75 protein-coding genes and 1 pseudogene are annotated in these 86,807 nt (G+C 55.1%); 44 read left to right on the forward strand and 32 right to left on the reverse strand.

The window, feature by feature from the left end; all coding sequences use genetic code 11:
- A partial coding sequence (locus MWU61_RS16120; RefSeq protein WP_247129487.1) for a sialate O-acetylesterase occupies nucleotides 1–2,362 on the reverse strand: 2,362 nt, incomplete at its 3' end.
- 207 nt (nucleotides 2,363–2,569) lie between these two features.
- On the opposite strand from MWU61_RS16120, the gene MWU61_RS16125 reads away from it, so the two are divergent.
- Nucleotides 2,570–3,331 (forward strand): DUF2793 domain-containing protein, encoded by a 762-nt coding sequence (locus MWU61_RS16125; RefSeq protein WP_247129488.1) that lies wholly within the window; start codon nucleotides 2,570–2,572, stop codon nucleotides 3,329–3,331.
- A 30-nt stretch (nucleotides 3,332–3,361) separates the two neighbouring features.
- Here MWU61_RS16125 and MWU61_RS16130 read toward each other — a convergent pair whose 3' ends face one another.
- Nucleotides 3,362–4,840 (reverse strand): hypothetical protein, encoded by a 1,479-nt coding sequence (locus MWU61_RS16130; RefSeq protein WP_247129489.1) that lies wholly within the window; start codon nucleotides 4,838–4,840, stop codon nucleotides 3,362–3,364.
- A gap of 28 nt (nucleotides 4,841–4,868) precedes the next feature.
- Nucleotides 4,869–5,219, reverse strand: a complete 351-nt coding sequence (locus tag MWU61_RS16135) for a hypothetical protein (protein ID WP_247129490.1) — start codon at nucleotides 5,217–5,219, stop codon at nucleotides 4,869–4,871.
- Between the two features lie 173 nt (nucleotides 5,220–5,392).
- On the opposite strand from MWU61_RS16135, the gene MWU61_RS16140 reads away from it, so the two are divergent.
- Both MWU61_RS16140 and xrtD read left to right on the forward strand, forming a co-directional pair.
- A complete protein-coding gene (locus MWU61_RS16140) occupies nucleotides 5,393–6,364 on the forward strand; it encodes an acyltransferase family protein (RefSeq protein ID WP_247129491.1) in 972 nt (323 codons plus the stop codon).
- A 45-nt stretch (nucleotides 6,365–6,409) separates the two neighbouring features.
- Complete coding sequence (xrtD, locus tag MWU61_RS16145) at nucleotides 6,410–8,002, forward strand: VPLPA-CTERM-specific exosortase XrtD (protein WP_247129492.1); 1,593 nt, start codon at nucleotides 6,410–6,412, stop codon at nucleotides 8,000–8,002.
- Between the two features lie 242 nt (nucleotides 8,003–8,244).
- Here xrtD and MWU61_RS16150 read toward each other — a convergent pair whose 3' ends face one another.
- The gene (locus MWU61_RS16150) at nucleotides 8,245–9,462 is read right to left on the reverse strand and encodes a glycosyltransferase family 4 protein (protein ID WP_247129493.1); all 1,218 of its coding nucleotides are present in this window, start codon (nucleotides 9,460–9,462) and stop codon (nucleotides 8,245–8,247) included.
- Between the two features lie 213 nt (nucleotides 9,463–9,675).
- Between MWU61_RS16150 and MWU61_RS16155 the strand changes: the two genes are divergently transcribed.
- Nucleotides 9,676–11,778, forward strand: coding sequence for a YjbH domain-containing protein (locus tag MWU61_RS16155; RefSeq protein WP_247129494.1), 2,103 nt, complete (start codon nucleotides 9,676–9,678; stop codon nucleotides 11,776–11,778).
- Nucleotides 11,775–12,431 (forward strand): YjbF family lipoprotein, encoded by a 657-nt coding sequence (locus MWU61_RS16160; RefSeq protein WP_247129495.1) that lies wholly within the window; start codon nucleotides 11,775–11,777, stop codon nucleotides 12,429–12,431. Before MWU61_RS16155 ends, MWU61_RS16160 begins: the two co-directional genes overlap by 4 nt.
- A gap of 221 nt (nucleotides 12,432–12,652) precedes the next feature.
- Here the strand turns inward: MWU61_RS16160 and MWU61_RS16165 are convergent, their stop codons facing one another.
- Entirely contained in the window at nucleotides 12,653–13,627 is a 975-nt protein-coding gene (locus MWU61_RS16165; protein WP_247129496.1) for a glycosyltransferase family 2 protein, read from the reverse strand.
- A 123-nt stretch (nucleotides 13,628–13,750) separates the two neighbouring features.
- Here MWU61_RS16165 and MWU61_RS16170 point away from each other — a divergent pair, with 123 nt between their 5' ends.
- Genes MWU61_RS16170 through MWU61_RS16180 form a run of 3 tightly spaced genes read left to right on the forward strand, consistent with a single transcriptional unit; the run spans nucleotide 13,751 to nucleotide 16,288 of the window.
- A complete protein-coding gene (locus MWU61_RS16170; protein ID WP_247129497.1) occupies nucleotides 13,751–14,416 on the forward strand; it encodes a polysaccharide deacetylase family protein in 666 nt (221 codons plus the stop codon).
- 1 nt (nucleotide 14,417) lies between these two features.
- Nucleotides 14,418–15,569 carry a hypothetical protein gene (locus MWU61_RS16175; RefSeq protein WP_247129498.1) on the forward strand — a complete coding sequence of 384 codons (1,152 nt, stop codon included), beginning with the start codon at nucleotides 14,418–14,420 and terminating at the stop codon, nucleotides 15,567–15,569.
- Nucleotides 15,566–16,288 carry a hypothetical protein gene (locus MWU61_RS16180; protein ID WP_247129499.1) on the forward strand — a complete coding sequence of 241 codons (723 nt, stop codon included), beginning with the start codon at nucleotides 15,566–15,568 and terminating at the stop codon, nucleotides 16,286–16,288. The genes MWU61_RS16175 and MWU61_RS16180 overlap by 4 nt, the downstream gene beginning before the upstream one ends.
- A gap of 60 nt (nucleotides 16,289–16,348) precedes the next feature.
- Here MWU61_RS16180 and MWU61_RS16185 read toward each other — a convergent pair whose 3' ends face one another.
- On the reverse strand, nucleotides 16,349–17,704 hold the full coding sequence (locus tag MWU61_RS16185) for a phosphomannomutase (RefSeq protein ID WP_247129500.1): 1,356 nt from the start codon (nucleotides 17,702–17,704) through the stop codon (nucleotides 16,349–16,351).
- Nucleotides 17,705–17,919: 215 nt separating this feature from the next.
- On the opposite strand from MWU61_RS16185, the gene MWU61_RS16190 reads away from it, so the two are divergent.
- Entirely contained in the window at nucleotides 17,920–20,013 is a 2,094-nt protein-coding gene (locus tag MWU61_RS16190) for a hypothetical protein (protein WP_247129501.1), read from the forward strand.
- 2 nt (nucleotides 20,014–20,015) lie between these two features.
- On the opposite strand, the gene MWU61_RS16195 is transcribed toward MWU61_RS16190, so the two are convergent.
- The 4 genes from MWU61_RS16195 to MWU61_RS16210 form a co-directional block, all read right to left on the reverse strand.
- A complete protein-coding gene (locus MWU61_RS16195) occupies nucleotides 20,016–20,624 on the reverse strand; it encodes a class I SAM-dependent methyltransferase (RefSeq protein ID WP_247129502.1) in 609 nt (202 codons plus the stop codon).
- A gap of 130 nt (nucleotides 20,625–20,754) precedes the next feature.
- The gene (locus MWU61_RS16200; protein WP_247129503.1) at nucleotides 20,755–22,164 is read right to left on the reverse strand and encodes a CAP domain-containing protein; all 1,410 of its coding nucleotides are present in this window, start codon (nucleotides 22,162–22,164) and stop codon (nucleotides 20,755–20,757) included.
- A 193-nt stretch (nucleotides 22,165–22,357) separates the two neighbouring features.
- Complete coding sequence (locus MWU61_RS16205; RefSeq protein WP_247129504.1) at nucleotides 22,358–23,359, reverse strand: ParB N-terminal domain-containing protein; 1,002 nt, start codon at nucleotides 23,357–23,359, stop codon at nucleotides 22,358–22,360.
- Nucleotides 23,360–23,456: 97 nt separating this feature from the next.
- The gene (locus tag MWU61_RS16210) at nucleotides 23,457–24,842 is read right to left on the reverse strand and encodes an AAA family ATPase (protein WP_247129505.1); all 1,386 of its coding nucleotides are present in this window, start codon (nucleotides 24,840–24,842) and stop codon (nucleotides 23,457–23,459) included.
- A gap of 434 nt (nucleotides 24,843–25,276) precedes the next feature.
- On the opposite strand from MWU61_RS16210, the gene MWU61_RS16215 reads away from it, so the two are divergent.
- Nucleotides 25,277–26,263 carry a replication initiator protein A gene (locus MWU61_RS16215; RefSeq protein WP_247129506.1) on the forward strand — a complete coding sequence of 329 codons (987 nt, stop codon included), beginning with the start codon at nucleotides 25,277–25,279 and terminating at the stop codon, nucleotides 26,261–26,263.
- A gap of 121 nt (nucleotides 26,264–26,384) precedes the next feature.
- On the opposite strand, the gene MWU61_RS16220 is transcribed toward MWU61_RS16215, so the two are convergent.
- The 4 genes from MWU61_RS16220 to MWU61_RS16235 form a co-directional block, all read right to left on the reverse strand.
- A complete protein-coding gene (locus MWU61_RS16220) occupies nucleotides 26,385–27,062 on the reverse strand; it encodes a class I SAM-dependent methyltransferase (RefSeq protein WP_247129507.1) in 678 nt (225 codons plus the stop codon).
- A 22-nt stretch (nucleotides 27,063–27,084) separates the two neighbouring features.
- The gene (locus tag MWU61_RS16225) at nucleotides 27,085–28,386 is read right to left on the reverse strand and encodes a hypothetical protein (RefSeq protein ID WP_247129508.1); all 1,302 of its coding nucleotides are present in this window, start codon (nucleotides 28,384–28,386) and stop codon (nucleotides 27,085–27,087) included.
- A gap of 154 nt (nucleotides 28,387–28,540) precedes the next feature.
- On the reverse strand, nucleotides 28,541–29,155 hold the full coding sequence (locus tag MWU61_RS16230; protein ID WP_247129509.1) for a polysaccharide biosynthesis/export family protein: 615 nt from the start codon (nucleotides 29,153–29,155) through the stop codon (nucleotides 28,541–28,543).
- A gap of 275 nt (nucleotides 29,156–29,430) precedes the next feature.
- Nucleotides 29,431–31,863, reverse strand: a complete 2,433-nt coding sequence (locus MWU61_RS16235; RefSeq protein ID WP_247129510.1) for a tetratricopeptide repeat protein — start codon at nucleotides 31,861–31,863, stop codon at nucleotides 29,431–29,433.
- A 250-nt stretch (nucleotides 31,864–32,113) separates the two neighbouring features.
- On the opposite strand from MWU61_RS16235, the gene MWU61_RS16240 reads away from it, so the two are divergent.
- Complete coding sequence (locus MWU61_RS16240) at nucleotides 32,114–32,449, forward strand: hypothetical protein (protein WP_247129511.1); 336 nt, start codon at nucleotides 32,114–32,116, stop codon at nucleotides 32,447–32,449.
- A gap of 39 nt (nucleotides 32,450–32,488) precedes the next feature.
- Here the strand turns inward: MWU61_RS16240 and MWU61_RS16245 are convergent, their stop codons facing one another.
- Nucleotides 32,489–33,202, reverse strand: a complete 714-nt coding sequence (locus tag MWU61_RS16245) for a sugar transferase (RefSeq protein ID WP_247129512.1) — start codon at nucleotides 33,200–33,202, stop codon at nucleotides 32,489–32,491.
- A 434-nt stretch (nucleotides 33,203–33,636) separates the two neighbouring features.
- Here MWU61_RS16245 and MWU61_RS16250 point away from each other — a divergent pair, with 434 nt between their 5' ends.
- The 4 genes from MWU61_RS16250 to MWU61_RS16265 are packed head-to-tail and all read left to right on the forward strand — an operon-like array spanning nucleotide 33,637 to nucleotide 37,782.
- On the forward strand, nucleotides 33,637–34,518 hold the full coding sequence (locus MWU61_RS16250; protein WP_247129513.1) for an AAA family ATPase: 882 nt from the start codon (nucleotides 33,637–33,639) through the stop codon (nucleotides 34,516–34,518).
- A gap of 24 nt (nucleotides 34,519–34,542) precedes the next feature.
- The gene (locus MWU61_RS16255) at nucleotides 34,543–36,117 is read left to right on the forward strand and encodes a Wzz/FepE/Etk N-terminal domain-containing protein (protein ID WP_247129514.1); all 1,575 of its coding nucleotides are present in this window, start codon (nucleotides 34,543–34,545) and stop codon (nucleotides 36,115–36,117) included.
- Nucleotides 36,114–36,908 (forward strand): CpsD/CapB family tyrosine-protein kinase, encoded by a 795-nt coding sequence (locus MWU61_RS16260; protein ID WP_247129515.1) that lies wholly within the window; start codon nucleotides 36,114–36,116, stop codon nucleotides 36,906–36,908. Before MWU61_RS16255 ends, MWU61_RS16260 begins: the two co-directional genes overlap by 4 nt.
- The gene (locus tag MWU61_RS16265) at nucleotides 36,892–37,782 is read left to right on the forward strand and encodes a glycosyltransferase (RefSeq protein WP_247129516.1); all 891 of its coding nucleotides are present in this window, start codon (nucleotides 36,892–36,894) and stop codon (nucleotides 37,780–37,782) included. Before MWU61_RS16260 ends, MWU61_RS16265 begins: the two co-directional genes overlap by 17 nt.
- 74 nt (nucleotides 37,783–37,856) lie before the next feature.
- Here MWU61_RS16265 and MWU61_RS16270 read toward each other — a convergent pair whose 3' ends face one another.
- Nucleotides 37,857–39,032: a polysaccharide pyruvyl transferase family protein gene (locus MWU61_RS16270; RefSeq protein ID WP_247129517.1), complete on the reverse strand. Its 1,176-nt coding sequence runs from the start codon at nucleotides 39,030–39,032 to the stop codon at nucleotides 37,857–37,859.
- 137 nt (nucleotides 39,033–39,169) lie between these two features.
- Between MWU61_RS16270 and MWU61_RS16275 the strand changes: the two genes are divergently transcribed.
- Nucleotides 39,170–40,504, forward strand: a complete 1,335-nt coding sequence (locus MWU61_RS16275; protein WP_247129518.1) for an oligosaccharide flippase family protein — start codon at nucleotides 39,170–39,172, stop codon at nucleotides 40,502–40,504.
- 26 nt (nucleotides 40,505–40,530) lie between these two features.
- Here MWU61_RS16275 and MWU61_RS16280 read toward each other — a convergent pair whose 3' ends face one another.
- Complete coding sequence (locus tag MWU61_RS16280; protein WP_247129519.1) at nucleotides 40,531–42,096, reverse strand: SGNH/GDSL hydrolase family protein; 1,566 nt, start codon at nucleotides 42,094–42,096, stop codon at nucleotides 40,531–40,533.
- Nucleotides 42,096–42,362, reverse strand: coding sequence for a hypothetical protein (locus MWU61_RS16285; RefSeq protein ID WP_247129520.1), 267 nt, complete (start codon nucleotides 42,360–42,362; stop codon nucleotides 42,096–42,098). Before MWU61_RS16285 ends, MWU61_RS16280 begins: the two co-directional genes overlap by 1 nt.
- Nucleotides 42,363–42,597: 235 nt before the next feature.
- On the opposite strand from MWU61_RS16285, the gene MWU61_RS19890 reads away from it, so the two are divergent.
- Nucleotides 42,598–44,055, forward strand: coding sequence for an O-antigen ligase family protein (locus MWU61_RS19890; RefSeq protein WP_247129521.1), 1,458 nt, complete (start codon nucleotides 42,598–42,600; stop codon nucleotides 44,053–44,055).
- 8 nt (nucleotides 44,056–44,063) lie between these two features.
- Nucleotides 44,064–45,044 (forward strand): nitroreductase family protein, encoded by a 981-nt coding sequence (locus MWU61_RS16295; protein WP_247129522.1) that lies wholly within the window; start codon nucleotides 44,064–44,066, stop codon nucleotides 45,042–45,044.
- A gap of 102 nt (nucleotides 45,045–45,146) precedes the next feature.
- Here MWU61_RS16295 and MWU61_RS16300 read toward each other — a convergent pair whose 3' ends face one another.
- The 5 genes from MWU61_RS16300 to MWU61_RS16320 all read right to left on the reverse strand — a co-directional run bounded on the left by MWU61_RS16300 (nucleotide 45,147) and on the right by MWU61_RS16320 (nucleotide 51,748).
- A complete protein-coding gene (locus MWU61_RS16300) occupies nucleotides 45,147–46,040 on the reverse strand; it encodes a hypothetical protein (protein WP_247129523.1) in 894 nt (297 codons plus the stop codon).
- 216 nt (nucleotides 46,041–46,256) lie between these two features.
- Nucleotides 46,257–48,923, reverse strand: a complete 2,667-nt coding sequence (locus MWU61_RS16305) for a hypothetical protein (RefSeq protein WP_247129524.1) — start codon at nucleotides 48,921–48,923, stop codon at nucleotides 46,257–46,259.
- A gap of 9 nt (nucleotides 48,924–48,932) precedes the next feature.
- Complete coding sequence (locus MWU61_RS16310; protein WP_247129525.1) at nucleotides 48,933–49,616, reverse strand: PIG-L family deacetylase; 684 nt, start codon at nucleotides 49,614–49,616, stop codon at nucleotides 48,933–48,935.
- Nucleotides 49,613–50,785 carry a UDP-N-acetylglucosamine 2-epimerase gene (gene neuC, locus MWU61_RS16315; RefSeq protein ID WP_247129526.1) on the reverse strand — a complete coding sequence of 391 codons (1,173 nt, stop codon included), beginning with the start codon at nucleotides 50,783–50,785 and terminating at the stop codon, nucleotides 49,613–49,615. Before neuC ends, MWU61_RS16310 begins: the two co-directional genes overlap by 4 nt.
- Nucleotides 50,786–50,794: 9 nt before the next feature.
- Nucleotides 50,795–51,748 carry a GNAT family N-acetyltransferase gene (locus tag MWU61_RS16320; RefSeq protein WP_247129527.1) on the reverse strand — a complete coding sequence of 318 codons (954 nt, stop codon included), beginning with the start codon at nucleotides 51,746–51,748 and terminating at the stop codon, nucleotides 50,795–50,797.
- Between the two features lie 159 nt (nucleotides 51,749–51,907).
- Between MWU61_RS16320 and MWU61_RS16325 the strand changes: the two genes are divergently transcribed.
- Genes MWU61_RS16325 through MWU61_RS16380 form a run of 12 tightly spaced genes read left to right on the forward strand, consistent with a single transcriptional unit; the run spans nucleotide 51,908 to nucleotide 63,574 of the window.
- Nucleotides 51,908–53,074 carry a DegT/DnrJ/EryC1/StrS family aminotransferase gene (locus MWU61_RS16325; protein WP_247129528.1) on the forward strand — a complete coding sequence of 389 codons (1,167 nt, stop codon included), beginning with the start codon at nucleotides 51,908–51,910 and terminating at the stop codon, nucleotides 53,072–53,074.
- A complete protein-coding gene (locus MWU61_RS16330) occupies nucleotides 53,071–54,141 on the forward strand; it encodes a nucleotidyltransferase family protein (RefSeq protein WP_247129529.1) in 1,071 nt (356 codons plus the stop codon). The genes MWU61_RS16325 and MWU61_RS16330 overlap by 4 nt, the downstream gene beginning before the upstream one ends.
- Entirely contained in the window at nucleotides 54,138–55,382 is a 1,245-nt protein-coding gene (locus MWU61_RS16335; protein WP_247129530.1) for a polysaccharide biosynthesis protein, read from the forward strand. Before MWU61_RS16330 ends, MWU61_RS16335 begins: the two co-directional genes overlap by 4 nt.
- An 11-nt stretch (nucleotides 55,383–55,393) precedes the next feature.
- A complete protein-coding gene (neuB, locus tag MWU61_RS16340) occupies nucleotides 55,394–56,413 on the forward strand; it encodes an N-acetylneuraminate synthase (protein ID WP_281502219.1) in 1,020 nt (339 codons plus the stop codon).
- Nucleotides 56,403–57,041: a DapH/DapD/GlmU-related protein gene (locus MWU61_RS16345; RefSeq protein ID WP_247129532.1), complete on the forward strand. Its 639-nt coding sequence runs from the start codon at nucleotides 56,403–56,405 to the stop codon at nucleotides 57,039–57,041. Before neuB ends, MWU61_RS16345 begins: the two co-directional genes overlap by 11 nt.
- A gap of 2 nt (nucleotides 57,042–57,043) precedes the next feature.
- A complete protein-coding gene (locus tag MWU61_RS16350; protein WP_247129533.1) occupies nucleotides 57,044–58,024 on the forward strand; it encodes a Gfo/Idh/MocA family oxidoreductase in 981 nt (326 codons plus the stop codon).
- A complete protein-coding gene (locus MWU61_RS16355) occupies nucleotides 58,021–58,728 on the forward strand; it encodes an acylneuraminate cytidylyltransferase family protein (RefSeq protein ID WP_247129534.1) in 708 nt (235 codons plus the stop codon). Before MWU61_RS16350 ends, MWU61_RS16355 begins: the two co-directional genes overlap by 4 nt.
- On the forward strand, nucleotides 58,718–59,500 hold the full coding sequence (locus tag MWU61_RS16360; RefSeq protein WP_247129535.1) for an SDR family oxidoreductase: 783 nt from the start codon (nucleotides 58,718–58,720) through the stop codon (nucleotides 59,498–59,500). Before MWU61_RS16355 ends, MWU61_RS16360 begins: the two co-directional genes overlap by 11 nt.
- Nucleotides 59,494–60,444: a Gfo/Idh/MocA family oxidoreductase gene (locus MWU61_RS16365; protein ID WP_247129536.1), complete on the forward strand. Its 951-nt coding sequence runs from the start codon at nucleotides 59,494–59,496 to the stop codon at nucleotides 60,442–60,444. Before MWU61_RS16360 ends, MWU61_RS16365 begins: the two co-directional genes overlap by 7 nt.
- 24 nt (nucleotides 60,445–60,468) lie before the next feature.
- Nucleotides 60,469–61,449, forward strand: a complete 981-nt coding sequence (locus MWU61_RS16370) for a Gfo/Idh/MocA family oxidoreductase (RefSeq protein WP_281502220.1) — start codon at nucleotides 60,469–60,471, stop codon at nucleotides 61,447–61,449.
- The gene (locus MWU61_RS16375) at nucleotides 61,446–62,369 is read left to right on the forward strand and encodes an SGNH/GDSL hydrolase family protein (RefSeq protein ID WP_247129537.1); all 924 of its coding nucleotides are present in this window, start codon (nucleotides 61,446–61,448) and stop codon (nucleotides 62,367–62,369) included. The genes MWU61_RS16370 and MWU61_RS16375 overlap by 4 nt, the downstream gene beginning before the upstream one ends.
- The gene (locus tag MWU61_RS16380) at nucleotides 62,366–63,574 is read left to right on the forward strand and encodes a glycosyltransferase (RefSeq protein WP_247129538.1); all 1,209 of its coding nucleotides are present in this window, start codon (nucleotides 62,366–62,368) and stop codon (nucleotides 63,572–63,574) included. The genes MWU61_RS16375 and MWU61_RS16380 overlap by 4 nt, the downstream gene beginning before the upstream one ends.
- Here MWU61_RS16380 and MWU61_RS16385 read toward each other — a convergent pair.
- Nucleotides 63,554–64,621, reverse strand: a complete 1,068-nt coding sequence (locus MWU61_RS16385) for an alpha-2,8-polysialyltransferase family protein (protein ID WP_247129539.1) — start codon at nucleotides 64,619–64,621, stop codon at nucleotides 63,554–63,556. The two genes, MWU61_RS16380 and MWU61_RS16385, sit on opposite strands and share 21 nt — an antisense overlap.
- 90 nt (nucleotides 64,622–64,711) lie before the next feature.
- Between MWU61_RS16385 and MWU61_RS16390 the strand changes: the two genes are divergently transcribed.
- Nucleotides 64,712–65,446 (forward strand): glycosyltransferase family 2 protein, encoded by a 735-nt coding sequence (locus MWU61_RS16390; RefSeq protein WP_247129540.1) that lies wholly within the window; start codon nucleotides 64,712–64,714, stop codon nucleotides 65,444–65,446.
- Between the two features lie 31 nt (nucleotides 65,447–65,477).
- On the opposite strand, the gene MWU61_RS16395 is transcribed toward MWU61_RS16390, so the two are convergent.
- Together MWU61_RS16395 and MWU61_RS16400 are read right to left on the reverse strand one after the other, a co-directional pair.
- Entirely contained in the window at nucleotides 65,478–66,137 is a 660-nt protein-coding gene (locus tag MWU61_RS16395) for an ABC transporter ATP-binding protein (protein ID WP_247129541.1), read from the reverse strand.
- A gap of 1 nt (nucleotide 66,138) precedes the next feature.
- Nucleotides 66,139–67,113 (reverse strand): hypothetical protein, encoded by a 975-nt coding sequence (locus MWU61_RS16400; protein ID WP_247129542.1) that lies wholly within the window; start codon nucleotides 67,111–67,113, stop codon nucleotides 66,139–66,141.
- A 354-nt stretch (nucleotides 67,114–67,467) separates the two neighbouring features.
- On the opposite strand from MWU61_RS16400, the gene MWU61_RS16405 reads away from it, so the two are divergent.
- Entirely contained in the window at nucleotides 67,468–68,277 is an 810-nt protein-coding gene (locus tag MWU61_RS16405) for an ABC transporter permease (protein WP_348645589.1), read from the forward strand.
- Nucleotides 68,278–68,320: 43 nt separating this feature from the next.
- Here the strand turns inward: MWU61_RS16405 and MWU61_RS16410 are convergent, their stop codons facing one another.
- On the reverse strand, nucleotides 68,321–68,932 hold the full coding sequence (locus MWU61_RS16410) for a sugar transferase (protein WP_247129544.1): 612 nt from the start codon (nucleotides 68,930–68,932) through the stop codon (nucleotides 68,321–68,323).
- Nucleotides 68,929–69,102, reverse strand: a complete 174-nt coding sequence (locus tag MWU61_RS16415) for a hypothetical protein (RefSeq protein WP_247129545.1) — start codon at nucleotides 69,100–69,102, stop codon at nucleotides 68,929–68,931. The genes MWU61_RS16410 and MWU61_RS16415 overlap by 4 nt, the downstream gene beginning before the upstream one ends.
- Nucleotides 69,103–70,063: 961 nt before the next feature.
- Between MWU61_RS16415 and MWU61_RS16420 the strand changes: the two genes are divergently transcribed.
- Complete coding sequence (locus tag MWU61_RS16420; RefSeq protein WP_247129546.1) at nucleotides 70,064–71,950, forward strand: nucleoside-diphosphate sugar epimerase/dehydratase; 1,887 nt, start codon at nucleotides 70,064–70,066, stop codon at nucleotides 71,948–71,950.
- A 22-nt stretch (nucleotides 71,951–71,972) separates the two neighbouring features.
- On the opposite strand, the gene MWU61_RS16425 is transcribed toward MWU61_RS16420, so the two are convergent.
- A complete protein-coding gene (locus tag MWU61_RS16425) occupies nucleotides 71,973–73,082 on the reverse strand; it encodes a polysaccharide biosynthesis/export family protein (RefSeq protein ID WP_247129547.1) in 1,110 nt (369 codons plus the stop codon).
- A gap of 140 nt (nucleotides 73,083–73,222) precedes the next feature.
- Here MWU61_RS16425 and MWU61_RS16430 point away from each other — a divergent pair, with 140 nt between their 5' ends.
- Both MWU61_RS16430 and galE read left to right on the forward strand, forming a co-directional pair.
- Nucleotides 73,223–73,975: a metallophosphoesterase gene (locus tag MWU61_RS16430; protein WP_247129548.1), complete on the forward strand. Its 753-nt coding sequence runs from the start codon at nucleotides 73,223–73,225 to the stop codon at nucleotides 73,973–73,975.
- A gap of 33 nt (nucleotides 73,976–74,008) precedes the next feature.
- Nucleotides 74,009–75,025 carry a UDP-glucose 4-epimerase GalE gene (gene galE, locus MWU61_RS16435; protein WP_247129549.1) on the forward strand — a complete coding sequence of 339 codons (1,017 nt, stop codon included), beginning with the start codon at nucleotides 74,009–74,011 and terminating at the stop codon, nucleotides 75,023–75,025.
- Nucleotides 75,026–75,069: 44 nt separating this feature from the next.
- On the opposite strand, the gene MWU61_RS16440 is transcribed toward galE, so the two are convergent.
- Nucleotides 75,070–75,729: a hypothetical protein gene (locus MWU61_RS16440; RefSeq protein ID WP_247129550.1), complete on the reverse strand. Its 660-nt coding sequence runs from the start codon at nucleotides 75,727–75,729 to the stop codon at nucleotides 75,070–75,072.
- A 119-nt stretch (nucleotides 75,730–75,848) separates the two neighbouring features.
- The gene (locus MWU61_RS16445) at nucleotides 75,849–76,958 is read right to left on the reverse strand and encodes a glycosyltransferase 61 family protein (protein ID WP_247129551.1); all 1,110 of its coding nucleotides are present in this window, start codon (nucleotides 76,956–76,958) and stop codon (nucleotides 75,849–75,851) included.
- 190 nt (nucleotides 76,959–77,148) lie between these two features.
- On the opposite strand from MWU61_RS16445, the gene MWU61_RS16450 reads away from it, so the two are divergent.
- The 9 genes from MWU61_RS16450 to kdsA are packed head-to-tail and all read left to right on the forward strand — an operon-like array spanning nucleotide 77,149 to nucleotide 86,402.
- The gene (locus MWU61_RS16450) at nucleotides 77,149–79,110 is read left to right on the forward strand and encodes a glycosyltransferase family 2 protein (RefSeq protein WP_247129552.1); all 1,962 of its coding nucleotides are present in this window, start codon (nucleotides 77,149–77,151) and stop codon (nucleotides 79,108–79,110) included.
- Nucleotides 79,107–80,444, forward strand: a complete 1,338-nt coding sequence (locus MWU61_RS16455; RefSeq protein WP_247129553.1) for a GSCFA domain-containing protein — start codon at nucleotides 79,107–79,109, stop codon at nucleotides 80,442–80,444. The genes MWU61_RS16450 and MWU61_RS16455 overlap by 4 nt, the downstream gene beginning before the upstream one ends.
- A gap of 50 nt (nucleotides 80,445–80,494) precedes the next feature.
- Nucleotides 80,495–81,064 carry a dTDP-4-dehydrorhamnose 3,5-epimerase gene (gene rfbC, locus MWU61_RS16460; protein ID WP_247129554.1) on the forward strand — a complete coding sequence of 190 codons (570 nt, stop codon included), beginning with the start codon at nucleotides 80,495–80,497 and terminating at the stop codon, nucleotides 81,062–81,064.
- Nucleotides 81,061–82,101: a dTDP-glucose 4,6-dehydratase gene (gene rfbB, locus MWU61_RS16465; RefSeq protein WP_247129555.1), complete on the forward strand. Its 1,041-nt coding sequence runs from the start codon at nucleotides 81,061–81,063 to the stop codon at nucleotides 82,099–82,101. Before rfbC ends, rfbB begins: the two co-directional genes overlap by 4 nt.
- On the forward strand, nucleotides 82,098–82,952 hold the full coding sequence (rfbD, locus tag MWU61_RS16470) for a dTDP-4-dehydrorhamnose reductase (protein WP_247129556.1): 855 nt from the start codon (nucleotides 82,098–82,100) through the stop codon (nucleotides 82,950–82,952). Before rfbB ends, rfbD begins: the two co-directional genes overlap by 4 nt.
- Nucleotides 82,949–83,818, forward strand: coding sequence for a glucose-1-phosphate thymidylyltransferase RfbA (gene rfbA, locus MWU61_RS16475; protein WP_247129557.1), 870 nt, complete (start codon nucleotides 82,949–82,951; stop codon nucleotides 83,816–83,818). Before rfbD ends, rfbA begins: the two co-directional genes overlap by 4 nt.
- A 4-nt stretch (nucleotides 83,819–83,822) precedes the next feature.
- Entirely contained in the window at nucleotides 83,823–84,782 is a 960-nt protein-coding gene (locus tag MWU61_RS16480) for a KpsF/GutQ family sugar-phosphate isomerase (protein WP_247129558.1), read from the forward strand.
- 1 nt (nucleotide 84,783) lies between these two features.
- On the forward strand, nucleotides 84,784–85,572 hold the full coding sequence (locus MWU61_RS16485; RefSeq protein ID WP_247129559.1) for a manno-octulosonate cytidylyltransferase: 789 nt from the start codon (nucleotides 84,784–84,786) through the stop codon (nucleotides 85,570–85,572).
- Complete coding sequence (kdsA, locus tag MWU61_RS16490) at nucleotides 85,569–86,402, forward strand: 3-deoxy-8-phosphooctulonate synthase (RefSeq protein ID WP_247129560.1); 834 nt, start codon at nucleotides 85,569–85,571, stop codon at nucleotides 86,400–86,402. Before MWU61_RS16485 ends, kdsA begins: the two co-directional genes overlap by 4 nt.
- 3 nt (nucleotides 86,403–86,405) lie before the next feature.
- Here the strand turns inward: kdsA and MWU61_RS16495 are convergent.
- A pseudogene (locus MWU61_RS16495) lies at nucleotides 86,406–86,807 on the reverse strand (hypothetical protein); the annotation flags it as partial.

The raw sequence follows: 86,807 nt of genomic DNA on the forward strand, positions 1-86,807 counted from the left end.
CCAAAATCCGGTCATCGCCATCGCCACCATAAAGCCGGTCATCGCCCTCATCGCCGCGCAACACATCGTCGCCGCCGTTGCCATACAAACGGTCCGCGCCGTCATTGCCGCGCAAATCATTGCGCCCGTCAGAGCCCCAGATGTAGTTATCCGCCGCATCGCCCTGCACGTTGAACCGGCCTTCGCCGTAGAAATAGGCGCGCGGGGCTGTTTCAGACAGGACAAAATCACCGCTGATGGATGCGTCGCCTTTGATATGCTGGGTATCGACCACCAACGTGACAGGTGCGCCATCGCCAAAGGCCGCCTGATCCAGAATTTCGAGACCACGGTTGCGTTCGAGCGCATCCAGACCTGTTTCCAGATCACGGTAGCTGCGCACAGCGGTATCAAAACTGCGGTTGTTAAAGATCGTGACCAGCGGTGTGGCCTCGGTGATGGTGATATCAATCTCGATCGCCTCGCCATCGAGATTGTAGTCATTTGCGTAGAGGTAGAGCCGGTAATCGCCCGCATGGTCGTAGCTTGGCGTCAGGACCAGTTCGTCAGTGTCCTGATCGGTGTTGTAGAAAAATTTGTTCCGCTTGTTGAGGTATGAATAATAATACAGGTCATCCCCTTCGGCGTCGCTAAAGAACTCAGACACATCCAGACGCAGTTCCTGCCCTTCGGCCAATGTGATCTGGTCAGGCACAGGCGCATCAATCGCAGGCGTGGGGGCTGTGTTCGGATCAGCAACCAAGCCAGACAGGATGCCCTGCAACACATCCACATAGCGTCCCGCAAATTCAGTGAGCGATGCGCCGTTGAAATGCACACCGCTCAATTCATCCGAAATCAGCCCCGCAGAGCTGACAACGGCAATGTTAGGGTCTGTATTTTCCAGCTCGATCTCTTGCAGGGCGATGTTTTGCGCCCAGTTCACGCCTTGCTTGGACAGCTCACCAAACAGGAACGGCAGATCGTCATTCGCCCAATCTGTGCCGCGCACTTGGTCCACCAGTTCCAGCGCCAGCGCTTTGTAGGTCGCAGTCGGTAGCGGGTAATCGCTTTCGCCTTGGTGCCACAGGAACGCATCAGCGGTGTCTTGGCCCACCAGTTCCAGCGCACGGGTCACTTCGGGGTTCAGGTTCGCCCAGTTTTCACCAGTGCCGCTTTCCAGCCAAGTGCTGATCACAGAGCCAGGCACCGCATGGGCCACAACCAAAACCGGTTGCCCCAGATCGGCGGCCAGTTCGGTTGCCGCAGGGAAATAGAAGTTGTTTTTCAGCGTCGATCCGGACCGTGCCGCACCGCCCGCAGGGGCTGCGTCATAGGCTGATAGAACCAGTTCATCATTGACCCAATCATAGGCCACAACATCATCACTGCGGATAAATTCGCCGTCTCTGGCGCTGCCTTCGGCGTTCGACTGCCCGCCCACAACCATCACAAAGTAATCGGGCGACCAAAAGACACCATTGCCATCGACCAATTTATAGCTCGCGTGCAGTGGTTCTTCGGCGCGGCGTTTATACATCACGCCACCAATGTCGATCTCGTCCACATCATCCGCAGGCGTATACCCCAGATCGCCAGCATCACCGCCGCCGCCATCCCCTGTGCCACCGCCATCGTTGGAAAAGCGGAAATCATCAGCGTTCAGGTCCGCCAGATCAAAATCACGCAGCTGGATTTGAATGTCACCATAGCTGACGATGACATTGTCTTTGGATTGATAGGCGCGGCCGCCTTTGGCCAGCAGATCATCAAGACTGGTGGCCCCCGCAAGGCCGCCCAAATCAATCACATCACCTGCATCAAAATCATAGATGAACAGCTGGTTCTTGGCAGATGTATCCACCACATAGGTGTCATCGCCCGCACCGCCGTAAACACGGTTCTGGCCTGTGCCTGCGTGGATAATATCATCACCGTCACCGCCATAAGCCCTGTCGCGACCGGTACCCGTGGTCAGGATGTCATTGCCGCCGCCGCCGTAAAGAACGTCGTCGCCAGTGCGTCCGTCCATCGTATCCACGCCGTCACCACCATAAAGCACGTCACGCGCGGTGTTGCCGATGTAGGTGTTATCCGCGTCGTTGCCGTAAACCCGTGTATCAACAGCGGCTGTCTGGACGGTGAAATCGCCCTCGCCTGCCAGCCGGAACAACCGGGCAATCGGGCTGAGAGTGACATCTGCCCCGTCCACATCAGCGCGCAGCGTCACACCATATTCGTCAATCGTGACATCATCGCGCACGCCGTCATCGGGACCCAAATCAATCGTATTGTTGCGCTGTAGGAAATCGAGTGCCCCTTGAAGAGCATCAAAAACACCAAGCAGCCGACCGCCAAAGAAGTCGCGAAAAATAGAAAACATTTGAATCTCTTAAATAAAAAATAACACCCCACCCCTTCGTCGCGGGTTTCAGCAATTGTGTCAAGAAAATGGCCGAAATAAGCCCACCAAGTGGTGAAACATAGCGTTGCCAAAACGGGGACAATACCGTGCGTAGGCTTGAGAAAACTTTCATGCTCTACGGGCCACCTAAGGCTGACCCACAGCTTTCGGAAAGGCGCGCGCCCCATGTCCCAGACATCAACTCATTTGAACCTGCCCTATATTCAGCCCGCGCAGGCCCAAAAACACGTCACTCACAATGAGGCGATTGAACTGCTCGACATGATCGTCCAGCTAAGCGTGCAGGACTTTGACGCCACCACGCCGCCCGTATCGCCTGCCGAAGGGGACACATGGGCGCTGGGGCTGGCGCCCGTTGATGCCTGGGCCGGACAGGCGGGCAAAATCGCTAGTTTTCGTGGTGGTGGCTGGTTGTTTGTGACCCCGCAATTGGGATGGCAGGCCTATAACATCGCCACCAGCACAGTCAGCGTGTACACAGGCAGCGACTGGGTCAGCACGCAGCCCACACCGTCGTTCGACAACCTGTCTGGCGTGGGTGTGAATGCATCCGCAGATGCGACCAATAAGCTATCCGTCGCATCAGAGGCCGTGTTGTTTAATCACGCAGGCGCCAGCCATCAGTTGAAGCTGAACAAAGCCAGCACCGCTGACACCGCCAGCCTGTTGTTCCAATCAAATTGGTCAGGCCGCGCCGAAATGGGGTTAACGGGCGACGATGACTTTGCCATCAAAGTCAGCGATGGGTCCGCATGGTTCACCGGTTTGCGCGTCATTGGCAGCACCGGCGCCGTGCAAATCAACGAAGTCCTGTCACTGCCCCCTCGCGCAGAACCGGCAAGCGGGGCCGCAGGGGACATCTATTTTGACAGTACAACAGCCAAACTGCGGTGCCATGACGGCAGCCTTTGGCAAGACCTGTTCTGATCCCGTCAGGACCGCACCGGTCCGCGTCTATTACGCGGCCGTTTGAACCCGCTTAGGATGGTGGGGCGCACTTGTCTTGGATTGTCCGTTAAAGTGCCCCATCGCGGCCCCCAATCGTTGTACCTGATTTTTCAAGCGCTGCGATTTCTGGAAATATTCTTCCGCCGTGCCAGCCGTGCGTTGTGTTGTATGATCAATGCCCATCACGGCGGACGACATTTCGGTGATGCTGTGGGACTGATCGGTGCTGGTGGTGGCAATTTGTTTGGCCATATCCGCCACTTCCGACACCGAGGTGATGATGCTTTGCAGTGTCGTGCCAAGCAGATCAACCAGCGTCACGCCTTCGGTCACATTGGCAGAACTTTCCTCGATCAGTTCACGGATGTCGCGGATGCGATCCGAACTATCCGACATCTTGCGCATTGCCCCTGTCGCATCTTCTGCGGTGGTCCGGCTTGATTGCGCTTTTTGCGAGGTATCGGTGGCGACCTGCGACATCTCTTGAGCCGCATCCACATTCAGCTTTACCGACGATGTCAGTTCCTGCATGGCTGCTGATGTTTCTTCAACCGATGCAGCCTGCTGGCCTGCTTGATCGGACAGGCCTTCGGCCCCTTGTGAAATGCCGGTCGTCTCGGTCGAGATTTCGGTGCTCACCCTGTGAATTTCGGACACCACATCGCGCAATGTGCCAATGGTTGTGTTCACATTGTCCTGCAAATCACCAAAGGCCCCGGCAAAGGTCCCTTCAACATGGGCAGATAAATCACCTTTCGCCAGATTGGACATCACCAGACAGGTCGTCGAAATCCCCTGATCGACACTGCCCACAAGATCATTGGTGCCATCCGCAATCCCTTGCAAACGCGGGTCATCGAACGTGGTCGTGATCCGGTTTTTGAAATCACCCTGCACACCGGCCTGCACGACATGACCGACCGACGTTTGCAGTTGATCAATCATCTTTTCGTTCGCTTCTGCGCTTTTTTGTGCTTCCCAATTGATGGCAGCCAAAGCCTGACTTGCATAGGCAAGCGCCAATGTCGCCAACACCAAGATCACCGCATGCATGATCGTCCGGCCAAGATCGGTGCCACCCGGATAAATCATTTCAGGCAGCGCGAAATTCAGGATCAAGTGATGTGCAGCGACCGCCGCCGCCCCTGCCAGAATAGCCCTGTGATCAACCAACAAAATCAGGATGCCCATCGTGGCAAAGAAATGCATATGCGCATCCACCTGCCATGTATGGCCGGCAAAAGCCCCCACAATCACCGCCACCTGCGCCTGCGCCAAAATCGCAAAGATTGCACGGAATGTTGCCCTGTTTTTATCGGACCACAGGCAAATGAAACCGCCCCCACCAAACGCAGATGCCAGCAGCGCGATGGCAAGTGTCGGACCATTCGTCAACACACTGGCCCCGATCGCGGCCAGCGTGTTGATCACAAGCAATCCATACAACCACCGGCGACCGTCCTGTCGAAATTGCGCTAACCTATTCATACTTTTATCCATTTCTTGATCCCGACCATCATTCTGATGTCACCACACAAAGCCCCGCTGCAAACGATCCATCCATCGCCCAAAGCGCGCCATTGGCATAAAGATGCTGTGCAAAATCAGGGTCCGGACTGATGCCCACGACAACACCTTTGAACGCCCCGAAATCGATCATCGCCCCCCCGGCCTGGGTGATCCGTGCATCGATTTGATCCAAACTCCACCACGGCGGGAAAAAGATCGTGACAGGCAGACCGGTACGCGGCCAACTGGCCAGAACAACGACCGCCAACATGCAGACGGTCAGCACAGCCGCACAGGGCCAAAGCAAAAGCCTGTCAGACGGGGATTCCGTCTCAAAAGAAGGGTAAACAACGCTCATACCCTGTCGCTACACGCTAAATCTGAATTCTTTATTGAGACCAGACGCCCCATTGGGCACGGATTAAGAAAAACATGGAAATTCAGGAAGGCGGCGTTCTTTTCCCTCAGGATTTAACCCTTTGGTAACCACAAAATCCGACACTCAACCGGCTTGCCAAAGGAGCCGCCACCATGATGTCCGACCCAATCCGCAACGCCAGCTTCGATTATATTCGCCTGATTGCCGTGATCGGGATCATCTGGTTTCACACCGGCGCACCGCACAGTGATATCGGCTATGCGGGTCTTTCGTATTTCCTGATCCTGCTGGTCTTTCTGGCGATCCCGAAAATCAGCCATATCCGGTGCACCCGACACAGGGCCCCTGCGATTTTACGTTATGCGGCGACACGTGGGCGGCGTTTGATCCTGCCATGGTTGGCCGCATCCGCGCTTTATGGCGGGCTCAAACTGGCAGAGGTATCGCGCGGGGCCACATGGGGGTCCGAATTTGACACCACCATGTGGCTGACGGGCACGGCACAACACCTGTGGTTTTTGCCCTTTGCCTTTGTGACCTGCCTTGCACTTTGGCCTTTGGGGCGCTGGATGCCCGTGATGAAACGATCGGTGCAATTGCACCTGTGTATGACATTGATGTGCCTGTCGTTGACGACCCTTGCGATGTGGCAAATGGCAAGCTGGCCAAGCCCTGTAGCGGAATGGGCCTATGCGCTGCCTGCCGTATTTTTGGGCGCTGCACTGGCCCTGACGGGGGGCAGTGTGTTGCGGATGACCGGCGTGGCGTGTCTGTTCTTTTGCATGGCGCTGTCGGCGAATTGGACGCTGGGCCTGCTGCAATTAGGCATTGCTGTTGTGGCTTTGATCCTGTGTCAGATCATTCCTATGAGGCCGACCCAGATCTCTGCTTTTGCCGCGCGGGCATCATTGGGGGTCTATCTGATCCATCCTGCCGTCGCAGCCGTGGTGATGCGCAGCCACCTGATTGCGGATCACAGCACGACATTCGCTGTGGTCGTCACCCTTGGGTCGCTTGGCATTGTGTCGCTTTGGGAAACAGTTAGAGCCACCGCATCGGGCCCAAAATCACTGCTTTCCGGTATATTTCCGCGCAGCTTACACCATCACCAAAAGTCTCCCTGATCGCGCCACCATTTTGCCCTGATTGTTGCCTAGCTGGGAACAGTCATGACCGAAATCCACCATATCCCCGCGCAGGCGCGCCTACCGCAGATCAACTGGCTTGGTCTGGGGCTGCTGATTGGCCTGATCGCCATCGCATTGCCTGTCTTTTGGTCCGGCTTTGCACTGCTCGGATCGGCGTGGATCACCCCTGAATACAGCCACGGCCCGCTGATCCCGGTGATTTCGCTTTATCTGTTTTTGCGCGAACGGCGGTTGATCACCGCCCCGCATGGGCCAAAACGAGCCGTGCCCGGCATCCTGCTAACCCTGTTTGCACTGACTTTGGGGGTATTTGGCAACCTCGTCGCGATCCCCGATATCGTGGCCTATGCGCTGATCCTATGGGTTGGCGGCGTGATGTTGACTTGCATGGGCTGGGACCAAGGGAAGCACCATTGGGCGCCTGTGCTACACCTGATCTTCATGCTGCCGCTGCCGCAGATCCTGTACTGGGAACTGACGATTGCGTTGCAGTTGATTTCATCAGAACTGGGGGTCTGGTTGATCCGGCTTGCCAATATTCCGGTGTTCCTTGAAGGCAATATCATCGACCTCGGGGTCTATAAACTGCAAGTGGCCGACGCCTGTTCCGGCCTGCGGTACCTGTTCCCAATCTTGTCGTTTTCTTACTTGATGGCGATCCTTTATCGCGGGCCGTTCTGGCATAAGGCGGTGCTGTTTGCGCTGGCTGTGCCACTGACAGTCATGATGAATTCCGTGCGGATCGGGAATATCGGCATGCTGGTCAACGCCTACGGGATTGGGCAGGCCGAAGGGTTTCTGCACTTCTTTGAAGGCTGGGTGATCTTTGGGGCCTGTATCGCGATCCTGTTTGCGATGGCGCTGACGCTGCAACGGCTCACACGCGACCCCAAACCGCTGCGGGACGTGGTTGATCTGGACACAGACGGGCTGGGCGGGGAAGCGGCACAGGTGCTGACGGTTGCGCCCACACGCGGCATGGTCATGGGGCTGGTGCTGTCGACACTCATCACCGCAGCCTTCGTCTTTACCCCCGCACCACCACGGGTCATGCCTGACCGCGACGTCTTTGCCCTGTTCCCCCGCACCATCGCAGGCTGGCAGGGGCAGGTGATCCCGCTGGATCCCGATATTGAAACGACTTTGGGTGCGACCGACTACATCAACGCGACCTATCGCGCCCCAGACAGCGCCGCGACGGTCAACGTCTTTGCCGCATGGTACGCCACACAAACCGATGGGGCAGGTATCCATTCGCCCGAGGTCTGTCTGCCCGTGGGTGGGTGGGAAGTTTTTTCGCTTGATCCGCACGCCATATCGCTGCCGACCACGATCTATGGGGATTTCAACGTCAATCGGGCCGTGATCCAGAAAGGCCTGTCCAAACAGCTGGTCTATTACTGGTTCGACCAACGCGGCCGGCGCATGACAAGCGACTACGCGGCCAAAGCCACCGTGGTCTACGACAGCTTCACACGCGGGCGGACCGACGGGGCGATGGTGCGGTTCGTGACACCCATCGCAGAGCATGAGACGACAGCAGACGCCGACTCCCGTCTGCAAGGGTTCATGGCAGACGTGTTGCAAAAACTGCCCGCGTTTATTCCGGAATAAGCGTCAGATGGGGGCCAGCCCCCGCCCTGCGGGCCCCCCGGGATTTAGAAAGACCCAAAGAAGCAAAGCGTTGATCTTATATTAACCAGACCGGTATTTAGTTCGAAAGCGGTCTAGGCAGGGATGCGGACGACCGTACCCAAAGAAGCCGCCACCCTGTTGTGATGCAACCGTATGATGACTGGGTGGCGCGCTCGGGTTTCTTTGGGTCTTTCTAAATCCCCGCGCGGCGCGCTCCCGCACTATCCCCGTTTTGCAAACACCCGATCGTAAGCTGCCAACAGATGCGGCACGGAATGGGCCCATGACAGCGCCCCAAGCACCCGTTCACGGCCTTCTTTCCCCATCCGCGCGCGCGTGTCTGGATCGTCCATCAGTTGGGCGATCTTATCGCCAAAATCAATCGGGTCATTGGCCGTCGCATACAGCGATGCACCTTGCGCCGATACGCGTCCTTCGGTCAGGTCGAATTGCACCGTCGGTTTTTCCAGCGTCATGTATTCCATGACTTTGTTCATCGTGGAAATGTCGTTCATCGCATTCTTGGGATCAGGCGACACGCCGATGTCGATGCAATTGAGCACCGCGAGCATGTCATCCCCGTACAAAGGTCCCGTGAAGGTGAAATAAGGCTCTAATCCGTGGCCTTTGACGTCGGCCTGCACGATTTCCAGATGCGGCCCGAAGCCTACGATCGCGAAATGCACATCCGTTTTGCCCAGCGTATTGATCAGATGATCTGCGGCTTCAACCAGCAAATCCATGCCTTCCTGTTGGCCGATCACACCCACATAGCCCATCACGGTGCCTGCTCCCTTACGGTACGACAGATCCCCGGGGCCCGGCACAAAGTTATCCAACTTGGGCGCAGAGCGGACCACGAACACATCATCAGGGTCCATCTTGCCGCGCCGTATCGCGATCTTTTTGAAGCTTTCGTTCGTCGCAATCGACACAGAAGCGCTCGCAAAGGTGATCCGTTCCCACACCAGCATGATCTTGTAGAAAAGACCTTTCTTTTCGAATTTGGCCTCGAACAATTCGGGACAGACATCGTGGTGATCAAACAGATAGGTCACGCCCCACAACCGGTACCACCACGCAAGGATGAAGATCAGATCAGGCGGGTTACACCCGTGGATCACATCAAAGCCGCGCTCAACCCAGACAACACGGGCCAACCGGAACCACGCCTTCATCGCGTGCCAGTATTCCTTGATATAGGCCCCTGCCCCTGCGTGGGCTTCTGGGGGTTCACTGTGGCGATAGATGTGCACGCCTTCGATTTCTTCATAGGTTTCATCCCACCCCTTTCCCATCGGGCAGATCACGCTGACAGCATAACCCGCCTTGACCAATGTTGTGGCCTCAAGCCAGACGCGGCGGTCTAGCGGCACAGGCAGGTTTTCCACGACGATCAGGATACGGCGTGGGGTCGAAAATACGGGGACGGTCGTCATATTGGGTACTGCTTTTTATCTTTTGCGTCAGACTAAAAGAAAGTACCGGCCACCGATACGGGGCCGATCAAAGCACACCACACCTGTTGTGCGATTGCACAGGCCGGAAATCACACATCCTTTTCGGCAGATTTTGCCACAATTTGACGGCATGCCGTTTCCCCTGTTCCGGATATACGCTAGCCTGCGACAAAAGACGGGGAAGAGCAGCACATGCAGATCAGGCACATGATGGCCAGTGGGACCGCGATTATCGCGCTCTTGGCGGGAACCCACGCAGTGGCCCAAGACCGGAGCTATAACCTTTACGGTGTGCCGGGTTTGATCGACACGCCGAACGCACGCTCCGCCCCGGATGCCGAGATTGCAGCGACTATTGGTGGGTTTAGTGCCCAACGAAGGGGTAGCTTCACGTTTCAGCTTTTGCCGAACCTGTCCGGTACGTTTCGCTATGCAGGGCTCAGTGATCGCGGCGATGGGCGTGAAGACATTTTTGATCGCAGTTTCGACCTGCGTTACCAGTTATTGCAAGAAACCGATTTTTTACCTGATATAGCTATCGGCCTGCAGGACTTTCTTGGCACTGGTTATCTGGCAAGCGAATACATTGTCGCCACAAAAACAATCACCGATCGTCTGGATGTCACCGCTGGCCTAGGATGGGGACGTTTGGGGACACGTAACGGCTTTGATAATCCGCTTGCCATATTCAGTGACGCCTTTCTCACGCGCCCCGAACTGCAAAACGTCGAACGGGGGGAAGGCGGCCAAATTGATGCGGCGCAGTTTTTCCGAGGCGATGCTGCGTTCTTCGGTGGTGTCAGTTATGCATATTCGGACAAACTGACACTCAAGGTCGAATATTCGTCCGAAATCTATGATGCGGCATCGGGTGGTGGCGAAATAGACGACAAGTCCCCGATCAACGTCGGGCTGAACTATACCTACCGTCCCGGACTGGATGTGCAGCTGGCCTATCTCTACGGGTCCGAACTGGCCGCCGGCGCCACGCTGACACTGAACCCGCGGACCCGTCTTGCCCCCGGTGGGCGCGAAACAGCGCCGACACCTGTGCGCGTACGCCCCAACGATCTGTCGGCCGCCGCATCTTGGGGCACAGACGAGCAAACCCTGATACAGACACTGAAAGACGCAGGGATTACCCTCGACGGCTATGACGTGACATCCGACACCGTGGCCCGCGTGCGCTACACCAACGACACCTTCCGGTCAGAAGCACAAGCCATGGGGCGCGTGGCGCGTATCCTGTCGGCTGAACTGCCAGCAGCGGTTGAGACCTTTGTGTTAGAGCCGCAACAGCGGGGCATTCCCCTGCAAGCCACAACGATCCAGCGCCGTGATCTCGAGACGCTGGAAAACCGTGCGCAGGGTGCGGCCCTGATCGCGCAAAACAGCGTGACCACCGACGCCCAACCGGGCACCGGCCTGACCTACACCCTTGATACAGAGCCTGCGTTCACGTGGGGGCTGGGGCCATATGCCAAGCTGATCGTGTTCAACGGGGATGCGCCTGTGCAGATCGACGGCGGGATAGAGCTGAAAGCGAAGTACACATTCGCCCCCAATATCATCGCCAAAGGTGTGATCCGGCAAAGTCTGCGGGACCTGCCATTGGCGGACGAGACTGAAAACGAAGACGACCTGCAAAACGTGCGCACCGATGGGCGGCTTTACGGGCAGGGCGGCAATCCCGTTATACAGACACTAACGCTGGCGCATTACGGGCGTCCCAGCACAGACCTTTATAGCCGTGTGACGGCCGGTTATCTGGAAGATCAGCACGGCGGGATATCATCGGAACTGCTGTGGAAACCGGTTGATAGCCGCCTCGCAATCGGGGCTGAACTGAACTACACTGCACAACGCGACTACGATCAGCTGTTCGGGTTCCAAGACTATGACGTCGTGACCGGCCACCTGTCAGGCTACTACAGCTTTGACAACGGGTTCCACGCGCAGGTCGACGTGGGCCGGTATCTGGCAGGGGACTGGGGGGCGACCTTTGGACTGGACCGTGAATTTGACAATGGTTGGCGGGTGGGGGCGTATTTCACGCTGACCGATGTACCATTCGAAGAGTTTGGCGAAGGGTCATTCGACAAAGGCATCCGTATCACCGTGCCGAACGACTTCTTCTTGGGCAACGCCACACGGGACAAAGTGACCACCAACCTACAATCCCTGCAACGGGACGGCGGGGCGCGGATCAACGTCGATGGCAGATTGTATGACATCGTGCGCGACGGACATACTGCGGGACGATTTGGCGATACATTTGGGCGGTTCTGGCGATGAATAATTTCACAAAAACCCTGTGTTCGGGTCTTATTTTGGCAGGCCTGTCGGCCTGTGGACCTTTGAACCAAGACGGGCTTGGAACCACATTTCTGAATGCCGGACGCTCATTGACCGGCATCGGCGCAGATGATGCACCCGCAACCCCTGCAATTTCACCCGCAGTGGCCAATGCAGCGCCCGGTGATGTGCTGCTCGTCAAGATCATCGCGCGCGACGCAGTGGCGCCTATGACCAAAGTGGCGCAGAACGGGCGCAACATCACATGGATCAGCCCGGGTCAGGTCACGATGGCCTTTGAAGACGGCATTCTTGTGGGGACACGCGGGCTCGACGACGATCTGATGGGTGTGGATCCCATCGGTGTGCGGGCCGCCTTGAACGCAGGTGGCGGCACAGCCCAACGGCGGCAAAGTTTCCTCACCTCCGAAGATCAAATCGCCACGCGCGACCTGACCTGCGACATCACACGTGTAGGACGCGAAGACGTGCAAATCATCGGCGGAGCGCGCACGGCCACGAAGTTTGAAGAAGATTGCAAAGGGCCCGCGCTGGAATTCAAAAACACCTACTGGCTGGCAGGTGGCGAAATCATCAGATCGCGCCAAGCCGTATCGGCCGGTGTGGGATTCATCCAAGCGGACCAACTTTAGACATATGTCGGATGGGGGCCAGCCCCCGCCCTGCGGGCTCCCCCGGGATTTGGACAAACCCAAAGAAACATATAGCTGCGCCACCTCGTCATTAGGTCATGCATAACAAACGAGGTGGCGGCTTCTTCGGGTACGATCGTCCGCATCCCTGCCTAGACCGCATCACATCCAAACACTGATCCGGTTAATAAAGCACCAACAAGGTGCTTCTTTGGGTCTTTCTATATCCCGGGGGGCCTGGGAGGCTGGCCCCCCAGTGTCGCGACGGACTTTATGTCCGGCGCAAATCCGTCTTGCCACTCCGCTCGTCGTGCCCAGACCTGATACCATTCCCCTGCTTTTTCGCGGCGCACCACCGACAAGGCCAAAGCGCGCGACAACGGCCAGAACCGCAACAGATGTCGCCCCAAACCACGGGTAGCTGGGGAAAAATGCCGTTTGATCAATTCCGCCTTTGCAGCAAGCAGACGCACGACCTTATCCGCTTGCACAGTCTCTGATGCGGCCCCGTAGTGCACAATCGTCGCAGTCGGTGTGACCGTGGGCTGCATGCCTTGCCCTTTCGCGCGCAGGCACAGGTCGGCTTCTTCGCCGTACATATGAAAAATCGGGTCTAAACCGCTCAAATCATCCCATGTTTGCCGTGTGAGCAAGAATAAACAGCCCGCCACGATATCGACTTCGCGTACTGTATCACGGGGCCAATCCCCAAAGGCTTCGGGGTTAAACACAGCCGATTTCGGAAACACGCCCGTCAGCCCGGATGTCCGGCAGAACAATGACCACAGCGTCATCCGCCCCCAGCATGAATAGGGGTTCAACGTCCCATCCGCATAGACCGTCCGTCCGCCCCAGATCCCCGCCGCAGGCCGTTCTTTTGCAAAGGCCAGCAGTTTGTCCAGCGCCCCGTCCAGCACCAGCGTGTCGGGGTTCAACAACAAAACCCAAGGCGCCGTCACATGGGGCATCGCAATGTGGTGCGCCCCTGCAAAGCCGTGGTTATGGGTCTCGGCCAGCACGGTCGCTTGCGGATAGGCCGCCGCAATCGCATCAGCCGATCCATCTGACGACGCGTTATCCACCACGATCACCTCAAACGGGGTCTGTGTCTGCGCATAGACCGATGCGAGGCAGGCCAGCGTCATGTCCCGCGTGTTGTAGCTGATGATGATAATCGACAGGATGGGGCTGGTCATAGACGGTCCAATGGGATGATTTTGACACATCTGTAGAACAAAGGCGCAGGCGAAACTCCTATCTTCCCTGCGGACAGACTAGGCTGCGGGCGAATGTTGCAAACCGGACCCAGAAGGCAGCCTATGCGTCACGTGATCCTCAATTTCCACGGGCTTGGCGCCCCGGACCAGCGGCCGCTTGAGCCGGGCGAGGATCGCTATTGGGTTGATGCACAGGTTTTGCGCGACACGATTGATCTGTCGCAGCAGATGCGCGACAAAGTCGATGTAAAATTTACATTTGATGACGGCAACTTAAGCGACTTCACCATTGCTGCGCCACTGTTGAACGCGGCAGGCATCAGCACCCAGTTCTTTGTTCTGGCCGACCGCATTGATCAACCCGGATCGCTGAGCACCACGCAGATACGCGAACTTGTCGCCCAAGGCCATCAGATCGGGTCACATGGTGCCGCCCATGTGAATTGGAAAACGGCCGATTTGGACCGTGAAGTAGGCTCTGATACACGCCAAAAGATCGCAGATGCTGCAGGGACGCCGATCACGCAGGCCGCGATCCCGTTCGGGGCTTACAACGGGCGTGTGGTGCGGGCCCTGCGCGATGCAGGGTACACGCAGTGCTATTCGTCAGACGGTGGGGCGTATGACAAATCGCAATACCCGATCCCGCGCACGTCGATCCGTGCTGATATGACGATGGCCGATATCAAGGCGATTATCTTAGGCCATGAACCTGCCAAAGCCCGTGTCCGTCGCGCCCTTGCCCATTTTATCAAAAAGCGGATCTAACATGGGTCAATTGCACATCTGTATCGGCTTTGCCGAAGCTCTGCCTGCCCCCGAAGTCGTCTTTGATCTACGCAACGCGGGTTACCGAGTCTCTGCCTTTGCACGCACCGCCCGCCCGACGTTGATCCATCTTGGGGTGACCATCACCCAAATCCCCGCCCCGGAACAGGATGTGCAGGCTGCAACCGCCGCTATTCAGACCCTGATGCAGGGAAATAATGCACCTGATTACATTCTGCCGCTTGATGACACTGGGCTTTGGCTGGTCGATCGCGCCATTGGGGATGACCCGCGCAATGCCGGTGCAAGCGGGGCGCAGGCCACCGTCGCCTTGGATAAGGCACAACAGACACGCGCGGCACAGGCTGCTGGTCTGGATGTTCCACCCACACAGATCACGGGTGAACCTGATGACACGCAGGTTCCCTATCCCGCCATTGCCCGCGCTGCCCTTGCGGTGCGTGTGACGGACAATCAGCTGGGTAAGGACGACCCCGTTTACCTTGTTTCAGACACTGATGCGGGCCAACTTGATCCATTGAACGGCCCTTACCTGATCCAGCCGCTCATCACCGGTACGGGTGAAGGGGTGTTTGGTGTCATGACTGATCTAGGTGTCGCGGCCTGGTCAGGGCATCGTCGTTTACGCATGATGAACCCACATGGATCGGGGGCCTCTGCCTGCCAGTCGATCACGCCTGATCCGGCACTTTGCGCCAAGATAGAGACGTTTTTGCATGATATCGGCTGGCGCGGTCCGTTTATGATTGAACTGCTGTGCGATGCGGACGGCACGCGTTGGTTTATGGAGTTGAACGGGCGGCAATGGGGGTCACTCGCGCTCGCGCGGCGGCAGGGGTTTGCTTATCCGACGTGGGCGATTGCACAGAAGACAGACGCTGATTTCACACCGCCTGCGATCACAGGGGCCCCGCGCATCCAACGCCATCTGGGGCGTGAGCTGCTGCATCTGCTTTTCGTGCTGCGCGGACCCAAAAGCGATTTTCACAAAGCAAGCTGGCCGTCGTTCTGGGCGAGCCTACGGGGGGTCTGCGCCCCTGCCCCGCTGTCCAGTTTCTACAATTACGACCCGAAGCATCGCGGGTACCTGATCCGCGACACAGTTGCGACGTTGAAAAAGGTGCTGCAATGACCCAGATCCGCGTTGTTCTGCATGCCCATTCCACATGGTCCTATGACGGGCGACACAGCCTACGCCAGATCGCGCGGCTATACGGCGCGCTTGGGGTGCGGGCGGTGATGATGACGGAACATGACACGGGTTTCGCGCCTGATCAGTTCGCCGCATACCGGCAGGCCTGTGCGGATGCGTCCACCAAGCGCTGCACCCTGATCCCGGGTATCGAATATTCCAGCCCTGACAACCGCGTGCATATTCTGACATGGGGGCTGGATCGTTTCCTAGGGGAACATCGCCCTGTGTTAGAGACACTTCGTGATGTGCAGACTGCTGGTGGTGTCGCGATCTTTGCCCATTCGATCCGGCAAGATGCATGGCAGGTATTTGATCCTGCTTGGGTGCCTTATCTGGCGGGGATCGAGCTGTGGAACCGCAAATCCGATGGGATCACATGGGGGACACAAGCCCAAGATTTGATTGCGCAGACCAGCCTGCCTGCAACGGTGGGGCATGATTTTCATCGACTGCGGCAGATCTATCCGTTGACGCAACGCTTTGATGTGGATGAAAGCGCTGCGTTAGAGCCACAATTGGTGACCGCATTGGCCAAGGGCAACAGCAGCCCGCAGGCGTTTCGCGGCGATCTATCTTTGGGCAGTGCCCTGCATCCGCGGCTGGAACAGTTGCGGCGAAAAGTCCGCGACGGTTTGCGTCGGATCAAAGGGGGTTAGGGGGCCAGCCCCCGCCCTGCGGGCTCCCCCGGGATTTAGAAAGACCCAAAGAAGCGGAAGCTAAGCGCGTAGTTCAGATGTGAGCGCGGTGAGGCCCTGTGTGAGGGCAGCTTGCGCCGCGTCGGGGCTGTCGGCCTCTGCATAGAACCGGCATTCGGGGGCGTTGCCGGAAGGGCGCAGATGCACAATGCGCCCGTCGGTCAGGGTCATGCGTAGACCATCGGTGCGATCAACCGCCGCCTCTGTGCCGTTGATGCCGGCCAGAAATGCTGCCCGCGCGTCAAGATCAGTGTCTAACAAGGCCACAAAGGCGAGCGATACATCCGTTGGCACGTCTTCAACACGTCCCGTGGCGGTGAACCGTGCGGGTTGCGCCTTGATCATCGCCGCGACCCCCTGCCCTTTGGCCACCATCAGCGGCGCGACCAGCGGTAGAACCGCGTCGCGCGTCATCAGGGGTGCCAACCCGTTCGCAGCGAACCCCAACAGGAAGCCACCGTTCGCCTCGTACCCCACGACCTTACCGCCGCAGTCCATCCCCGCGATCACATGGGGCGATCCGATCTTTGTGCGCAGCACGCGATCAAAAATAGTCTCTGCACCGGTGTTTGAGGACACAGGCGTGACCGCAATCTCCGCCCCGAGGAAATCACCCGTGATCTGACCCAGCACATCGCCCGGCACGACCTGCCCCGTTGCATCCGTCAACAACGGGCGGTCCCCGTCCCCGTCAAGCGACACAATCGCGTCGACCGAATGGGATGCGGCCCAAGCGATCAGCTGCGCGCGGGTTTCAGCATCAACGGCTTCCGTATCGACGGGGATGAATTTGTCTGATCGGCCCAGTTCAATCACCTTTGCGCCGAGCCGTTCAAGGATATGCATCAACAGATCACGGCTCACCGTTGAATGGGTGTAAACGCCGATCGTCATGCCCGACAACGCATTCCCGCCAAAGGCATCCACATAACGCGCAGCATAGGCGATAGGCACCGCGATATCGTGGCCACGTGGGGCGGGTTTAACGTCTATTTTCGACCCTAACGCGGCCAAAATGGCTGTCTCGTGGTCTTTGGTGATTTCGCCTTCAGGCGTATAGAACTTCAACCCGTTGCGGTCCGCCGGAATATGGCTGCCTGTGATCATCACAGCCGCAGCCCCTGCGTTCATCGCAGCAAGCGCGAGCGCGGGCGTCGGCACATCACCGCAATCCACCACAGGGATGCCTGCAGATGTGGCTGCCTGCATCACCATGCCCGCGATCTTGGGCGACGATGGCCGCAGATCGCGCCCCACCCAGATCCCCGTTCCGGCAGGACAGGCTGCAATAAACGCCTGCACATGATCGGCCACCAAAGCCGGGGTGAGTTCCACAACAAGGCCACGCAGGCCGCTGGTTCCAAACTTTGGGGGCATCAGATCAACTTTCGCAAAATACGGGTGCCTGTGCTGTATGCCAAATGGGTTCCCAAATGGAAAACACCAAATTGAGGTAAATACGCGTAGGCGTTTAACATATCCGGCTTTCGTAAAAACGTGGGCAAGGTCCGCATCACGGCCACATTTGTGCCGCCCCGCCAGCACAGCAATAACCGACATCTCAGGTACCAGCCCGGGGTGACCGGGCGCTGTTGGCCAACACACCGATGCCCGCGTTCACACTTGCCCAGATGATCCAGCGTCCCACGGACGCAGGCACGTCGCGGATCACTGATATTGCGCTCGGGACAGGTGCGTTGTCGGATGTGCTGTATAGCACGACGCGCTATGACGGGCAGATCGACAGTTGGGATATTACAGGCAGCGGAATAGCCGCGCTGGACAGTGACAGCTTTGCGATTGGACCGATTGCCGGAAACAGCCCGCGACTGACCTTTGTGGACGGGCAGCTGTTGACGGGTGGTGGGGCTGGCGGCGCGTTGACACTGCGCAGTCTTGGGACAGACGGCAGCCTTGGGGCGGCGGTCGATTTGACCGGCACCACAGGTTTTGACGGGCCACTGATTGATCCAGTTATCACCACGCTCGCGAATGGGGGTACCAGTGTCTACGCAGGACTTTCGAACGGGTCTGGCATGGTCCAGATCGTGTTGGATAGCGCAGGCAATGTGATCAGTACCGCAGAGATCGACGACAAAGGCCGCACCGCTGCAGACGAGATCACCGCGATGACCACAAGCGTGATCGACGGGGTCAGCTTTGTCTTCACCGCGAGCGCCTCTGATCTCGGCATAAGCGCATGGCAGGTCCGCGACGCAGGCAACATGACCGCACGCGAAACATTGCGACCGGAAACGGGATTGTGGGCCTCTGCCCCAACCGCAATCGAAGCGATCACTGTGAACGGTCAAGACTATGTGGTGATGGCCGCCGCAGGGTCCAGTTCGTTGACTGTGGTATCAACGGGACCTGTGGGCGAATTGGTTGTGGTGGATCATGTGATTGATGACCGCACCACCCGCTTTGACGGGGTCACGGCGATCACGACGGTCACACATCAAGGTCAAACATGGGTGTTTGCGGGGGGTGCGGACGACGGGATCACCGCGTTTCAGGTGCTGGATGGCGGCAGATTGCTGGCGCGTGCCCATATCGCAGACACAACGGCGATGACGCTGACCAATGTCAGTGCAATGACTGCACGGTCCAACGGGGCGACAATCGATATCTTTGCAGCCTCTGCGACAGAGGCCGGTTTGACCCGCTTAAGCCTTGTCATAGACCCTGATGAGGACGTCATTATCGACACCGCGCAAAGCGATACGCTGACCGGCGGGGCAGGTGCGGACGTGTTTGTCATGACCGCAGACGGGCAGGTGGATACGATCAGTGATTTCACATTGGGCGAAGACACGCTTGATCTGACCGATTGGAACGGGCTGCGCAGCATCAACCAGCTGTTTTTCGACCCTATATCAGGGGGGATCCAGATCACTTACGGGGACGAGGTTCTGATCCTGATCAGTGCGGACGGGTCCGATATCGCAGCGTCCAGTTTCACGCAAACCGACCTGATTGCGCCTGCGCGCATTCCGCAGGTGATCACACCCGGCCATCCTGGTCCCATCACCGAGGTGCCCGATCTTCCCCAGCGTCCCGAACTGGGCGATCCTGTGCCTAATCTGGTGGACCTGCCGCAGACCAGCGCGTTGTACGGCACCCGCAATGCGGACACGATCACGGGCACGGACGATAATGACCTGATCTACGGTATGGGCGCAGATGACCGGCTATCAGGTGGGGCAGGGGCCGATCTGTTATTTGGCGGGCAGGGCAGCGACCTGCTGCGCGGGGATGCGGGCCACGATTATCTGTTTGGTGGTGACGGGCGCGATGGCGGCTGGCAAAGCCCGTTACGCCCTACCGCATCCACAAACGCAGACAGGTTGGAAGGTGGCACAGGCAATGATGAACTCTATGGGCAAGCCGGGGCTGACCGTCTTGATGGCGGGCAGGGGGATGACCTGCTGTCAGGTGGTGGCGGGCGCGACACCTTTGTGTTTCGCAGCGGACAAGACAGGGCTGTGGATTTCAATCCTGTGACAGACCGCATTGCGTTGGATGATGCGTTATGGGCTGGCACATTGACGGCCACACAGGTCGTGGATCGTTATGCGACGGACACCGGATCAGACACTATTCTTGCGTTTGGAGGTGGAAACAGCCTGCACCTAGATGATTTTGACGATCTTGGCGTGCTCGCTGATCGGATCGACATCTTTTAGGATCATGACGCTTGCGACTGCGCCAACCAAACCGTTGCCCCCCCACAGTCCGGATCTTCTGAAATGTGTTTGATGACCGCAAATCCATGGTGTGCCAGCAAGCTGCGGTATTCATCCGGATCAAGGCTGGCGTGATACAGTGGTTCGCCTTCGAACGTCCCGATTGCTTCGCCGTCAGTTGGACCACTGGTGAACATCAAAGCCGCGCCCGGTGCCGCATGACGTTGGAACACAGCAAACATGGCGCGTTGGTCGTCTTGGGACAGGTGAAAGAAACTGTGCCACGCCAAAATGCCCGCAAATTGCGTGTCTAACGCGAGGGTACGCATGTCGGATGTGATCCAAGTGGCGTCAGGCAGGCCCGTCGTAGCGATTGCGAGCAGTTCTGGTGAGGTATCAACGCCCGTCACGGCATGACCTTGCCCGATGATATGACGCGCATTCGGCACACCTGTGCCGCATCCCAGATCCAGCACATGTGCCTGCGCTGGCAAAAGGGCGGTGAACCGGTCCATCCAGATCGCTTCGCCCGGGATGCCCTGTCGCCGTTTATGCCATGCCTGCGCATGACGGCGGTAAAGCGAGATGATATTGGCGGCGGATGGATGCATACCGTCTTGTACCGCGCGCGGGCTGACCTGCAAAGCGGCGTCAGTGTTCGCGGCGAAACAGGCTCTGTTTCATGCGAAAAGGCCCCAATCACACAGGATCGGGGCCTTTTGTAAAGCCGGTGTTCAGTCTCTAGTAAACCAGCAGATCGTTCATCAGCAGGTCCAGATTATCCACGTCATTGATCCGCAGGCTGTCACTGCCAAAGTCAAAGACCGCGTTGCCGTTGATGATCTGGCCAAGCGCCAGTGCTTCATCAACCGTGGTCACACCCAAGGCATCACCATCCAACTGAATGCTGTCAACGTTATCGGTGAAATCAAGGATCACATCATCGCCGTCGGCAAAAACGAACGTGTCACGCCCGCCGCCGCCGGTCATCCGGTCATCACCCGCGCCACCATTCAGCACATCCGCACCGGATTGCCCATGCAAACGGTCGTTGCCTGCCCCACCGCTGAGCATATCAGCATTGGCAGCAGCATCCGCGCCGTCGTGATCCAGATTATCCCAACTGACATCGCGGCCTTCGCCGCCTTTCAGCACGTCAGACCCGTCCCCGCCATAGAGCCGGTCAGCCCCTTCACCGCCCAAAAGCTTATCGTCACCGTCGCCGCCATCCAGCGTGTTTTCACCGCTGTTGCCCGTCAGGACGTTATCCGCTTCGCTGCCTGTCAGGCTGAGATCACCGGCCCCGAGCAGTACCGCGTCCGCAATCCCCGTATACAGGGTCGCATCTGCGGACAGGGCCAGTATCTGGCTGCCATCATTGGCGGTCACGACGTCCAGCTTGGCGTTTCCGTTGGTCATATCAATCGCAAGGGTCGCAAGTGTTGCGGCCCCAAGGCTGACTGTGACGGCAACCGCATCATCAGCGCCAACCGCCAGACCGTAGCCGCCAGCGGCAGCCGTTGTGGTGGTGGTGCCATCTGCGGTGATCGTCAGTCCAGCCTCGCCTTCTCCGACACCATAGAAATCATCTCCGTCGCTATCCGTGTAAGCGACACCCGTGATGAAGTAATCCGATCCGGTACTTGCGAAATTCAACGTCAGCATCGACGCGTTATAGGTGGTCCCAGACTGCGTGAAATCGCCCGCAACCTGCGCAATCCCGATTTCGCGGATATCAGAGGCAAATGTATTCTCGCGGTGCCCTGCACTGCGGTACAGGCCTTCGTGGTGATCTTCGATCGCTTGTTCGAGGTTCACAGCACTCGTTGACCCAGTCCATGCAAGGTTTTCCCGCCATGTCCATGATCCGGTCAGCGTATATCCCGCGTCGACAATCCTGTCCCCCGGGTCCGACCCGTTCACACCCGTATGTGAAAACGTGTCTTCGTCCAGCATCCACGCCGAATGATCCAGCGCCGATTGTTCAAGGTCTGTATTGAACGCAAGCACCTGACGTGGTGTGCCCGAAATGGTCCCGGCAGAAAGACCTGCGTTTAACGATAAACCAAAGCGGGCCGCTTCGGCTTGTGGATCAAGCCGTGCCCGGTTGATCAATTCAAGTAAGTACTGTTCAGCAGCAGAAACAGTCATTGGCTTCCTTCCATCTAGTCCGCCCCCCCGAGCGGTCTAATGTGAAGCCTCTAACATCGCGTAAAACCTGACACTGCTTAGGTTCAGGTGTGTCAGAACTTGGGCAATTTTGCCTTTACCTGAAACAGATTGTTTCGCACGCGAAACATATTATGTTCACCTAACCTTGCAGACCCTTATAAAAATAAGGGGGTCAGGTCGCATTCTTGGTTAAAAACGCCTGTAGCTTTTGCCTAAAATCAGCGTCATCTAATTGGGCGCCACTGAGAACAATGTCTCCTTTTGCCGTCCTTTTGTATCGCAAGCCCTGTCCCAGATCGCGGGGCGGCTCTGCCATGCTTTGCGCGGGTTGCTTGGGGGCGGCAGGCGCGGGTTTGTCCGCAAGCGCATCCATCAGGATCGCGGTTTCCGCTTCGGCCGTTTCAGGCGTATGCGCACGCAGGGCCGTGATGATCTGATCCGCTTTCCCCGCATCCGCATCAAGCGCCTGCGCCAGCGACAGGCCAACACGTTCGGTCAGCGCCGTGGGGAACCGCAGATGATCATCCAAAGCCCGCACGATAGTGATGAAAGACCCGATCTTGGACCGCTTGGGACGCGATGCAGCATGGAACAACGTCACAAGCCCCACACGGTCGGTCCGGTAAATCCCTTGGTCCACCGCACGTGCCACGATGCGGGCGCGTTCATAGTAGGACAGGCCCACACGAATTTCGTTTTCTTCGACCATCGCCAGATAGGCATCGGCGCTATCGGCAGGGGTCCGAATGATCGCCAGCACATCAGCGGCTTCTAATTGGCGCAGCGCCTGCAGCCGTCGCCAGCCAGAGATCAGACCGTAGCGTCCGTCGTCCAGCGCTGTGACCTCGATCGCGGTCTGTTGGCCGCGTTCCCGTAGACTGTCCACCAGCGTGGCCATTTCGGTATCATCGACAGCGATCCGGTCGCGCACCAGATAATCGTCGCTGATCCGGTCTAATGCGATCTTCTGTATCAACCGCCCTTCAGCGCGCGCATCGGTCAGGGTCTGGGCAATCTCGGTCAGGGCTGCTGACGCCGACGCATCCTGTGCCACATCCGCAATTGGGGCGCGGGTCTTGGGGGCGACACCTAGCGGGTAGCGCGGCATTGCCTTCGTTTCCAGCGCAGGCGCGTCTGTGATGACAGCGGGGGTCAGGCGTTTGCGTTTGGCCATGGGTCGTCTCCTTGTTCATGGGTCTTTTGACCCAGATGCGTGACCGAATGGGAAACCCACCGCACGCCAGATGTTTCGCACACGAAACGTATTATGTTCACTTTTCCATCTCGGCTTTCGCCGCCAATTCGTCACGTCTCCACGTTCCGAGAAGCAACGTCTTGAAGGCCGCATAGGTGTTATCAAAGGTCTCGCGACCCCGCGCATAGGTCTCGCGGTTGAAATCACGGTAATCGGCCTCGTAGATGCCCTGCACCTGTTCGCCGGCCTGCCCAATGAGCGCAGTAAAGTCTTGCCGATGCGGCGACAGGGTGGTGCCAAGGTAGGCCTGCATCAACGCGGCCAATTCAGCCTGCTGAGAGCCATCGTAGCGCGTGACCACCGCCCGGACCGCATCCCACTGGAACGCCATCTCTGGGCGCCCCAAAGCACGTGCGGCAAGGTTCTCGCCTTCTTCAATGGAACTGAAGGTCGTGTGCAGCATGTCAAAGAACCGACCCGTACTGTCGAATTCCAAGAACGACGCGCCCACAGGGACCAGCAGAATGTCAGCGGCGGCCAACCCGTTGATGGTCAGATAGCCAAGGGCAGGGGGGGTATCGACGAAGATGATATCGTATTCATCCAAGACCCCGTCATCATCAAGCACATCCGTCAACGCATCCCACAATTTCCAGCCACGGCCCTGCATGCGCCAGACAGGGACTTGGAATTCAGCCCAATAGAGGTTCAGCTGGGCACCAATCAGATCAATGTTGGGCCAATGGGTATCCTGGATCAGGCTTTGCGCCTTCACATCCAAAGCTTCCGTCAGGGTGTCGTCCAGCGGGATCGGATTTTCACCGCGGTCCATCCGGCGCTGATTGTCCTCGCGCAGATGAGTGGCGTAATGGCGGGCGAACAGCGGAAAGACGGTTTTCCATTCATCTTCGACCTTGCCGCCAAAAACGGAGGTCATCGAGGCCTGTGAATCCAGATCAATCACCAGCACCTTGTAGCCATCCAAAGCGGCGGACATGGCCAGATGGGCGGCTGTACTGGTCTTGCCAACCCCGCCTTTAAAGTTCGCAACCGCGACCATCTTTGCGGGCAGGCCTTCAGGGCGGTAGGGTTGGTATTCTTTTGCCTTTGATCCGGTAGATCCAAAATGGGCACGTAGACGCAGGACCTCATCCAGCGTGAACCACTTGGCACCGCCATTGGTCTCAGAGGCACCTTGCGGCAGATCAGGGTTCTGTTTGAGGACGCGGCGGAAATGAGCGGTGGCGACAGGGATCAGGTAGCGGGTGATTTCCCATGTGGAAAACTTACGCAGTTTGCGCTGACCATCTGCATTCAATCCACGGCTTGCCAGATCGTCACGTCCGGCTTCACAGGCGCGCGCAATGGCGGAAAACCCGTCAGTGGAGGTGGGCGCATCAAGGGCTTTGAGCGCCTCATCAGGGTTGATGCTGAAATAAGGTGGGATGTCTGTGCTGCTCATGATCGCCTGCTATGTGCGTTGTTTTTGCATAGATACCACAAAACGCAGCACATGGAAGAAAAGGTTGCACACCCCCTCACTTTTCTCAGCAAAACAACGGATATCAGGGGGACAGCTGTGCATAGAGTGGTGTGAAAACAAAAAAAAGGAAAGTTAGAATCTGTTAGTATTACGTTATGGGGTGCCGGCTTTTCCTCAGAAGCCACAAAAAAAAGGGCATGGGGCGACTCTGAAACGACGATGCGACTCTGAAACCCCGATAAGGCGACTCTGATCCGACGAGCCTGCGACTCTGAAACCCCATTGGATCGCGCTGGCAGGACTCGACAGATGCCTGTGGATAACTTTAGGGTGTCACTGAAACCCCGAATAGAGGGTTGGGCGATTCCATGGCGGTTAATGATCGTGGGAGGCCCGAGGCAAAGGCAGGTAAGATGACAGCAATTCCCCAATCGGGAATGCGGGACTTCTTCGTATGTGATTTATTCGATGCCAGTCCAAAGGCGGACTTGGGGTCGATGGAACATCCGATGTTCTCGCTTTCCACACGGCCCGACAGGACTATCCGGTCTTATGTGCGCGGTGATGTTGAAGTGACGGTGACCCCTTCGGTGCGCGGCCGTGCGACGATCCATGACAAAGACATCCTGATCTATTGCATCAGCCAGTTGATGGCGGCGGTGAATGCGGGCCGGACTATTTCACGTAAACTGACGCTGACGGCCCATGACCTGCTGGTGGCTGTGCGGCGTGATACCGGCGGCGATAGCTACACCCGGCTGCGCGAGGCGTTTGAGAGGTTGGCAGGCACGCGGATCACGACGAACATTGTGACAGGCGAGGAAGAGACCACATCCGGCTTTGGCCTGATCGAAGCCTGGGAGATCGTGCGCAAAACCCGTGGCGGGCGCATGGTGTCGGTGACGGTGACTTTGTCGGAATGGTTGTTTCGGGCGGTCACCGCCAAATCGGTCCTGACCCTGTCGCGTGATTATTTCTCCCTGCGCAAACCGCTGGAACGGCGGGTCTATGAATTGGCACGCAAACATTGTGGCAACCAACGCGAATGGCGGGTCACTGTCGCGACATTGCACGAAAAGGCCGGATCAGATGCGCCAGTCCGTGTGTTCCGTGCCGCGGTGCGCAAAATGATCGCCGCCGACAACCTGCCCGATTATACGCTGGTGGAAGACGACGGTGACGTGATCCGGTTCTCGCGCAAACGTCTGGTCGAGGATGTGCCCGGTTTGCCTGCCTTCAGCACAGACACGATGGACCAAGCCCGCACCATGGCGCCCGGTTTTGACGTCTACGCGTTGGAAGCGGAATGGCGGGCGTTCTGGGTCACGGCGGGCCGTCAGAAATTGACGAACCCGGACAAAGCGTTCTTGGGCTGGTTGCGTGGCCGCGTGAAACGGTAGTTTTGTTGTGATGCTGCGGGAGCCTCCGGCGGGGATTTAGAAAGACCCAAAGAAGATATGAGGGCGTGGCCCATTTCTTTGGGTTTCTCTATATCCCGGGGGTTTGGGGGCTGGCCCCCAATCAACGATAGTCGCGGTAGACGATCAGGGATTTGTTGAGGCCGAAGAACTTTTCACTCTCGTGCACGCCGTCGGGCATCAGGTGCCGCAGGAGGCGGCGTGACACAATCCGCGTGTGGTCGATCCGCACCAGCGCGTCTTCAAAGCGGCATTTCCGCGCAAAGCCTACGTTGAATGTCGAATGACACCACAGCCGCGTGGGTTCGGGCAGCCAGTGCACGAAGGGCACGCCGTAGTGCGGCTCGAGCGGGAACCAGAAGTTGGGCGTTTGCAGGTAGTAGGCGCGCCCCACCCGCATGGTCTCAGCCGCAAGGCCCGCCATATCCCGATACAGACCCACATGTTCGATCACCGAATTGGAATGCGTCATGTCAAAAGACCCGTCGCCGTATTCCGGCATATGGGTCCCATCCCCAACAACAGTCTCTATTTTGATGCCGATATCTTCGACGCTTTCTTTACCCACGTCTTCTTCGGTGTTCAGGATCGTGATGGTAATCCGGTCGTGGTATTTGGGATCAAGCAGCTTCCAATAATCGCGACGTCCCCCGATATCGAGGATCGTTGCATGATCTTTCGTCGCCAAAATCTGGTCGAGCAGTTTTTCGACCCAAACAAAGCGTGCACGTCGCATTTTGTAACGGATTGAGGTCGGATCATTGGCGTCGGGGCGTTGCATTTTGAGTGTCTTTCAAAGGGAATTAGCGGCGCAGATCGAAGGTGCGCGCGAGGCCAAGCGATAGACTAGTGGATTCTGTCGCGGTCTCGTCACTTGGGTCGCGCGATTGCATCCCGATCCCCGCAGAGGCGGTCCAATCGGGGGTCAGCGCGTAGGTCATTGACAGGTTCGCCTGTGACAGATCCACCATGTCACCGGTGGCGACATCTTCTGATCGTGCAAATCCTGCGGACAGCCGTAGGTTCGCCACTGGCGTCAGCGCATAGTTGGTCGCCACAGATAGAGACGTCACAAGGTCTTCGTCATCACGGCCTTCGCGGGTCAGGGACCGGTCAGCGCTGGCGGTGAAGTTGCCCCATGGGCTGTCATCTGCAAAGGTATGTTTGAAGCTGGCGGTTCCGGTCACAAACACATCATCGGTGCTGGCGCGGCTTAACCCCAGACCAAAGCGAGCGGTGGTGTCTTCCAGTGTGAAGCTGCGCGCTGCAGACAGATGCAGTTGCGATCCGTCGTCCCCGTCGGTGGCGGCGGCATCCACGGTGATCTGCCCATTGGGTTGGGTCAGGATCAGCCCTGCGTCGATCCCGTAACGGTCATAGGTGTCTGCACCAGCGGTTTGCGAGAAGTGTACGCCCGCATTGGCCTGCATGACTTCAGTAATATCAAAGCGGGCTTTTGCGCTGATCCGGCCATAGGTGTAATCGGTCAGTGTGCTTGTATCAGCCAGATTGTCGTAGCTGATGTCATCGACTTGTAGCCCAAAGGTCAGCCCGAAGGGCGCGTCGTCACGCAACGACAACGTCCCGTCAAACCGCAGCCGGTTCCGGTTGCCCCCGTCTTGGGTCAAATCGGCAAAATCAGGGTCTAACGTGCCATCCGCAGTCCGGGCGAGATTCAAGGTGCTGGTGTTATCCAGATCAGTCCGGCTGGCAAACAGGCTGACGCTGATCGCGCTGGCGGCTGCGTCTTGGGCATAGCTTAGCCGCAGGGTTGGATCGGTGAATTCACCGCTGATCCCGTCGGTGCTTGGCCCATCCACAAAGCGGTATCCGCCGCCCAATTCAAAGTTGAGGGTCTCTGTGCGGGTTTCGGAACTGACGCGCAGGGATACATCGCTGATCGCCTGATTGGTCACGCCATTGGTCGTGGATGTATCTGGCCCGCTGCTGTCGCGGCTGATCAACCGTTCGGCCAATCGCAGTGTCATCAGAAAGCCGCCTTCGTCACTTTGGGCGAAAGCCGTAAAGGGTAGGGCCACAGTGGATGCCAAGACCCCGCATAGGGCCGCATTCCGGATGATCCGTTTGGGAAATTGCTTGCTCATGCGCCGGCCCTTTTGTCTTTGGCCCGGTTATCCGCTTGTCCGCCCTCATATGGTGGGGCAAATCAGATGCGGTAGGCACTTTATAGGGTCTACAAAAGCAAAAAACGGGCGCGCAAACAAGGTCTGCGCACCAGTTGGGGGGATATCGGGGGGATTATTCGAACAGGCGTCGCTGTGGGACAACAATAATGTCACCCTCGGCCAGCACGGTCATGCCTGCGTTGCTCAGACCTGCTTCGATTGCTTTGTAATCGAGGGTCACCAGCTGTTCGGCCCCGTCCGCGGAAGGACGGCGCAATTGCACGCGGGATGATGCCGCAAACCGTGTGAAACCGCCCATTTCGGCAAAAGCTTGCAATACGTTTGCACCTGGGTCGAGTGTGACTTTGCCGGGTTTGCCGACTTCACCCATCACGAAAATCTCGATGGTGGGATCAGGTTCAGGCGCGCGTGGTGTGACGGCGCGGCGTTCAGCCAGACGTTCGACGGCGACAAACACATTTGGCCGTGATGCGAAACTTGCGGCAAGACCAGAGGCTAGTTCACGCTGGATGTCTTCGATGGATTTACCGGATGCTTTGATCGCACCGGTCAGCGGCATCGAAATCCGCCCGTCAGGGGACACAAGAACAGACCGGTTCAATGACGGATCTTCGATCACTTCCACCCGCAGAATGTCACCATTGCGGATCTGGTAGTTGTTTTGTGCGACGGCAGTCTGCGCCCAAAGGGTCAGGGCTGCGGCGATGATCGCTGAAATGACCTTCATTGTCGTGTCTCCTTGATTGAAAGGGCCTGCACCCGGTCCAATCTGATGTGTGTCTGCCTGATAGTGGCTGCTCGTGATCCAAGGCACGGATTGATCTTGTTGTGCGCCCTTTGGAAACAATATCGCGTCAAATATGGCCGAAACTTGGTCAACATTGCGGCAAGAATGGTAAATTTTGTATTAATATTGGATTAAAATGAGGGGGAAAACACGACTATATTCCCAGTAAAAACAGGGAATGACGCGGGTTTCGCGCAGCGCGTGTGTGAATGTGTTTACTGTAGCAGCTCGCTCAACAATGTCCGCGCATCAGTGAACTGGGGCAGGGGGCTGTCGCCTGCGAGATCAAGCGCTTGGGTCAAGGCTTGCGTGGCTTCTTCCGTGCGTCCCAAGGCATGCAGTGCTTTGCCCAAGTGGTATTGCACCAACGGATCACCGGGCAGGCCTAAGGCTGCGGGTCGCAAATAATCCAACGCTTCGGCGTGATCCCCGCGCCGGTACACAATCCAGCCATAGGTATCTTGGAACGCGGGGACATCCACACCGCGCAGGCGCCGTGCGATCCGGTAGGCCCGATCAAGGCTGGCGGTGTCATCGCGGTGTGCGGCCAAAAGGCTGGCCAGATTGTTCGCCACCACCACGTTGGAACTGTCACGCGTGTACAGGTCTTCGTAGATGCCGATGGCCCCGTCGATATCGCCGGTTTGTTCCAGTGCACCGGCTTTGATCCACAGCAGTGTTTCGGAATCCGGCAGTGTCGCCAAACCCGTCTCTAACACTTGGGCTTTCTCGGTATCGCGCCCCTGCAGGTGCAACAGCGAATAGAGCAAACGCACGGCAGCTTCGGTTTCTGGGGCATCATTCAGGACCGCGCGGAACACGCTTTCGGCTTCGTCCGCATCCCCGTCCATCATCGCAACGGATCCCGACAGCATGCGCAATGTCATGTCGTCAGGTCGGTCGGTGACGGCCGTGTCCAGATAGGTGCGGGCTTCTTCAAGTTTACCGGCCCGAATTTGCGCCAAGGCAATGGTCAGGGCGGCCCGCCCGTCTTCGTCCATGTCTTCCAACTGGTCTTGCAGGACCGCAAGGCTTTCGTCGGTCCGGTTTTGCGCGGACAGAATGGCGGCTTCCAGCGCTGTGGCCAATTGACCTGCACGTGGATTGCGTTCGGCCATCGCACGCAGCTCACCCAGAAGGGCAGTGGCGCGGGGCCAATCCTGTTCACCCAAATGTAGATCGGCCAGCACGCTGATCAGTTCCAGATCGGTGGGTGCGCTGCGACGGGCGTCAATCAACACAGCGGCTGCAGCTTGGGTGCGCCCGTCGCGCATCAAGAACCGCGCATAGCGCAAGGACGGGACGGTGGCCGCGTTTGATACTTCAACGGCCAATGCCAGCCGTTCGCCGGCCAGTTCGGGAAAGCCGGTGCGTTCATGGGCGGTGGCCATCAGCATCATGATATCGGGATCACGCGGTGATTGGCTAAGCGCTGAGCGCAGATCGGTGATCGCGGCATCCGGACTATCCGCATCAATCGCCCAAGCCGCGCGCATTTTCAGTGCTTCGACGTTGGTGGTGTCCTCAGCCAGAATATCAGCCACGACGGCGCGGGCTGCGGTTTCATCATCTGTGGCGATCAGCATCTGGGCATACATCGCCTTGATCCGGCGGCTTTGATCACTGTCAGGCAGGGTTTCGGTCATGGCCTGCATCGTCGCAAGACCGGGACCTGCGGGATCTGCTTCGAACATCAGCAGGGCTGCGGTCGCTTGATACAGGGCTTGGACATCCTGATCTGCGGTGGCGGTGGCCAAAGCATTAAGTTCATCAAGGGCGGCCTGATCGCCATAGGCGCGACGCAGGAACTGGACGACGGTCATGTGCCCTTGAGGTGCGGTCACCGGATCGCCGGCCATGTCGCGCAGGATGGTTTCGGCGGCAGGGTAGTTTTGTTGTTCAAGGTGCCAGTTCACAAGGGCTGTGCGCACCTCTTGGTTTTCGGGGAACCGGTCGAACATGGTCTCGAGCTGGGCAATGGCAGCCGGATCGTCTTTCATATCCGTCAACAGGCGCAGCTTGGCCCCGTGAAATTCAAGCGATGTGGGATCAAGACTGATGGCCTGTTCCAGCAAAGGCAGGGCTGTTTCAGGCAGCGGGCCACGGGCGGCAGCATCAATCACGACACGCAAGGCCACCAGATTATCGGGGGTCGTGTCCAGAACCGTTTTGGCACGGGTGGTGGCCGCTTGCAGGGCGTCTGCATCATCCGCGCGCAAGGCGGTGGTATAGGCAATGGCGGCGGCCACGGCTTGGGCACGGGGCGCGTCGGGTGTCAGGGCGACACCGGCGTTGCCATGACGGCGGACTTCGTCCCAGTCGTTGCGGCCCAATGCGATTTCAGCGAGCGTCAGACGGACATCTGCCGTATCGGGATATTGTTCGATCAGGCGCAGGTATTGGCCGTAAGCATCATCGTTGCGGCCCAGATCACGCAGGGTATCGGCATAAATCTGGCGGGCGTCTTTGTGAAAACCGTCGTGTTGGAATACATTGCGAAATTCGATCAAGGCACGATCGGTGTCACCTGCTGCAAGCAATGCCAAGCCGGATTGATAATAGCGCTCAGCCCGTTCTTCGGCATCGTCGCAGGCGGCCAAAAACAGGACGGCGCATAAAGCGGCCCGTTTGATCAAAGGGAATGTCATTACACTGCTCAATCTTATCGGCCGGTTGTCCGGCTCTGTCAGAGTGAAGATTAGCAGGCCGGACCGCGCTTGTCGCGGCCTCGTGGTGTGTTGGGGGGCAGGTGTGGTGTGTGTGCGTCAGTGGGCGCAGCTGACTTCAATGCAGACCTTTATGGATCTTATCGCGAATGACCGCACCAATCTGGTTTCGGTTCTTCCAATCCGCCCCAAACTATGAATGATTTATCTCATAGTAACTTTGAGAAATCTTATGCCGCCACGAACACCTCCACCTAAACTCAAGCTATCCAGACTGCGAGACATTGGTTGGTCCGTTTGGGACCCGATTGGGCTATTAGGCGCTGATCAGAGGTGGAACGACGAAGACTGTCTGCCGTTCGCGGACGAATATGATAGCTATTTAAAGCAGGCAGCAGGCCGACTTCGCAGGGGCGAATTGACGTCGGAAGTTGCAGCTTATCTGGCTGAAATCGAAGTGGAATACATGAGCTTGGGTGGCCCGTTCCAAGATGCGTTGGCTCGGGCTGAACAAGTTGTGGAAGCAATCCAAGCCGACACGGAGCTCTGGATTTACCAAGATCGCTAAAGGCTGGTGCTTAGGCTGGATGAACGCAGCGGCGTGCCCTTAGTGACCCGTTGCCCGTGTCACGACAGCAATCGTTGCGAACAGCATTTTCAGGTCGCCTAGGAACGAACAGCTGTTGTGGTAGCCGGTGTCGTAAGCGGCGCGTTCTGCAAATGCGGTCTCGTTGCGTTCTGATACCTGCCAAGGGCCGGTGATGCCCGGTAGCAGTTTGTAATAGGCCGTGCCCGGATACATGCCTTGTTGTTCAGGCAGCATCGGGCGGGGGCCAACGAGGCTCATCTCGCCGCGCAGCACGTTCAGCAGCTGTGGCAGTTCATCCAGCGATGTTTTGCGCAAGATGCGGCCAAAGCGTGTGATCCGTGGATCATCTTTGAGTTTCTGGGTCCGATCCCATTCGGCGCGGGCCGCTGGATCGGACTGCAAATGACGGGCCAGAGCCGCGTCAGCATCGGCCACCATCGACCGGAATTTCCACATTGTGTAAATGTGGCCATTCAATCCCACACGGCGCTGCGTATAAAACGGATTGCCGCCACCCAAAGCCACAAATAACGCCAAAAGCGCCATGACAGGGATGACAAGCGGGCTGGCCATGACGATCACACAGACATCAAACACGCGTTTCAACCCAGCGCGGTAGGCGCTGTTTGGTGTGGCTGTCGCAGGCCGTACATGGCCAAGATCCAGACCTGCAAAAGCAGATGGCATGGCGACAGGAACAGCATTGCGTTGCATGTCTTTTGTAAAGTGCATCAGTGGATCCCAAGTCAGGGGTAAAGACCGTGAGATCTTTGTGAGTGTTCCCAGTGAGTACTGATGGCTTGGGTGTTTTTAAGGGAAAATTAAGGACAATTTTAAGGTTAAGATTCAGTTTCTTAACACATTTTAGCCGCAGTAAGGCGGGTTTCACGCCATGGTTGTGGTGGATTTGCGGCTGGCACGCTAAAATCCTATAAAAAGGGGGTAGTTTTGGTCCCAAAGGGATAGTTTACGTTGGTTAACGGCCTGCGCTGTTGCCCGCACAACATTAATTTGCCCCAATATGGGAACCTTTTTGTAGGATGCTTGCAATCGCGGGCCAAAGTGCCCCATGACTTTTGGAGATAAGCGATTTTGGCCCTGACATGCATGCCATGCAGAGGATCAAGACAAGAGGCAAACAGCGCAAAGCGCTACCCGGGAGAACGATGGGACAACCCCTCGACCTGTATACGGCCCATTTCGGGCTGCGCGAACGACCCTTTTCGCTGGTGCCTGATCCGGGCTTTCTGTTCTGGTCGGATACACACGCGCGTGCGTTTTCGATGCTGGAATACGGTATCCTGACACGCGCCCCGATCACGTTGATCACAGGCGAAGTGGGCACCGGTAAAACCACGCTGATCCATCAGTTGCTTGATAGTAACCGCGAAGATGTGACCATCGGTTTGATTGCGAACGCCCATGGTGACCGCAGTGAATTGCTGCGCTGGGTGTTGATGTCATTGGGCCAGACGGCTGATCATAACGCCCATTACGTCGATCTGTTTGGTCAGTTCCAGACTTATCTGGTGTCTGAATATGCCGCTGGTCGCCGTGTTGTGCTGATCTTTGACGAAGCGCAGAACCTGACGCGTGATGTGCTGGAAGAACTGCGGATGTTCACGAATATCAATTCCGGCAAGGACGAATTGCTGCAATTGATTATCGTGGGCCAACCCGAACTGCGTGACATTGTCTTGCGCCCCGACCTGAAACAATTCGCCCAACGCGTCGCCGCCAGTTTTCATCTGCCCGAGATGGGGCATGATGGTGTGGCCGCCTATATCCGTCACCGCCTGCATGTGGCCGGCGCCAGTGCCGATATCTTCGAAGACGGGGCGATTGCAGCTATTTACGACGTGACCCGTGGCATCCCGCGTTTGATCAACCAACTGTGTGATCTGGCATTGGTCTATGCCTTTACGATGGACAGCCAGACTGTGCCCCGATCCGTGATTGACCAGATCATGAAAGACGGTGTGTTCTTTGGTGGCGGTCAGGAAGACCAAGGCACCGCCAGTTTTGTGCGCAGCAGGCGCCCATCATGAATATGGTGACATGAGTATGTTGGCATGAATTTTGATCTGCGGTTCTATCTGTCGCTGTTTGTCCGGCGTCTGCATTATTTTCTGATCTGTCTGGCGATCGGGTCTGCGATTGGCCTGACCTTGGCGACCGTGCTGCCGCCTGTGTTCAAGGCCAGCGCCAAGCTGATCGTGGAAAGCGAACAGATCCCCGATGAATTGGCTGCAACGACTGTGCAGACCGAAACCACGGAACAGCTGCAGATCATTCAGCAGCGCATTTTGACCCGCGATTCATTGCTGGAAATGGCCAACAGGTTGCAGATTTATGCAGCCCGCCCGGGTGAGGTCGTCAAACGTTTGCCCGCCGATGAAATCGTCGATGATCTGCGCCGCCGCATCACCATTGCCACCACGGGTGGATCAACACGCAACGGGCAAGTCCAAGCCACGATTGTCGAAGTCAGCTTTGAAGCGCCGACAGCTTTGATGTCGGCTACGGTCACCAATGAAGTCGTGACGCTGATCTTGCAGGAAAACGTGGAAATCCGGACATCCGTTGCGGGTCAAACGTTGGAATTTTTCAATGAAGAAGTGGCGCGTCTGGATCAGGAACTGGCCACGCGGGGGGCCGATATTCTGGCGTTCCAAGAACGTAATCTTGAAGCGCTGCCCGATAGTCTTGATTTTCGTCGTGCCCAACAATCCGCAGCCCAAGAACGTTTGTCACAGGTCGAACGTGATGAATCGATCATTCGTGACCGCCGCGACCGGCTGACGGCGCTTTATGAAAATACGGGCGATATAGGCGGGGTGAATACGCCGCTGTCCAGCCAGACCGCCGAGCAACGCCAGTTGCAGGGTCTGAAGGATGAATTGAACACATTGCTGGCCGTGCTGTCGCCGGAAAACCCGCGTGTGAAAGTGATGCAGGCGCAAGTGGCCGCTTTGGAAGAAACGGTGGCCGCCCAGACCACAGCCGGATTTGATACATCGCCCACCGGTGCGCCGCTGTCCGCTTTCGATATCCAGATTGCCGATCTGGACGGCCAGCTTGATTTTCTGAACGCCCAGAAGCGCACGATCGAGGCCACGATGGAAGCCCTGCGCGTCTCGATCGAGGCGACACCGGGGAATGCGATTACGCTTGATACGTTGCAGCGCGATTATGCGAACCTGCGCGCCCAATATGATCAGGCGGTGGCCAACCGCGCCCGCGCCGAAACCGGTGACACGATTGAAGCTTTGGCTAAAGGGCAGCGGATTTCGGTGATCGAACAGGCGGTATCACCGCGTGAACCGGACCGGCCCAACCGCACGGCCGTGGCAGCTGCCGGTATGGGGGGCGGGCTGTTTGTCGGGCTTGCGGTGATTGTGCTGCTGGAACTGATGAACACCGCGATCCGCCGGCCTGTTGATCTGGTCAATAAGCTGGGGATTACGCCGTTTGGTACAGTGCCTTTGATCCGCACCCGTTGGGAAGTCGTCCGTCGCCAGACGATCATCTTTGCGGCTTTTGCAGTGGCGATTGTGATGATCCCTGCGCTGTTGTGGTTGATCCATGCCCAAGTCATGCCGCTGGATGTGATTTTGGACCGGATCAAAGATAAGGTGGGCCTATGAGCACGATCCAAGACGCCATCGCCAAGGCCCGCGCGACCCGTAATCTGACGCCAACCCGTCAAGAAATGGAACGGGGCGGTGATGATCCATGGGCTGCATTGACGGCCTTCAAACCGTCGATCCGCCGGCTGCGCCGGAACCGGATTGTGGCGGCTGATGGTGGGCGGCCTGCGATGGATTTCGACGTGATCCGGACACGGATGATGCAGGTCATGCAGGCCAACGCCTGGAAACGGATCGCGATCACATCACCAACGGCGGCCTGCGGGAAATCGACGATGGTGATGAACCTTGCCTATTCGCTGTCCCGCCACCGTGACCACAAAACGATGGTCCTTGAAATGGACATGCGCAAACCGTCGTTGAGCCGCGCCATGCAAATTCCGGGTGAGCAACAGTTCAGTCGGGTGCTGGAAGGGCGTGCGGACTTTACCGATCATGCGGTGCGTGTGGGCGACAACATGATCTTTGCGACCAATGTGAACGCAGTGAACGGGTCTGCGGAATTGCTGCAAAGCCCGGGCACGGCGCAGGTGCTGGATGATCTATCCGCGACCTATGCCCCCGATACGATGATCTTTGATATGCCGCCCATGCTGACGGGTGATGACACCATGGCGTTTCTGGCACGTGTGGATTGTGTGCTGCTGCTGGCCGCATCCGAGCAGACCAGCATCAAGCAGATCGACAAATGCGAACGTGATATCGCATCCCAGACCAATGTGATGGGCGTGATCCTGAACAAATGCCGCTATATGGATCGCGACAACGCCTATGACTATTATGAATGATCTGCGGATCTCTGTCGTCATTCCGCACCTGAACCAACCACAGATGCTGGCGCGGTGTCTGGGATCGCTACGCGACGGGACGCGCCCGCCTGATGAGGTAATCGTGGTCGATAATGGATCGCACGCATTACCTGATGTGCCGGAGAATGTGACCCTATTACAGGAAAACACGCCCGGTCCGGGACCTGCGCGCAACCTTGGTGTGGCGCATGCCACGGGTGATGTGATTGCCTTTATCGATGCGGATTGTCTGGCGCATTTTGACTGGCTTGATGCAGCCGCCCGCGCAATCCAGAGCCACGACATTTTAGGCGGTGATGTCCGGATCGCCTATGCAGACCCCGCGCGTCTGACGGTGTTGGAAGCTTATGAAAGCATCTACGCCTACCGGATGGAACGCTATATCCGCGAAGAAGGGTTCACCGGTACGGGTAATCTGGTGGTGAAAGCACCCGTGTTAGAGACGGTTGGCGATTTTGCGGGTCTCGACAAAGCTGAAGATCGCGATTGGGGACATCGTGCGACAGGCATGGGGTTTGAGATTAGTTATGTGCCGCAGATGAAGGTCTATCATCCGGCGCGGCGATCTTTTGCGGATCTATACCTGAAGTGGGATCGGCAGTTGGCGCATGACTACGGGATGATCGCGGGTGCGCATGGCAAGATACGTTGGCTGATCAAAACGCTGGCGATGGGGCTGTCGCCGCTGGCTGAAATTCCACGCATTGCAACGTCCGATCGCGTACCCGGAGTGGTGGATAAAGTGAAAGCCTTTGCCGGATTATGCCGGATTAGGGTCTATCGCACAGGCCGGATGGTGGATTTGATGCTGCGCGGCAGGCCGGAACGGTTGGCGCAGAAATGGAACCGCTAGCGGAATTTTTCTGGCGAAAAATGTGAGGGCGCTGCCCTCATACTCCCGAGGTATTTTTGACCAAAAGAAAGCCGCTAGGATTGCGCGGCGATCAGTTTGGCGCAAAGGTTTTTCAGCGCTGATTCATAGGTTTTCAGACGTGTTTGACCTGTTTGTAGCGCGGTTTTTGCCTCTTGGGTCAGGGCTATGCGATTTTCAAAACCGGCGATGACCTTGGATTTGATCGCTTCGGCTGTCTCGGATGTGCAATCGACGGTGTGATTGTAGCCGATAGACCCAAAGAGTCCCGCGAATTTGCGGCTATAGGCCATCGGGATGACTGGCACGCCTGAAGAAAACGCGGCGATACAGGCATGCATCCGTGCGCCCGCGAAGAAATCCATGCCGGCGATGTATGATTTCGCGGCTGACGGGCTATCGAATGCGGGGGCGAGCACGGTGTCTGGGAATTCCGCGTGCAAGGCTTGGGACGCACGGTAGTCGTCTTCACCCGCGTTGCGCCCGTCTGCGACGATAACATGCGGGATCAGGTGGACCTCAGCGTTTAGAGACTGAAAATCGGCGATCAGATCGCGGATCAGACCCGGATAATCCATTTGCAGGCCAAATTCGTTTTTGCCCGTATAGCCGCCGCCCATCAAAAGGCCCGATACGTTCAGGCCGATTTTCACAGGGCCGTCGGTTTTCGCGGGCGCATCATAAGGCAGGCGCAGCGCCACGTCGGACCCGATCACCAGATCGCGGGTCACACCCATATCGCGGGCTGCTTTGGTCGATAGATCATCGCGGGTAGTGACGATCGCGCAAAGCTTCATCGAAAGTTTGGCGAAGAAGGCTGATGTCTTGTTCGTAAACGGCCCGATGGTTTGCGGCGCCATCACAAGCGGTGTGCGTGCCAGATGCGTCAGATATTTAAGGATGAACATGCGTCGCAGCCGCCGCCCGCCGTAGATATCCGCGAAACTATCCCCGCCGCCGATATCGATCACCAGATCAGCGCGGCGGGCCTGCGCGAAATACCCACGCGGGTTGATCATCACGCGGCCATCCAGATCGCGGATCGTGATATCGTCCCCACCCACATAAGGCGTGCGTTTGTCAGTCCAATCCATGACGGTGATGTCAATCCGGTGATCCAGATCGCGGGCGATATCGCGGATGATTTCCACCTCTGACACGGTCAATGCGCCAACCCCGAGGTTATCAGAACGGGTCGAATGCAGGATCAGGCAAATCTTCAGGGGGGTCATAGCGCGGTCTTCTTTTGGACTTTTTACGGTTGAACCAAAATCCCACGGTCTTGACCAGAGTTTGCGCAGCCTCGCCCCGCTTATTGACCGGATCATTGTAAACGGGGAACAAGCGGTCAGATGAAAAGGCAAACCATATGTTGAAGTCAGCCCTGCTGATCCTGTCCGGCAATGCGGCGTTTTCCGTATTCCTGTTGATCCGCAATCTGGCGGTAGCGACGCTGATCCCGCTCGAGGACTACGCGATTGCCGCCACATTCATGATCGCGATGACGGCTGTGGAAATGGCGTCGACCTTGGGTCTGCAACAGCAAATCGTGCAGGCGGATAAGGGCGAAGATGTCCGGTTTCAGGCCGCACTGCAGGGATTTCAGGTGGTCCGCGGTCTGTTGGCGGGCGTTGTTTTGTTTGTCGCTGCAGGGTCTATTGCGGGGTTTATGGGGGTGCCGCAGATCGCATGGGCCTATCAGGTGCTGGCTGTGATCCCCGTGCTAAATGCGCTGCACCATTTCGATATGCACCGATTGAATCGCCAGATGGTGTTTGGTCCATTGATCTGGACAAAGGTGGTGCCGATAGCGGCGTCTTTGCTGGTGATCTGGCCCTTGGCCACCACGCTGGGCGATTACCGCGTGATGTTATGGGCCTTGGTGGTGCAGGCGGCGGTCATGACGGTGATGTCGCATGTGACGGCGCAACGCAGCTACCGGTTGGTATGGGACCGCGACATAATCGGGGAAAGCCTGCGGTTTGGCTGGCCGCTTTTGCTGAACAGTATATTCCTGTTTGGGGTGTTCCAAGGCGACAAGATCATTGTGGGCCATGTGTTGGGACTGGAACCGTTGGCTTTGTTTGCGATGGGTTTTACGCTGACATTGGCCCCGAGTCTTGTGATGGCCAATTCGATCCAGAACTTTTTCCTGCCGCAGCTCAGCAAGGGCGATGCCCGATTTGGGATGCTCGCGCAGGTCACATCGCAGACCGGATTGTTCGGCGGCGTGGTGCTGGTGATCGCAGTGGCCGTGTTAGGTGCACCATTGGTGGATGTGGTTTTGGGGGACAAATACGCAGGGTTAGTGCCGCTTTTGGTGCCTTTGGCTGTGTTGCAAGCGATCCGGATCGCCAAGGCTGGCCCTTCAATTGCGGCCATGGCCAAGGGGCATACGACCAACGCGATGTGGGCCAATGTACCACGCTTGATCTCTTTGGTCGTGATCTGGGTGGCGCTACACCAAGGGGCAGACCTGATCACTGTATTATGGATCGGGTGTCTGGGCGAATTTGTGGGTCTGATCGTGGCGGGCGCGTTGATGCGTCAGCGGACCGGCGTGATGATGGCTGTTGTGCCGTTCATCGGGGCCTGCGCGTTTTGGGTGGTTGCCGTCATGGCACCGTGGTGGGTGATGGTGATTGTGGGGCTGGTCGGTGTCGGGCTGATGCGCGATTTCAGGCTCTATATCAGGCGAAAGTAGGGGCGCATGTGCTGCGCCCCATCTGTTTACAAACCGTATGCGATGCCATGCGCGGGGGTATCCCCGCCGGTCACACGGACAACGCAGCCTGTGATGCCTGGATGCGTGCTGTCGCCTGCGTAATAGGTGACATCTGCGGCATCTGCGGGCGTGCTAAAGACCGTATCGCCACCCACAGTGATCAGATCGGTGTCGACCAATTGCACTTGGCCGTCATGCGCACTGCCCGCATCTGATGCGGTATCAATCGCAAAGGCAGGTTCACGTAACAAGGCGCGATAGGCGGTGATATTGGGGTCAAGTGATGCCGCAGAGGCGATGTTGACCATCACCCGTACATCCCAACCACGGTCCAGAATACTGGTCGCAGCTGTTCCAAAGTCATCGGTTAGATACCCCACAACATTGGCGTAGTGCTGCGCAGGGGTCAGGCCGCCACTGGTTGAAATGTCATTGCGCCCCAGTTCGAACGCCATGACGTTTTCCCCCGGTAGTGTGAATTGCGCCCAACCGTGTTCTGCGTCGCGTCGCTGCACCAGCTTTGCGATCTTGCTGCCAGACCCCGCCAAATTCACGACCCGCCAATCCGGCCCGATCAGACCCGCACCCGCACCCGGATCGGTCAGAACCATGTTAGCCGCTAGACCAGAGGTTACATCGCCGGTGCCTTCCATGATGCTATCGCCTTCCAGCACAAGCTGGTTCAGGATTGGTGTGACCGTGTAGGTGGCCATCAGGTTAGCGACCAGTGCATCACCGTCAGCCGCATCGATTGCACTGTCGATCACGATCAATTCGTACAGATCGAACCTGCCCCAATTGCCAGAGCTGCCCGGACTATACGCAAAGCGGCCAATTTCACCGCCCGGCACGTCAGAGATACGGATCGGGTTCGGGATGGCAAGACGATCATTGTTCATCCACAACATTGATCCCCCATTGGCAGGCTCGCGACCCACCATGCCGACGACTTGCATCTGCGAGCCTGTGATCATCTTTTCAGGTGTCTGGTAGCTGGCGTTGTTTGGCTTGGCGAAAGCACGCAAAAGCGGCGCGCTGTAGGTGTTAAGCGATGTCTCTAACGCGGCGGATACCGTGTTGGGGGCGGCATTGGCATTGCGCCCAAGCGACAGAACTGCGGTTCGTGTTTTCACGCGGTGGAAACGGCCGACCATAAAGACAGACATGTTGCGGGTGGACAGCGCCAATGTGTCTGCGATCTCGAGGAAAGCGTCACCTTCGAACCGCCAGAACGGCCGCCCTAGCGCATCAACCATCGCCGTAGGCCCCGCACCGGGCAAGGCGCTGACATCTGCCAGACCTTGCAGATCGCTGGCTGTCGCCACACGGGCACCATCCATGGTGACGGTCGAAAACTGCGGCGACCAACGGGCCGTGACAGTGATGGGCAGAACGGCAGCTGTCGGATCAGGCACCGGATCTGGATCGGGTGCAGGGTCTGGATCAGGGATCGGGTCCGGATCGACCGGATCAGGCTCTACATAAGGCGCGTCCGGGACGGTGACAGAGCCACCCGTCACAGGCAGCCCTCCACCCGACAGAAAGCCAAGCGCTGTGCTAAGGCCCAGCATTACCAGCACCCCACCATGTGGTCCGCCGTGGTCCCCGTGGCCCAGACCCGTGACACACGGATCGGATGCCAGCCTTGGACCATATTCACGAAGGTTACGGTTGATCCGCCCGCGATTGTCACGCGCACATCGCCGCCCGTGCCCACATAAAGCGCACGGGTCAGATGCCCAAGATCAGCGGTATCATCAGCCGTGATACCAACCGCATGTGTGACAGGGCTTTGCATGCTGGGGCTGTAGCCTTTGAAATCATCAAGAATAGGCATGGGAATGTCTCCGGTGTTTGCAGGGAAAATCGACGCGACATTACCACCGGTCCGGATCACGTTGCCGATCACGGGGCAGGGCGGACGCAGGGGTTACAAAGGGGTTAAGGGGTCACAGGTTGGTGGTGATCTGACCGGATCGGAGGCAAAACCATCGCCACACAGATGGGTCCCCCATATAGTCAGCGCAAAGCACAGACCCATAAGAGCTTATGAATAAGCCAAAGGACGACACGTGGCCGTAAGCGACACTTTTTCACACAGACCAGCGACCCAAGGGGCCGATCCTATCGCTGTGTCCGGCAAACTGCCGTTGGTGGTGTGGCTGTATCTGTTGGCGGTGGTGATCCCCGTGGGCGTGTCGCTGGGGCCATTGGTGCTGACAGGCGTACGGATTGTGTTGATCGTGATGATCCTGCCGTTGATGGCGCAATTGTTCATGGGCCGGTTTGGCAAATTGTTTGCGACAGATTTCCTGTTCATCGGCCATGTGCTGTGGACAGCTGTGGCTTTGGTGATGAACAACCCCTCGCAGGTGGTCCAGCAAACCGGATCGGTGGGGATGGAATTCTTGGGCGGATACGTGTTGGGTCGTGCCTACATCCGGACCCGCGAAGATTTCACGGCCCTGTCCAAAATGCTGATCCTGTTTGTGCTCGCGATGGTGCCTTTGGCCTTGTTAGAGGCCGTCACAGGCCAAGTGCTGATCATTGACCTCCTGAAAAAAGTGCCCGGCATGCGCACGATTGCCTATTCGATCCAGGAACGGCGGTTCGGGCTTGATCGCGTGCAAATGGGGTTCAGCCATCCGATCCATTTTGGGCTGTTCTGTTCGATCACCTTTTCGCTGTGCTTTGTGGCGATGGAAGGGACTTTTGGGACGGCGCGGCGCTGGATCACTGGGGCGATTATCGCAACCACCGGATTTCTTGCGCTGTCATCTGGCGCGATCCTCGCGATAGCGTTGCAGTTCGGTTTGATCCTGTGGTCGATGATGTTTGCAAAAATCGAAAAGCGTTGGTGGATTTTGGTCGGCCTATTTGTACTGGGCTATGTGGTGATCGATTTGTTGTCGAACCGCAAACCGATTGATGTCTTCATGAGTTATGCGACGTTTTCGCCTCAGACGGCCTATTGGCGGGCACAGATTTTTGAATGGGGCATGAAAAACGTTTGGGCTAATCCCGTGTTCGGGATTGGGCTGAATGACTGGGTCCGGCCCTGGTACATGTATACCAATTCGGTGGATAATTTTTGGCTGCTGCAGGCGATGCGCTACGGCATTCCCGGTTTTCTAACGGTGTTGCTTGGCTATGTTTTGATCCTGTTCCACGTTATGCGCCGCGACCTATCGATTGATCCAGTGTTGGCGGTGTTCCGTAGGGCTTGGGTGTTCACGTTCCTTGGGCTTAGCTTCACCCTGTGCACGGTGCACGTCTGGACATCGATGTATTCGTTTGTGTTCTTCATGCTTGGGGCAGGGGTCTGGTTGATCGTGGCCCCCACACAAGAAGATCGCAATCAAGAGCCCGTGAATGATGCGCCGCGCACAGATCCGGTTTTTGTACGCAATCTAGAGACAGCGCCGATGACCCAGCGCACGCCCCGCGGTCTTGTGGCACCGCAACGCAAAGATGACGGGGTAAAATCCCGCGCGTCGGCGCCCCGATATTCCCGATTTGACGATAAATAGAGACTGAAATGGACCAACGTTCCCTTCCTTACCGTGCAGCGCGCGCTGTGTGGCGCAAGTTCAAATGGCTGCGGTTACAGGCCCAACTGTTAAGGGATCATTTGTATGATCTGCGTCGTTTCGGGGCATGGTCGCATGGGACAGACGCGGACAAAACGCAGGCGCAGGCGCTACATGCGATCTACAAAAGCTATCACGGCGTTGAGAAGGGCTTGTCGCTGTCTGAACCGCGTCCCGGTTTCGGGGTTGATAAGATCGCCTTCTTGATGGGCAAGCTGCGCGATTACCGGACCAAGTTTGACCCGAACGGGGTGCCTGCGGCCACATCCGCGTTGCAAAGCTATCAGGCGTTCAATGCAGGCCATGCCATCAAAAACCCGACGTTAGAGACATTTTTGGACAAGGCTGAGGACGACCGGACGGGCGGCACAAAACCTGTGACCCGCGACGACATCTTGGCGATCACGGGCAAAACTGGTGCTGATTTCTTTTGGTCGCGCCATTCTGTGCGCCAATATGCAGACACGCCCGTGGCGATGGAGATGATCCACGCAGCGGTCGACATGGCCCGCAAAACCCCCAGCGTCTGCAATCGCCAAGGGGCACGTGTGCATGTCTTCGCGGATGCGCAAAAGGCACTGTCTTGGCAGCCGGGAAATACAGGGTTCGGACATCTGGCATCACGGGCCTTGATCGTGACGGCAGATTTGCAGGCGTTCTCTGGCACCGGCGAACGCAACCAACCTTTCGTCGATGGCGGCATGTTCGCGATGTCACTGCTCTACGCACTACACGCGCAAGGACTGGGGGCGTGCCCGCTTGCATGGTCGATGCGGGCAGACAAAGATCGGGACATGCGGGCGGCGCTAGATATCCCCGACAGCGAAGTGGTGATCATGATGATCAGCGTGGGGAATTTGCCAGACACGCTCGCAGTCGCAAAATCTCACAGGATGGAGTTGGAACATTATATGGTGGAGCATGACTGAACATAATCATCATTATGGGAGTTAATGATGTGCCCGGGTGCGCGCTACTTTGAAGTGCGACTCCTATTAGAAAGCAATATGTTCAAACTTCAGGAAAGCGAGCTAGCTTTCTAGAGATAGCATCTCCTCTTGGACCATCCGTAAGTCTAGTAGACTATTGTTTGCATTTTCTATATCTGGCCAAGACTCAAAGAAACTTGGGGATACCCCACCACCATATTCCGACTGTAGGCGAGAAAATTCCGGTTGATACGTTGTTATGATCGTTTGCAATTCTGCTTTGGTTAGGAGGTTATAGCGCCGTCCTTTGTACCCGTTATTCGATAGATGTTGATTGAGCTTTCCCAGGTTAGCTAGCAATTTTGAAGAACGACCGAGGTCACGTTGGTATAGGCTGCGCAGTAAAAGGCTGTCGGTATCAGGAGTCTTGTTTTTGGGTTGTGGTAGCATGAAATCTTCAGCAGGTAGGTTGGTAACATGCAAAAAATCCAGAACAGCGTCACCGCCTTTTAGTTGTGATTTTTCGTAAGCTCGCAATTTTATACTGCCCGCGCCAAACAACGTTTCGAACCGTTTGATTCGCTTAGAAAATTCAAGACCTGATTTCACGAAAGGCGAATCCAAAAACTGCGACATGGTCTTGGCCCCAGTCCCGGATTTTAGCCCCTGTTGGAACCACGAATTCAGAAAGCTGTCTGGGCGGCGCAGGTAAATGAGTACAGTGACGTCATAACCTCTCAGGAGTCCTGCAAGCTTATGTGTATCGCTCCTTTTGCTATCTGCGAAGTGCCACAGACCTTCATCGGAAATGATTAAGTCATGCTTGGTATCGGTCAAGGCCTTGATGGTAGGACCTAGAACGGCAGAAGTCCGCATTGGAGGGCCGACATAGGTGTAGTTAAAGCGAGACATGACGTCAGCGTTATTGGACAACGTTTCTTGAATGGAAGTCGTACCAGTTTTCATTGTTCCTATATGAAGTATTACTTTGGGCATCAATTCTTCCTGTCGTACCGTTTCAACTTAGCGCAATATCCTCTGAGCCAAGTGACGGCAAAGGCTATTTAAATTCTATCAAAGAGTTAAGCCACCGACGCCACTATAGTAGCAAAATGTTAGGTCATGCTGGGGGTGACGCTAAAGTACCGACACTTCATTGACGCGCTCGGGCGGGCATTGCGACGCAGTCAGTTTTGGAAAGCAGCGGAGGCTCTAAACTTCATAGACCTTATGTGGGCCATCCAAGAACAGGGACTTCGGAATGTCCGCAGGTGGGCGTAAAGATTGATCAGCAGGCAATGCCAAAATATCGGTTATAGCCTCATGCAAATGCTGCGAGAAACCATCCGTAAATTGTGCTTCATTTGACAGGAACGTTTCAGGGATAGCATTGTACTTAGACGGATCGCTTAAATAGTCTCGAATGGCTTCACCCAAAGCAGAAGCAGACCCAAAACACTGGCCACCAATTACGTCGTGTTGGTTCAGAGGGTAATCTACATCTCCATTTGATACGCAAAAAACCGGGCGGCGGAGCAATGTCGCCTCAATGACTGTTGCGCTGTAGCTTGATAGAACAAGGTCTGAGGCTTCAATGATTAACTGTGCATCACCGTTTAAAACTTCGACTCGATCAAACGCATTCTCCTCATTGACGACCCGCATGTAAGCTTCTCTACGAGCTACCGTTTCCTCTGGGTGAAGTTTAAGGATCAGCAAGCAATCCAAATCTTTTGTGGCCTGAATGATTTTTGACCAAACTCCGGAGATTTGATCCCAGTTCGAGGGTTGCGCAAAGAAAGATAGCACAGCTTTTGGTGCCGTAAAATCAACAGGGTACTCCTCTGCCAAAGCCGCTCTGGCTTGCGCTGTTTTTGTAGGCAAATCATAGTGGGAGGTTGTTTCCAAGCGCGGTGATCCAATAACCGGACAGCGATCGACACTCATCCCGAATCCTTCCGCTGCAGCGGAAGCAAAAAAGCTTGAGACGACACCATAATAGTCGGCTGTAATTTTACTGTATCGACAATAGCTAGCGTTCAATCCATGTGGTTCAACGGCAAAGCTCGGTACATTAAAGCGTCTGGAAACAGCCGCTAGGGCGGCGACTCTAGGACTCCGAAAAGGTGTCAGGATAACCAGTTGGGGCAGCTGATCGTTTGCGTGTAGCTGAGCAAACCATGCATTACATAAAAAAGAATGCGCGATGTAGGATAAAAGGCCATTTGTGGCCACGTCCTTAATCCGCGTCCTCAAAACATGGGCAATATAGTTGTGATGGATCATCGAAATCTTTGAATGGAGGAAGTCCTCTAGCCAAATTTTGGTTAATTCGAATTTCCCGTGCGGAGCTTGAGGAAGTGGATAAATTTCGTCAGACGACAACGGTTCTTCCATTGTGGCAGCAAATGAAACGAGGTTGCCGCCCATAAAGGCCACACGAAGATTATGGGTTGTTGTCAAAGCATCACAATAAGCCGCGGAAGATCTGTTGTAAGCGGCAACCTGTGATGTGGCCAGCAATACCCGTGCAGCGTCTGAACTAGGCCAACCTTGAAGTTTTTCCGTGAACGCCTTCGATTTCTTTTCGAGATCTTTGATCGCGGTTTCAAGCATCAGATGCCGAGATTTCGGCATTCGTACATCTGGCGCGCCTGCCGATAGTCGGATGGTATATTGTTCGAACGCGGCTAAGGCAGAGCCCTGCATTGATGTGCAAACAAGTTCTACCCGTCTATCAGATGCAATACCATTAATGCCAAGAATCAAATCGCAAAAGCGATCATTGCTTGCTCGCTTTGAAGGGCTTGACGGATCGAAACCGATGACGACGTGATCAAATTCTTCAGACGCCATCAACTGCTGTAATGCTGTGAACTGTAAACACGGGAAAAATAGATTGTCAGCCAAAGCTAAAGCCGTCCCTGCGTCATCATTGACGGTCAATCTGGCCTTCGACGCAATGTTGAGTTCCGACACCAGGAATTCAGCGGTTTCGCGTGTTTCTTCATGTACCCGATGATACTCAGACGAGAAACGGGTTATGCGGCTTCTCGGGTGTTCGACGGAAATAACACAGTCACCCGAATGTAGTGTATCGTTGGAAAAATTCGCGCGTCCATACAGGTCGCCGATTGCAAAAACGGTCGCTTCTTCAGCACCCTGGCACAGCATGGCGATTGCAGTCACATTGGATATGTCGGGCACCACAATTAAGCGGCGTTTGGTAGCTTTTTTGAATCCGCTATTTATCAATCTGGAGCGGATGTCAGGCTCAATAGTGTTTGCGACAACAAAACCACAGCTGTCGATAACACGCAGGAAACCGCGAGAGATTTCGGGACTGCTATGAGTTGCAAGTCGTGCAAACTCCGCTGAGTGTTTATCATCTAGAAGTAAGCTCGCGAGAGACACAATCGCAGAGCTCACCATTTGACTACGTCGCATTCTGTTGGCGAGTTGAGAAGTGTTCGCTGTATCCTCGTCCAGCAAACATCTTCGAATGATTTCTTGTGTTAAGGCCGAGCGCCCCAGAGCTATTAGGACTGAAGGATTAAAGCACTTTTCGTAGGAAATTCGGACAAAGTCTTCAATGGCGTCGGGCTTATGTTCGTGCAACTCACGAAGCCGTTTGTCCACGTGCTGCCACGGACGTGTGTTACTTTGTTTCCAGAACAGTTGATTGCCGGCGGAGAAGCCTTTGAGTTTGTCCGTTATTTGAACCATACGGTCGCGAACAAACCAGCGAGACCGTGACGCTCGGCGTTTTAATGGATCAAGGATGCGTTTATTGATGGTTCCAATTGGTGCTTGTGCGAAAGCTTTCGGCAGAATTCTAACCGCCTTCGCATATCGGACAAGAGTTGATTTAAGCTCCACAATACGCCCTCAACTTCTGGCGCGGAGCAACATGAAGCACTCAGCCGCCTGTGTTCCACTTGCGGCGCCCCTTACTTGCGCAAGAGCAGCTATGGCAGCCAGACTTCGCGGGAACGGGAAGTCTTGGATTTCAGCCCCAAACATCTGAGTGATACGCAACTTTTCTTCGAGATGGCCGGTAATATCGACATATATATTTGGTACGAAAGGCAGTGCCTGTTGAATTGCAGCGTCTGTTTCCGACAACGTCTCATAGACCAAGACCCACTTGACTGATGGATATCGGAACCATTTTGCGCACGCAGCACCTGCATCATGAACCGCAGCGTGATCGCTATGCGCGTCTCCGCGATGTGGCAAGAGCATGACTTCGGGATTGATTTCCTTAACGACGTCTCCAATGGCCGCGACTATGTCACCAATGGGAAAGGTATCGAGGCGGGCAGCTGGGAATGGGAGGATCCGTACACTCGCGAAGCCATAGGCATCAGCCACCGTTTCTATTTCGAGTTTACGCTTCGCCATTTTGCCTTCGGGCCAACCGTCTTCAGGGCGCATTTGCGTGACAATAAGCCAATGTACTTCGCGACCTGTCTTGCGTGCACGCAGAAGCGCGCCCCCTGCCCCAAGAGTTTCATCATCGGGATGCGGTGCGATGACCAAAATCGGCCCATGTCCTTGGTCAAAGATCATATGGAAGTCTCCATTACGAAACGCTTGTGCAACAAACGATCGTCGATTTCTGTTTCGCTCAAGATGTTTGCGATCTTACTACTTGCGGTTCCATCGCCATAAGGAGTTTCGCATTTCGCCAGCATCGTGCGAAAATCTGCATCTTTTGTTGCTGTCTCGATCGCGGCTGAAATCTCGTCGGGGTCATACCCTGTCCAGATCACATTGGCCGCATGTTCGCGCCCACGTTGTCGTTTACCAATGTTGATTGTAGGCAAACCGAGTGTTGGAGCTTCTAGAATGCCTGCCGAAGAATTGCCAATCATTGCATGCGCATGGCGCAGCATATTCACAAACAGGACCCGCTCCAAAAATGTAAATAGGTGAACACGGTCGCACCGTGCTGAAAGCGCTGTGAGCTCGGCAACGACGGCGTCACTGCCTGGATCTGTATTTGGCATCAGAGCGACGACGTTCAGTTCGCTTTTTTCCAATACTTGTGAGATCGTTGCCATGTGGGCTTTGGCTTCTGAGAAATCAGTAATAGTCGGATGATAAAGCAACACAAGATAAGGTCCGCATTTTTCGTCGAGACCCAGCTGTGACAGAACCTTCTCCCGACTGAGGTGTTCGACACTGATTAAGCGGTCCAGGCCAGATGCGCCGACGACATTGATCCGCCAGTCTTCTTCACCAATTGCGCGGAGCCGCTGCCCACTTAGTTCTGTCGTCGCCATGTGGATGTTTGCAATTTTGGAAACAGCGTGTCTGATCGGATTATCAACGTTACCGTCCTCTGCATGATCGCCGCCGCCGATATGGACCACAGGAATATGGTGATAGAGACCGGCAAGCGCGCCAGTCATAGATTCTTCTCGATCACCCATGACGACTAGAAAATCTGGACGTTCATTGGCAAACAAATCCGTCATACCGGACATCTGTAACGCCGCACCTTTTACCCTACCCGACAGTCCGTCAGAGGCCATTAAACTATCAATACGGGCTGCAATTCGAAATCCATCGTCTTCGATCTGCCGAACAGAATTGCCCATACGTTGTGAAAGATGTCCGCCGGACACGATGACGCTTGAGGATAGGTTTGGCATTGCATCAACGGCGCTAATGACCGGTGCGAGAATGTCGTATTCGGATCGAATGCCAGTAAGAAAATGAACTTTACGCTCCATGTTCGTCCTTTAGTATAAATCAGAGTCAAGCATAGCCAGTGACCACCGGCGGGCATCGGTAAAGTCCCCTACCGCGCTATTAAACTGACGGCCACCCAAATAAGTAACCGGGCTATTGGCGCTAAAGCCGAATCTCTCAAGGGCCAATCGTGGTCCACCTTTATTCAAACACCATGTGTTTAAGCGCTCTATTCCAGCATTTTGCGCATCGGAACAAATCGAGTGCAACAGGGCCTTCGTATGTCGCTCATCAATTGCCTGTAGATCGACGATATCTGTCTCTGCGATCCCGTAGTTCTTGGTGATCGCATAGGCTGAAATATCTGAGCGATCAGTGATTATATATCGGGTGTATGTGTTTACAGGATTGACATCGATGCGCCATTTCAACGTCTTTTCATCTTTTAACGATTGCAATCCTGTTGAGTTTGCCAGCCGGTTGTTCAAGTTTTCAAAGCGCGCATCAATCGCCGGAACCTTTTCGACAGCAGGTAAGCTTTCGGTTGCTGTATGGGCAACAGATTTTGTTGCGAGCGATAGTGTTGCTACGTCGCAGACTGGTTCCCATCCCAATTTGCGTTGCCGTGTTGCGTTGATCATTGGGTTCGGAAAACCCCAAACGGCAGCATAGCTGGCCTGACGCAGGTCTTCATAGAGTGCTTCGCCAACGGCTTCGACTAAACCACGACCTCGATGCTTGGGGTGGGTCATTGTCGACATCGACAGGGCAGCAGGCATGATTTCGCTATTGATTAAGAACGGTGCTTGGCTTGCACCGTAATGGGCAACCAAATCATCTCCAGACCACGCCAGCATCACAAGCGGACCCCCGTGTGGATGGTCGAGGTAACGCCACTTCCAAAAGTCGGCAGACAATTCGCGCCCAAAGCTATCTTTGAACAAATTCCTGATGTGGATTTCATCGCCTGACCGCCAGGGCCGTATATCGTAACCTTTTGGCATCTTGGGTCCTCGGATCAGTCACTTTTTGCATTGCGCAAATATGAGTAAGGCAGATAGCAATGTCTATCCAATTACTTGCACTTACCTGTTGCATCCGTGTATCCGAACAGTGCACTCGGAGAAAAGGCTCGTTTTCGCCAGAAAGGCACAGTTTAGCCCATGATACCTCTCGCTATTCCAAACCTTCAAGGCAGGGAAGCTGACTACTTGCAAGACTGCATTACGTCGACCTTCGTTTCGACTGTTGGGCCGTTTGTGACCAATTTCGAAGGCCAGATAGCAACCCTAAGCGGAACCCCGTCTGCAGTCGTTTTATGCAGTGGAACCACTGCTTTGCATCTTACATTAGAAGGGTTGGATATTGGAGAAAATGATCTGGTCATGTTGCCATCTTTGACCTTCATTGCGACTCCAAACTCGGTGAAACATGCTGGGGCTGACGTTTGGCTCGTAGATGTCCATGCGTCTGACTGGACAATGGATGTGTCGCTTGCGCGGGACGCCATTTTATCGAAAACGGATCCGCATGCCGATGGCCGCATTCACCGTGAAACAGGAAAAATACTTAAGGCAATTATGCCAGTGATGATTATGGGCGCAGTTCCTGATCTTGACGGCCTATGTGATCTCGCGCGCGAGTTCGGCTTGAAAGTTGTGGTTGACGCGGCCGCCGCTATTGGTACGTCAGGCATCAATGGGGTGAAGTTAGGCATGACTGGCGTTGATGCGGTATGCTATTCGTTCAATGGGAATAAGACCGTAACGTGCGGCGGGGGCGGCGCGGTTGCTTCCAATAATTCCGCACTAATTACGCGGATTAAGCACCTCAGTTCGACTGGCCGGGTCGGCGCAAATTACGACCATGATATTGTTGCATACAATTACCGTATGACCAACCTGCAGGCGGCAGTTGGCGTTGCTCAGCTGGAGCGATTGGATGAATTCCTGAACGCCAAGCAGGTTATCCGAAATACCTACGCGGAATTTGCCTCGAAATTTGAGGTTTTGGATGCATTTCCAGAGCCACAATTTGGACGGAATGGACACTGGTTTTCTGGGTTTTGGTATACTGGTGAAGATCCAGAGGTTGGCCAGAAATTTCGAAACCATATGAAAAGCTCTGGAATTGATTTGCGACCGTTTTGGAAACCGATACACCTCCAGGCACCGTATCGGGCTGCTTTGGTAGAGCCAATGCATGTTGCCGGTGATTTGTGGCAGCGGATTTTTCCACTGCCTTGCTCAACTCATCTTACCCCAGAACAACTGGATACGGTCCTTGACGCCGCCTCAGTATTCTGGACAGCATACGAAGGTACCTCGTGAGACTGGCCAATTATACTGAACGAGATTTGCAACATCTGTGCGTTTTCGAAACTCAGACGGTTCTCGAAGCTATGCAAATCATGAGTAAAGCGGGCCTGCGCTTGGTACCCGTGGTTGTAGAAGAGGGTCGCCGTTTCGTTGGTGTAGTCGCGGACGGTGATTTGCGACGGTTTTTGGCGAATGGTGGCCAGACGAGCGCTTTGATCGCCGACGTCGTGAACCGTAAACCATCGATCATTGAAGCCCCAATGCCCTTGCCTGAAGTGCGCAGCCTTATGATGCAACGGGGGTTAGAATATCTGCCATTGATCCAAGATGGGTACTTAGTGTCGATGTTTGTCTTGTGGGTGGCTGCAAGCCCAGAAAAATTGAGCGCCGTTATTATGGCTGGTGGACTTGGTAGTCGTCTGGCACCTTTGACCGACAACTGCCCAAAGCCGCTTTTGCCGATTGGTGGTAAACCGATTTTGACACACATCATCGAACATCTCAGAGACCAAGGCGTGAATCATTTTGTTCTGTCTCTCAATTATTTAGGCGACATGATAGTCAATCACTATGGCGATGGTGCGGAACTGGGCGTCAGTATCACCTATGTTCGTGAGACTATGCGTATGGGTACGGGCGGCGCATTGGGTTTGATTGATCCATCAGAGTTGTCCGAGCCCTTCTTGTGTTTGAACGGAGATATTTTGAATGATATCGATGTTGACGCACTTAAATTGCAGCATATGGATAACCACTGGGACGCAACCATGATTGTCCGAAACTATTCCTATCAGGTGCCCTACGGCGTGGTGAACGTTGGGCAGCAGGAAGATTTCGTGGGCGCTGAGGAAAAGCCTACGATGAACTTTCGAATTAATGCTGGCTTCTATATGCTGTCTAAATCCATTCTGACGGTCATCCCCCGCGAAGTATTCTATGATTTACCAACGCTTTTTAGTGATCTGCAAACACGCGGTATGAAGTGCGGGACAAAGGTACATCACGGGCGGTGGATTGATATTGGGAATGTCACTGAGCTTGAACGAGCACGCGCCATTTTTGAAGGATCCGAAGAATGAGCTACTGTGATATGCCCGAACTCGACGCACGTATCGTTAGTCGAAGCCAAAGTTTTTTTACCGATGATCTCGTTGCGAACGAAGCGAACCTGAGTGACATCATTAGGGGCTCCAGAATTCTGATCGTTGGCGGCGCTGGGTCGATTGGGTTCCAAACGCTCAAGACGGTCATGCGGTTTGCTCCTGCGGCAGTACATGTGATTGATCACAACGAGAACGGCCTCGCAGAGGTCATTCGCGCGCTTAGATCTGCAGATGAACCGATTTTGACAGACGAAATTCTGACGTTGCCTTTCGATTACGGTGGAGCCCCTTTCCGGCAGTGGCTTGCTGCGCAAAACCAACCGTATGATTACGTTTTGAATTTTGCCGCGCTGAAACATGTGCGGTCCGAAAAAGATCCTTATTCAATTCTTGCAATGCTCGAAACCAATGTTCTGAAGATTGTAGACCTCGCCCACGAATTACACAAAATCGGTGAGCCAAAAAAATTATTTTGTGTATCAACAGACAAGGCCGCAAACCCCAGTTCAATGATGGGGGCGACCAAACGATTAATGGAGCATGCCTTGTTTGTTCCGGATCTTGCTTGGTCACAAAACACTGAAATCACGTCCGCTCGTTTTGCCAACGTTGCTATGTCAAATGGCTCGTTGTTACAAAGTTGGCAACTACGTCAGGCCGCAGGACAACCAATGGCATGTCCCGAAGGGTGTCGGCGTTTCTTTGTGTCTTTGGCTGAGTCCGGGCATTTATGCACACTTGCGGCGTTTCTAGGGCCCGATCGTAGCGTTGTCATTCCTGACCTAAATCCTGCAGACCATCTGGTTTTACTTCAAGATGTGGCCACCTGGTACTTGGATGCTCAGGGACTTACGCCGTGGTTCACCTATAACGAAGACGAAGCAAGAGCATCGGTCGCCGCATGCAGAACCCGGAACGAATGGCCGGTGTTGCTTACTCCTCTCGATACGGCCGGAGAGAAGCCCTACGAAGAATTCGTGGGAGTAGGCGAAAGTGTTCAGTCGACAAAACTTTCAACACTCAACAGTGTGGCATACCTTCCGCCAGCAGATGATCGCGTGTTCCCAGTTTTCGTAGAGAAACTACGAGTCTTTTTGACTCAAAATCAAACGTCCCCTTTGACGGAAACAATCCTCAAAGACGCCATTGCGGAAGTCGAACCGGCCTTTGCAAAGAGCCACCGCGCTAGCGAGAAATCGCTGGATGCCCGCGTTTAGGAAACGAACCCATGCGCCAGTCTTGCTACGTCATTGCCGAAATCGGCGTAAACCATAATGGGTCGCTTGACCTCGCTCGCCAAATGATTGATGCGGCCGTTGACGCAAAAGCTGATGCAGTCAAATTTCAAACATTCAGAGCTGAAGATTTGGTGACCGCTTCAGCGCAAAAGGCCGACTATCAACGGGTAAATACCCACAACAACGACAGCCAATTCTCAATGTTAAAATCGCTAGAGCTTTCATCCAGCGATTTCGAAACGTTAGCACAATACTGTCAAAGCAAGGAGATCGAATTTCTATCGACTCCGTTTAGTATGGATGCTGTCGACCTTTTGGCCGAAATAGGCGTTGACCGTTACAAGGTTAGTTCGGGCGATTTGACGTACCTTGGGTTGCTGACCCACATTGCACGAAAAGGTAAACCCGTCATCTTGTCGACAGGTATGGGAACTCTGTCAGAAGTTGAAGCGGCCGTCGCAGCGATTACGGCAAGCGGCAATACACAACTTTCACTGTTGCACTGTGTCTCGAACTACCCGGCCTCTCCAGACGACTGCAATCTTGCGGCGATAGACACGATGGCTCAAGCGTTCCAGATTCCAGTTGGCTGGTCCGACCACAGTATTGGGTCGGCTATTTCATGGGCCGCAGTTGCCCGTGGGGCGACGATTATTGAAAAGCACATCACCACGGATCAAGCTTTACCTGGACCTGACCAAAAGGCCTCTATGGAGCCTGCAGAATTCAAGTCATTTGTGGCCGGAATTCGAATGATTGAAAGCGCGATTGGAACCGGAATAAAAGCCCCAACCGCGGCCGAGAAACGTACTGCCTTGGCAGGACGGCGGTCGATTACTTCGTCGCGCGCGTTGACGCGTGGGACTGTTTTGACGGATGAATGCATCAAGATCGTCCGTCCTGGGACAGGACTCGCACCGGGCCACTTGCCGCTTGTTTTGGGCTGCGCTTTGACACGCGATATCGATGTAGATACGCCGATAACCATTGACGACATTCATGCGAGATAAGCCATTGGTGATCATAGGGGGCGGCGGGCACGCCTGTGTAGTAGCAGAGGCAGCAGTCTTGTCGGGGTGGACTATAATCGGGCATATTGCCCCCGAAGCCGGATCCGACCCGCTTTTAGGGGTATGGCTCGGCGACGACGAGAAATTGATCGAAATAGTAGACAAGCATATTTCACTCGCGATTGGCATTGGGTTTGTCACCTCAAGAGGTGCTCAGATCCGTGCAGGGATCATGTCGCAAATTCCTGTAGACTGCTTAGCTACTATCACTCATCCTAACGCGACAGTCTCTCCTTCGTCCCGCGTTGATCAGGGAGTATTCGTTGCTGCCGGTGCGATTATCGGGACCGGTGCTCGTCTTGACGTCGGCGTTTTGGTTAACAGCGCTGCTGTTGTTGAACACCATTGCCATATAGGGCGTAACTCTCATGTTGCCACCGGCGCGCATATAACAGGCGCTGTCACAACAGGCTGTGATGTCCTTATTGGTGCCGGAGCAGTTGTGCGCCAAGGTCTGTCTATTGGCGATTCTGCAGTTATTGGCGCGGGTTCTGTTTTGCTTAAAAACGCTACTGTAGGGACCGTCTGGATTGGTCATCCCGCACGTCAGATTGAGCTGGAAACCTGATTGTGAACTCTATTTTGATAATTGGGTTGGGTTCGATTGGCCGGCGACATCTACGCAATGCGGCAACTCGGTTTCCGAATGCAAAACTAACGGTCTTGCGCCACCGTCAGGAACCTGATCTGGAAGCGGAAAACCTTGGGGCTACCATTATATCTGATCCTGATGAGGCGTTCGGACAGGAATTTGACATTGTTGTTCTGGCAACTCCTTCCGCAAATCACATCGATATTTTACCCGACCTTATTGCGCGTGGTTATAACCTATTGGTCGAGAAACCGGTTGTCTCAGCGGTCGCTGATTGTGATACAATCATTCAGTCCCTAAAGACCGCACCCGCTGCCACCCGCACGGCGGGTTTTAATTTTCGATACCTTCCATCATTGCAAAAGGCTAAGGATGCAATCGATGCTGGCACACTCGGGCGGCCGGCGCGGGCGAATTTTACTGCCGGATTGTGGTTGCCTGATTGGCGACCGACGCAAGACTATCGAACCTGCTATTCCGCAGATGCGGCTCGCGGTGGCGGTGTCGAGTTGGATCTTGTCCACGAAATAGATGTCGCACGTTGGTTCTTTGGAGAACTGAAGCTGGAACATGCGCATTGCGCCCGCTTAAGTAATTTGGAAATAAACGCCAATGACACCGCACTGATGACACTATCGGGACAAGGCGGTGCACCGTTAATCCACGTCGCATTAGATTATGTGTCACGCCAAAGAGTGCGCCACTATGAAATCATTGGCGACGAAACAGGGCTTCAATGGGATCTTTCAGGGCATCTTAATCGCCTGACACCTAATAGTATTGAGACCGTGACGGTGCAAAACGCCGATTTCGATGTGCCACAAACCTATTTATCCATGTTTGATCGGATCGCGAGCGCTATTCAGGGTAATACGGAACCGCACCTTCAAACACTTGAAGACGGAATCGCAAGTACACGACTAGCCTTGCAAGCACGAGACCAAGGAACATTAATATGACGACAGTTTGTACGATTTGCGCGCGCGGGGGATCCAAAGGTGTCCCGCGTAAGAACGTTCGGGACTTAATGGGTAAACCCTTGATTGTTCACAGTATAGAGCAAGCACAAAGCTGCCCCCAAATTGATGCTGTTTATGTGTCCACCGATGATGATGAAATCGCACAAGTTGCACGTGATGCCGGTGCTATCGTACCTTTCAAAAGACCCGAGTCTCTCGCAACATCGGAGGCTGGAAAATTACCGGTTATCATCCACCTTGTTGAAGAAATCATTGCCTCTGGCGTAGAAGTCACAAAAATTATTGACCTTGATCCGACTTCGCCACTGCGAACTATAGAGGATATTACTGCAGCGTTTGAATTGCTGGATAACGAAACAGACGCCGTCATTACAGGTTATGTCGCAGACAAGAACCCCTATTTCAATATGGTCGAACCGCAATCTGACGGAAATATACGGTTGGTGAAAAAAATCGAAGGTAACATCGTTTCACGACAAGTCGCACCAGACGTCTATTCTATGAACGCCTCAATCTACGTTTGGCACGAACACACCCTTGCTCTTGGTTTGTGGGAAGGACGTACGCGCTTGCATGTCATGCCACACGAACGTTCAGTCGATATCGACAATGAAATCGATTTCAAATTAGTCGAGCTTCTCATGCGCGAAGAACACGAAAGGAACATCAAAAATGGCCAATAGCACCAAGACAATTGTTTTGACCGGAGGCGGTGGATTCTTGGGAACTGCTATGACCAAAAAACTCACGTCAGATGGGCATCGCGTTGCGGTCGTTGACCGTGATTTAGCCACAGCAACTCTCTCTGCAAATGGAGCGTACCCCAACGGATTGGGCCGCGCTTATAGTTGTGACGTGTCGGATCGGGATGCGTTAGTGGATCTAAAGAAGGCCGTCGAAAATGACTTTGGGGAAGTCGATGTTTTGATCTGCGGAGCCGCAACAAAGTCTGACAATTTCTTCGAACCATTTGAGACGTTCCCACTCGAAGACTGGGACTATGTCATGCGGGTAAACCTGACCGGACCCGCTATGTGCGCGCAGGTATTTGGTGGGCCCATGGCTGTTAGAGGCAATGGAGCAATCGTGAATATCTTGTCGATCTACGGCGTTGCCGCGCCCGACCAGCGCATCTATGACGGCGCGCTTTATGAGGGACATAAAATTAACACCCCTGCAATTTACTCGGCGTCAAAAGCAGGTCTCTGGGGTCTCACAAAATATTTGGCAAGCTATTGGGGTGATCAAGGTGTAAGGGTCAATGCGGTGACGCCTGGAGGTATTTTTAGCGGCCAGAATGACAAGTTTGTCGACAACTATTCCGCCAGAACCATGGTGGGAAGAATGGGAGAGCCGCACGAAATAGCTGATGCCGTAGCCTACCTCGCGTCGGATCAATCAAGCTATGTCACCGGACAAAATCTTATTGTAGATGGGGGGCTCACAGCATGGTGAAACAAGTTTTGCTTTGCGGATGCGGGAACATCGGATTTCGTCACTTGCAGGCGATGTCCACGATGGAAACACCGGCGCACATTATAATCGTCGAACCTTTTCAGGAGGCTCACGAACGGATTTCCGATTTCATATCAAGTCAGGAAGAAAGCGGAAAGCATAGTTACTCTCTAGCCTCAGAAATCCCCTCCAGCCCGAGGACGCTTGACCTTGTTGTCATTGCGACCAATGCAGATACACGACAGGCCGCCTTCGAAGACATCATCGCGCGCCATAGCGTTAGTGTCGTCATATTCGAGAAAATCCTGTTCCAATCGGTCCAAGCACTTGACGCTGTCCAAGCCACTTTGGAGGCTCATGGAATTAGAGGCTTTGTAAACTGTGGACGCCGTGGATTTGATAGCTACCACGCCCTGTTCGATGAACTTGACGAAAACCTACCAACTCACGTCACTGTCACAGGTAGTGCATTTGGCTTAGCCTCTAACGCCGTTCATTTTCTGGATCTGATCGAATTTTTGAACAGATCAAGCGTGGGGAGAGTGGATTTGTCCGGGCTTCACCCCAATGCAGTTGAGAGTAAGCGCGCCGGATTCTACGAGATTTTCGGGACGCTTGAAGGCATGTTGAAGAATGGCGCCGCACTGTCTGTCACCTGTGAAGATGATGATACGATGAATATCGTGATTTCGATCCAAAACGGCGATAAAAACTATCAAATCAACGAATTGAAAGGGACTATCGTAAGAGACGATCAGGTTGGCCCGTTTGAAATCAAATACGTCTCTGGCATGCCTCAGATATACGATCAAGCGTTAGAATACGGCGATCCTGGGCTTACGCCATATGTCGACTCCGCGAACCAACACCGTCTTTACTTGCGAGCAATGTGCAAGTATCTAGGTTTGCCCACCGCAGACGAAACTCTTTGTCCGATCAGCTAAACCAAGCGACGAGAAAGCCCTGATATGTGTGACCAATCTAGTGTTCTTTTAGTTGGGGCTGGTGGCATGGCCGCGGCCTATGCAAAAGTTCTCAAAGCAATGAACATTGTTCCAGTTGTTCTCGGACGTGGCGCGGCCTCTGCCGAAAAGTTCGCAGCTGAAACCGGAATACGGGCTCAACCCGGTGTTTTGGCCGAACAGCTTGCGGATATTCCCACGGATCTTGCTGCTATTGTGACGGTAAATGCTCATGCTTTGGCGGAAGTCACTGGTCAGCTGATTGATCATGGAATCAAACGGATATTGGTCGAAAAACCGGCGGCGTTGGATGTCATTGAAATGTCCGACTTGCTCGTCAAGGCTAAAGCGGTAAATGCTGAAGTCTACGTTGCCTATAACCGCCGATTTCTAAGTTCAGTCATCGCAGCAGATCGCATCATATCCGAGGATGGTGGATTGGTGAGTCTGAGGTTTGATTTCTCCGAGCCTGCACGTCGCATTGGCGCATTGGGAAAGCACCCTCGTGAATTAAATACTTGGTTTTACGGCAACTCTACACATGTCATCGATCTAGCATTTCATTTCTTCGGAGCGCCCGAGGTGTTGGAGGCCCGTATCGCAGGGCAAAATGGCGTCGATTGGCACCCCGACGCAGGTGTTTTCGTAGGGTTTGGCCATCGCGCAGATCAAGCCACCATTGCATGGCACGCCAATTGGATTTCTCCTGGTCGCTGGGGCATGGAAATTCTGACGAAAGAACGTAGACTGATTTTGCAGCCGTTGGAAAAGCTTAGGATGCAAACACACGACAGTTTTGCCGAAGTAGAATTTACGCTCGATGACAAAAACGATCAGCACTTTAAGCCGGGCATTCTACGTCAAACGCGTGCGTTTCTGACGGGAGAGGACAAAGATCGCCTCGTTACACTTGAAAATCACGCCATGAACATGAAATTCTACGAAGCTATTCGGACAGGCCAAAGTTTCGGAAAGACAGGTACATGACCGAAGATGGAGCCGCCGTCGTTCGCGCAACAATTGAAACTGCGTTCGAATCTGCACAAGCACATGAACCGCAGATCGCCGTCCAACAGTTTGCATTGGCGCGGACACAAGTTCTCAGTTTAGTCGATGCTGACAAACTGGACGCGGCGATTTCCCGCGAACACGCAACATATGCGCGTGAGCGTACAATGTATCAAAATTTTTATCCTCCGAAGGCTGGTAGCTCACGTCATGTGTTGATCATGGGTGATAGTCTTGGGCTCCCCCGTCCCAACGACAACAAGGGAGAGAAGAAGGGTGCGGAGCGCACCTATACAGGTCTGATATACGAGAAATACTCTGACCGGTCCGTAACGAGCATGTGTCAACGCTTCTTTACGACGACGGAAGTCAGAAGTTTGCTTTTTGAAAACGCCGATTTGGGCAGAGATTCCGACTTTTTGCTTCATGTTGGATTAAACGATTGTGCAAACAGGATGTTTTTGGAAAATGAACGGATTGCATTGTCATTTCTTGATCCGGACACACGAAACCGTTTGATCGAATTTTCCCGGAAATATCGTCGCGATATTATCATGCGACTACCTCCCCACCATTACGTTCCACCAACACGATTTCGCGATAATCTGAGTGCTATTGTAAGTATGCTACGGACCCGGAATGCAAGACGTATTATTCTCGCGACAATTATTCTTCCCCCTGCCAAATCATGGCCCGGAACTCCGTCCATGAATCGAAATTTCGCAGCGTATAATTTGGATATTATGAATACAGTGTATGACCATGAGATAGACTTGTTGGATTTTGATCGCCACATCTGGCAGGCTCAAAATCGACAGGTACTTTTGCCTGATGGAATGCATCTATCTGATGCGGGCCACCAACTATTCACGGATAAATGTGATCCGTTCCTAAGATGACATCCACACCTTTACGGGTCTGTTTTGTCATCCAAAAGCTTTTGGGCCTGTCTGGGGGTGCAGAACGGGTGTTCGTTGAAACAGCTCAGGCAATGGCCGCACGCGGGATAGATGTAGAGATTCTAATCTATGATAACGGCGCAGGTCGTGCCATGTATGAGACGAACAGTATCGTTGTTAAGAACCTGTTTCCGTTCAGGCGTCCGAATCTCGACACACCGCGCACTAACAACACCCCATCGTCCATCAAGAAGCTCCCCCATGGGCACATCATGGGACATGTGAAATGGGGCCTGACGCACGAATTGTTTATCCGTACACTACGACGCCACTTACAACGGCACCCGCCCGATGTGGTCGTGGGCTTTTTGCCGCCTGCCATTACGGCCTGCGTTCGTGCCGCGGCACCTTTGAGCATTCCCGTCATTGCTTCTATTCATAACTTGCCTGAGCAGGACTTCGGAAACAGCATCCGCTGGGATCAAAATCCCATCTACCGGCGCCGTGCTAAGAAGGCTTTAACCGACGCTGATGCTGTTACGGTACTATTGGAAGATTTTAGGGATTGGTTTCCGGCACAGCAACAACCGTACATCCACGTTATCCCGAATGCAGTTGCACGGGTTTCGCCACAGGATGATCCCCGCCCAACTCGCCAAAAAACTATACTTGCGGTCGGAAGACTAACTGATGTGAAACGCTTTGATCTTTTGGTTGATGCGTGGACTTTGTTACACACAGATTTTCCAGACTGGCAGGTCAAAATATACGGTGAAGGACCAAATCATAACGCCCTGAATTCCCAGATTTCGGCCAGCAAACTTGGGTCTTCTATCCAACTTTGCGGAACGACGCCCCAGCTTGGGCCTATCTATGATCAGGCATCTATATTCTGCCATCCCGCGGCCTTCGAGGGATTCGGGCTTGTCGTTGCAGAAGCGATGGCGCACGGACTACCCGTTGTCGGTTTCGAGCACTGCACAGGGGTCAATACACTGATCCAAGACGGCATTAACGGACAGCTTGTCGGCGGCAGTGCAAAAGAGCTGTCCGATGGGTTGCGGCGCTATATTGAAAACCCCAAAAACCGCCAAAATGCCGGCAAAGCCGCCCTATCTATTGGTGAAACGTACGCACCTGAAATAATTTACACTCAGTGGGAAACGTTATTGCGAGAGCTTTCTCTAAAGAGACAAGTTTTTTAATGCGGATGGCCAGTCCTGCATCAATGCTTTGCAACCTGCGGCGGTGAAAGCGTCAGGCAGCATCAGTTGCTCAACACGTTCTGCCAGCAGAAATTCACCTTCGACCAAAGACGCTGAACACAGCGCCACAGCTAAATCAAACCGAGGCAGATGCAACGCGGGCCAAAGTTCGATGGGAAAACTTGCTTGCACGGTCTTGGCATCTTCCAAAGCAAAGGAAGTGTCGGTCGGATGATGTTTCACATAGACCTGATACCCCTGCTTCTTAAGATGTATCGCGATGTGTGTGTAAATCTGCCTTTTCTCGGTTTCCGAAGATAACCCGATCTTATCTAATGGTTGCGTCAATATCAGCGCTGCTGGCCCGTTTTGAGTGTCTATCACTGGTGGATTAGGTAAAAATACCGCCGCCAATCGACAAACTTGATCGGGCTTTAAGCTTTCATAAACTTCGGTAAACCCATGTTGGCGCGCTTTAACTCGCACCCGCTCAGGTAACCGGTCGGGATTAGTGACTTCGATAGCATCCACCCAGGGTTCTTCCCCCCATGTTTGCCCGCGCCATGACAATCCACAAAGCGCCCGCGTCACCGCTTTCAACCCCGACACTGGATGCGTCACATAATTGTTTAGGCCCGCCTCACGCATCACCAAATAGTCACAGCTTGCCCTTATTGGTTTGGATGTAAAAAATCCCGGATGGTAAATATACCCCGTCGTAAAATGACGTCCACCTAACATAGGCAATTTCCAACCAGTCGCGCGCGTTCCGCTCGGGCGCAAATTGCGCCTCAGGATACCAGGAAAATAGGCGGGAAATCCGGAAAAATGCGCAATCTCGGCCGCATCTGTCGAAAAAAGAACTCTGATTCTGCGCTCAAACACAGCCAATCGGGACTTCATGGCAGCATCTAAAGGTACGTCATCTTCAAGATAAACAACAACGGCACGGACATCACGTCCAAGGGCATCTGCTAACGCGAAAAACAAATGACGAGGGTTATTACAAAGATGTAATTCTACCCCTTTTCCATCTGTCTTTGTCATTTTTTTTTCCATGCACTAAAAGTAGTTGCGTCCGCTTACCGCGAGGCACACACAACCGTCAACGCCGGCACGAAAGGAACGCGCGCGCCAATGCCAACCGTCTCAATTTTGATGCCTGCCTACAATGCCAGCACAACGATTGGCTCCGCCATTGCCTCAGTTCAATCTCAAACTGAAACAGATTGGACCCTACACGTCATTGATGACTTATCCGATGATGATACCTTCTCGATTGTGAACGCATTGGCCATGAAAGACCCCCGTATTCAGCTGTCGCGCAACCCAGGCCCCCGCGGAGCGGCCTATGCTCGCAATCATGGACTGGACCAAGCGCAGGGGCGCTACATTGCGTTTCTCGATGCTGATGACCTGTGGAAGCCTAGCAAACTAACACGACAAATTGCACTTCTACGCCAAACAGGTGCCGTCTTAAGTTACTGCGGCTTTACCCGAAGGCGCCATGGGCACCCGGACACGCATGTGCAGGTGCCAGAAATATTAGATTATGAGACACTTTTAAGGGGAAACATTATCGGATGCCTTACCGCAATCTATGATACTGAGCGCTGCGGTAAGATCCCCATGCCGTTGATCCACCGGCGCCATGATTTTGCATTGTGGTTAACAATTTTGAACCATCATGGGCCTGCATACGGTATAAATGAACCATTAGCAGTTTTGCGTATGTCAGCGACATCTCTTTCCGCCAATAAAGTGAAAGCAACCTATGGAACATGGCGTATGTACCGCGATATCATAGGGCTATCGATAATGGCCTCAACTGCAAATCTGTGCCGCCATCTATTTCAAAGGGTATTCCGCTGAATCGCTATAGCATGCAAAGAATTTTGATAGCTTAGCCTTTGGCCATTTGGCTCTCGTATGTGGCAATACCTTCTTCAAGATTATCGTAATATGTCAGACGACCATTTTCCAAGATGGCCGCAGCGTCACACATTTTTCTTATCTGTGGGAGCGAATGCGTCACCACGACGGATCCTGCAGTTTCCATACGTTGGTTAAACATATCAATACTGGTTTTACGAAAAGTAGCATCGCCGACGGATGTTACCTCGTCGACCAAGTATGTATCAAAGGCGATCCCCATAGAACATCCAAACGCGAGGCGGGATCGCATTCCAGAGGAATATGTCATGATTGGCATATGATAGTGCCCGCCTAACTTTGCGAATGTCTCGACAAAGTCTGACAATTCATCAGTATCTACCCCGTAAATGCGTGCGATAAACCGGACATTCTGCGCACCCGTTAAATCGCGGTGAAACGATCCAGCAAAGCCCACAGGCCACGATATTGTCCCTGTTGATGCGATGCGCCCCGATGTTGGATCCATCGTCCCCGATATCATCCGTAGCAGCGTCGATTTACCCGCACCATTACGCCCCAACAAAGCAACTGATCGGCCCGTCGGGAATGTCACATTGATATTATCCGCCACCAACTTGCGCGATTTTTTAAGCACAAAAATCTTAGTTAAGTTCTCGAAACGGATCATCCTAGCGACGATCCCTGAGCGAGTATGACACCAAAACAAAGATCGACCATGCCAAAAACAAAAATACCCCCACCATAGCCAACAATTGAAGCCGTTGCGGATACTGCGCCCGCTCAGCAGATGTCGGAAGCACATGCGCGGCTAGATAGCGGCTTTGGCGCCTCGCATCTGCACTCGCCGCATCGTAGCCAGCCAAGGCACCAATATAAGCCTGTTCGGCAAATTCACGATCGACGGCCAAACGTTCAAACTCACCTACAAGATCAGCAAACACTTCACCGTCTTCGACGCCATTGCCGATACCCAGTTTGCGCCGCTCTTCTTGAATACGCGCTTCGATAACTGTGACACGGCGTTCTGCTTGGTCGATGCGCGGATCTCCTGATCGTGTAGACCCCGTCAAAATATCGAGTTCAATTAATGCCTCGGCTTGCTGTGCTTGTAAATTTCCCAAAAGTCCTGCCTGTGCCTGCATGTCAACAACGGGATCTACAATTTGGGTCCGGTTACGAAAAGCGGTCAACGCCGTGCGAGCAACTTTCAGGCGTTCAACGGCTGCTGCCAATTCATCTTGTGCATAGCCCAAAGCATCTTCACGCGCAGCATCGTTGAGCGCGTTAATCATATCAGAGCTTTCAGAGAATATCACTTCAGCGATCCGGGTCGCGTCCTGCGGAGCAAACGCGAGCGAGCGAATTTCAATAAGGCCTGAACCGCTATCATAATTGATCCGAACCATCCTGTTCCAGTGGCCAACAAGATCTTCAATTGTTCCTGAAGGGTCATACGCAAAAACAGGATCATTTTCCGGTTTGGACCACAAAGCACCCAGGCCGAGCTGCCTGTCCACACGGGACACGAGCTCTTGGCTTTGAATGAACTCATACAAAATGTCTGTATCTGACGAACCTGAACCGGACAAAGCGCTAATGCCGCCTAGGAGTTCAATCGGCGATGTGGCGTCTTCTGTGCGCACAGAAAACGCGACTGTGGATGCGTATTGGTCAGCCGCACGTTCATAGAGATACCAACCCGCAAAACAGGTTGGCAAAATAACGAAGACAACAAAACTAACCAGTACCCCCCAATGCCGTTTTCTTACACGTGCAGGCTTGGCCGGAGAAGCCACCATTGGTGCTGCAGCTGCAGGCCGGCGGTTCACAGCTTTCAGCGGCGGCTTTGCTTTGGCCGCACCTGGCGCATTAGGTTTTGTGGGTTTGGGTTGGGTCAAAACCTCATCCTAACAGGCAATTGCTCATTTTTTGTTCTTAGTACATAAAAGCGGCTACAATGGCTAGCCATTGCACTCCACACCTAGAGGCCGACAACTGTGGTAATCCCCCCGCCTTTACAGCCCCGTTATGCGACACCACGGCGCCGATTTGCGAGCATACGCGCTATATTGGCTCTCATGTTACGAGAGATGGCAACAACTTACGGCCGCTCGCCAGGTGGGTATATCTGGGCGGTTCTAGAACCAATTGGTGCCATTGCACTTTTAACAATCATCTTCTCATTGGGGTTTAGGGACCCTCCCCTTGGTACCAACTTTCCTATTTTTTATGCAACGGGCATGGTTCCATTTCTTATGTTTATGGATATTTCATCCAAGACGGCGACGTCTTTAACATTCTCGAAAGCGTTGCTCAGCTACCCATCCGTGACCTTCGTAGATGCCCTCTTGGGAAGATTCATTTTGAACGTCATGACACAAATTCTAGTCGCCTATATTGTATTCATCGGCATCCTGTTGATCTTTGAAACACGTACTACGCTCTACCTGCCATCAGTCGCTTTAAGCCTCACAATGGCTGCGGTTTTGGCGATTGGTGTTGGCAGCCTAAACTGCTTTTTGTTCACAATGTTCCCGATATGGGCTCGGATTTGGTCTGTTTTGACACGACCACTTTTCATCATTTCATGCACATTGTTTCTGTTTGATACAATCCCACAGCCCTTTAGGGACGTCCTGTGGTACAACCCGCTAGTGCAAGTGGTTGGGCAAATGCGCAGTGGGTTCTATCCCAACTATGATGCTCATTATGTCAATCTACCTTATGTATTTGGCATCGGGCTAGTGCTGATGCTGATCGGTCTTTTGTTTTTGCGGCGCTATCATCGGGACCTTCTATACAAATGAACCACAGCAACCTTTCCAGCGCCGCCTACGGCAACTGGCCAGCTTACCTGCGGCGCAAGACCCGCGTTGCAGTTTCCCAAATCAGGGCTAAATCAAAACAAAAACTTTGATGACGCTGATAAATCAGATCAAGGATCGCTTTACGTGGTACGCACCGAGTACGGTAAACGTGATCAGTTTGGGCTGCAGTTGTGGTCTTAGCAAGCAGCATTTCTTCATGCGCATGGAACCGCAACGACGCAAGTCCTGTGATACCCGGACGGTTTCGAAGCACCTGAGCATATAGCGTTGGAAAGTCTTCGACATAAATACGTAGTGGTGGACGGGGGCCAACAAATGACATCTGACCGCGCAATACATTGAGCAATTGCGGAACTTCGTCAAAACGACTTTTCCGCAATGCTTTGTAGGTCGGAGAAATCCGCCCTTCTTTGTCGCCCCCTGTGACGCCTGTGTTCCCAGCCGACGCCCGCATGGTACGTAACTTGATTAAAGCAAAGGCTCTGTCGGGTGTCATCATGCGCTCTGATACATAAAACAAGGGCCTGCCCTCGATTAACAAGAGTACCAGTAAGAGCATCACAAACGGAACAAACAGCAAAACACTTAATACAAGCGCCAGAATCACATCCAAGAGGCGTTTGGACCACGTCATGCCTGCCATCCCGTCGCCCGAACCTCTGCCATGATTGCAATCGGATCGGCGTCCGGCATCGCAATCAGGTGTTGTAGCTTAGTCAAATCCATATCCAACGCAGGAATGGCCGTGACGGGGGCCGGTTGCCAGTTCCACGTCGCACCGGCTGCTGTCAATAAATCAGCCATCGCGACGAGCCTAGGTTGAGCAAGGTTCAAAATTGGTGCCTTAATAGGCCCTAGAGCCAGGAGATCAACGCAGGCGCGCGCCAATGTCAAAGGTCCAATCATCATACGACGGGGTCCCTGCCCGTCACTAAATTGATCCAACTTGACTGGCCCGTGTCGCACAGCCCGCAAGAGTGCATCCGCCCCAATGACATTTCCAATCCGCAAACTCGTCACATTTGGATTATGCGTGATGGCCTGTTCTGCAGCCAGCTTAGCGCGGCCGTAGTCGGTTTGCGGTTGGCAGGGGGTTGTTTCCCTCAAAGCGCCCTGCTGAACTCCATAAACAGCTTGACTTGAAGCAAATAAAACAGGCGCACCCCGTGCAACCGCCACCGCAGCATGAGCCAAGTCTGTATTGAAATGAATATCTGGGCCACGTGTAATTCCTGATAGACAGATGACAGCCGTTGGGGTGATATCTGGCAAAGGACCATGCAAATTATCCCACACACAAATTTGACCTCCATTTGTGTCCGGGCTCCGCATCTGCCATATCGGCGAAACTCCGAAATCAAGCAATCCTTTCATCCAAAGCTTGCGCCACATCTGACCAACTTGACCACTGGCTCCCAAAATGAGTAGCCCAGACCGTCGCGATCCGGATAAAATGGCAGAGGGCATAAGGGCTATGTTCAAACAAATAAGACAGCTAGGATCAGCCCTCCAAAAATACGCTCAGGATCAGCCTTGTCAATTAAGACCATTCCCCTGCTTACCATGCGTCAACGAAAACAACGGCGCAGCATAGTGTTCCAGAGACCACCGTGACTTACGCAGACTGCGTAATACGTCCTTAACCTTGCCAAAAGACCTTTGTTTACGCTAGGCAAACCACCTGATCAGCTGTTACTAAAGTAGCTTGGAGATATAAATGTATCGATTTGTTAGCAGGCTTCCACGCTCCGCCAAATGGGTGATTATGCTTGCTTTAGATACGCTGCTTGCTCCCATTGCGCTACTGCTTGGCTTTGCCCTATTCCACAATGGATTTTCTCTTGAGCAGACCCCACTCTTTTCTGTACGTGCGATTTTACTCATTATGCTGATTTCGGGCCTGTTGGCCGTTGTAATGGATATTTACAGAATTCAACTAAAGGCTTATGAAAATAGGGCCATCGGCCTATCGGCAATTCATGCAATTGCCTTGGGACTGTCTGCAATCACGCTTGATGGTTTAACGGGACACAACAATCCAGTTTCTGGGTTTATCATATTCGCAATTATCTTCTTTTTGTTGGCTGTCGTGAGCCGCTTGGCTTTGTTACAAGTCCTGCTCAGCGTTTACCGTGACAAAGACACGAAGCAATCGCGGGTCCTGATTTATGGCGCCGGCCCGACGGGGCGGCAATTAGCAGCCGCGCTGCGGATGGACGACACGATCATTCCTGTAGCGTTCATAGATGATAACACCACACTGCAGGGCAGTATTGTACAAGGATTGCGTGTCTACTCTCCAGAGAAAGTCCGCAAGTTACAACGCACCCGGCAAGTAGACCGGGTGCTGCTCGCGATGCCTTCAATCGGCCGACCACGGATGTTGGAACTGACTAAGCAATTCAATTCATGGGACTTGGACGTACAAGCGCTGCCGTCCTTTGCACAGCTTGCACGGGGCACAACACTTGTTGGACAATTGACTACTGTCGCCCCCGGACAGTTCCTAGGACGACCCGCATTTGAAGACGATATGCTGGACGGAATAGCCACCTACCGCGACCGCTGCGTGTTTATCACAGGCGCTGGTGGGTCAATTGGGTCTGAACTGTGTCGGCAGGTGCTCGATTACAAACCTCGCTGTTTGGTTCTCCTCGAGATGAGCGAACTCGCATTGTACGAAATCGATAAAGAACTGCGGGAACAGCAGAACAATGAAACCGCAATCGAAATTGTTCCGTTCCTCGGTTCCGTCATGGATGCCCCTCTAATGCGACAGATCATGGAGCGGCACAGCGTCGAGATCGTGCTGCACGCCGCTGCCTACAAACATGTGCCTCTGGTTGAACGTAACGCCATTGTAGGCGTCAGCAACAACGTCTTTGGCACACAAACTTTGGCTATAGCTGCGGCTGAAGCGGGCGTAGCTCAGTTTATCCTTATTTCCAGCGACAAGGCCGTACGTCCAACCAATGCAATGGGTGCATCCAAACGGCTTGCCGAAATCCTGATTCAGGATCTGGCAAACCGCACGGCTCAGATAGGTCAGGGCAAAACGATCTTTTCGATGGTCCGCTTTGGCAATGTTTTGGGGTCATCGGGATCCGTCGTGCCCCTGTTCCAAGACCAAATCCGCAAAGGTGGTCCTATCACCCTGACGCATCGCGACGTGACGCGATACTTTATGACCATTCCTGAAGCGTCACGGCTAGTGTTGGCCGCAGGTGCGTTGGCCGTGGGGGGCGACGTGTTTGTGTTGGATATGGGCGATCCGGTACTAATCTACGACCTTGCGCGCCAGATGATCGAAGCCGCAGGATACACTCCACGTGATGTTAACAATCCAAACGGTGACATCGACATTGTCATGACCGGGTTACGCCCGGGTGAAAAACTATATGAAGAACTCCTCATCGGCACCGAAAGTCGACCAACCATGCATCCCAAAATTGTGCGCGCACGCGAACCACAATTAAGCGAAATTGAAGTCGCGGCAGTCCTTAAAGCCGTTCGATCCGCAATCAATACATTGGATGAAGACGCTTTACGGAATGCGTTAACTCAGTGGATAGAGCAAATTAGGATGACAAACCCACCGACGGTCTTACCAGTACAACCAACAGATACGTCGACGAAACCGGCATCACTTTAAAGGGGTTTTTGTCCCCCCGTCATCATAGCGCCGACGCCACACCCAATGTTGCGCCAAACAAGGCCAGAATGCTGCGGGCAGATGTGACCGGGCTTTCGGTGCCGTAGATCAGATCACCGGGCATCACTTCGAATGATTTGGCGCTGAACAGGCCGTCTGCAGACGTCAAATCAAGCGTAAACACGACCCATGGTTTTGACGGACCGTTCTGCCCTACTACCCGATGTGGATAGGTGCGCAGGATCAAAATACCCTCGGCATTGGCGCGGTCTTCGGCCAAGCCGCCGATGATGGCCAAAGCGTCCAATGCGCTGACCTGATCATCAGGGAACAGATGCTGGGCTTGGGTACCCGTCGCACCCAGCGACAGGAACATCCGGTCTTCTTCTTCGACAATCACACGGTCACGGCCCTGCAAAGTCGTATCCAGCGCAGGGTTCGCAAACAGCCGTTCGACGGATGTGCTATAGATCCGTTCGCCACGAAACAGTTTGATCTGCGGATTCACCAAACCGGAATCGACACCGCCGCCCTCGGACAGCAGCGATAGAACACCGTAAGACCGATCCGGCAACGGGTAGCGCCCCGGCGCGCGTACACCCGATACAAGGTTCACCGTCTTGCCTTGGCCTGGCGTCATACTCAGCTGCACTTGGGCCGACGGGCTGGTGTTCAGCAGTTTTGTCTCGATCCGCGACCTTGCCGCGGCAGCCGTCAGACCTGTAACACTGACATCGCCAACAAAAGGCAGGAAAATCTCGCCGTTTGGCGCGACTTCAAGGTTCTCAAGTTGCGTCACACGTTGCCCTGCCCCCACCAGCAACGAATTCTCGGCTGCATCCCAGATCGTAATCGACAACACATCACCCGCCGCAATTACCGGCGCCCCTGCCCCCGCAGATCGGTTCAGCCATCCGTGCCGCGCAGGGCCCACGCGGGGCCAGCTTTGTAACACAGCCAATCGGTCGCGCGTCACGGGTTCAACGGCAAAATCATACTGGGCGTCGGTGTCATGGGTTGCAGCTTCAGATGCGGCCAGAACTTCGGACTGGAAACCGGCACCCCGCGGGGCATTGCAACCCGTCAGCACAGCGCAAAGGCAAAGCGCCGTAAGCCCGCGAAAAGATAGCATGAAGTGGTCCCCCTGCTGGCTGTCCAGCACGGGCGAAAATACTGCCCCCCCCGTGGGTGTCAATCACCCCTTGGGGTAAGGGGAAAAACCGCTTAGGTTTGCCCGACACCGATTGACACGAAACGAACCCAAAGGCCCTTATGTCTTTTCTAAAACGTCTTTTTGGCGGCAACGCGCCCCCACGCTTTGATACACCTGTTGCCCCTGACAGCCCTGCTTTCATTATCGGTGATCTACATGGGTGTAAGCCTCAGTTGATGACGCTCTTGGCGAAGATGGACGCCCTTGATCCGGATGCACCGCGTGTGTTTGTCGGCGATTACGTAGATCGCGGCGAGGACAGCGCAGGCGTGTTGCGCACATTGTTCGAAATCAAAAATGATCCGCAAGTGACCTGCCTTATCGGGAACCACGAAGACATGATGTTGGGGTTCTTGGATAAACCAGAGACCAAAGGCCAGCGCTGGCTGCGCTATGGCGGGCTGCAAACGCTCGCGAGCTTTGGCATCGGTGGGGTTACCAATAGCAGCGAAGGCGCAGCCCTGATCACCGCTCGTGATGCGCTTTTGGACGCAATGGGGGCGGATATGCATGACTGGCTGCGCAATTTGCCTGCGACATGGAAAACCGGCAATCTGACCGTGGTTCATGCGGGTGCAGATCCGGTCACACCGCTTGCATTACAACCTGACAAAACCTTCAAATGGGGGCACAGGGATTTTGCAACGACACTGCGCACCGATGGCACATGGGTCGCCCATGGCCATACGATCGTGGATGCGGCAAACAGCGATGGCGGCAAGATCGCCGTGGACACAGGCGCCTATGCGACGGGCATTTTGACGGCGGCTTATGTGACCCAAGGGGATGTCACATTCGTGCAAACCCGCTAAAGACCTGATCAGATTTCAAAGAAGGCTATTGTTATGCGCGTATTGGTCACTGGTGGTGCCGGTTATATCGGGTCTCACACTTTGGTGGAACTTTTGGGTCAGGCCCATGCGGTTTGCGTACTCGATAACTACGATAATGCATCACCAGAGGTTTTGACCCGCGTACGCGCCCTGACCAACGGGCCGATCACCGCGTTTGAAGGCGACGTGCGCGACGGCACCATGCTGGACGACGTCATGTCTGATTTCAAACCGGACGTTGTGATCCATTTTGCCGGCCTCAAGGCGGTTGGGGATTCCATGACCGACCCGCTGGGCTATTACGACGTGAACGTGCGCGGCACGCTGCAATTGCTCGCCGCGATGGACCGCCACAATGTGCGGCGGATCATCTTTTCATCCTCCGCCACGGTCTACGGCGAACCGGTCTATCTGCCTTACGACGAAGCACACCCCACCAATCCGACATCCGTCTACGGGCGGACCAAATTGATGTCCGAACAGATCATCAGCGATTGGGCCGCGACCCATGCAGATGCATCCGCCGTGTTGCTGCGCTATTTCAATCCTGTGGGGGCACATGCCTCGACCCAGATCGGCGAACACCCCGACGGCGTGCCCAATAACCTGATGCCGTTCATCGCACAGGTGGCCGTGGGCACACGCGCCGAGCTGCAAGTTTTCGGGGATGATTACGACACACCCGACGGGACCGGCCTGCGCGATTACATCCATGTGGTCGACCTGGCGCGGGCGCATGTGGCGGCCGTTGATTACAGCCAAACCGCGACAGGTGCGCGTGTGTTTAACGTCGGCACAGGCACCAGCTATTCGGTACACGACATGGTCAAAGCTTTCGCCAAGGCATGCGGTCGAGACATCCCTTGCGTGATCAAACCACGCAGGGCAGGCGATATTGCAGCGATGCAAGCCAATGCACAACGGGCCAATTCGGAACTGGGATGGACTGCCACCCATACCCTTGATGATATGGCGCGCAGCACATGGGACTGGCAATCAGCAAATCCTAATGGATACGAAGACAGCTAGGCACACCACCTGCGTGACGCCATGATTGTGCGTTGAAAAACCGTCTAGCGTTCCGCGATAAACCCGCCGTCAAAGTTTTGATCGACGCCACCAACACTGACACCGCCCAAAGCGTTGCCACCAATGGCGTTATAGGCCCCACCTAGAAAATCGCCTTCCAGCTGGACCCCAAAATCAAGGGCATTGTCTGCCGTATCGGTCAGAACGCCGGCCACATTGACCCGCACCACAGTCGCATCACTTGCCGGATTACCATCGCGGTCCAACATGCCGCCGCTGACCGCCAGCGATCCCGTCAAATCTGCATCTTCGCTATCGACAAAATCATCGGCACTGCCGGTAAAAGACGCACTACCAGCGGTAAAACTGGCCGTCAGGGTCAAAGACCCGATCACGCTATCGGTAATGTCATCCGCTTCATTCGACAGGTTTCCGAACAGATACCCGTCATAGCTGGCCGCACCTGTTGTCGGGATCATCGCAAGATCGGTGTAAACAGGCGGATTGGTCGGGGCCCATGTATTCAACAAGGCTTGCGCTGACGCACGCTGGCCGTTGGTGCTGGTATCATCGGGTGTTGTTGTGTCCGGCACATCAGGGATCACCACATCATCAACCGGATCAGAACCACCCCCGCCGCCACAGGCCGCAAGGCCGGACAACATCACACAGGCCATCACTGGCCGCAAAAAAGCAAAAGTCATCATAACGCCCTTGTTCCAAAGCAGTCGGCCATGAATGCGGTCAAACCCTGGCTTTTTAACGAAAAGTACAGACCACGCGGGATGATCTACACCTATGATGTTGCTATTCGCTTAAGGCGTTAGGGTTTGACGTAGCGCTTGAAGCCGACCTTTTGGGCCACAGCCAGTTCTGCGATCAATTCATCCAGATCAGTCTCAGAGAATGGCGCCCAACGTTCGCCCCCCGCGATAAACCCGCCTTCAAGCAGACGGTCATACAGGATGCCAAAATCAACCTCGCCAAAGGACACACGGCTTGGGCGGTTATCCGTTTCTGGAATCCAGTTCTGTTTCAGCGCTGAAATCGTTGTGGTCTCGATGCCTTGGAACGCTTTCAGCTGGCGTGCGAAAATCTCGTCCAGATCACCAGCGCGGCGTGCAATACAGGCCACCTTCTGGTTCGCATCGCAAACCAAAGCCGCCATATGCAGCGGTGATCCGTCGATCGAAATGATATGCGTTGCCGCCTTATAGGCCGCGATCTGTTCTTCGAAATTGTGTTTTTGCGGATGGAACGCGGTGTAACCTTCCGCCTCTAACAACGCCTCAAGCCGTTTTTCCCCCAACAAAGATCCACGTGCAGGTGGCAAAGCGGACCGTGACACGTAGATCTTTTTCTCGCCTTGGGGGGCCACGCCTTTGCCGCCTTTGGATTTGATCCAATCGCGGAATTCAGGTGCACCTTCGATCATCTCGAACATGCCAAAGCCCTGTTGTGGGACATAGAGCGTTTCAACGCGGGTCGGATCTTCGATGTTGATGACAGGGACATCCACGCCCAGCATTTCGATCAGCGGCCGGAACACACCAACCACATGCTGCGGACGGTTCTGGAATTTCGGCACAAAGGCGATCCCGTCAATCTTCCCCTTCAGGTGATCAACAGCCCAGAACCGGCAAATGCTTTCCACAAGAAAATGGCCAAAGTGACCGAACAAAGGCCCCGCGAACATATAAGATCCCTCTAGGGTCTGGATGTCCTCGGCGGCAGGCATCGGTGGTTCCAGATTGATCTGGTTGGTGTTGCGCCATGTGATCGAATTTTCAACAAACGCCCCGTCTGCATCCAGCACGCCCGATTTCTGCACCGACCGGTTTTGATCGCCCTTTGGCGGGGGCACCACCAATGCGCCTTTCAAGCAGACGGTGTTATCAACAATCGGATCAGCAAGAGAAGGTGCGGTGAACATGAACGGGCCTGTTTTATCGTTTACGGCTTCCCCGATAACCTGCTCGGGGTATCAAAGCAATGAACCGCACGCACGTGGCATATCTATGGCGGTCGGTAAAATTCCTGCACAGCGCCGCTTGCTTGCGCCATATCCACGCCCTCTTTAGGGTTTAGACATAAGAAAAGCCGCACTCAGACGGACAGAGCAGATGACCATGACGACCACGCTTATTGCGACAGCCCGCAACGAAGGCCCGTTTCTTTTGGAATGGGTGGCCTACCACCGTGCCATCGGGTTTGACCGGATCATCGTGCTGTCCGACATCAGCGAAGACGGGTCCGAGGTATTGCTCGATGCGTTGGATGCTGTGGGTGCGATCACCCATATCCCGAAATCAGCGCTGACATCGCCCCCCGGAAACGGGCATCGCAACCGCGCCTATGCCTACGCACTGGCCTTGCCTGAGGTCCAAGCATCCGACTGGGTCATGGTGCTGGATATCGACGAATTCCTGAACGTGCATGCAGGCGACGGCACGGTTGGCGATCTGCTGTCAGAAGTAGGCGATCTGGGCGATACCGATGTAATCAGTCCAAACTGGCGCATCTTTGGCAATGCGGGTCATGCGCTTTATGCGGATCAGCCGATCATGACGACCCTGACACGGGCCAATCCCGAAACGCCTGTGCTGCACGACAAACACCTTGGCATCAAATCCATGTTCCGCCCCGGTCCTGTCACCCGCATCGGCCCGCACCGCCCGCAGTTGAATGGGCAACACACAGGCGGGCAGCTGCCGACCGTTTGGCGTAATGGGTCGGGCGATGATGTGACGGACAGGTTGTTGATCAAAGGTTGGTCGGTGAATGCCAAAACACGCGGGAGCGCGCTTGCGCAAATCAATCATTATATGGTCCGGTCAAACGCTGTTTTTGCTCTGCATAATCTGATTGATCCACCACTGGGGGGCGAACAAAGCCCATTGTCTGTGGCCGATCATAGCGTGTTCAATACCAATCAGGTGGAAGACACATCCATCACCCGTTGGAGCAAAGCCACTGCCCGCGAAATCAAACGCCTGCGCGGTGATGCGGCCGTTGATCAAGCGCACACAGACAGCGTTGCAGCGTTTCAGAAGCTGATTGGCCAGATGCAGATCAATGCCGCCAAAGATGCGACCGACCCGATCAATGCCCTGCTGTCGCCCGAAAAAACCCGCGCAATCATGCAGGCGCAACTGCCCAAACCAGAGACTGATGACGATGATGACAGCGTCATGCAACTGGTCGACCCCGACGATATCGCGCCACGCTGGCTGGCTGATTTGCGCAGGTCCGATCACCGCCGCGGCTGGTATTATTCGGATGAAAAATTCGCGCTGCAAATGACCTATCGCAGCACAGACACCCTAATCGTATCCTTCGACAACCTGTCGTCGGTCAAAGAACCGTCGCTTGCCCGCGAAACATGGGGCTATCCATTCTACCGCTCCGAAGGCTGGTCGCACTTGGGCGTCATGGCGTTCGAGAAAAACTGGTTCCGCGACGAGGCCCTGTTCAATTTCATCGAAGGACAAGCCAAATCGGGTCTGTTCAAGCGTTTCCGCCGCGTCGTGATGACCGGCACCTCGATGGGGGCCTATGCGGCAACGGCGTTTTCGTCCCTAGCGCCGGGCTGCACCGTGATGGCGTTTTCGCCGCAATCGACATTGGATAAAAAACTGGTGCCGTGGGAAGAACGGTTCGGGTCGGGGCGTAAACAGGATTGGTCAGGCCGCTACCGCGATGCGCCGGACTGTTGCGGGCAAGCAAAAGATGTCTTCATCATCTACGATCCGTATTTTGAACCGGACCGTCTGCATGCGGAACGCTACCAAGGCTGCAATATCCACCATCTGAAAAGCTGGTATTCCTCGCATAAATCAGCGCTCTTCATGCGCCGTGCCGATATGCTGAAAGGTGTGATGCAGGCCGCTGTTGCGGGCGAAATGACCCCGCATCTGTACTATCAGATGTTCCGGTCGCGCCGTGATCTGCCGTGGTATTATCATGGGCTAGCCGATCACGCGATTAAGGCGGGGCACAAAGGTCTGGCTGGCACCATGGCGGGTTATCTGGCCAAAAACGGGCGTCCCGCGATTGCCAAATCGATTGAGGCCCGCATCAAATGACCGATAAACCCCTGTCCAGCATTTCGGCCGCCGACGCCTACGCCAATGCCAAAGCGAACAAACTGCGCAGCTATCCATCCCCTGATCGGGGTGGCGACAGGCTTTACCCGCTGGCAAGCCCGTCTGCAAAACCGTCGTTCACGATGAAACCCACCGACTCTGTGTTCACCATCGGGTCCTGTTTTGCGCGCAACGTGGAATCCGCCTTGTTAGAGACGGGTATGAAAGTCACCAGCAACGAAGATCAGCTGGGCGTGGTCGGCGACAGTCTTGGGTTCACGCCGAATTTCTTCAACAAATACTCGATCCATTCGATCTATAACGACCTGAAATGGGCGTTTGAACGCGACACTTACCCCGGCGATGACATCATCTACCCGATGCACAAAGACGGGCTGTATGCGGATATGCAGCTTGGCATGTCGAAGCTGGAATTCGAGATGGACGACATTCGCGATTTCCGCACACGTTACTTGGATGTGATGGCGCGGGCCAAAGACGCGGACGTGGTGATCATCACGCTAGGCTATGTGGAAACCTGGTATGACAATAAACTCGAGCTGTACCTGAACACATCCCCGCCACAGCCGCTGATCAAGGCAGACCCAGACCGGTTTGAATTCCGCGTGCTGTCTTACAATGACATTCTGGATGCGCTGCACGACGTTCATGCACTGCTGCTGAAACACCGAACCAAACCGCTAAAAATGCTGGTGACGGTCAGCCCCGTGCCGCTGCTGTCCACTTTCCGCGATGTGGATGTGCTGGTGGCCAATACATACTCTAAATCAGTGCAAAGGGCCGCAATCGACGAATTCATCCGCGACGCGGAAGGTGTCGATTATTTTCCGTCCTACGAATTTGTGATCCTGTCGAATCCGGAACTGGCATGGTCGCGCGGTGATTACCGCCATGTCTCCCCTGATCTGGTCGCCCGCATCATGTCCAACGTGGTGACCCAATATGTCGAAGGGGCCGAAGACCAGACAATGACGGTGGGCGCGCTGCAAGGGTCTGCCCGCATGCTCTATAAGATCGAAGACTACGCAGGTATCAAAGCCCTGCACGCCAAACATCCGGACGTTTTCGCAAGCGACGCGGATTTGCTGGTCATGCTCGGCAATGCACACACAAAAACCCGCGACATAGAGACTGCTTTTGGGCTGTTCGCGCAGGCCCACACGCTGGCCCCCGAAAAAGCGGCCCCTATTGAACGCCTGATCACGCTGTGCCGTCCGATGCGTGATCCTGAACAGGCCCAGCGGCTGATGGTCCGCCACGAACAACTGTTCCCCAAACGGGGAAACTTCCGCAAGAATGCCACTTTTTGGTAGGGGCTGAACGCGTTACACAGCCCCTAAATTTGTTATGAAAGATTGACCCGATGCAAATCACGCCGACTGCCTTGCCCGAGGTTCTGGAGATCACCCCTGCCCGTTTTGGCGACCATCGCGGGTTTTTCTCTGAGACGTGGAACCGTAAAGCACTGGCTGAGGCAGGGATCGACATTGATTTCTGTCAGGACAACCATTCGCTGTCGGCTGAACGCCACACATTGCGCGGGTTACATTTTCAGGCCCCACCGTCAGCGCAAGACAAGCTGATCCGCGTGATTGCCGGCACGATTCTTGATGTTGCCGTCGATATCCGCAAAGGATCCCCCACTTACGCGCAGTGGGTCGCGGTGCCGCTATCCGCCGATGAAGGCAACCAATTGTTCGTGCCAAAGGGGTTCCTGCACGGATTCCTGACGCTGACCCCTGACGTGCAGGTGGTCTACAAATGCTCTGATTATTACGCGCCAGAGACCGACGGCGGCATCCGCTGGAACGACCCGACCATCGCGATTGATTGGGGGGTGGACGCGGACGACGTGACCCTGTCCGGCAAAGACGCCGAGGCACCGTTCCTTGCCGATTTCGACACACCATTCACCTATGAGGCCCAATCATGAAGCTTTTGGTCACCGGCGGTGCCGGTTTTATCGGGTCAGCCGTTGTGCGTCAGGCCATCCGTGATGGGCACGAGGTCGTGAACCTTGATAAACTCACCTATGCCGCCTGTCTGGAAAACGTGGCCTCTGTCGCGGATCATGAAAACTACACGTTTGTGCAGGCCGATATCTGCGATCGCGCTGCGTTAGACACTATTTTTACGGATCACCAGCCCGACGCGATCATGCATCTGGCCGCTGAATCCCACGTAGATCGGTCGATTGACGGCCCGGGTGAGTTCATCATCACCAACATCAACGGCACCTACACGATGCTGGAAGCCGCGCGCGCCTATTGGGAAGGGCGCGGCAAACCCGAAAACTTCCGGTTCCACCATATCTCGACCGACGAAGTGTTCGGATCGCTCGGCAAAACGGGCATGTTCACCGAGGACACGTCATACGATCCGCGCAGCCCCTATTCCGCGTCCAAAGCGTCATCCGACCATCTGGTCCGCGCGTGGCATGAAACCTACGGGTTGCCTGTGGTCCTGTCGAATTGTTCGAACAACTACGGCCCCTACCATTTCCCCGAAAAACTGATCCCTGTTGTGATCCTGAATGCGCTGGCCGGCAAACCGATCCCGATCTACGGCGCGGGCGATAACATCCGCGACTGGCTCTATGTCGAGGACCACGCCGACGCGCTGTTGACCGTGGTGCAAAAGGGCGAACTCGGTCGCAGCTACAACATCGGCGGTGAAAACGAGGCGACAAACCTTGATCTGGTCCGCATGATTTGCGCCATTTTGGACACTAAAAAGGCAGGTTCCGCCCCTTACGCCGATCTAATCACCTTTGTCACAGACCGCCCCGGCCATGACGCGCGCTACGCGATTGACCCGCAGCGGATTAGCAAAGAACTCGGTTGGCGACCATCCGTGACCCTTGAACAGGGTCTGGAAAAGACGGTTCAGTGGTATCTCGATAACGAAGACTGGTGGAAACCCCTGCAAGCCCGCGACGGTGTTGGCGTGCGTTTGGGCACCAAAGCATGAGGGTTCTGGTCTTCGGCGAAAACGGTCAGGTCGCCACATCTTTGCGCAAACGCGCAGGCGAAGCGCAAGTGATCTGCCTTGGTCGCGATCAGGCGGATCTTGGCACGCCCGATATGCTACGCGCCGCGATTGAGGGCACGGATGCGGATGTGATCATTAACGCCGCTGCCTATACGGCCGTCGATAAGGCTGAGTCAGACACTGATCAGGCCGAACAGGTTAATCATCTCGCTGTGGGCACCATGGCCCGTGCTGCCGCCAAGCGCGGCATCCCCTTCCTGCATATCTCGACCGATTATGTGTTTCCGGGCGATGGCGACCAGCCGTGGAAACCCGATGACGCAACCGGCGCGCTTGGCGTATACGGCGCCACCAAACGGCGCGGTGAAGAAGCGATCGAGATGGCGGGTGGCGTTTACGCCATCCTGCGGACCTCTTGGGTGGTCTCTGCGACGGGCAATAACTTTGTGAAGACGATGCTCAAACTCGGGGCGGACCGCGATGCGCTAACGATCATCGACGATCAGGTTGGCGGGCCGACCGCGGCCGATGACATCGCCGATGCGCTGCTCACCATGGCGCGCGCCTATGCAAACGGACGCACGCAAAGCGGCATCTACCACTTCTCAGGCGCACCCGATTGCACATGGGCGGATTTTGCGACCGAGATCTTCAAACAAGCGGGTATCACCTGCACCGTCACCCCGATCCCGACCACAGATTACCCGACGCCAGCCGCACGACCGCTGAATTCGCGGCTTGATTGCACCACGTTAGAGACTGATTTTGGCATCACCCGCCCCGACTGGCGCGTCAGCCTATCCACCATCTTAAAGGACCTCACCACATGACACGCAAAGGCATTATTCTGGCCGGTGGGTCCGGCACGCGGCTTTATCCGATCACCATGGCGGTCTCGAAACAGCTGCTGCCGATCTATGACAAGCCGATGATTTACTACCCGATCAGCACGCTGATGCTCGCCGGTATCCGCGAGATCGCGCTGATCACCACACCGCAAGATCAGGACCAGTTCAAACGGGTGTTGGGCGACGGGTCGCAGTGGGGCGTCAGCTTTACCTACATCGTGCAAGACAGCCCTGATGGTCTGGCGCAGGCCTATCTGCTCGCGGAAGATTTCCTTGATGGTGCACCCTCTGCAATGGTCCTCGGCGACAACCTGTTCTTTGGCCACGGGCTTACCGAATTGCTGCAAAAGGCCAACATCAGAGACGAAAACGCGGTCTTCGGCTACCAAGTCCGCGATCCCGAGCGTTACGGTGTTGTGGGCTTTGGCGCCGATGGCGCTGTCACGAGCATCATCGAGAAACCCGAAAAACCTGCATCGAATTTTGCGGTCACAGGGCTTTACTTCCTCGATGGCGACGCGCCCAAGAAGGCCCGTGAAATCAAACCATCCCCGCGCGGCGAACTGGAAATCACCACGCTGTTAGAGCTTTACCTCGCCGAGGATAACCTGAAGGTCCACAAAATGGGTCGCGGTTACGCGTGGCTTGATACCGGCACACATGCATCGTTGCTGGACGCTGGCAACTTCGCGAGGACGCTGGAAAACCGGCAAGGCCTGCAAACCGGCTGCCTCGAAGAAATCGCATTCGAGAACGGTTGGATCACCCCAGACCAGCTCCGCGAACGCGCCGCACTATTTGCCAAAAACGCCTACGGTGACTATCTGCTGCGTCTCATAGACGGATGACCCCATGACAAACGACGTCTCGACCCTTGCCTTTACCCAAGCGGCCATGCGGCTAGAGGCGGATGCGATCTACAAACTCGCAGACGACATGCCCGCTGATTTCATGCCCTTGATCCAGCGGATTTTGGGCACGTCAGGACGGTTGATCGTCTCTGGTATTGGCAAATCCGGCCATATCGCCCGCAAAATTGCGGCGACCTGCATGTCCACTGGCACGCCGTGCATGTACTTGCACCCGGCCGAGGCGAGCCATGGTGATCTGGGCATGATCCAACGCGATGACATCTGTCTGCTCGTCTCTAATTCAGGCGAAACCCGCGAATTATCCGACATCATCGCCTATACGCGTAGGTTCAACATTCCGATGGCTGCGATCAGCGCCAAGCCTGACAGCACCCTGATCAAGGCGGCCGATTATAAACTCATCCTTCCGCCGTTCAAAGAAGCCTGCCCCATGGGCCTTGCCCCCACCACATCGACGACCGTGACGCTCGCCTTAGGCGATGCGATCGCGATTGCACTGATGGTCGAACGCGGGTTTCAGGCGGAGGATTTTCAGGTCTTTCATCCGGGCGGCAAGCTCGGCGCGCAGCTGGCCCGCGTGGGTGAGATCATGCATGGCGCAGACACTATTCCAGTGGTCTCCGCCGATATGCCGATGCCTGAGGTGTTGATCGCGATGACGTCGGGCGGCTTTGGTGTGGCGTGTGTCACCCAAGACGACATCCTGCTTGGCATCGTCACCGACGGCGATTTACGCCGCAACATGGATGATCTGATGGCACGAAATGCGGGTGAAATCGCCACGTTAGACCCTGTGACGGTGCAAGCAGACACTTTGGCCGTGTCCGCCCTTGCGATCATGAACAACAGCAAAATCACCGCATTGGTCGTGGTCGACGATGCCAAACATCCCGTCGGTATGATCCATCTGCATGATCTGCTGCGGGCCGGAGTTGCCTGATATGAAAACCGCGATCCTGATCCCTGCCCGTTACGCCTCGACCCGTTATCCGGGCAAGCCGCTGGTCGAACTGACGCAGCCTGACGGCACCAAAAAATCGTTGATCGAGATGTCGTTTAACTGTGCACAACGCGTGCACAACCCGTGCACCGTGCATGTCCTGACTGACGACGACCGGATTGCGGATCATGCGCGCGGTTTTGGCGCTGATGTGATCATGACCAGCAGTGATTGCGAAAACGGAACCGAACGTTGTGCAGAGGCCGCCCATCAGATTGACGCCGACCTGATCGTGAACCTGCAAGGCGACGCGCCGCTAACACCGCCGTGGTTTATCGACGATCTGATTGATGCGATGGCCAATGATCCAGACGCGATGGTTGCGACCCCTGTCTTGCGTTGCGACGCACAGACCTACGCGCATTTCACCGCCGACCGCAAAGAGGGCCGCGTTGGTGGCACCACGGCTGTCTTTGATAACCGCGGCCACGGGCTGTATTTCTCGAAAGAAGTCATCCCTTTCATCGACCCCGGCAAACTACCCGACCCGATCCCCGTGTTTCACCATGTTGGTGTTTATGCCTACCGTCCCGACGCGCTTAAACGCTATATGACGTGGCCCACGGGCACGTTAGAGGCCCGCGAAGGGCTGGAACAGCTGCGGTTTTTGGAAAACGGCCATACAGTCGCTTGCGTCGAGGTCGACGGCAAAGGCCGCGTGTTTTGGGAACTCAACAACCCCGCTGATGTGGAGCGCATCGAGACTGCTTTGAAGGATAACACCCAATGATAGACCCTAAAATTGTCACGGTTGGCGATATCCCGATTGGCGGATCACACCCGATTGCGATGATCACCGGCCCATGCCAGCTGGAATCCCTCGACCATGCCCGCATGATGGCCGAAAAGATCGCAGAGGCCTGTGCGGAAACCGGCACCAAGTTCATTTTCAAAGCCAGCTACGACAAGGCCAACCGGTCATCCGTGACGACAAAACGCGGATTGGGCATGGAGGCAGGGTTAGAAATCCTTGGTCGCATCAAGGAAGAATTCGGCGTGCCGATCCTGACCGACGTGCATGATGCCCGCCAATGTGCGCCTGCGGCTGAGGTCTGCGATATCCTGCAAATCCCCGCCTTCCTGTGCCGCCAGACCGATCTGCTGCTGGCTGCTGGCGAAACAGGTGCTGCGATCAACGTCAAAAAGGGTCAGTTTCTGGCCCCTTGGGACATGGGCAATGTGGCCGAGAAAATCGCAAGCACAGGCAACGAACGGATCATGCTCTGCGATCGCGGCACATCGTTTGGGTACAACACGCTGGTCTCTGATTTCCGCGGTCTGCCGATCATGGCGCAGACAGGTTATCCGACCGTGTTCGACGCCACGCATTCGGTGCAACAACCGGGCGGGCAAGGCACGACCAGCGGCGGGCAACGCGAATTCGCACCTGTGCTGGCGCGGGCGGCCTGTGCTGTTGGGGTATCCGCGATCTTTATGGAAACCCACGAAGATCCCGATAGCGCGCCATCAGACGGGCCAAACATGATCCCTGTGGATCAGATGGCCCGCGTGATTAAGACGCTGCGCGCCCATGATACTTTGGCGAAAGCGCCTGCTTAGACCCTAAACAAAGACGAATTGGTCTTCGTTTAACGTCTCTGGCGTGATGTCGGACAATTGCACACGATCGTCGCCGATTTCGATGATCGTGCGCCCGTTGCCTTGGCGGATCGTGGCCCCTGCTTCAAAATCAGCGAAGTCATCGAAGCCAAAGCCGTTCAGCTGCACCACATCGGTCGCATCAAAATCGCGGACGTAGAGTTCTTCGTCGCCACGCGCAAAGATGAACGTATCAGATCCGGCACCGCCGTAGGCCTGATCATTACCACGGTTGACCAAAATCCGGTCATCGCCATCGCCACCATAAAGCCGGTCATCGCCCTCATCGCCGCGCAACACATCGTCGCCGCCGTTGCCATACAAACGGTCCGCGCCGTCATTGCCGCGCAAATCATTGCGCCCGTC

The organism is Loktanella sp. F6476L (assembly GCF_023015725.1).
Taxonomy (GTDB): domain Bacteria; phylum Pseudomonadota; class Alphaproteobacteria; order Rhodobacterales; family Rhodobacteraceae; genus Yoonia.

Coding starts and splice junctions, on each gene's coding strand:
- MWU61_RS16175 (WP_247129498.1), top strand. CDS start 14,418: ATGGGTCAATTGCACATCTGTATCGGCTTTGCCGAAGCTCTGCCTGCC.
- MWU61_RS16285 (WP_247129520.1), bottom strand. CDS start 42,362: ATGCCTATTCTTGATGATTTCAAAGGCTACAGCCCCAGCATGCAAAGC.
- xrtD (WP_247129492.1), top strand. CDS start 6,410: ATGACCGAAATCCACCATATCCCCGCGCAGGCGCGCCTACCGCAGATC.
- MWU61_RS16135 (WP_247129490.1), bottom strand. CDS start 5,219: ATGAGCGTTGTTTACCCTTCTTTTGAGACGGAATCCCCGTCTGACAGG.
- MWU61_RS16260 (WP_247129515.1), top strand. CDS start 36,114: ATGAGCACGATCCAAGACGCCATCGCCAAGGCCCGCGCGACCCGTAAT.
- MWU61_RS16320 (WP_247129527.1), bottom strand. CDS start 51,748: ATGCCAAAAGGTTACGATATACGGCCCTGGCGGTCAGGCGATGAAATC.
- MWU61_RS16445 (WP_247129551.1), bottom strand. CDS start 76,958: ATGTTCACCGCACCTTCTCTTGCTGATCCGATTGTTGATAACACCGTC.
- MWU61_RS16230 (WP_247129509.1), bottom strand. CDS start 29,155: ATGAAGGTCATTTCAGCGATCATCGCCGCAGCCCTGACCCTTTGGGCG.
- MWU61_RS16255 (WP_247129514.1), top strand. CDS start 34,543: ATGAATTTTGATCTGCGGTTCTATCTGTCGCTGTTTGTCCGGCGTCTG.
- MWU61_RS16440 (WP_247129550.1), bottom strand. CDS start 75,729: ATGACTTTTGCTTTTTTGCGGCCAGTGATGGCCTGTGTGATGTTGTCC.
- MWU61_RS16280 (WP_247129519.1), bottom strand. CDS start 42,096: ATGCTGGGCCTTAGCACAGCGCTTGGCTTTCTGTCGGGTGGAGGGCTG.
- MWU61_RS16335 (WP_247129530.1), top strand. CDS start 54,138: ATGAGCTACTGTGATATGCCCGAACTCGACGCACGTATCGTTAGTCGA.
- MWU61_RS16365 (WP_247129536.1), top strand. CDS start 59,494: ATGGTGAAACAAGTTTTGCTTTGCGGATGCGGGAACATCGGATTTCGT.
- MWU61_RS16395 (WP_247129541.1), bottom strand. CDS start 66,137: ATGATCCGTTTCGAGAACTTAACTAAGATTTTTGTGCTTAAAAAATCG.
- kdsA (WP_247129560.1), top strand. CDS start 85,569: ATGATAGACCCTAAAATTGTCACGGTTGGCGATATCCCGATTGGCGGA.
- MWU61_RS16360 (WP_247129535.1), top strand. CDS start 58,718: ATGGCCAATAGCACCAAGACAATTGTTTTGACCGGAGGCGGTGGATTC.
- MWU61_RS16160 (WP_247129495.1), top strand. CDS start 11,775: ATGAATAATTTCACAAAAACCCTGTGTTCGGGTCTTATTTTGGCAGGC.
- MWU61_RS16310 (WP_247129525.1), bottom strand. CDS start 49,616: ATGATCTTTGACCAAGGACATGGGCCGATTTTGGTCATCGCACCGCAT.
- rfbA (WP_247129557.1), top strand. CDS start 82,949: ATGACACGCAAAGGCATTATTCTGGCCGGTGGGTCCGGCACGCGGCTT.
- MWU61_RS16420 (WP_247129546.1), top strand. CDS start 70,064: ATGCTTGCTTTAGATACGCTGCTTGCTCCCATTGCGCTACTGCTTGGC.
- MWU61_RS16425 (WP_247129547.1), bottom strand. CDS start 73,082: ATGCTATCTTTTCGCGGGCTTACGGCGCTTTGCCTTTGCGCTGTGCTG.
- MWU61_RS16295 (WP_247129522.1), top strand. CDS start 44,064: ATGGACCAACGTTCCCTTCCTTACCGTGCAGCGCGCGCTGTGTGGCGC.
- MWU61_RS16220 (WP_247129507.1), bottom strand. CDS start 27,062: ATGCAACGCCCCGACGCCAATGATCCGACCTCAATCCGTTACAAAATG.
- MWU61_RS16235 (WP_247129510.1), bottom strand. CDS start 31,863: ATGACATTCCCTTTGATCAAACGGGCCGCTTTATGCGCCGTCCTGTTT.
- MWU61_RS16200 (WP_247129503.1), bottom strand. CDS start 22,164: ATGACTGTTTCTGCTGCTGAACAGTACTTACTTGAATTGATCAACCGG.
- MWU61_RS16385 (WP_247129539.1), bottom strand. CDS start 64,621: ATGACAAAGACAGATGGAAAAGGGGTAGAATTACATCTTTGTAATAAC.
- MWU61_RS16180 (WP_247129499.1), top strand. CDS start 15,566: ATGACCCAGATCCGCGTTGTTCTGCATGCCCATTCCACATGGTCCTAT.
- MWU61_RS16480 (WP_247129558.1), top strand. CDS start 83,823: ATGACAAACGACGTCTCGACCCTTGCCTTTACCCAAGCGGCCATGCGG.
- MWU61_RS16155 (WP_247129494.1), top strand. CDS start 9,676: ATGCAGATCAGGCACATGATGGCCAGTGGGACCGCGATTATCGCGCTC.
- MWU61_RS16185 (WP_247129500.1), bottom strand. CDS start 17,704: ATGCCCCCAAAGTTTGGAACCAGCGGCCTGCGTGGCCTTGTTGTGGAA.
- MWU61_RS16130 (WP_247129489.1), bottom strand. CDS start 4,840: ATGAATAGGTTAGCGCAATTTCGACAGGACGGTCGCCGGTGGTTGTAT.
- MWU61_RS16455 (WP_247129553.1), top strand. CDS start 79,107: ATGACCGATAAACCCCTGTCCAGCATTTCGGCCGCCGACGCCTACGCC.
- MWU61_RS16150 (WP_247129493.1), bottom strand. CDS start 9,462: ATGACGACCGTCCCCGTATTTTCGACCCCACGCCGTATCCTGATCGTC.
- MWU61_RS16225 (WP_247129508.1), bottom strand. CDS start 28,386: ATGAGCAAGCAATTTCCCAAACGGATCATCCGGAATGCGGCCCTATGC.
- MWU61_RS16415 (WP_247129545.1), bottom strand. CDS start 69,102: ATGGCTGATTTATTGACAGCAGCCGGTGCGACGTGGAACTGGCAACCG.
- MWU61_RS16125 (WP_247129488.1), top strand. CDS start 2,570: ATGTCCCAGACATCAACTCATTTGAACCTGCCCTATATTCAGCCCGCG.
- MWU61_RS16215 (WP_247129506.1), top strand. CDS start 25,277: ATGACAGCAATTCCCCAATCGGGAATGCGGGACTTCTTCGTATGTGAT.
- MWU61_RS16450 (WP_247129552.1), top strand. CDS start 77,149: ATGACCATGACGACCACGCTTATTGCGACAGCCCGCAACGAAGGCCCG.
- MWU61_RS16205 (WP_247129504.1), bottom strand. CDS start 23,359: ATGGCCAAACGCAAACGCCTGACCCCCGCTGTCATCACAGACGCGCCT.
- MWU61_RS16325 (WP_247129528.1), top strand. CDS start 51,908: ATGATACCTCTCGCTATTCCAAACCTTCAAGGCAGGGAAGCTGACTAC.
- MWU61_RS16380 (WP_247129538.1), top strand. CDS start 62,366: ATGACATCCACACCTTTACGGGTCTGTTTTGTCATCCAAAAGCTTTTG.
- neuC (WP_247129526.1), bottom strand. CDS start 50,785: ATGGAGCGTAAAGTTCATTTTCTTACTGGCATTCGATCCGAATACGAC.
- MWU61_RS16170 (WP_247129497.1), top strand. CDS start 13,751: ATGCGTCACGTGATCCTCAATTTCCACGGGCTTGGCGCCCCGGACCAG.
- rfbD (WP_247129556.1), top strand. CDS start 82,098: ATGAGGGTTCTGGTCTTCGGCGAAAACGGTCAGGTCGCCACATCTTTG.
- MWU61_RS16195 (WP_247129502.1), bottom strand. CDS start 20,624: ATGCATCCATCCGCCGCCAATATCATCTCGCTTTACCGCCGTCATGCG.
- MWU61_RS16300 (WP_247129523.1), bottom strand. CDS start 46,040: ATGCCCAAAGTAATACTTCATATAGGAACAATGAAAACTGGTACGACT.
- MWU61_RS16410 (WP_247129544.1), bottom strand. CDS start 68,932: ATGACGTGGTCCAAACGCCTCTTGGATGTGATTCTGGCGCTTGTATTA.
- MWU61_RS16275 (WP_247129518.1), top strand. CDS start 39,170: ATGTTGAAGTCAGCCCTGCTGATCCTGTCCGGCAATGCGGCGTTTTCC.
- MWU61_RS16210 (WP_247129505.1), bottom strand. CDS start 24,842: ATGAGCAGCACAGACATCCCACCTTATTTCAGCATCAACCCTGATGAG.
- galE (WP_247129549.1), top strand. CDS start 74,009: ATGCGCGTATTGGTCACTGGTGGTGCCGGTTATATCGGGTCTCACACT.
- MWU61_RS16355 (WP_247129534.1), top strand. CDS start 58,021: ATGACGACAGTTTGTACGATTTGCGCGCGCGGGGGATCCAAAGGTGTC.
- MWU61_RS16270 (WP_247129517.1), bottom strand. CDS start 39,032: ATGACCCCCCTGAAGATTTGCCTGATCCTGCATTCGACCCGTTCTGAT.
- rfbB (WP_247129555.1), top strand. CDS start 81,061: ATGAAGCTTTTGGTCACCGGCGGTGCCGGTTTTATCGGGTCAGCCGTT.
- rfbC (WP_247129554.1), top strand. CDS start 80,495: ATGCAAATCACGCCGACTGCCTTGCCCGAGGTTCTGGAGATCACCCCT.
- MWU61_RS16250 (WP_247129513.1), top strand. CDS start 33,637: ATGGGACAACCCCTCGACCTGTATACGGCCCATTTCGGGCTGCGCGAA.
- MWU61_RS16140 (WP_247129491.1), top strand. CDS start 5,393: ATGATGTCCGACCCAATCCGCAACGCCAGCTTCGATTATATTCGCCTG.
- MWU61_RS16345 (WP_247129532.1), top strand. CDS start 56,403: ATGCGAGATAAGCCATTGGTGATCATAGGGGGCGGCGGGCACGCCTGT.
- MWU61_RS16485 (WP_247129559.1), top strand. CDS start 84,784: ATGAAAACCGCGATCCTGATCCCTGCCCGTTACGCCTCGACCCGTTAT.
- neuB (WP_281502219.1), top strand. CDS start 55,394: ATGCGCCAGTCTTGCTACGTCATTGCCGAAATCGGCGTAAACCATAAT.
- MWU61_RS16265 (WP_247129516.1), top strand. CDS start 36,892: ATGACTATTATGAATGATCTGCGGATCTCTGTCGTCATTCCGCACCTG.
- MWU61_RS16430 (WP_247129548.1), top strand. CDS start 73,223: ATGTCTTTTCTAAAACGTCTTTTTGGCGGCAACGCGCCCCCACGCTTT.
- MWU61_RS16240 (WP_247129511.1), top strand. CDS start 32,114: ATGCCGCCACGAACACCTCCACCTAAACTCAAGCTATCCAGACTGCGA.
- MWU61_RS16245 (WP_247129512.1), bottom strand. CDS start 33,202: ATGCACTTTACAAAAGACATGCAACGCAATGCTGTTCCTGTCGCCATG.
- MWU61_RS16375 (WP_247129537.1), top strand. CDS start 61,446: ATGACCGAAGATGGAGCCGCCGTCGTTCGCGCAACAATTGAAACTGCG.
- MWU61_RS16370 (WP_281502220.1), top strand. CDS start 60,469: ATGTGTGACCAATCTAGTGTTCTTTTAGTTGGGGCTGGTGGCATGGCC.
- MWU61_RS16390 (WP_247129540.1), top strand. CDS start 64,712: ATGCCAACCGTCTCAATTTTGATGCCTGCCTACAATGCCAGCACAACG.
- MWU61_RS16165 (WP_247129496.1), bottom strand. CDS start 13,627: ATGACCAGCCCCATCCTGTCGATTATCATCATCAGCTACAACACGCGG.